Source organism: Nocardia sp. NPDC057455 (assembly GCF_042802775.1).
In the GTDB taxonomy this organism is placed as follows: Bacteria; Actinomycetota; Actinomycetes; order Mycobacteriales; family Mycobacteriaceae; genus Nocardia.
On sequence record NZ_JBHVDM010000026.1, the window covers coordinates 1 to 82,861 of the forward strand.

Here is an 82,861-nt window from a genome sequence, read left to right on the forward strand (position 1 = left end):
GCCGTCGCGTCCGCGACGAAGTCGCCAGCGGCGGCCACTCGGACGCGAGCCACAAAGGGGCCGCGAACACCCAGCGCCGCAGGCGCTGGAAGAACGGACACAGCGCTGGAAAAATCAACACGGTGAACCGGATGGCGGCGCTGCGCGGCAGGATCGCGGGTGAGGTCGACACCTCCGAGCGACGGCGGGCGGAGTACTCCTCGGACGCGTCGAACTACCGGGTCCTCCCGGCCGCGGTCGTCTTCCCCCGGACCGACGAGGACGTCGCGATCGCCCTGGAATTCGCCCGCGGTCAGGGCCTGCCGGTCACCGCACGCGGCGCGGGTACGTCGGTGGCGGGGAATGCGATCGGTCCCGGACTGGTCCTCGACTTCAGCAGGCATATGAACCGGATCGTGGCGATCGATCCGGCCGCGCGCGTGGCCACCGTACAGCCGGGCGTCGTGCTGTCGGAGTTGCAGCGTGCGGCTCGTCCACACGGCCTGCGCTTCGGGCCGGACCCTTCGACACAGAATCGCTGCACGCTCGGGGGCATGATCGGCAACAACGCCTGCGGACCGCGCGCCGTGGCGTGGGGCCGCACCTCCGACACCGTGCGCGAACTGCGCATCCTGGACGGCACCGGCACCGAACGCACGCTGGCCGCCGATCTGTCGGCGGTGCCGGGTCTCGCGGAATTCGGCCGGGCGAATCTCGCGGTGCTGCGCACCGATCTGGGCCGCTTCGCCCGGCAGGCGTCCGGATACGGCTTGGAGCATCTCCTCCCCGAACGAGGCGCGTCGGCGGCGAAGGCGTTCGTCGGCAGCGAGGGCACCTGCGGCCTGCTGTTGGACGCGACGGTCGACCTGGTCGCGCTGCCTGCGGCTACCGTCCTCACGGTGCTCGGCTACCCGGACATGGCCACCGCCGCCGACGATGTCGCGGCTGTGCTGGCCTGCGCGCCGATCGCGGTCGAGGGCATCGACGCGCGGCTGGTCGACGTCGTCCGTGCGCACCGGGGGCTGGTGCCGGACCTGCCACGCGGCGGCGGTTGGCTCTTCGTGGAGACCGCGGGCGAGACGCAGGCCGACGCGCTGGCCGTCGCACAGCGGCTATGCCGAACCGCGGGCACGATGGATACCCGGATCGTCACCGATCCCGGAACCGCCGCCGCGCTCTGGCGGATCCGGGCCGACGGCGCGGGACTGGCGGGGCGCACGCCCGATGGGCGACCGGCGTGGCCGGGGTGGGAGGACGCGGCCGTCCCACCCGCGCGGCTGGGCTCCTACCTGCGCGATTTCGCCGCCCTGACCCGCGACCACGGCGTCGACGGGTTGTTGTACGGGCACATCGGCGACGGCTGTATCCACGTCCGCATCGATCTTCCGATCGTCGACGCGCCGCGCCGTTTCCGTGCCTTCCTCTTCGACGCGGCGGCGCTGGTGGTGCGGTACGGCGGTTCGCTCTCCGGCGAGCACGGCGACGGCCGCGCCCGCTCCGAACTGCTCTCGGTGATGTACTCCCCCGCGGTGCTCGACGTCTTCGCCGGGTACAAGGCGCTGTTCGACCCGGACGACGTCCTCAATCCGGGTGTCCTCGTCGCGCCGCGTCCGATCGACGCCGACCTGCGGCTGGCGGGGCTTGCGGGGGTCGGGCAGTCGAGCGGCTACGCGTTCCCCGAAGACGACGGCGATATGGGCGTCGCGGTCCATCGGTGCGTCGGTGTCGGCAAATGCCGGGCCGACGGCGGTTTCATGTGCCCGTCCTACCAGGCCACCCGGGACGAGAAGGACAGCACGCGCGGGCGGGCGAGGGTGCTACAGGAGGTGGTGCGCGGCGCGTTGCCCTGGTCGTCGGAGGCCGTCGCCGAGTCGCTGGACCTCTGCCTGTCCTGCCGGGCGTGCCGGTCGGACTGTCCGGCGGGCGTGGACATGGCCACCTACAAGTCGGAGACGCTGTATCGGCGCTACCGCCATCGGCCGCGTCCGATCGACCACTACTCGCTGGGTCAGTTGCCCCGGTGGTTGGCCGTGGCGAGCCGGATGCCGCGCGTAGTGAACGCGCTCGCCGAGCGAGGCACGCTGCGCCGCGCCGGTTTACGAGCGGCCGGCCTCGATCCGCGCCGGGACGTGCCGCGCCTGGCCCCGCGCGGCTTCCGCCGGATCTGGCGTGATCTGGACGAGGGAGCCGCGCTGGCCGAATCGTCCTACGCGCCCGGGGAGCGGGACAGGAGCGACGGTTCCGGCGAGGTGATGTTGTGGATCGACACTTTCACCGACGCGTTCGCCCCGGAGATCGCCCTGGCCGCGGCACGGTTGTTGTCCACCCTGGGCTACCGGGTCCGGATACCCGAGCGACGCGTCTGCTGCGGACTCACCTGGATCAGCACCGGTCAGCTCGATGGCGCCCGCGCGCGGTTGCGGGCCACCTTGGCCGCGTTGGAGCAGCACATCGGCGCGGGCGGCTTGGTCGTGGGACTGGAACCGTCCTGCACCGCGGTGCTGCGCGTCGACCTGACGGAACTGCTGCCGGACGACCCGAGATCGGCCCCGACCGCAGCCGCCGTGCGCACCTTCGCCGAGTTCCTCGCCGAACAGCCGACTTGGCGCCCACCCAAGCGAACCGGACATTCAGTAATAGTTCAGCCCCATTGTCATCAGCACGCGACTATCGGATTCGATGCCGAGCGCCGACTATTAGCCAGCGTGGGAGTCAAGGTGACAGAAATCACGGGATGCTGCGGACTGGCGGGAAACTTCGGAATGCAGAGAGGCCATTACGACATTTCGGTAGCGGTGGCCGAGAACGGCATGGTCCCGGCGCTGCGCGCCGCGGGCGAGGACGCGATCTTCCTCGCCGACGGCTTCTCCTGTCGCACTCAGGCCGCAGCCCTCACCGGGCGACAGGCGCGGCATCTCGCGCAGTTTCTCTTGGACGAATGAACTTTCGCGCGCAGCCCGCGGCAAGCCGGACGGGCGCGCCGCGTGCGTCAGCTGCCGAACGGCAGGGTTCCGGGCGGGATCTGGTAGCCCGAGCTGCCCGCGGATACCCCACCCCAGGCGTTGAGCAACCAGTTGAGCAGATTGGTGATCATGAGAACCTCCGTCATTGCTACAGCCAGCTATTTGCCGAACGAAATCAATATCGCCGTGAATCTCGTTCCGTTACATCGCATTGCGAAACCGTAATCATGCGCGATCTATATGAGAAGACTTATGGTGTGATCCAGATGATAATGCGTGGCGCCCGGTGGAGGGTGACGCGGCGCCGCGCGCCGCACCGGGCAGAATGAGGCCGTGCGCAGCGTGACGGTCGAGCCGGGAGCGAGCCGGACCGTGACCACGGACCGGCCGATCGACTTGGCGTGCACTCTCGCTCCGCTCGGCCGCGGCACCGGCGATCCATGCCACCGGGTGACCGGCGACGGCGCACATTGGCATGCTTCCCGGATGCCGAGTGGGCCGGTCACCTACCGATTGGCCCAGGCAGGACCGTGTGTGGTGCAGGCAGGCGCATGGGGGCCGGGGGCGGCCGAATTCCTCGCGGGCCTCGAGCACATGCTCTGCTTGGACGAGGACGTGTCGGCGTTCCTGCCGGATCACCCGAAGATCGTCGATGCTCACCGCCGCTTCCCCGGACTGCGTATGTTGCGCACGAGCCTGGTCTTCGAAGCCTTGGTGCCTGCCGTGCTGGAGCAGAAGGTGCACACCGTCTCCGCGCGGGCGTCGTGGCGCAAGTTGGTCCGGCAGTACGGCGAACCGGCGCCGGGCCCCGCGCCGGACGGAATGCGGCTGCCGCCGGACGCCGACACCTGGCGGCGGATTCCCTCCTGGGTCTACCACCGGGCGAATGTCGGACCGCAGCGCGCGCAGACCATCGTGCGCGCGGCTCGAATCGCCGAGTCGCTGGAGCGCGCCGCGCGGGTCGCCCCTGCCGAGGCGGCACGCATGCTGCGCAGTGTCCCTGGGATCGGGGTGTGGACCGTCGCGGAGATCGCGCAGCGGGCTTTCGGCGACGCGGACGCGCTGTCGGTCGGCGATTATCACCTCGCCGCCGCGGTCGGCTGGACCCTGCTCGGCCGTCCGATCGATGACGAGGCGATGGTTGATTATCTGGAACCGTTGCGCCCGCATCGCTATCGAGCGATTCGCCTGCTCGAAATCAGCGGTCAGTTCCACAAACCGAAGTTCGGCCCCCGCACCGCCCTGACGGACCATACCTGGCACTGAGTCACATCTTTCACATGCGCCCCGTAGAAATTCATTTTTCTTCGATTTTGCACATTCTTTATCAGTCGGGCCGGGCCGCGGCGAAGCAAAACTGAACGCGTCGCGCCACAGCTCGGCCATCGCCCCGGGGACCTCGCTCCGCGAGCGGGAGCCGTGGTCGGATCGCAGGGGCTTCGGTATGGCGCGCACGGAATCGTCGAACCACACAACTGCAGGGGGTTGTCAGTGGAGCAGAGGCCACTTGGAGATACACCAGGATCCAGATGCCAGTTCTACCGGCGGGAATGTGATCTGCCCGCCGTGATCGACCCACCCGGACTCGGCCGGATCGTGATGCGTGCCGGATCGGTGTGGGCATTGACCATGCCGAGCAGTCTGGGCCAGGCGGTCAAGGCGCACATGCAGAGCAAGCGCGTGCGGCTCGGCCCTATCCTGGCGCACCCGCGCTCGAATCGATGGACTTTTCTGATCGCGCCGGACCTGCCCGAGAACGATACGCGCCTGTTCGCGGAATTGTTCCGGCTGAACGTGTCGGTATCCCGCACCGGATCGACCATCGCGTTGCCATCGCCGACCGCTTCGGTAGGCGCCATCCGATCCTGGATCGTTCCGCCGCGGAACAGTTTTCGGCCGTCGGGCCGGGAGGTGGTCGCGGCCATCCGCGCGTGGGCGGATCCGGTGCCGCGTCGTCGTTGAGGGCCGGCGGGCCGCGCGGAAACGACCGGCCGGAAGATCGTGGCCGGGTCGGATCGCCGGCCCGATTTCCGGCCGGCTGTTCGCCCTACAGCGCCGGTCGGCGGCGGTACTATCGGCGCGCGTGAGTGTGTCCAGCGTGGGTGCTGGGTTCTCGGTCCGTACACGTCTGCCGCGGCAGACAACGAAGGAGTCCAATTCGTGAGCATTCAAGGCAACGCGAACATAGACCTGACCGGCGCCACGTGGCGGAAGGCCGGAGAAGGGCCGGGCAACGACAGCGTCGAGGTGGCGCTGCTCGCCGACGGACACGTGGGAATGCGCAACGGGAACGACCCGGACGGGCCGGTGCTGATCTTCACGCCCGGGGAGTGGGCCGCCTTCACCGCCGGTGTGCACGACGGTGAGTTCGACCGGCCGCGATAAGGCACGCCGTTCGAAGATCACGGAACGACACATATTCGGCAACGAAAAGACGTTTACCGAGTTCCGCTACGGGTATTTCCCTAGCTGTGGACCGTGGGCTCAAGAGTTCCCATCCCCGACACAAGAAATTGCGGCCGGATGATTGGGTGGAATGGCTGATCGTCGCGCTGTTGTTCGCAGTGTCGGCGGTCGGAGTCTTCGTCCTCACCCACTCGCTGCTGCCTGCGTTGCTCGTCGGGCTGCTGGTGTGGATCGTGGCCCTCGGTGTCGTGGCCATGTTGTAAGGGTGCGCCGACCGGCCGGGGATCGCCCCGGCCGGTCCTCCCCGCCGCTAACGGCGAAACAGCTTGTTACCCAACCAGACCAGCGGATCGTATTTGCGGTCGGCCACCCGTTCCTTCATCGGGATCAACGCATTGTCGGTGATCTTGATGTGTTCCGGGCAGACCTCTGTGCAGCATTTGGTGATGTTGCACAGACCGAGCCCGTGCTCGTCCTGGGCGAGCTCGGTCCGGTCGCCGACATCCAGCGGATGCATCTCCAGTTCGGCGATCCGCATCAAATAGCGTGGCCCCGAGAACGCTTTCTTGTTCTCGTCGTGATCGCGTACCACGTGGCAGGTGTTCTGGCACAGGAAGCATTCGATGCACTTGCGGAATTCCTGCGAACGCTCCACGTCGACCTGCTTCATCCGGTAATCGCCCGGTTTGAGATCGGCGGGTGGGGTGAATGACGGAACTTCGCGTGCCTTTTCGTAATTGAAGGACACATCCGTCACGAGGTCCTTGATCACGGGGAACGTGCGCATCGGCGTCACCGTGATCACTTCGTCCTCGGTGAAGGTGGACATCCGCGTCATGCACAGCAGGCGCGGCCGCCCGTTCACCTCGGCCGAACAAGAACCGCACTTGCCCGCTTTACAGTTCCAGCGCACGGCCAAGTCGGGCGCCTGGGTGGCCTGCAGCCGGTGGATGATGTCGAGCACCACCTCGCCCTCGTTCACCAGCACGGTGAAGTCGTGCAGTGCTCCGCCGTCGAGATCGCCGCGCCATACGCGGAATTTGGCGTCGTAACCCATCGTTACGCCTCTCGCTCCGTCGAATTCCCGGCCGCGGCCGGGTGCCCGGCGAGTTCGTCCGGGGTGTAGTACTTCTCGAGCTCGCCGAGATCGAAAAGGGCGAGCAGGTCCGATCGCATCGGTTGCTGGTCCTTGCGCGTCACGGTGACGCCCGGGATCGGATCGCCGGCCGTGCTCGCATCCACCGCGCAGACCAGCAGTTTGTTCCGCCAATCCGGATCCATCGACGGGTGGTCGTCGCGGGTGTGCCCGCCGCGGCTCTCGGTTCGCAGCAGCGCCGCGTGCGCCACGCATTCACTGACCAGCAGCATGTTCTGCATGTCGAGGGCGAGATGCCAGCCGGGGTTGAACTGGCGGTGGCCCTCCACGGTCACTTGGCGGAACCGGGCGCGCAACTCGGCGAGCTTGTCGATCGCCTCACGCACCTCGTGTTCCTTGCGGATGATGCCGACCAGGTCGTTCATCGTCTGCTGCAAATCGGTGTGCAGCGTGTACGGGTTCTCGCCCTTGCCCTCGGTAGGAGGATCGAACGGCGCCACGGCGGCCTTCGCGGCTTTCGTGACATCGTCCTGCGAGACCGTCGGCCGCGCGTCGAGCTGCTCCACATAGGCGGCGGCCCCGAGCCCGGCCCGACGGCCGAAGACCAGCAGGTCGGACAGCGAATTCCCGCCCAGGCGATTCGAACCGTGCATGCCGCCGGAGCACTCGCCCGCGGCGAACAGTCCGGGCACCGTGGCCGCACCCGTGTCCGGCTCGACCTCGACACCTCCCATCACGTAATGACAGGTCGGCCCCACCTCCATGGGCTCCTTGGTGATGTCCACGTCCGCGAGTTCTTTGAACTGGTGGTGCATGGAGGGAAGCCGCCGCACGATCTCCTCGGCGGGCATTCGGGAGGCGATGTCGAGGAAGACGCCACCGTGCTCGGTGCCGCGCCCGGCCTTGACCTCTTCGTTGATGGCGCGGGCGACCTCGTCACGCGGCAGCAGATCCGGCGTGCGGCGTGCGGAATCGTTGTCCCGCAGCCACTGATCGGCTTCTTCCTCGGTCTCGGCGTACTGCCCTTTGAAGACCGGCGGAATGTAGTCGAACATGAACCGCTTGCCCTCGGTGTTCTTCAGTACCCCGCCGTCGCCGCGCACGCCTTCGGTGACCAGGATGCCCTTCACGCTGGGCGGCCAGACCATGCCGGTCGGATGGAACTGCAGGAACTCCATGTTGATCAGCGTCGCGCCCGCGCGCAGCGCCAGCGCGTGCCCGTCACCGGTGTACTCCCACGAGTTCGAGGTCACCTTGTACGACTTGCCGATGCCACCGGTCGCCAGCACCACCGCGGGGGTCTCGAACAGAATGAAGCGGCCGGATTCACGCCAGTAGCCGAACGCGCCGGAGATGCGGTCGCCGTCCTTGAGCAATTCGGTGATGGTGCATTCGGCGAAGACCTTGATGCGCTTCTCGTAGTCACCGGTCTCGGCGAAATCCTCCTGCTGCAGCGAGACGATCTTCTGCTGCATGGTGCGGATGATCTCCAGGCCGGTCCGGTCGCCGACGTGGGCCAGCCGCGGGTAGGTGTGGCCACCGAAGTTGCGCTGGCTGATGCGGCCGTCGGGCGTCCGATCGAACAGCGCTCCGTAGGTCTCCAGTTCCCACACACGATCGGGCGCTTCTTGGGCATGCAGTTCCGCCATGCGCCAGTTGTTCAGGAACTTGCCGCCGCGCATCGTGTCCCGGAAATGGACCTGCCAATTGTCCTTCTCGTTGGCGTTGCCCATCGAGGCCGCGCAACCGCCTTCGGCCATCACGGTGTGGGCCTTGCCGAACAAAGATTTGCACACCACCGCTACCGACAGCCCGTGCTCTCTGGCTTCGATGACCGCCCGCAATCCGGCGCCACCCGCTCCGATCACGACGACGTCGTAGTTGTGCCGTTCCACTTCTGCCATGCAGAAAAACTCCTCGATGAGGCGGTCAGTCGATGAACCGCAGATCCGAAATCGTTTGGCTGGCAACCAACATGACGTAGAAGTCGGTCAGCACGAGCGTGCCGAGAGTGGTCCAGGCCAGCGCCATGTGCCGGGTGTTCAGCTTGGAGACCTGTGTCCAGAACCAGTAGCGCACCGGATGCCCGGAGAAGTGCTTGAGCCGCCCACCCGCGATATGCCTGCACGAGTGGCACGACAGCGTGTAGGCCCACAGCAGGATCACGTTGACCAGCAGCACGATATTGCCGAGGCCGAATCCGAAGCCTCCGGATTTGCCGTGGAACGCGACGATGGCGTCGTAGGTGTTGATCAGCGAAACCACCAGAGCCACATAGAAGAAGTAGCGGTGCGCGTTCTGGATGATCAACGGCAGCCTGGTCTCGCCGGTGTACTTGGCGTGCGGCTCGGCCACGGCGCAAGCGGGCGGCGAGAACCACACCGACCGGTAGTAGGCCTTGCGGTAGTAATAGCAGGTCAGGCGGAAGCCGAGCAGGAAGGGCAGCACCACGAAGCCCAGCGGCAAGAACACGGGCAGTTCGCCGAAGGGGGTGCCGAAGTGACTGGAACCCTCGACGCAGGAAGTGCTCAGGCACGGTGAGTAGAACGGGGTCAGGTAGTGGTAGTCCGGGACCCAATACGCCGTGCGCACATACGATCTGATCGTCGCGTAGAGGACGAACGCGGCGAGTCCGAGCACCGTGACGAGTGGGGGGATCCACCATCGGTCGGTGCGCAATGTGCGTTCCGAGATCCGGGCCCTTGTTCTGCTGAATACGCCGGTGCCCGCTTCCGGGGCGGCGGTCGGTGCGGCACTCACAGGTGGATGCCTCGCTGATCTTGTGTGCGGGTGGTCATCGTTACCTCCGCAATCGAATGTGATGCTGAGCACCATACGACACGTCCGCTATTGATAGAGCGGGGTCTCGACAAACATGGGCCGCCGTCAACCGTATGATTTGCGCCACATCCCGCGTGCCGCCCGATTGCTTACGCCGCGTAGCGGGCTAACCGGACTTTTCGAACTCCGTTCGCGCGGAACGAGTTTCGGGCGAGGTTTTCGGTGCCGCCGGGCGGGGCGGTCGCGCCGGGTGATCCGAGCTCGCGGCAACGATGCGTGCGGCTGTGGTAAATGGCTCGGATCGAGATTCGTTTTCGCCGGATTGTCGTCCGGTCAGCGGCACGGGCGATCCGGCTGCGCCCTGCCGTTTCGATCGCCCGGTCGAACCGGCCGCACGTTCGGCGATACGACGTGACGCAAGTCGTCGCAGGCTTCGCGGTGGAAGTGCCGACTCTGGCACGAGTGCGCCAACGATTCGGTGCGCAGGCAGCGGCGATGGTGCGTGGAGCGGCCGTTCGGGGGTCCGGGCTGTCGAGCGATGTCCCTGCCGACAATCGATCGCGCTGGATGCGGCCGCTTTGCGCATAGCCACGACGCCGCTGCCCGAGCTATGCGCACGGAGATGCGCGCATCGAAGGCCATGGCGCTCGGCCGCCATCACCCTGTTCGCGCCCGGATGACGGGCCCGGCCGACACGCAGGCACGTCGGCCGGCTTCGAGCGCACCGCGATGGGCGGCTTGCGCCGCCCATCCCGGATTACTTCGTCCGCGGACGGGAGTGGAAGCCGAGCCCCTCGTCCTGCGCGCCCATCCAGGCGGCCTCGTCGGACTTGCTGTCCGGCACGTAGATGACGTCCTGGGCGCCGCGCCGCACCTCGGGCGGCGGTGACTTCTCGAACTCGTCGGCGTCGATGACGAGCCGCTCGAGGTCGTTCTCCAGCCGGCGTACCGTGCTGGCGTCGCCGTACTGGTTGCGCAGTACGCCGATGGATTGCCGGAGCTGGCCGACCGCGTAGCGTAGGTCCGCAAGTTCGCTGCGTGTCATCGATACCTCCTGGATTCCCTGGCGGACATGCGAACTCGATGCCGTGATGCACGGTTGCCCGTCTGCCTTGGACCGCGCTACACCGAGTTGTGTGACCCACCACACAACGTGATCTATAACACAGTACAGAAAGAATCCGTTCCTGGCTCGTGCCGGGCTGAAATCCGATGCTTGCCGCTTAGTTGCCGGAGATCAGCCAGCTGCGGCGAACCCGGTGCCGGAGCACGCCGCGGCGAAGGCTCGTTCCGCGAGTCCGGCGAGGGACAGCGCGACCTCTTCGGCTCGCTCGAGCATCACGCTGTGCCCGGCGCCTTCCAGGCGGACCAGTTCGGCGCCTGCCAGCTGGGAGGCCAGTGCCACCGAGTGTGCGAACGGGAAGATGATGTCCGCCGACCCCGCCAGCACCAGCGCGGGAATGGCGCCGAGGCGGTGCAGGGTCGCCGTCTCGTCGAAGGTGATCAGCGAGTGCAGGAAGCCGGCCATGGTCAGCAGCGGCGTTTCGTTCAGCATCGCGGTGGCCAGCGCCGTCATTCGCGGGCTCGCCTTCCTGGTGCCGAATTCGGCCTCGCGCAGGATCGGCGTGAACAGGCGACGGGTCAGGCGCCTGGACGCCTGCATTGCGCGCGGGGCGCGGGTGACGGCCGCTTGTAGCGAGCTCACCGCCCACCGCTTCAGTAGACGTGCCGCGCCGACCTCGGTGATTCCTGCGCCCGCGGCCGCGAGCAGCCCGACGCCGGCGATGCGCGTGCCGATGGCCTCGGGATGGAGCCGGGCGTATGCCAGCACCACCATCGCGCCCATCGAATGGCCGACCAGGATCACCGGCCCGGTCGGCGCGACCGTCCGCAGCACGGTGTCCAGGTCGTGGCCGAGTTGCTCGATGGTGTAGGTCGACGGGTGCGCCACCCCTGATTCGCCGTGGCCGCGGTGGTCGTAGAACACCATCCTGGTGTCGCTTCCCCACTGCCGTAGCAGCAGATCGCGCAGGTAGAACCAGGATTCGGTGCGCAAGCAGTGACCGTGGACGAACACGACGGTGGCGCGGGCGTCGTCGGCGCCGAAGACGCGGACCGCGAGGGGAATGCCGTCATCGGCCGATACCGTGACGCGATGGCCGTCGTGATCGGCGGCGCGGCGGGCGATGCTCGTGGACATGGCACTCTCCTGTGAGCGAGGCGCATGTTCGGCGCCCTTGCCCAGTTGTCGAACTGGAATTCCGCGCCGTTAGCGGCCCACACCTGCTGTTACGCACACGTTGCGCAATCGAGGCTGCCGGTCGATCGGGCAGCTGTCAGCGCCTTCGCAGGAAGATCTACGGATGAATAGCTTAAAAACTAGATTCCTTTAGATTGCCCTGCGGACGGAGGCTTCGTCGCATGTTGTGAGGAGAATCTGCCTCTATCTAGGAGATATCCGAGACTCGCGAATAGTGCGCGAGGGACCGGCCGCCCGGCGGCGGCCGGCCACGCTGCGCCGGACGGCGGCGATCACGACTCCGCGCGGGGGCGCGTAGACGGCAGGAACGGACGAAGCAGGTTCTCCTCGGTCGACGGACCCATCTGCCACTCCGCGATCCACGGCCCGGTTCCCTCGCTCGGGTCGAGCACCCCTTCCTCGAGCCACTCGTAGCGGCCGTCGAGCACGCCGCGGGTGAGGGTGCGGTCGTCATCGTCGGTGTTCTCCCACAGCGAGTCGAACAGCCTGCGCACGCGCACCCGGGACTGCCTGCAGAAAGCGTCGGCCAGTTCTTCGGCCGCCTTGCTCTCCGGCGCGTCGGCGGCGCGCAATGCCTCCGCCCGCACGCAGGCCGCCGACATGGCGAACAGCTCGGCGCCGATGTCGACGATCCGGCCGAGGAAGTTCTGCCGGTATTCCAGGCCCGCCTGCCAGCGGCCCATCGCGTACATCAGCGACCTGGCCTGCTTGCGCGCACCGCGCTCGACGAACCGCAGGTGCCGGGCCAGTACGCCGAACTCGGTGTACGCCGCGGGCACCGTCCCCGCTCCGACCGCCAGCTGCGGGAACCACTTGGCGTAGAAACCCGTCGCGCCGACCGCTGCCTTCGCCTTGTCCTTGAACTCGGCCTTGCGGTCGACCAGCGCGCCCGCGGCCGCCATGTGAGCGTCGGCCATCTCCCTGGCGATCAGCAGCCGCATGATCTCGCTGGAGCCCTCGAAGATGCGGTTGATCCGCAGATCGCGCACCAACTGCTCGGCCGGAACGGCCCGCTCGCCCCGCGCGGCGAGCGAAGCCGCCGTCTCGTAGCCGCGGCCGCCGCGGATCTGCACCAGTTCGTCGGCGATCTGACAGCTCATCTCGCTGGCCCACAGCTTGGCCAGCGCCGCCTCGATCCGGATGTCGTTGCGTCCCTCGTCGGACATGGTCGCCGACAGATCGAGCGCCGCTTCCAGCGCGAACGTGGTGGCCGCGATGAAGGCGATCTTCTGACCCACGGCAGCGTGCTCCCCGACGGGCCTGCCCCACTGCACGCGCTGCGTGCTCCATTCCCGTGCGATCTTCAACGACCACTTGGCGGCGGCGGTGCACAGCGCGGGGATGGCGAGCCTGCCCGCGTTCAGCGTGGTGAGCGCGATCTTCAGGCCGTCGCCCTCCCGGCCGATCAGGTTGCGCTTGGGCACCCGGACGTTGTGCATCCGGGTCAAGCCGTTCTCGATGCCGCGCAAGCCCATGAAGGAGTTGCGCCGCTCCACGGTGATGCCCGGTGAATCGGCCTCGACCACGAAGGCCGAGATGCCGCCGCGATGCCCCTCGCTCTTGGGCACCCGCGCCATCACCACCAGCAGTTCGGCGACCACACCGTTGGTGGTCCACAGCTTCACGCCGTCGAGCGTGTAGGCCTCGCCGTCTTCGGTCGGCGTCGCGGTGCTGGCCATCCTGGCCGGGTCGGAGCCCACATCGGGCTCGGTGAGCAGGAACGCGCTGACCGCCCCGGCCGCGCAGCGGGGCAGGAACTCGGCCTTCTGCTCGTCGGTGCCCGCCAGCTTGAGCGGTTCGGGCACACCGATGGACTGGTGCGCCGAGAGCAGGACGCCGAGGCTCGGGTGCGTCGAGCCGACCAGCATCAGCGCGCGGTTGTAGCCGAGCTGGGAAAGGCCCTGGCCACCATACGATTGCGGGATCTTCAGACCGAAGCAGCCGAGCTCGGCCAGGCCCTTGACGTACTCGTCCGGGATTCGGCTCTCCGCCTCGATCACCGATCCGTCCATGGACTCGCACAGCGTCCGCAGCCGGGACAGGAACGCCTCGGTGCGCTCGGCGTCCTCGGGGCCGGGTTGCGGATATGGGTGGATCAGGTCGAGCCGGAACCGTCCCAGGAACATCTCCTTGGCGAACGATGGCTTGGCCCAGCTCGTTTCGCGGGACTCCTCGACCAGTGCGCGGGCCTGTTCTTCGGTGGCGTCGACTTTCGCGGCTGTCGCCATGATGTCCTCCCTCGGACGTGATCAGGATCACATTCGAGTGTAGGAGGGTTTGTTACCCATCGGTAGGCCTGCTGGTCGAGATAAATCTACGAATATCTATTGATCTTGGAAGAATGGTCCATAGTCGGCAATCCACCGCTGTCGCCCAGCCGGAGACGCTCAGACCGAGCGCAGATACCGGCCGAAGTGCGGCACCGTGAAGCCGATCGTGCCGCGTTCGGCGGAGTAGATGAGACCTTTCTTGATCAAACCGTCACGGGCGGGAGAAAGGGAAGCCGGTTTGCGGCCGAGTTCGTTGGCCACCGCCGCGGTCGCCACCGGCCCGTCGTCGCCGGAGAGGTCGGCCATGGCGCGCATGTATTCACGTTCGGCGGGCGTAGCCCGCTCATAGCGGGACCCGAAGAACCCGACCGCGAGCTCCTCCTCGGCGGCGGGAGAGGCCACCTCCACGTCCTCGGCCGTGATCGGGCTCTCGGGCGCCTGATCCCAGGCGGCTTTGCCGTAGGCCTGTACGAAATACGGGTAGCCATCGGCCTTGCGATACAGCGCGTCCAGCGCCTCGTCGGTGAACTTCACGTCTTCGCGCTGGGCCGGCGCGATCAGCGCTTGGTCGGCGGATTCCCGGTCCAAGCGGTCGATGCGGTGATAACTGAACAGTCGCTCCGAGTAGCTCTTCGAGGCGGACAGCACCGCGGGCAGGTGCGGGAGACCCGCGCCGACCACGATCAGCGGCGCGGCGTCCTGGCTCAGTTCGTGGCACGCGCCGCAGATCGCGGAGATGTCCGCGGGTCCGAGATCCTGCATCTCGTCGATGAAGATCGCGATGCCGACGCCGATGTCACCGGCCAGGGCGGCCGCCTCGATCAGCAGTTCCACCAGATCTATCTCGATGTCACCGGAATCGGCGCGGCCGTTGACCACCGGTACGTCGATGCCGGGTTGCCACCGTTCCCGCATGCCCTTGTCCGCGGTGGCCCGCAACGCGAAAGCCTTGAGTATGCCGAGGAAGTCGTCCACCCGCTCGGGGTTGCGGTGGGACGTGGCGATCGCCCGCGCCGCCATGTGCAGCGCCGAGGACAGCGGGCGGCGCAGCTCTTGGTCCGGTCGTGCTTCGATCTTGCCGGTGCCCCAGCCGCGGGAGATCGCTGCGGAGCGAAGCTGGTTGAGCAGCACGGTCTTTCCGACCCCGCGCAGTCCGGTGAGCATGACGCTGCGTTCCGGGCGGCCACGCGCGATGCGCTCGAGCACGATGTCGAAAGCTGTGAGTTGTTTGTCGCGCCCGGCTAATTCGGGTGGGCGCTGGCCCGCTCCGGGGGCATACGGATTCCGCACGGGGTCCATGCCCTGACACCGTAGCGCGTTTCGTCCGGATAATCTGGGCGCGTCTACGGCGTGTCCTAGAGAGCCTTAGCGGCCGGTATTGCACTATTGCTTTCGCCGCCGGTTCTCCAGGCTGGTGGCGGTTCGCCAGAATGGTCGCGCGGTGCCACGCGCGGGAACGGAGTGGGGCATGTCCGACGAACCGAACCCCGCAGGCCTCGCCGAAGTGGTCGGGTCCTGGAACGTTCCGGCGGGCGCCACGGTGGCCCAGCGCATCCGGTCCAACATCCTCGTCGCGATCGAACGCGGCTATGACGATCCCCAACTGGTCGCCGATCTCGCGGTCGGCCCGCTGGTCATGGCGCTCGGCAGGCTCGAGGTCGAACTGGCCGAGGCGCGCCGCAGGATCGACGAGCTCGAGCGCGCTGTGCACGGCTCGCAGTCCTGAGTGCGGGCGGTGGTGTTGTCCTTCGGTGACCTGGCGGCGCCGAGCGAGATCCGCTCGTGACCCCACCGCGGACGGCCGTTTTCCGCCGGTGGTGCGGGGGTTCCGGCAGTGCCGAAAAGATTGCAGCTCTGTGCGCTGGACAACATCGCGTCGGCACCGTAATCTCTTCGTGACTTAGTGGAACAAGTCGCTTCGTAAGTGAAACGGCGCCACTAGTTACCGCCTTAACGGCTGTCGGGGCCCAACCGGTCTCGGCTGTCGTGCCGGGGACCCACAGGTTCGTCTGGGGTGAATCCTCACGGCCGTTTTCGGTCGCGAGGTAGGGCCGCTCTCCCGGCCCGAACCCGTCAGCTAACCCGGTCGGCGGAAGAGCAGCAAGATCGGAGACGTAGCTCGGTGGGTAAACACAGCTTGCAACGGGATTCTCGGGTTCCGAATTCCGTCAAGGGTGCGATTGTCATGGGTGCGGTGGCCGCGACCGGCGCCATGCCCGCGATTCCGGCCATGGCCGCGACCATCAATGTTCCCGGTGTCGGCAATTTCGACGTTCCGCAGGAATGGGAACAGCCGGTCCAGCAGCTCAATCAGCAGATCCAGCAGGCGCTCGCGGCCGCTCCCGCAGCTCCCCAGGCGCCGCAGCAGGTCGCTCCGCAGGCTCCCAATTTCGCGCCGATGCTGCCGGGCCTGTTCGGCCAGCAGCAGAACACCGCGGGCGATGTCGCCCTCGACGCAGCCAGGACCAAAGTCGGCGCCCAGTACTCCTGGGGCGCGGCGGGCCCGAGGTCCTTCGACTGCTCCGGCCTCGTCCAGTGGGCGTTCCGCCAGGCGGGCGTCGAACTGCCCCGCACCAGCTTCGAGCAGTCGCACGTCGGCGCTCCGGTCGCCTACCACGACCTGCAGCCCGGCGACATCGTCATCACCAACGGCGGCGGTCACGTCGGCATCTACGCGGGTGACAACAAGCTCCTGAACGCGGTGCAGTCGGGTACGCCGGTGTCCTACACACCGCTGCGCCCCGACATGGTGGTCACCGCACGCCGTATCGTCTGACGAGTGGCCCGCGCCGAATCCGGCATCCAGAGCACTGCGACCCAGGCCCGCGTCGATTCGTGGACCTGGGCGGTGCGCCTGTTCAAAACCAGATCCGCTGCCGCGGAGGCATGTCGCGGTGGGCACGTCCGGGTGAACGGCGCGACGGCCAAGCCCGCCCACCCCGTGCGCCCCGGTGACGAGGTGCGCATCCGCGCGGGCGGTATCGAACGCATCGTCGTCGTCGAGCGGATCGTCAGCAAGCGTGTCGGCGCTCCGATCGCCGCGCAATGCTTGATCGATCGCAGTCCGCCGCCTCCTCCGCACGAAATCGTGGCGAGCATGCCCCGTCGCGACCGCGGCGCGGGACGCCCCACCAAGCGTGAGCGGCGCGAGACCGATCGTCTCCTGGGCCGAGACGATTCCTGAACGCGCGCCTTGCGCAGAGCGGTTCGCTTCGCAGTGACGCGGCGGGTTTCAGATCATGGCGACCGGGTGCAACCGGCCCGCGAGGTAGCGAGCCCTGCACTCGCCACGGCGGAGCTTTCCGCTGCTGGTCTTGGGAATCCGTCCCGGCTCCACGAGCAGCACCGCACCGGGCATCACTTCGTGGGTGGACGCGACCGCGGCGCGGATGCGCCGGGCAAGGGCGAACAGCTCGATGGGCTCGCAGCCACCGATCGTGACGAGCTCGGCGACCACGACCAGGTCTTCGCGAAGCCCGTCGTCGTGCCCGAACGCCGTCACGTGGCCCGGCCGGACCTCTTGGGCGCATGCCTGCACCGTCGCCTCGATATCGGCGGGATAGTGGTTGCGTCCGTCGACCACGATGACGTCTTTGCGGCGGCCGGCGATGTAGAGCTGCCCCTCGTACCGGAATCCGAGATCGCCGGTGCGCAGCCAGCGGGCAGCGCTGCCGGGCACCGTGGCGCCGAAGGTCTCCTCGGTGGCATCCGGCCTGCCGAAATACCCGTCGCACACGTTGTCTCCGGCTACCCAGATCTCACCGACGCGTCCAGTGGGCAGCACGGTCCCGGCCACCGGATCGACGATCCGCAGCTCCTGCCCGACGGGAGCGCCGCATCCGACCAGCGGCACACCGTCCCGGTGTCCCGGCGCGGCCTCGGGTAGCGCGACCACGCGCCCTTCGGCCAATGCGGCACGGTCGAAGTGTCGCCACACCGGGTCCTCGTGCTGGTCGCAGACGGTGACCGTGAGGGTGGCTTCGGCCAAGCCGAAGCCAGGGGTGTGCGCGTGATGGCGGAAACCGTAGGGGCCGAAGGTTTCGGTGAATTCGGTCAGCGCTTCGGCGCGGACCGGCTCCGAGCCGTTGAGCAAGAGGTCGAGTCCGGAGAGGTCCAGCCCGGCCCGCTCGGCGGGCGTAGTGCCCGACACCGCGAGCTTCAGGCCGAAATCGGGGCACCCCGTGGTTCCGGCGCGATAGTCGGAGATCGCGCGCAGCCAGCGTACGGGGCGCTTGACGAATTCCGCCGGCGCCAGCGTAATGCCGTGCACGCCCAGGAACAGCGGTAGCGAAAGGCCGAGGATCAACCCCATGTCGTGGAAGAACGGCAGCCAGGTCACGACGGGCCGATCGTGTGCGATTGACACGGCGTGCCCGAGTTGCGTCAACGCCGTGGCGAGGTTCGAGTGGGTGACCCGGACGCCTGCGGGAGACTTCGTCGATCCGGAGGTGTACTGCAAATAGGCGAGCTCGTCGCCTACCGGGTCGATGACAGGCGCGGCCGCGAAGTCCACCGCGGCCGAACCCGTGATCGAAGCGGCTGGACGCATGCCCGGCGTACCAGCAGGTGTCTGCGATGTTTCCGCCTGCCGCGCGACCGCATCGGCCGCACCCGCCGTCGCGAGCACAGGATGAGTGCTCGACAGAAACTGTTCGGCCGAACCCCACTCCGGTACCGAGACAGTCGCGGGCAAGGTGAGTATCCGTCCCAGCGCTGGTCCGATGTTCGGCGCGGTGTTCTCGTCGTGCGCCGAGACCAGGCTGAGCGTGGGCCGGGCGTCGGCCAGGACGGCGTGCAGACGATCGCGGTTTCGTGCACCCGCGGCAGGGAACAGCGGCACCGCGACTCGATTGCTGTACAGGCAGGCGAGGAACGCCACCGCGTACTCGATCCCGTGGGCGCAGAGCAGGGCCACTCGGTCGCCGGGCGCGCTCTCCTGCCGCAGCCGCGCGGCCAGCGCGCCGGCCGCGGCGTGCAGGCGGGCGTAGGTCAGGGTGACGGCCACGCGTTCCTGGACGCGGAAGCGCAGTTCGGTGAAGGCGGGCTCGTCCGGCCGGGTGGCGGCCCACGCGGCCACCGACGTCGCGAGGCCATTGCCTGCGGGGTGCGTGCCGCTGGTCACGAGGTGTCTCCGGTATTCGCGGCGACGCGCTCCAGCAGGGCCGCGCCGAGGGCGGTGATGGTGGGGTGTTTGAACAACTCCGCGGTAGCGATCCGGACGCGCAGCCGCGATTCCAGGTTCCGTCGCATCTCGATCGCGAGCAGCGAGCTGAGTCCGAGCTGGTTGAAGTCGGCGGCGGGGTCGATGTGCTCGGCGGGCAGATCGAGCGTGCTCGCCAGGACTCGGCGAATGATCGTGGTCAGCGGTTCCACGGCCTCCGGCGACGCGGGCTCGGTCGCGGTGTGCCGGGTGGGAGCGGCACTCGAATCCGGCATCGGCGCCAGAAGATTCGCCAACCGCACCGCGACCGGGGACGGGTCGGTCGTCGGGGTGTGCTCCAGCGCGAGCAGGTACGGGCCGTCATAGCACAGGGCCTGGGACAGTATGGCGCTTCCGCGCCGCAGGTCGAACGCTCCGATGCCCGCGCGCCGCAGATGGCTCGCCCCACCGGCGGCCGCGGCGAGGCCGGAATCCCACAGCCCCCAGCCGATGCTCATGATCCGCCTGCCCGCATCACGCTGTGCCAAGGCGTCCATCGCCGCGTTGGCGGCGGCGTAGGCGGCCTGTCCCGGCGCTCCGAGCGCGCCGGTGGCCGAGGAGAACAACAGGACGAAGTCGGTGGCGTCGGTCGCGGTGAGTTCGATCAGATGGCCCGCCGCGGTGGATTTGGGCAGGAACGTCCTAACCACCTGGCCCGTGCTGACCGCGTCGAACCCGGCGTCCTCAAGCACGCCCGCCGCGTGCACGACGCCACGGATCGCCGAGTCGGAGGCTCGGATGTCGCTGAGCGCGTTGGCCAGATCGTCGCGGTCGGAGGCGTCGCAGCGCACCACGACGATGCGGTCCTCCAAGCCGTCGAGCAGCGCGGGCACCGGGCGGGGCGCCCGGGTCAGCACCACCACGTCGCGCGCGCCCGCGTCGAGCAACCAGCGCACGGCGACCGAGCCGAGCGTGCCCAGCCCGCCGGTGACGACGTAGGTTCCGTGTGCGTCGATGCCGACGACCGGCAGGGCGCGTGCTCGCGCGGGCGTGAAGCGCCGCACCGCGATCTCGCCCGCGGAGAGGCGCAGCTCATCGGGAATCGCGCCGTCGGTAGCCGTCACCAGGCGAGTGAGCGGTGGCAAGTTCCTGAGGTCGGTATCGGTCCAGATCAGGCGTACCGTCCGGCCCGTCTCGAGCTGGAGCGAGCGCACCAGCCCGGCGATCGCCGCCGGGACGAGCGAGGTCGGCGCGCCCGGCTCGTCGGGCCGCGTGAGTGAGCGGGCCGTCTCCTCCAACGGCAGTACGACCGTCACGGACGCGGTGGCGTCCTGGGCGGAGATCAGTTGCAGCAGTTCGAGGACGCGGCTCGTCGCCGCGGCGGGGTTCTCGTCGTCGCGCACGCCGGAGTCCGCGGGCCAGACGGCCACTACGGCGTGGCCGCCGCCGCGCCCGGTCAGTACCGCGGTGACGAGCGAACTCGCGTCGTCCGGTTCGCGCGCGATCCGTTCGGTCGGCAGCTCGGCATCCAGCGCACGAGCTAGTCGGACCGCGAGGTCCGAAGCCCCCACCACCACCGCGCGTCGCACGAGGCTTTCGGCCGCGTCGCCGATTCCGAGCGAACCGGGATCGCGCGCTTGCCAGGCTTCGTGACGGAAGGGCGCGGTCCGCGTCTCGTGCGCGGCAGGTCTCGCGCGAAGTGCGCCGGGCCCCTCGACAGTGCCCGGATCGGCGTAACGGATGCGCACGCCGGAGAAGGCGAGGCAGGGCACGCCGTGCTGGTCGGTCGCGATGACGTCCCCGACCAATCCGGTGTCGCTCCGTTCCCGGACCAGCGCGTGCACCTCGAGCACGTGGCGATTCGGCTCGTGCGACAGCCAGGCCGAGTCGATGCCGATCGGCAGCGGAATCGACGCGGGGGGCATTTCGTCGAACACCGCCGCGGCGAGCACGTGCAGGCAGCCGTCCAGCGTTGCGGTGCGATGCAATTCGGCGGCGTCGAACAGGCCCAGCGCTCGTCCGGTACCCGCGGCGATACCGCGCAGCGTGCGGAACCGGGGACCGTACTCCAGCCGCCTGCGGCGCAATTCCTGGTAGAAAGCGCCGGGGGTGATGACGCGCATGTGGTGCCGCGCGGCCCGATTTGCATCGACCACCCGCATCCATGCGACGATATCCGCGGGTGTGGGGTCACCGGCGGGCCGGGCCGAAGCCAGCGTCCCGGTGCCCGTGACCTCCGCCCGCACGCTTTCCTCCGTGCCCGGCCCGCGGTAGACGACCTCGGGCAGAACGCCCGGATCGGTGCGCTCGTGCACGGCGAAGTCCGCCAAGGCGGCTGTCGCGGCGGTATCCCTGGCGAATTGAAGCAGCCTGCGCAACCAGAAGACGGCGGGCACCGTGCTCTCGCCCTGCACCACATGATGGCCGAGATCCTCGGCGGCGAACGCGGATTCGGGGACGTGCGCGCTCGCGGGCCCGGCCACCAGCAACGGGAATTTCCGTTTGCGCCACTGCCGCGATGCGAGCGGGCCGAAAGGGCCGAGCGCGGACCAGTCGACCGGCCGCCCCTCCAGGTACAGCCGCGCCAAGCCGGTGAGAAAGCCGCTCACCTCGTCATCGCGCAGCGCCATGGCATGGGTGCCGTCGCGGAAGTCCGGATACTCACCTACCGCAGCGAGCAATACCGGATGTGGGCCGATTTCGACCACGGTCGAGATCCCGTCGTCGGCCGCGCGTTCCAGGGCGGCCGCCAATTGCACCGTGCCCGTCGCGTTCTCGGACCAGTAGTCGCGGTCCATCGCCGCCGTGGTGAGTTTCATGCCGCGACGCGCCGTCGAATACACCGGCACGCGCGGCGTCCGGGCGGTGATCTCGGTCAACGCCGCGACGAAAGGCGCGAGCACGGTGACGACCTGGGGGCTGTGCGCGGCGAAGTCGACCGCGAGCCTGCGCGCGAACATGTTGCGGCGCGTGGCCCGCCGCACCAGCGTGTCGACATAGCGTGGCGTGCCGGACACGACCACCGATCTCGGGCCGTTGACCGCCGCGATGGCCACCTCCGCCCGCATCGGCTCCACGAGTTTGGCCGCCTCGTCCTGGCCGGCCTCCAGCACCGCCATCGCGCCTTGTCCGTCCAGATGCGCCAGGGTCGCGCTGCGCAGCACCACTACGCGTGCCGCGTCCGCGACCGACAGCGCGCCGCTCACCGCAGCCGCCGCGATCTCGCCCAGGCTGTGCCCGGCCACCGCGTCGGGGCGAATCCCCCACGCCGCCAGCAGTTTCGTCAGCGCCACCTGGAACACGAACAACGCGGGCTGCACCAGATCCGTGGCTTGCGTCTCTGCCGCGGAGGCGAAGCCGTGGCGCGGCGTCCACACCCGCGGCCCGCCCGCCGCCACGATCGCGTCGGTCGTCTCGGCGAGCGCGGCGGCGAAGACCGGATATCGCGCCGCCAGCGCGCGGCCCATTCTCGGATGCTGGCCACCTTGTCCGGAGAACAGGAACAACAGCCCGCCGCGGCGGCGGTGCGCCACGGGGCCGAGCGCCGCGCCTGCGTCCTCACGTCCGAGAGCGCGCAGCCGGTGCACCGCGTCGGCGTGATCGTGCGCGAGGACGGCGGCCCGGACCGGCTCGGTCAGCAATCGCGCCGTCGCCGCGGCGAACTCGGGCAGCGGCGGCCGCGCCTCGTCGAGTTCGTCGGCCAGCCGCTGTGCGCGTTCGCGCAGTTCTTCGCCGTCGCGTGCGGTGAGCGTCAGCAGCAGCGGGAAGTGCTCACCACGGTCGAATCGGGCCGGGGTGACGCCGCGGAGCACGATGTGCGCGATCGTGCCGCCGAACCCGAACGAACTGACGCCCGCCGCGCGTTCCGGCGCGGCCACCCGGCTCCAGTCCACCGGTTCGGTCGGCACCCGCATGCCGCGCTCGGCCAAGTGCAGCAGCGGGTGTTCGGTGTGGACGTTGATCGTCGGGGCGATCACCCCGTGGTGGATGGACAGCGCGGTCTTCACCATCCCGGTGACTCCGGCGGCCGCCTCCAGATGCCCGATGTTCGACTTCACCGAGCCGATCCAGACCGGATCACCGGCGGCGTCGCCGAGCGCGGCGGCGAGCGCGCCGACTTCCACCGCGTCACCCAGCGGAGTTCCGGTGCCGTGACATTCGATGTAGCCCGCGCGGCTCGGCCTGCGCCCGGCCCGTGACCACGCGGTGCGCAACGTCTCCTGCTGCGCACGGCCGTTCGGCGCGTACAGACCGTTCGAGCGCCCGTCCGACCCGACGGCGGTTCCGACGATCTCCGCGTAGCTCCGGTTGCCCTCGCGTACCGCGTCCGAACTGCGTTGCAGCACCACCACGGCGCAGCCGTCGCCGCGGGTGTAGCCGTCGGCGGCGACATCGAACGGCGCCGACCGTCCGCCGGGTGACAGGAACCCGCCCTCGGCCAGATAGTTCGAGGTGTGCTCCAGCAAGACGACATTGACGCCGCCCACGATGGCGAACGGGACCGTGCCGTCGGCGAGCAGCCGGACCGCGAGGTCCACCGCGGCGAGCGAGGACGAGCAGGCACTGTCGAGCACCAGGCTCGGTCCGTGCAGATCGAGCACGTACGACAACCGGTTGGCGATAATGCTGAGCGCGGACCCGGTCACGGCGTAGGGCGCGTCATGGCCGGCGCGGCCGAGTACCGCGATGCCGTGGTCGTACCCCGACGCGCCGAAGACGACGGCGGCGCCGGAACCCCGTGCGCGGTAGCCGATCCCGGCGTCATCGAGCGCCTCGACCGCGACCTCCAGCGCGAGGCGCTGCTGCGGATCCATGACCGCGGCCTCACGGTCGGAGATGGCGAACCAGTCGTTGTCGAAGGACTCGACGTCGTCGAGGTACCCGCCGCGCCGGGAGCCCAGCCGCCCCGCGGGCGGGGTGGACGTGGCGTCCCGGCCCTCGATCAGCAGCTGCCAGAATTCGGCGACGCTCGCCGCTCCGGGCAGTCGGCAGCCGATGCCGATGATGGAGACGGGTGGATGCGAGCCGACGGGGTCAGTGGGCGCGCCGTTCATCGCATCGCGAGATACTCGACAAGCTGTTCTATGTCCGGATGGTCGTAGATCGCGGTCAGCGGAACCTCGACTCCCATGGCGTCTTCGAGATGGGCGGTCAGCCTCGCGAGTTGAGTGGAACCGAGGCCGAGATCGGTGAAGGGCGAGCTGGTCGACACCGCGGCGGCGTCGACGCCTAGCAGATCCGCGACAGCCAGGACGGCGGCGCAGGTGAGTGCGGTGCGCCGGCTATAGCCGAGCGAACCCTCGTTCTCCTGTGCGCCACTGTGCCCGTCCGGAAGACTGGGCCGCATCGCGTCCTCCCTCCCCGTCTCCCCGGCTGCCGTTACCCACTCGAGATCGGTACCCACGCGATTATGCCGGAGAAATCGTCCGGAGCAAGGTCGCATATCCGCTGCCAGCCCGGCTCTTTCGCGAACCGGCGGTGATCGCATACGGTGGCACCGTGACCGAACCGGACAGCGGTGCCGCCACCCGTGCCGAGCGCACACCGACTCTGCCCGTCCTGCTGCGCTGTTGCGCCGCGCTGGCGGCCACGCCGGGCCGGTTGTTGCGGCCGCGCCGCCCCGACACCACCCTGCTGGCGAACCTCGAAGTGGTGCCGCCGCCCGCCGCGAGCGCCACGGTCCGGCTGACCGTGCTGACCCAGGCCACCATGTCCGCGCCGACCACCATCGTGGCCGAGGGCGTGCGCAGCCTACGGGAGATGCGGCTGTCGATGGCGGCGTTCCTGGTCGAGCATCCGAAGGCGCGTTTCCTGGTCGATCCCGCCCTGTGCGCGGGTGTGCACGATCGCGTGCTGCCCGAACTGCCCTTCCCGGTTCCGCTGCTCGTCGCGCCGGACAAGCCGGTGCTCGGTCTGGCCGACGCGCTCGCCGCGCACGACGTCGCGGGCGAGGACATCGATTTCGTGGTGCCCACCCACCTGCACTGGGATCATGTGTCGGGCCTGCTGGAGTTGCCCGCCTCGGTCGAGGTCCGATTGCCCGGAGCCGAGTACGACTGGGCGATGGGCGGCCCGCACGCGCCAGCCGGTGTGGCGCGCGGCCCGCTGCGTGGACGCAGCTTCGACCGCTTCGAACTGGACGGCCCGCCGGTGCTCACCTTCCCGCGCAGCAAGGACCTGTTCGGCGACGGTTCGGTGCTGCTGGTCGATCTCGCGGGCCACACGCCGGGCAGCATCGGCGTGCTGCTGGCGGTGGACGACGGCAGTCGCGTACTGTTCGCCGGCGACGCCGTCTGGAGCAAGCTGCAGGTCGATCTGCTGCGGGAGAAGGCGCCGATGCCCGGCAAGCTGTTCGACGCCGACCGGGACGCCGCCTTCACCACGATCCACCGCCTGCACGCGCTGCCCGACGGCATCGAACTCGTCGCGAGCCACGACTACGCGGCCGTCACCGCCCGCGCGGCGAAATAACTCCGGTCAGCCGACCACCACGGTTTCGGCGAGGCGGGCCGTGATCAGCTCCTCGGCCTCGGTGACCATCCGCCCGATCAGTTCGGCGCAGGTCGGGATGTCGTGGATCAAGCCCTGGCACAGGCCGACCGACCAGATGCCCGCGTCCAGATCGCCCTCTTCGAACACGCGGCGGCCGCGCGCTCCCGCGACCAGATCCCGCACGTCGTCGAAGGTGCCGCCGGACTTCTCGATCTCGACGACCTTGCGGCTGATCTCGTTGTCCGCGACCCGCGCCGTGTTGCGCATGGTGCGGAAGATGAGCTGGGTGTCGCGCTCGGAGTTCGCGACGATCTTCTCCTTGACCTTCTGATCGATCGAGGACTCCTGCGTGCACAGGAACCGGGTGCCCATGTTGACGCCGTCCGCGCCGAGGGCGAGCGCGGCGACCAGGCCGCGGGCATCGGCGATCCCGCCGGAGGCGATCATCGGGATGCTCAGTTCCCTGGCGGCGGCGGGGATGAGCACGAGGCCGGGAACGTCGTCCTCGCCGGGATGGCCCGCGCACTCGAAGCCGTCGATGCTCACCCCGTCCACACCGATCCGCTCGGCCTTCAGCGCGTGCCGGACGCTGGTGCATTTGTGCAGCACCTTGATGCCCGCGTCCTTGTAGTAGGGCAGGAACGGCTCCGGGTTGCTGCCCGCCGTCTCGACGATCTTGATGCCGCTGTCGATGATCGCCTGCACGTATTCCGCGTACGGCGGCGGGTTTATCGACGGCAGGATGGTGACGTTCACGCCGAACGGCTTGTCGGTCAGCTCTCTGGTGCGCGCGATCTCGCGGCGCAGGTCGTCCGGGGTCGGCTGGGTCAGGGCCGTGATGAAGCCGAGCCCGCCCGCGTCGGCGACCGCCGCGACGAGTTCGGCCCGCCCCACCCACATCATGCCGCCTTGCACGATCGGGTGTTCCACCCCGAACTTCTCGGTGAACCTGGTCCGCAGCATTGCGCTTCTCCTATACCTCGCGCGGGCGTGCCGGTTCGCCCGTTGGGGTCGATGGTGACACGAGAATCGCCTCACGTTCAACTCATAAGTGAGCGGAGGTTCGCATATTTGATGATCTTACCCGGTGGTGTTCGCGCAGCGCTTCGGGTTGCGATGAGATCGAATAGCCTGCTAGAAGGCGCGTCCCCGGAGTGGGTCACCGAGCCGGGCTGATTAACCCGGATTCATCTCGCAATCCCTTGCCGGGCGTTTAAGTTAGTTGCTATTCTGCACGCGATTCAGCCCGTCGCCGCCGTCGGAAAACCCGGCGGGCCGATGACGGTCCGAGAGGAGTTCGTGGCAATGACCACCGGGGCAGCAGCGCTCGACGAACCGATCAGGTCGCGGCGCAACCACTGGAACAACCAGCTCGCCGTGCACGCGCAGATGCGCCCGGACGCGGTCGCGCTGCGATTCCGTGGCGTGGACACCACCTGGCGGCAGTTGCACGAGCGGTCGCTGAAGTTCGCCGACGGACTGGCGCGCCGGGGCGTCGGGTTCGGCGATCGGGTGCTGATCCTGGCGCTGAACTACCCGGAGTACCTCGAGGCCGTGTTCGGCATCAACGCGCTGGGCGCGATCGCGGTCCCGGTCAACTTCCGCCTCACGCCGCCGGAGGTCGCCTACATCGTCAGCGACAGCGGAGCCAAGGCGGTCGTCACCGACACCGTGTTGCAGCCGCTGGCCACCGCTGTGCAGGCGCAGGCGCCCGCCCTGGAGACCTGCGTGGTGATCGGCGGCGCGTCCGGCGACGGGGTGATCGGCTTCGACGATCTGCTCGCCGAATCGGGTGAGCCGCACACCCCGCTGGACATCCCCGAGGACACCCCCAGCCTCATCATGTACACATCCGGCACCACGGGCAGCCCGAAAGGCGCGGTGCTGACCTACGCGAACATGAATGCACAGGCGCTGACCTGCATTCGGGCGCTGGCGCTGCAGCCGGAGTCGATCGGGTTGTGCACCTCGCCGCTGTTCCACATCGCGGGTCTGGGCAGTCTCGCACCGGCTTTCCTGCTCGGTGCGAAGACGGTGCTGCATCCGCTCGGCGCCTTCGACGCCGGTGAGTTCCTGGACGCGCTGGAGCAGGAGCAGGCCACCTCCGCCTTCTGCGTGCCCGCGCAGTGGCAGCTGGTCTGCGACCACCCGACGGTGAAGGATCGCAAGCTGGCGCTGGAGGCGCTCAGCTGGGGCGCGGCGCCCGCGTCGGACACCGTGCTGCGCGCGATGGCCGAGTGCTTCCCGAACGCGTTCAACGTCGCGGTGTTCGGGCAGACGGAGATGTCGCCGATCACCTGCGTGCTGGAGGGCAAGGACGCGATCCGCAAGCTCGGCTCGGTCGGCAAGCCCATCCCGACCATTCAGGCGCGCATCGTCGACGACGAGATGAACGATGTCGCGCCCGGTGAGGTTGGCGAGATCGTCTACCGCGGCCCGACGCTCATGCAGGGCTACTGGAACAAGCCGGAGGCCACCGCCGAGGCGTTCGCGGGCGGCTGGTTCCACTCCGGCGACCTGGTCCGCCAGGACGAAGAGGGCTTCGTCTACGTGGTCGACCGCAAGAAGGACATGATCATCTCCGGCGGTGAGAACATCTACTGCGCCGAGGTGGAGAACGTTCTGTTCGCGCACCCCAAGATTCGCGAGGCGGCGGTGGTGGGCCGCACGCACGAGAAGTGGGGCGAGGTGCCCGTCGCGGTGGTCGCGCTGCACAACCCGGACGATGAGCTGACCCTGGCCGAGCTGGAGCCGTTCCTCAACGAGAACCTGGCGCGCTACAAGCACCCGAAGGAATTGGTGCTGCTGGCCGAGCTGCCGCGCAATGCGAGCGGCAAGGTGGTGAAAGTCCAGCTGCGCAAGGATTATTCGTCCTGAGCGCGCGGTGCGTTCGTTTCACGTGAATCGGACGATTTTCGCGGGCGCGGATGCGTAAGGTCGTCGTATGGCGACCCGACGCATCCGCGCCGCCGTGCTGGCGCTGCACTGGCAGGTGAATGTCATTCGGCCGGAGGGCTTTTTCGGCCCGATGCTGGCCGCACCCGTGGCTGCGGCGGGCGTGGTGGCGCGGGCGACGGACTTCCACGCCGCGGCGCTGGCGGTGCGAGTGCCGGTGATCTTCACCCGGTTCACCATCCCGGTCGGGGAGGGTGAGCTGGTACGCAACACCGGATTCATGCGCTCGGTCGGCGCGGCGCAGACCGAGTTCCGGCCTGATTCGCCCGGCGCCGCGATCATTCCGGAGATGGCGGCGCAGCCGACGGAAGTCTTCGACAATCAGAAGCTGTCCGGCCTCGCGGGCAGCAAACTGCCCGAGTGGCTGGCGGATCAGGGTATCGAGACGCTATTCGTCACAGGCGTCGCCACAAATCTCACCGTCGAGCAGACCGCGCGCCACGGTACCGATCTCGGGTTCACCGTGCACCCGGTGTCCGACTGCGTGGCCGCCGCCTCCCTGGAAGCGCACGAAGCCGCGCTGGCCAACCTCGAACTCGTCACCGCGGGCAGCGTGCGCGCCGCGGAGGCGCTCGAACGGGTCGGCCGCTGAGGCAACCGGCGTCGCACGGGACATTCGCTCGTCGGCCGCCCCTGAGCCGCGATTCGACGAACTCGGTCCGCGATAGCCGCGGTCGCGATGGCGCTGCCGGCTGTGATCGGCAAAGGGTTCACGGACGCAAGGATCGCCCGTACCGAAAGTGACCCGAACTCGGCGATCGGATCGTGTGACCCCCGCTCACTCGCGGGCCCGCTCGGTCAATCCGTGCCCGACCAGACTGATCACCCGTCGGTACGCGTCCTCGGCCGAGAGCGGTGGGTGCCCCTCCGCGATGGCGCCGAGGAGGCCGACGACGCCCCAGGACAGGAATGTCACGGTGGTCGCGAACTCGTCCTCCGGCATCGCCAGCCGGTCGCGCAGCCGCTCGGCCAGGATCTGCGCGACCATCACCCGGGTGGTGCGCAGCAGCACGGTGCCGCTCTTGCGGCCGAGCAGCGCCCGGTAGATCTCGGGATTACCGGCTGCCAGTTCGAACAGCGTACGAACCGGCGCCAGCGGTTCGGACGCTTCGGCGTTCGTCTCGGCCGCCGCCATGGCCGCGCGCAGATAATCGGTGCTGCTGCGCAACAGCAGATCGTCCTTGTCCCGGTAATGCGTGTAGAACGTCGACCGCCCCACGTCCGCGCGAGCCAGAATGTCGCGGACGGTGATCCCCTCGTAAGCGCGCTCGACCATGAGTTCGATCAGCGCCCGGTGCAGCAAGGCCCTGGTGCGCCGGACCCGGCGATCGGCGCTGTCGGCGATGTCCTGCTCCTCCGGCACGGTGCCTCCCGGACAAATGTCTCGTATGCGTCCGGTTCCGGACGGATTCCGGCGTATTGCCCCTGGTCGGCGAGGCGATCCGGGCCGATCCTGAACTCATGTCCGGAAACGAACCCCAGTCTGCCACTACTTCGCACGCCGAGGTCGGCGTCCTGCTCACTCAACCGCGCCGCTACCGCGCGTTCAAGGCCGCCTTCCTGCTCGACCGAGGAGATCGCCTGAACGGGCGTCTGGCCGAACTGGCCCGCCCGGCGCCCGGTGCCGACGTCGTCGATATCGGTTGCGGCCCGGGCGACCTCGCTCGCGTGCTGGCCCGCCGCGTCGGCCAGGTCACCGGCGTCGACCCGTCGCCGCAGATGATCGACTACGCCACCGCGCGCTGCCGCGACCTGGCGAACTGCCGATTCGAACTCGGTACGGCGCAATCGCTTCCCCTGCCCGACGCGTCCGCCGACCTGGTGACCTGCACCTTCGCGATGCACCACATCCCCGAACCGCACCGAACCGACGCCATCGCGCAGATGTTCCGGGTGCTGCGACCCGGGGGCAAGCTGCTGCTCGCCGACACGCATCCGACCGGCGTGTTGCGCTCCGCCCTGGTTCGCGTCATGGCGCGGTTGGCCGCCCGCCACACTCACGACACCGGCCACGACCACGGTGATCCCTTGGCGGGCGTCGATATCCGCCGGTATCGGGACGTGCTGCGCGCGAACGGTTTCGAGGATGTCGAATTCGTCCCGGTGCGCCCCGCGACCGGGGTCCTGTCGGCCACCAAGCCCTGAGGAAGTCCGTCCACCGGACCCGCCCGAACCTAGATCAAATTCCTCTTCGCCATCCAGCGCATGGTGGCCCAGCCGCAGAACACCGGAAGCCAGCAGGTGAGCACGCGGTAGAGCAGTACCGAGGGCACCGCGATATCCGCGGGCAGGCCGAAGGCGGCCAGACCACCGATCAGCGCGGCCTCGACCGCGCCGACACCGCCCGGAGTCGGCGCGGCCGAGGCCAGGGTGCCGCCGATCATGGTGACGATGGTGACGGTGATGAACGTGGTGCCGCCGCCGAACGCCTCGACGCTGGCCCAGAGCGCGCCGGCGAGACCGAGTGTGATCGCCGCGCAGCCGAGCACGATCACCGCCGACCGCCTGGGGTCGCGGGCGAGTTCGGCCAGCTCGCTGAGCACTTCCTGCAGTTGCGGGCGCACCGCGTTGTTCAGCCAGCGGCGCAGTTTCGGCACGAACATGAACGTGCCGACGATGCCGACGCCGACACCGGCGAGCAGATACAACACCGTCGCGTCCGGGACGAAGTGCGAGAGATCCGTCGAGGTGCCCGCCAAGATGCTGAACGCGAGCAGCAGGCTGACGTGGGTGATCACCTGCACCGCCTGTTGCAGCGCCACCGCGGCGGTGGCGCGTACCGCGCCTACACCGCCCTTCTGCAGGAAGCGCACGCTCAGCGCGAGCCCGCCGACCCGCGCGGGCGTGGTCGTCGCGGCGAAAGTGTTGGCGATCTGCATGATCACCAGATTGCGGAAGCTCACCGCGCCGGACGCGCAAGCCCACAGCGCCGCCGCCGCGCCGACATAGGTCAGCGCCGAGACCGCGAGCCCGAGCAGCGCCCACCACCAGTTCGCCGTGCGCAGCTGTGTGAAGAAGGTCGGCACGGCGCTGATGAACGGGTAGGCCACGTACACCAGCGCGATCAGCAGCACCAGCTGGATGATCTGGTTACGGGAGAACCGGGTGATCTGCTCGGCTTCGATCCGATCCTGCCCGGTCTGTTTGCGCACCTCGTCGCGAGCGGCGGACAGCGCGGCCTTCCAGCCCGGGACGGCCTTGCGGATCCCGGTCGGTACGGCGGACTTGGTCAACCGGCTCGCCGCGGCGAGCACGCGCGCTTCGCCGAGAGCGTCGATCGCCGCGCACACCGCGGGTTCTTTGCCGAAAGTCGCGGTGGTGGTCACCAGCAATTGAGCGATGTCGGATTGCAGTTGCGCGTCCGACGCGCCGTACTCGGCGTTGCCGAATCCGCCGAACAACGTGACGCCGTCGTCGACTCGGATGTCGATCGGCCGCAGGTCGCCGTGCGAGATCCGCTTCTGATGCAAGGAGTCGAGGGCTCGCCACACCCCGGGCAGCGCGTCGGCGGACTGATCGGTGATCGGCGCGCCCCGAGGCCGGGTATGCGCGTACAACATCCAGCCGCGGGAGAGCGCGGTGACCGCGACAGGCGTGCCGCTGCCCAATCCGAGGTCGCCCACGGCGATCGCCATGAGGGCGCGATGCTCGACCACGCGGTGCATGGAACCGTGGATGGCCGCGGTTTCACTGGAGCGGAATGTCAGCCAGCGCCACAGCTGCCGCAGCGCACCGAAGCTGCGCTGGTTCTTGCCGAACATCTCGATGGTCAGTTCCCGTTCCGGCCCTTCGACGGCGGCGGCGAGCATCAACGGCCCGCGGCCCGCCGGATGCACCACGGTGAATGCGGTGACCGTGTGACCGCGTCCGGCGAGCACCCGGACGGCCGCGTCGAGGGGGACCTCCAGCGCAGGCGTGCCGACCACGAGCACGATCACCGCGCCGACCAGCCAGCCGACGGCCAGCCCGAACATCGCCCGCGCGGGCACCACGGTGCTGACCACGAGATGGATCGGCGCGAACGCCAACAGCAGGAACCACAGCCAGCGCCGCGGCCGGACGGGCAGCCAGGGGCTGGCGACGGTGAGCATCGCGGCGATCATCGCGATCCAGCGCGGATCGTCCAGGAATTGGGACAAGAAGGTGTCCAACCGGTCCGGCACCTGTAGATGCCATTTCGGCGCGGAGAGTCCGGTGCCGGTGATGGACAGCAGCAGTCCGGCGACCGCACCGGCCGCGGCGTAGCCGGCGAGCAGCTTCCACTGCCTGCCGATGATCAGCTCGATCAGGATGGCGAACGGAAGCGCGAGAATCGCCATGCCGTAGACCAGATACACCAGGTTCGACTGGTCCGGATTGAGGAAGCCGACGATATTGGAGACCGAGCGTTCCAGCGCCAGCCATTCCGGGCGGGTGATCAGCGAGGCAGCGATCACGACCGCCACCCACAGGGCCGCGAGAACGACGCGAATGATGTCGCTCGTCCGCCGGATCAGCGGCTGTAGCAGGTTGCCCGTGACCGGGATCTCCCGCCCGTCCACTCGCATGCTCCCCCGCCTCTCCGGGTTTCAGGCCGTACTGATCGGGTGGCGCGAGACCCGCGTTGGACGCCACTCCTCTTCTGGGCGCGGTGAGTTACCCATATGCGTACGAAATCAGTTGGTAGGTTCGCTGCACGATACCGGCCGATGACCACGACGAGGTGCCGGTGGTCTCGGGCACCGTTCGCCCGATGTGCTCTGAATCACTATCTATGAGGTTGATCCTCACATTGGTGTCAAGTTCGAGCATAAGGGCATGGACAACGAACTCTTCGCCTACAGCCCGATCGTCGACCGTCCGCCGTTGCGCTGGCCCGGAAGCGCCCGGGTCGCGTTCTATGTCGGACTCAATGTCGAGCATTACCAGGTGGACCGGCCGTCCACGAGCATCTTCCCCGGCACCGCCGGGCTCGCGCCCGATCCGCTGAACTACGGGTGGCGCGACTACGGGCCGCGCGTCGGCATCTGGCGGGTGATCGACGTGCTCGACCGGCACGGCATCCGGGCCAGTGCGTTGCTCAACTCGGATGTGGCCGAACACCATCCCCAGATCGTGGCGGCCGGAGTGCGGCGGAACTGGGCGTGGCTCGCGCACGGGAAGAACAACTCGATCTTCCAGGCCGACCTTCCGGCCGACGAGGAGCGCGCGTACCTCACCGACGTGGTCGCGACCATCGAACGAGCGACCGGCAGCAGGCCGCGTGGCTGGATGGGACCGGCGCTCACCGAGTCCTTCCTGACCCCGTCGCTGCTGGCCGAACTCGGCCTCGGCTACGTACTCGACTGGACCAACGACGACCAGCCCTATCCCCTGTCGGTACCCGGTCTGCTCAGCGTCCCCTACTCGGTGGAACTCAACGACAACACGCTGTTCCTGGGCAAGGCCACCAGCGGACCGGACTTCGTGCGGATCGTGCGCGACCAACTCGACCAGCTCTACGCGGAGTCCGCGGGCAGCGGGCGCGTAATGGCGCTGGCCCTGCACCCGTTCGTGATCGGGCAGGCGTTCCGGATCAAGTATCTGGATCAAGCACTCGACTACGTGGCGAACCACCCCGGGGTGTGGCTGACCACCAGCGACGAGATCGCCGAGCACTACGCGGGCGCGTCGATGCTTGCCGAATCCGCGCGAGCCGAAGACGATCGGGTCACCTAAACGATGCTCGGGAGGCAGCGATGGCAGCGCAAGACCAGGTACAGGACAAGGACCTCACCGGAAAGACGGTGGTGGTGACCGGCGCGAGCTCCGGCATCGGCGCCGCCGCGGCGCAGCGGCTCGCCGCGCGCGGCGCGGACGTCGCGGTCGTCGGCCGATCACCGGAGCGGACCGCCGAGGTAGCGGCGAAGGCAGGCGCGGAGCCGTTCGTCGCCGACTTCGCCCGGCTCGACGACGTGCGCAAGCTGGCCGACCAGCTGCTCGACAGGTATCCCAGGATCGACGTGCTGGCCAACAACGCGGGCGGCGCGTGGCCCGAACGAACGGTCACCGACGACGGCAACGAACTCACCTTCCAGGTCAATCACCTGGCGCCGTTCCTGCTCACCAACCTGCTGCTGGAGCGCTTGACCCATTCGCGGGCTCGGGTGGTGAACACCGCGAGTATGACCTACCGGATGGCGAAGCTGGACCTGGAGACGGCCAACGCGGCGACGGGCTCGTTCAACCAGCTCGGCGCGTACGGCGCGTCGAAACTGGCGAACATCCTGTTCACCCGGGAGCTGGCCCGCCGCACCGAGGGCACCGGGATCACCACGGCGGCCTTCCATCCCGGCGCGGTCGCCACCCACGTCTACGACAACGCCCCATTCGGTCTCGGCTGGTTCATCCGATCCCCGCTGGCGCGCCCGTTCTTCATCCAACCGGACAAGGGCGCGGAGCCGCTGGTGCACCTGGCCACCACCGCCGATGGCGCGGCGATCGACGGCCGGTACTTCCACCGGTTCGAGCTGGAGCCGCCGCGCAACAAGCAGGCGGTCGACGCCGATCTCGCCCGGCGATTGTGGACGCTGTCCGAGCGGGCCACCGGGTTGGCGTCGAGCGAATAGCCCGGCCGTTACCGCTCGGCGTCAGCGAGCCGCAGAGAGGGGCCGCTCGCCGGGTCCGTCTCGACGCCGACCCCGTACACCCCACCGGTCCGGTCGCTCGCGTCCAGTTCGACGATGGCCCGCGCGACTCGCTCGGTGGGGACCAGTACGGGAAAAGTGGTGGGTGCGATGGCATTCACCCGCACGCCGAACTCGGCGAACTCGGCGGCGAGGTTGCGGGTCAGCTGGTTGAGCGCGGCTTTCGACGCGGAGTACAAAGTCTGTCCCGGGTAGACCTCCGAGCCGGAGATACTCGATACGTTGACGATGTTGCGGTTGCGCGCGCGGTTCTCGGGGCCGGCGTGCAACCAGCACCGCTGGGCCAGTCGTGCCGAAAGGCGCAGTGGCACAGCCACGTTCAACGCGAAGTGGGGATCGAAGTCGTCCAGCGCCGCGTCGCCGTCGACGATGCCGCGCGGGTGCAGCCGGACGTGCGCCGCGTTGTTCACCAGCAGATCGACCCGGCCGAACCGGGCCAGCGCCAGGTCGACCACTCGTTCCGCTTCGCCCCGCTGGGTCAGGTCGGATCGGACCACGAACACACGGGAATCGTTCTCCGGCAACGTGGCGTCCGGCGCCAGCGGATCGACGTACCACTCCAGCTGTGACGGCACCGCGGGCGTGCGTGTGCGGCACACGGCGACGATGTCGTAGTCGCGATGGTAGGCCTGGCAGAAGGCGTCGCCCAGCGTGCCGCTCGCGCCGGTGAGCAGGCAGACACGGCGTTCACCAGTGGACAATCTTGTCTCCTCCCCAGCGCCGTTCGGCGTCCGCCTTGGTGCGATGCACCCACATCACCACACTGTTGCGGTCTCGGACGTTGTTGCCCGCGAACGTGTGCCAGCTGCGCGGGGTGACCTCGAACAGCACGAGCGAATTGTCCAGCGGCGGCACGAGGACCACCGACGGTAGCTCGGCGCCGTCGGCGACATGCTCGTACAGTGCGGTCTCGCCGCCGTCGCCCGGCTCCCATCCAGGATTGCCCAGGTAGAACAGCACCGCGACGGCGCGCACGGTCTCGCGAGCGACAACGCCTGGATCGCGTGCCCCGGTCTTGGTGTGGACGGCACCGTCGGGCAAGCGCACTTCGTCCGGGCCGGGCGGTGGCCCGGGGAACCAGGCCGGGTTGAGGTCGTTGTGCGGCCAGCCGAACGGGCTGCCCGGCCGGTGATGATGTATCGACCCTTCCACGTCACCGGTCGCCTCGACGCCGCCGAGCCGGGCGACCAAGTCGTGCCACTCGCGCGAGGCGAACACCGAGAGCGGGCCGCCGCGCAGGTCGGAGAACCGGATTCCGTCGGCGCTGTAGCCATCGGCGACGGTCGCGAACAGGTCGAGGCGCTCCAGGCGAAGCCGCTCGAGCTCGCCGGCCAAGCGCTGGTAGAACTCGGGGACGAAGACGTCGCGGGCGTAGACGTGCGGAAACGGCAGGCTGCGCCGGACCCAGCGCCGGTGGGCGAACAGCTTCGCGAACCACGCCGGAACCGGCGATGCCGCAAGCCCCAGCTCGGTTGTCACCACTACTCCCCTCCCGATCGAACATCCGTGATCATATTGCCCGCACCCGGGAGGCGCGGGCCGGTCTCCGCGCTGCCAGGATCAGGGGGTGAGCCGTGATCTGCGCGTGTGTTTCGTCGGGGATTCGTTCGTCGCCGGTGTCGGCGACCCGGCTTGCCTGGGCTGGGCGGGCAGGCTCGCGTCCGCGGCGCACGCGGAGGGCGTCGCGCTGACCGCCTACAACCTCGGGGTGCGCAGACAGACCTCGGCCGCTATCGTGCGGCGTTTCCGCGCCGAATGCGCGCCCCGCCTGCCCGAGGGCGTGGACGCCAGGGTCGTGGTGTCGTTCGGCGTCAACGACGCCATGCACGAGAACGGCAGTCGGCGGGTGACTCTCGACGAGTCGGTTGCCAACCTGAGCGAACTGCTCGCGCAGGCGGCCGAGCAGGGCTGGCCGGTGCTGATGGTCGCCCCGCCGCCGATCGCCGACGACGAGCACAATGCCCGCACCGCCGTGCTGGACGAGCGGTTCGCGCAGGTCTGCGCCGGGGCGGAGGTGCCGTACGTGCGCGTGCATCAGCCCCTGCGCGCCGATGCGGTGTGGTCCGCCGAGGTCCGTGCGGGCGACGGGGCGCATCCCGGGGCCGCGGGTTACGACAAGCTCGCGGCACTGATCGCCCCGCAGTGGCACGCGTGGTTGGTCGGGGGTAGCGGTCGTTGCCGACCTACTGTCTGAGACAAACGCGGCGATCGTGTCTGATTCAGCCGTATGCGCTGGTAGATCGGCGAATTGTGCAGCGACTGAGCGCAACCGAGATCACGCTATCGGCAGGCCGCGCTTGCCGAACTCGGCCCGCCGCTTCCGCGCGGCGACCAAGTCCACCGGCCGCGCAGCGACCTCCGAATTCGCGTCCGGGGTGAACGCCTCGCTCAATTCCGGTATCCAGCGCACGATCTCGTCCCGATATGGTCCTTCGGTCTCCAGCTGGCCGAGCACGCCCACCAGCGTGAGAAACGAGCGGGCGAACGGCGTGAAGTAGGCGGGCATGGTCATCTGCCGTACCACGTTGGTCAGCCGAGGGTTGGTGGTGCGCAGCACTTGCCGACGCAGCCAGCGTGCGGTCAGGCGGTAGGTCTGGTGGCGGAACGGTTCACCACACGGCGTTATCGCCGCGTAGAGCGCCTCGCTGTCGATGGCTTGTTCGTTCTCCACGAAACCGTGCCTGCGCGTGGCCGCCGCCAGATCTCCCGGTCCGCCCCGGAAGATCGCTTTGCAGCAATCGAGCGTCAGTTCGCCGAAACCCGTGGGGGGCCAAGCACAGCACGCGCCGAAATCCATTACGCCGAGCCGTCCGTCGGGCAGTACCCGGAAGTTGCCCGGGTGCGGGTCGGCGTACAGCAATCCGTGACGGCCCCAGCCGGAGGTCACGAACCGGACCATGAGCATGCCCACCCGGTCGCGCTCGGCCTGCGTGCCGGAGGCGACGATGCGCGGTACCGGCGTGCCATCGATCCATTCGCTGATCAGAACGTCACCGTGCTGCGCGATGACATTCGGTATGTAGAAGTCCGGATCGCCGGCATAGGCCGCGGCGAAAGCCCTCTGGTGGGCAGCCTCCGCCGCGTAGTCGAGTTCCCCGGCGACCGACGCGCAGATCGCTTCGGTCACCGCTTTCACGTCCGCACCGGGCAGGAACACCGTTGCGAGAAAGGAGATCCGGCGCAGGTGGTCCAGATCGCGTGCCACCGCCTGCCTGCCGCCCGGGTACATCACCTTGACCGCGACGGGCCTGCCGTCGTGCCAGACCGCGCGGTGCACCTGCCCGAGCGAGGCGGCCGCGGCGCGCCGGTCGTCGAATTCGCGGAAGCGCGAAAGCCAGTCCGCGCCCATGCTTTCGGCCATGGCGGCGTGCACCGTGTGCGGCAGCATCGCGGGCGCGGCGTCTTGCAGCCTGCTGAGCGCGATCCGGTACGGCTCGGCCACTTCCCGCGGTAGCGCCAGCTCGTAGATGGCCAGCAGCTGCCCCAGCTTCGCGGCACAGCCCTTCAGCTCGCCGAGCACCTCGAAGATGTGCTGCGCGGTGCGTAGCTGAATGTCGCGATTGACTTCTTCGGCCGATCTGCCGAGTGCTCGCTTGCCGAGGCCCGCGGCCTGCCGTCCGGCGAACGCCACTGGCAGCGCGGCCAGCTTCGCGCCACGTACGGCGCCGTGAACAGGCGGTTTACCATGGGAGCGCGACGCGAAAAGGCGGGATCGTCTGCCCGTGGGCCCCTCCTCGGGGCGCTCTCCGATGGGTCGGATGGTCATGACTCACCTCACAGTCGCGCGCACAAGTGTGACACAGGTGCAGTACCGGACAGTAGGGCTTAGACTGTCTGGGACGTGTTCGAAAGTAGTCGAAAGGTGACTTCGATGGGATCCCAGACGGTGGTCGCCGACGTTGCCGACGAGCTGGCGCGCCGGGTTGCCGCGGGGGAGTATCAGCCGGGGGATCTCATGCCGTCGGTGCGTCAGGTCGCCGAGGAATTCGATATGAATCGCGCGACCGCGCAGCTGACCCTGGGCCGGCTGGAGTCGTACGGTTTCGTCGAAGCCCGGCGCGGCAAAGGATTCACGATCCGCGACGTTCGGGAGGCCGGCGGTGTGGACGTGTACCGGCAGTTGTTCCGGTTCTCGATTCCCATGCCCGACATCGCGATAGAGATGTTCCGCGACGTCGTGGACGTCGAGCGCAATCTCGTGCTCGAGGCGTTGCTCACCTACACGGGTGGTGAACAGCGGATCGCTTCGGCCGAACTGAAAGACGCGATCGACGAACTCGAATCGATAGCGCGTCGGACGGATCCGGACTTGCGACAGCTCCTCGCGCTCGAGGTCGCGCTGGTGCGCAGGCTGTTGACCGCGCTCGGACTTCCCATGCAGCGCGCGATTCTGAATTCGATCGGCGAAATGGTGCTCGAGGTGCCGGAGGCGGTCGAGGCGTACTTCGCGGGTGCGGCGGACCTGCACGTCCTGGTCTGGCGGGCGCTGGCCGCGGTCTGGGATTCCGGCTCCGGGCCGAGCGAGGCTCAGCTGGCGCTGTTCGAGGATCTGTTCGGCATGTACCACGAGAAGGTCATCGTGCGCTTCGAGGAATTGGTGGCCGGGGTCGCGGACGGCGCCGACGAGTCCCAGGCGGCCACCGCCTGATTTTCGTACGCTGCACAGTCCGTCTGGGACGCACTCGGGAGGCCGGTGCGGATTCTTCCGCTCGGCACGCCCAGATCCGCCTGTCCACTGAGTGCGGCGAATAGTTTTGTCTCAGACAAAGTGCGGCAAAGGGCGTGGTGCCGGGCACTGAGCCGCTCGCGCGCGCTCGGGCCCGCGGGGGCTGTGCGAGTCGCGACGAATCGATTTGAGCGACAGGGCATCAGCGCTCCGGCTCGGTGTCGTCGTGAACCGCGTGGACGCGGCCGAGCGGATGCCACGTAGTAGTTCCGACTGCTCGGTGTCCGCCTCGAATTTCGCTGGTCGGCCGCCGCGGGAAACTTCGCGCGGCAGCATCGACCCACACTCGAATCTCGCCGGGGATGCCGCACGGGAATTCCGCGCGGCATCGCGACCCGTCTGCGGCGCCCGAACTCAGGCTCCGCCGTTGAGCTTGTTGAGGCGCTCGCACGCCTCGACGTACTCCTGGATCAGCCGGTTGACCACGTCGGCGGAGCGCTCCACGCGGTTCATCATGCCGACGATCTGACCGACCGGGTTGAAGTTGACGTCCTTGGCGGCCTCCGGATAGCGGTGGCCCCGCTTCACGCCGTCCAGCGCGACCATCATCTGCAGCGGCATCGGCAGCGGGTCAGGGGTATCGGCCTGCTCCCACGCCACGGTCCAATCGTTGCGCAGCATGCGGGCGGGCTTGCCGGTCCACGCGCGCGAACGGACGGTGTCGTGGCTGGTCGCGTCGATGTAGGTCTGCATCTGGGCCGGCGGCACGTTGGCTTCCTCGACCGTCAGCCACACCGAACCGGTCCACGCGCCCGCGGCGCCCATCGCCATCGCGGCGGCGACCTGGCGGCCGTTGCCGATGCCGCCCGCGGCCAGCACCGGCAGGTCGCCGACGGCGTCGATGACCTGCGGCCACAGCACCATCGAGGACACCTCGCCGCAGTGACCGCCGCCCTCGGTGCCCTGGCAGACCACGAAGTCGAGGCCCGCCCGCTTGTGGTTGAGCGCGTGCTTGACCGAACCGCACAGCGCGCCGATCAGCCTGCCGGAGTCCTGCACCTGCTTGATCACGTCATCCGGCGGGGTGCCGAGGGCATTGGCCACCAGCTTCGCCTTCGGATGCCGCAGAATCACCTCCACCTGCGGTCCCGCGGTGGTGGCGGTCCAGCCCAGCAACTGGTTGTGGTGCTCGTCCTCCGGCAGCTTGGGCACGCCGTGGTCGGCGAGGATCTTCTCGGCGAAGTCGCGGTGCCCCTGTGGGACGAGTTCGGCCAGCTTGGCTTCCAGCTCCTCGGGGCTCAGGTCGTCGATGCCCTTGCCTTCGTACTTGGATGGAATCACCAGGTCGACGCCGTATACGCCCTGCACGTGCTCGTCCAGCCAGGCCAGCTCGACCTCGAGCTGCTCGGCGGTGAAGCCCACGGCGCCGAGCACGCCGAGTCCGCCCGCGTTGCTGACCGCGGCCGCCACGTCGCGGCAGTGGGTGAAAGCGAAAATGGGGAATTCGATCCCGAGCCGTTCGCAGATTTCGGTACGCATGGCGTGCTGGTCTCCCTAACTGCTCCGCCGCGAACGGCGCGGCGCAGGTGTACTAGAACGAGTTGCATAACTGGCGCGCAGTGCGGCCTGGCCGCCGCGCGTCGAGTCCACCGCGAGCCGCGAATATCGCCATGAAGCGGCTGCGGTTTCCTCGACTGGCCGTCGCACCATGCAACGACAGTAACACGTTCTAGTTTTCCGGGGAATGCGCTGCCGTGTCAGGCGGTGGCCCGCTCCAGTTCGGCGAGCGACTCCTCCAAGTGATCGAGCAGGCGCGGCAGCTGTGGCACGCTGCGGCGGCAGCCGACCAGGCCGAAATCGAGGTTGCCCGCGTTGGAGGTGAGCGTGATGTTCACCGCCTGGCCGTCGAACGGGATCGACAACGGATAGCTCGCGTCCAGACGCGCACCGTTCCAGTACATGGGCTCGCGGGGCCCCGGCACGTTCGAGATGACGATGTTGAAGGTCGGATTGGTCAACGAGATCAACGCGGGCACGAGATTGAGGGCGAGCGGGCTGAGCATCAGCGCCGACAGCGCCATCGTCTGGTTGCACGACAGCGTGCGGTAGACGTCCTTGCCGTCGCGCATCGACCCGGCGACCACCTGCAGGCGGTCCAGCGGATCGGCGATATCGGTGCCGAGATTGCACAGCACCGCCCCCACCTTCACGCCGTTGGTCTCGTCGTCGTCCTCGGCGCGCAGTGACATCGGCACCATCGCGATCAGCGGCTTGTCCGGCAAGGCGTCTCGGTCGATCAGATACCGCCGCAGCGCGCCCGCCGACATGGTGAGCACCACATCGTTGAGCGTGGCGCCGGTAGCCTTCTTCACCTGCTGCAGCCGCTCCAGCGGCCAGGACCGGACCACCGCACGGCGCGCGCCGCCGATCGGCACGTTGAACATGGTGCGCGGGGCCGCGAACGGCAAGGTCAGCTGCTGTCGAGACAGGGCGGTGCGCGCGGCGCGCAGCACCGACGCGCCGGAGGCGGCCGCGGAGATCAGGTTCCGCGCCGGACCGCCGGCACCGGACTCCCTTCTGTGCCTGCCCCGGGGCAGGTGCCACGGGACCCGCGTGGCGCTGGAGGACGGATCGCTGGTCAGCGTGCGCCGCAGCAAGCGTTGAGCGGAAACGCCGTCGATCAACGCGTGATGCATCTTCGAATACATCGCGAACCTGCCGTCGGCGAGACCCTCGATCAGATGGAACTCCCACAGCGGGCGATGCCGGTCCAGCAGGCTGCTGTGCAGGCCGGAGGCCAGTTCCACGAGCTGGTCCATGCGGCCCGGAGCGGGCACGGCCAGCCGCCGCACGTGATAGTCCAGTTCCACATGCTCGGCATGCGTCCACGCCATCTGCGGGGATCCGAAAATGGTTGCGGGATGCTTGCGAAAGGTCGGATCGACCTCGGTGCTTCGTAGTAGTTCGGCGTGGACTCGAGCGGCGAAGTCTTCTCCGGCGTCCTCCGGCGGCTCGAACAGTTGCAGCGAACCGACGTGCATCGGCTGTTCCCGGGATTCGGCGAGCAAGAAGACGGCATCGACCGGCGCGATGAATTCCATGATGAGTCGCCCCCTGACGACATGGTGAAAAGGTTCGGAGTTCAGATCGACCACGTTGTCGGCGGGCCCGCGCAGCCATGAAACCGCCGCGACACGACAAACCTACCCGGACGGGATGGACCGCGTTCGGTGAATCACCGAACCTTCGATGCCAGCAGGTATGCCTGCCCGAACCGCTCGTCGGGACCCGGTTCGCGCACCATGCGAGCGATCATCGCGAACCCGGCGGCGCCGAGCAGACGCGCGAGGCGTTTCGGCGCCCATCGGTAGGCGCGAATCACCCTGTGATCGAAGCCTTCCACCGCATCGGGCCGGTCTGCCGTCTGGAAAGTCAGCAGCACGTGCCCATTTTCTTTGAGTACCCGATTGCACTCGCTCAACACGTGCGGCACGCGATCCGGTGGCGTGTGGATCAACGAATACCAAGCCACTATGCCGCCGAGCGTGTCGTTGCCGATCGGTAGCTGTTCTATCGAACCCTGCGCGAAGGACAGGTGCGGGTACTCCGCACGGGCCAGCGCGACCATGCGGGACGAGAGATCCATGCCGAACACCTGCGCACCCAGCGACGCCAGATGTGCCGTCACGCGCCCCGGCCCGCAGCCGAGATCGGCGACCGGTCCGCAACCGTTGCCCGCCACCGCCTCCGCGAACACGGCCAGCATCGCCCGGTCGAGCGGCCGGCGCTCCAGCCGGTGGCGCACCTGGTCGGCGTAGCGGTCGGCGACCTCGTCGTAGGCCGTGCGGGTGGCGAGGGGATCGGGAGGTTCGTCGGCGAAGTCTTCGGTCGAATCCAGCACCCGCAGCAGCGTATTACGTGCTCACTCCTCCGGTTGTTCGAATGCCTGGGCGACGGCGAGACTGTCCTCGTAGACGTGGTGGCGGGTGATCAGACCGCCTCGCACCGTGACGTGCAGCGCGAAACGCGCGCGATAGGCGCGGCCGGTGGCGCGCGCGGTCTGCCGGATCTCGCCGAGCACTACGGCGTCGTCACCGTCGACGAGCACCCGGTCGACGCGCGTGGCCACCTCCTCCGGCACATGGTGCTCGGCGATCGATCGGAAATGCGCTGCGGCGTCGGCGCGGGTCGATCGGTGCCGGATCCAGGGCGTCGCTGCCCGCCCGTGTTCCGCCTCCGGCCAATCGAGTTGCCAATCCGTATGTTCGGCGTACAACTCGGCGATGGCTTCCGGATCGCCGGAACCGAGCCGGCGCAACAACTCTTCGACCACCGTTCGAGTGGTCGGCGCGGAGACTGACACTTCGGGTCCTTTCGCTGCGATGCCGCTCGAGCGTGCGGCGCTTGCCATTCTCGGCAGGCGCGCGCTCGATGGCGATTACCTCTCTGGTAATCGGACGGCTGCCTCCGGCGCGGCGAGCACGGGCAGATCCGCCGGGGCCGCCTCGTCGCGACCGCGTGCGGTGCCGAGCACCGAACCGAGGATGACCAGCGGGAAACCGATCGCCATGCCCGCGGTCAGCGGCTCGTCGAGCGCCGTGACGCCGAGCAGGATCGCCACCGCGGGATTGATGTAGGTGATCACCGTCGCACGGGCGGGGCCGACCTCGGCGATCAGCGCGAAGAAGAACAGGAACGCCGCGGCCGTGCAGATCACCGCGAGGCCGAGCACCGACCAGGCCGCGTCGGCGGTGATGCGCGACGGCCACAGCCAGCCCGCGAACGGCGCGTAGATCGCCGCCGCCAGCAGCAACGACCCGGTCACCACGCCCAGCGGGGGCAGATCGGACAACGCGCGACTGATGACGATCGGGCCCACCGCGTATCCGATCGTGGTCAGGCCGATCGCGGCGATCGCCGTCGGATTCCCGAGGTCGACGTCCAATCCGACGAGCGCGGTGACGCCGGCGAAGCCGACGAGCAGCCCGATCACCCGGCGCGCGTCGAATCGGTCGTGGCCGAGCACGGTCACGATCACCACGGCGATCAGCGGCACCGCCGCGATCAGCAAGCCGACGGTCGAGCTGTTCAGTGTGGTCTCGGCGTACCCGATCAGGAACCACGGCCCGGTGATCTCCACCAAGGTGTAGAGCAGCAACGGCCGCCACCGCCGGAACACCGGCGCGAGCGCGCGGGCGTACAGCGCCACCGGCAGCAACAGCAGGCCACCGATCAGCGTGCGGCCGAACGCGACCACGATCGGGTCGAGATCCCGCACCGCCACGCGGATCATCGCGTACGGCACGCCCCAGATCAGGCCCATCGCCAGGAACAGCGTCCATCCGCGGCGCGTCATCGCGCGCCCGCCGTCCGGCACGCACGGACGTAGACCGGCTCGGTGACGGACGGTATCTGCTCGACCAGGGACATACTCCGCTCGCTTTCGACCGTTCGGAGCCTAATCAAATGATCCGATCATCCGAGGGGTCCCGTTCCCGCTTGTGACAAGCCGTCGGTGCCCGCACGTCCTTTTCGTCCGATTCATGCGAATAATCCGCGCGTGCAAGGTGTTCGGGCTAGTCTCGCCGGGAGCGAAGGGAATACATCATTGTGGTCGATGTGATCCGCCGGCTTGCCCCGAGCGAGGAAATGTTCGCCGCGGGCGAAGTCTTCATCGGTTATGCGGCACGGGTGTCCGGGCAGTTGGACCTGCCTGCGCTGACGGCCGCGTTCGAGGCCGTCGCCAGGGCGCATCCGATCCTGCGCGCCCGCATCGAGTCGACCGAAGAGGGCGGCCATGTCTTCGCCCTGGCCGATGCCACGCCGGAGATCTTCGTCGCCGACGCGAACCCCGAATCCCCGCTCATCGGCGCCAAATTCGATCAGCGAACGGGCGTTTGCGCCCTGTGCGTGGTGCGTGACGGCGCTGCCGCGAGCGTCACGCTCATGATCCATCACAGCGTCGCGGACGCCTTCCACGCGTTCGTCATCGTCACCGAGTTCTGGACCGGATATCGGGACGCGGTCGGTGGGGGTACGTCCGAGCTGTCGGTACACGCGTTCCCCGAACCCGTGGAGCACCTGCTCGCGGCGCGAGGCATCGAGAAGATGGCGCTGCCCGGTTCCGGGCCCGCCGGTGCGACCTCTCCCACTGCGACGGAGGTTCCGCGACCGCGCGACGACGAGTACCCGGCGCTGCGCACCACCCGGTGCCTGCTCACCGAGGCGGAGACCGCGGCGCTGGTCGCGGTCGGGCATCGCGCGAACGTCACGGTGCACGGCCTGGTGTCGGCGGCGCTGTTGCGGACCGAGGCCGAGATTCGCGAACTGCCGCTCACCGGGCTGCTCTACCTGTACTCCGTCGATCTGCGGACCAGAGTGAGCCCCGAGATCGACGCCACCGAAGGGACGAACGTCCTCGGTTTCGCCAGTTATCTCTCCCCCGCATCCGATGTGACGCTGGTCGAATCGGCCCGAGGGATCAGCGAGGCGCTGCATGCGGGCTTGGCGGCGGGCATCGTGCAACGCACGCCCCTGAGCATCCCAGATATGGCGGCCGCGCCGCGGCCCGCCCTGCCCGGCGTGGTCATCGCGACCAACTGGGGCACCATCCCGCCGCTACCCGAGCAGGACGCACTGCGCATCGACGACTTCCACTCCACCATGCTCGCCAAGCCGGACCTGACCGGCCGCCGTCCTCAGCAGCCGGGTGGCGGCACCTGCGTCATCAGCACTTTCGCCGGGCGGCTGAGCGTGGAAATACACCATCCGGAGGAATTCACCGAACTCCAGCGCCACCGCATCGAAGTGCTGGCCCGCAACCTCCGCGCCGCCATCTCCTGACAGCGCACGGCCCTCCGGCCGGAGAGCGGCGCGCCCCTGCTCGGCGTGACCACTCGCCGGGAGCGGACCGGCGAATTCCGGTAGCTGCGCTGTTATGGTTGGCCCCTTCTGGTGAACCGACGCCGCCGGGCAATGTGTGTCGCCTACCCGCCCGGTGACGGGCGTCGTCGAACAGCTCCGAAATCATGTCGACGAACGGAAGGAACAGCACCCGGTGGCAACGACAAACGGCGAATTCGCGCGGGTCGCGGTGGTAACGGGCGGTTCTCGCGGCATCGGCCGCGCGTGTGCCGAACGTCTCGCAGCTGACGGATTCGCGATTGTCCTGAACTGGGCCTCGAATGCCGCCGAAGCCGACAGCGCCGCTTCAGCCATCCGCGGCGCCGGGGGCGTCGCGGTGACCGCCCAGGGTGATGTCGCAGACGAGTCCGCGATGGCGGCGGTATTCGATCGAGCGGAAAGCGAATTCGGCGGTGTCGACGTGGTGGTGCACGCCGCGGGCCGGATGCAGCTCGCGCCGCTGGTCGAGCTGGATCTGACGGTGCTCGACAGCATTTACCGGACCAATATGCGCGGTACCTTCGTCGTCGACCAGCAGGCGGCGCGGCGGCTGCGACCGGGTGGGGCGATCATCAATTTCTCCACATCGGTCGTCGGTACCGCGTTTGCCACCTACGGTGCGTATGCCGCCAGCAAGGGAGCCGTGGAGGTGCTGACCAGGATCCTCGCCGGCGAATTGCGCGGCCGGGACGTGACCGTCAACGCGGTAGCGCCCGGGCCGACCGCCACCGACCTCTTCCTGCACGGCAAAGACGACGCCACCATCCAGCGACTCGCCGATGCCGTGCCGCTGGAGCGGCTCGGCACACCCACCGACATCGCCGCTGTGGTGGCATTTCTGGCCGGCCCGGACGGCCGCTGGGTCAACGGTCAGGTGGTTCGCGCCAACGGCGGCCTCGTCTGAGCGACGCACCGTCGGCTCGCGATCGCGCCGAGTGGCGATCACGAGCCGACGGGTTGGTCAATTCGATGCTTTCGCGGTCGTACTGGTGGTCGGTGCCGCGGATTGCGTTGTCGTCGTGGTCGTTTCGGTGGTGGTCGGCGCCACCGTCTCGACCGGCCCCGCGACCGGGGACGGAGCAGGCGGCGTGGTGGTGACCACCGGTGTCGTGGTGGTGCTCGAGGTCGGCGCGACCGTGGTTGTCGGGCTGCCCGCGGTGCTGGTCGTCGTAGCGGCGGCGCTGGTCGGTGACGTGGTCGAAGCCTTGGCGGGTTCGGTCGTCGGCGTCGCCGAGGTGGACTCCACCGCCTTGTACACGGCGGCGAGGTCCGCCTCTTGCGGCTTGGCCGTCGTGTCGACCTGCTTGCCCGCCTGCGCCTGCTTCGCCAGATGGGTGAGCCAGGCAGCGGCGTACTCGGCGGAGGTCAACGGCTTGCCCGCGCCCGGGTCGGCGTCGTCCCAGTAGTCGAAGTGGTGACCGGTGTGGTTCGGGCCGAGCGTGAGGTTGTACGGGTCGCTCATGATCACCGGGATCGTGTTCTGGTTCGTCACGATGAGACCGATGATCTCGTTGAACACCTTCTGCGGCAGGTAGGCCAGCGGAGACATCTCACCGGTCGCGATCGCGTCCGCCTTCGCCGGAGCCTTCGGCTGCTCACCCGGCTTGTACGCCGGATCCGACACCCGCAGCAGCACTTGCAGGAAGGTCTCGTCGCTCTGCATCCAATTCGGCTGCGACTGGATATCCGCGAACGCCGCCAGCGCGATCCGGCCGAGTACCACCGCGACGTCCTGCCCGGTCGCGGGCGTGAGCCCATCGCGTTCGAGTGCGTCGACATTCAGCTGCCTGCCGACATTGACCACCAACTGCAGCAGTGAGATGTTCTGCGGGGCCGAGCAGGTGAGATCGCCATCCGAGCAGAACGACGCGATCTTGCCGTTCAGCGCACCGAAGTCACCGCTGGTGCCCTGCACCGCACCTTGACCGGGAACCGGGTTCTTGCCGTTCTGATACTGCTGGTCGAAGCCGTCCGGGTTGCCGAACGGGTCCTTCGATCCCGGGAACGGCCCGTCGCCCGCCGAGCGACCCGAGTCGGCGAGGATGACGACACCGACGACGTCATCCGGGTCCACGATCCCGTAGGCGCCGTCCTGGCCGGGCTCCTGATGGCCGATCTTCATCGCGACGCGGCGCACGACATCGGCGCCCTCGCTGTATCCGACGATCGAGAATTTGGTGTCCGGGCACGCCGCGGAGATCTCCCGCATCACCTGTTCGGTGTTCGCGACACCGGCGTCGACGGCGTCTTCGTAGGTGGCCATGTTCGCCGGATACGCGATGTAGACCGCGGCGTACGCGCCGGGATCGACGTCATCGGCCGGCGCGTTGACCACCGGATCGACCCACTCACTGCTGTGATCACCGGACAGGGCGGCGGGCAACGGGTTGCCGTCGGCGTCCACCAGCATCTTGGTGGTGCCTTCCCGCGGAGTGTCATTGCGACCGGCCACCGAGATGGTGACCATGTCGTGGCATTCCGTGACGGACGACGTGAGCTGCGTATCCCTGGTTTCCGGCGTCGAGGTCAGCGCCAACGAGGCGGCGACGACCGCCGCCACCCCCAATGCCGCCGGCGCGGCAGCAGCCGAAGCGATGCGATGCCGCGCGAAGAACTCGCGAAGAGCCATGTCCTGATTCCATTCCATACACCGACAAAAGTGGACGGACAAGCCCCCCGACGGGCCATACGTCACCGAGGACGTCGTGGTTGGGGACCCGAGCGTTACTCGGGCGGAACGGACGGCCGCCGATCCTCCTCGCCTACCTCGCGCGGCCGGGGCGCCTCAGCAGTGCCGTTGACCACCGCCACGACGGCATCGGGACACACGTCTCCGAGCGGAAACCATCCGCTGGCTTGCGACCCGGCACCACCCGTCGACTCCCTGAAGGTCGGAGTCGGCTTCACCAGATATCGGCCCAAACGGGCCGTTCGGGAATATCGAACAATGCGTAGTTTCTACGGACCACAACGGGTACCGAGGAACCGACGCTCAGCCGCTCGGCCAGCGCTCGCGCTTTGGCCTCGCGGAATTGAAGGTAGGAGTACTGCTTCCGTACGCGGGCATCCGCACCCGAGCCCGGGTGTGAGAACTGGGCTTCGACCCGCACCCGCCACAAATCGAAGTTGAGCGGACCCCTCCCCTGCTTGCATCGCAGATCCGACTCGACTACCACCGCGGACGTCGCCGCCCCGGCCCGTCGCAGGTAGTTACGGCGCAGTCGCCATGCGGCGGCCAGCACGAGCATCCACGCACCTGCGCCCAGCGATACGCTCACAGGGAGAAACAGCGCCATGGCGAGTTGCGATCCGGTCCACCGGACTATCGCGGCACCCAGGTTCAGCGTGCCCGCCATGAAGGCCACCGCCCCCACCGCGACACCCAGCGTCCACACCAGCGACATCGGGCCGATCATTCTCCCGGACCGCCCCATACCAACTCCCCCGGATAGTCCACCGGCTGTCACGAAATTCCGGACACGACGTCACGGCACAATGTATCTCAGCGCCAGCGCCGATCATCGGGGTGATCCTCGAAATCGTCCGGCCAGTCACTGGGGCCGACCACGGCTTCACCTGGTCGCGGCCGACGGGTGGGGGTCTGGGTGGGCGGCCATGTAGGGGCCGGTGAAGGGGTGGGCGCTTGCGGGGGTTCCGGAGTCCACTTCCAGATGAACTGCGGCGAGTTCTTCATCTCGGCGACCTCCGGTGGTACCGGGTGGGCGAGAATTTCGATGTCGCACCAACGGCATTCACCGCTACCGACGCGTTCTGCGTATGCCTTCAGCCCCGGAGACGCAGTATCCATCTCGGCGACCATCGAGATGAATTCCTCGGTCACCTCGGTGGGACTGTCGAAGAGTTCATCGATGTCTATGTTGGACAGTCGGACGGTGGCGGTGCGTAGATCGGCCACCGCCTCCATGACTTTCCGAGTGACCGCCTCCACCTCAGGGTCGATATCGGGCTCCCGCATGCTGCCCCATTGGGGTCTCGTCATGACGCGTTCTCCCACGGTGCGGTGCCGGACCCGGCGTCATACGACTGTGTGGGGCGGTCGACGGTGTCGCCGTAATGGGATATTTGTTCGATATCTTTGGCGAGAGCCGCCTTGCGGGTCGCGTCGTCAACTTTCTTGGTGACCGGTGCGATGGCCTCGTCCAACTTCTGTTTTCCTTTCTCCTTCAACTGGCCTACCGGATCCTTGATGATTTCGAGGAGCTTCTTGAAGGCGTCAGCGAGCTCTTTGATCTTGCCGACCACGTCGATGGCGGCTTTGATGAGAAGACCGATGTCAACGACCAGCTTGGCGATGCGGGCAGCTCCGAGGCCAGGGACGGCGGCGGACAATATGTTGGCGACCGACTTGAGAGCGCCCTTGATGTCGTCGAAATCGACATACTTGTTGAGCATGCCCCACAGCCCTTCGAGGATGGCTTTTATGCCATTTCTGATCTCATCGGAAACTGTGCCCGCACAATCGCTGACGATTCGGCCGACCGGGCCTTCCCATTTCATTGCCGCGACTTGCTCGGTCGCCCATCGGCTGAAGGATACGGAGGCTGCGCCGTCCCAATTCGGCTTGCCGCCAGTGCTACCGTCGATCCGCTTCAGTCCGGATTCCAGGTTCTTACCGCATGCCTCGAGCCCATTTCCGGCCGCCTTGTAAACCTCACCGAGTCTGCGGATCTCGGACCAGTTTCCCGGAATCGGCTCCAAGCATGTCACCAGCGGATCGTATTCGGTTCCTGCCGCGCGAGTGATGCTCTTGATGGACTCGTTCACATTGCCGAGTACCGGAAAGACTTCGGCGATAAGGCCGGCGAGTTCTTCTTTGTTCGCCGCCGGCGCTTCAAGTTTGAAGGACTCCGGCTTCGGATAGGCGGCAGCACCTTCGTATTGCGCAGTTACACCTATCTTTTCGACGCTGTCGCCTACCAGCAGATTCGACTCGGTATGTGCGTTCAGCGCGGCGTAGGACTTCTGATCCTGGCTGTGATACATCCAGGCGGCCTTATTGAGCTCGGCACTGGTGCCCAGGGTGGTATTCGCGAGCACTGCGTGGCGCTGCGCCATCCAGTCGGCCGCATCATTGATCGGGGTCACCAGTGTGTCTATGATCGGGCCGTGGAGCCAATCCGCCGCCTTCCCCTCCTTCGCCACGAAGCTGGACACCAACAGGGCGTCTCCAGCAATTGAGCTGACAAGATTACTCAGACCAGCGATTTCGCTGGGGTTCGCCGCGAATGTCTCGATCATCCGTATATTATCCTAACTTCATACTTCACCGCAGCAGAGCCGAACATTGTTGCTGAACTGCCGGACCCATTCAGGGGGGTCAATGCCGTCAACGGAGGCGCTAGTCGGTGCCGAGTGATTCGCTGAAGGTTTCGGCGATCTGTCGAATCTGGTCACATGGCGGCGGCACTGCGACCGGACCGGGGGGCGTAATAAGGCCAACGGTGAAAGTCCCGTCGGATGATTTGATCGACGCCCAGCAAGCGCTGTCGATCTGCGGAGTCCGGTACAGCACGGCCTCGCGCCCGCCGATGGGGTCGGAGTCGAATAAACTGTGGCCCGGGTTCTTCCGGATATCGTCGAGAGTCAAGTTGCTTGACGTCACCGACAACCCGCCGGTGAGATATTTCTCGCCATCCACGAGTGTCTCACGCCAGAATTGGCAGCCGATCTTGGTGAAAAGTGTGGAAACGCTCTCGGCTGTGTCTCTTTCGCGAGTCGCCGGGTCGAATCCGGCCCGGGTCACCAGGTCGTCGCCCACACTTAGACACGGGTCGAGCCGAATCTGTTCGGCACCGCTCTGCACCGGCGCCGGTGGAACGCTCACCTTCACGGACGGGGTCGCCCTGACAGCCGTCGCGGGCGCGGTCGTCGCTGAAATCGCCTTGGTTTCATCCTGATCGGTGGAACTATCGGTACAGGCGACCAGCGTCGCCGAGCTCACCACCAGGCAACCAGCGGCGAAGATTCTTCTTATCATCGAAACCCTGATCGTTGCGGTCGCCGATCTATCCCAGCGGGACCAGACGGTCACTAGTCATCCGTGATCATGGCAGATCGCAAGCGAGCGGAACCGATCGGGCCGATGCAAGCGCCGCGGCGTTGTCGACCAGGTTGCATGGACTGGGTTTTGCGGGTCCAGGAGGCTGATCCGCATGCTCGGAGTGAAGACGCCAGAGGCGTCGGCAAAGTGCGCGGCGACATCCTCGATAGTCGACCAGCCGGTGACCAGGGCCAGGGCCAATACGCTGTCCACCAACCCAGGACCTGCGCATCCACGGTCGTGACCTGATAGGAGCCTGCCGCCGACAACCGGCAGGTCCGCATCGTTGCTGCGTGCGATGCACGTGGTCGGTGAACTCGCAACGTCCCAACATCTGCCGCGAGCGGCACGGCCTCAGCCGCGGGCCATGTCCACGAAGCGCGACAAGTGCAATTGGTGGGCGACGGTGATCGTCGCGGTGGGGCCATTACGGTGCTTGCCGAGAATGAGATCCGCCTCACCGCCGCGCGGGTCGTCCCGCTCGAATGCGTCGGGACGATGCAGCAGGATGACCATATCCGCATCCTGTTCGAGGCTTCCCGACTCGCGGAGATCGGACACCATGGGGCGCTTATCGGTTCGCTGTTCGGGACCGCGGTTCAGCTGGCTGATCGCCACCACCGGCACTTCGAGTTCCTTGGCCAGTAGCTTCAGATTCCGGGAGAAATCCGAGACTTCCTGCTGGCGGGATTCGACTTTCTTACCGGAGGTCATCAGCTGAAGGTAGTCCACCACAACGAGTTTCAGATCGTGACGTTGCTTGAGCCGCCGCGCTTTGGCGCGGATCTCCATCATGGTCAGGTTCGGCGAGTCGTCCACGAACAGCGGTGCTTCGCTGATCTCACTCATCCGCCGCGCCAATTTGGTCCAGTCGTCATCGCTCATCCGCCCGGACCGCATATCCCCGAGCTTGATCTTCGCCTCCGCCGACAACAACCGCATGACGATTTCGGTCCGGCTCATCTCCAAGGAGAAGATCACGCTCGCCAAGCCATGCTTGATCGAGCAACTGCGCATGAAATCCATTCCCAGCGTGGAATTGTGCGTCGGGATCATCGAGTGTCCGGCCAGATACAAGTGATCGGCATTGTCCACCTCGACGCAGCGCACCGGCACGCTGTCGATCCGGCGCACGTCGACGATGAATCGCGAATTCGATCGCACGGTGCTGCGGCTCGCACGCCGTTCCTTCTGCAGCACGGCTTTCCGATACAGCCCGAAGACCTCGTCGTCGGTGGCGAAGGTGAGGGTGTACGCGGTCGACGATTCCTCGGAACGACCCGCGACCCGCTTCGTGGAGACATGGCAGCGGTAGCCGAGGCTGACGATCAGTTCGCGCACGTCGCGGATGAGCCGGGCATTTGTGACGCTGAACTGCACGGAGCCGCCGTGTGTCACGGTGCCGTCGGTGTCCAGCAGGCCAGCCAAGAGGGAACGACGCTGCTGTTCGGACGCTCGCAGGTAGTCGGTGGGGATGTGCTTGTTGCCTAGGACACCGAGTGCCCGGAGGCGTGCTTGCACGCTACCGACGGTGTTCCGGCATTTCTGGCACAGCCGCAGACCGATCGACCGGCCGCCGCAATTCGGGCAGCGCGGCGGCGGTACCGGAGCAGGATGGAACCGTGCTTTCCCGCCGCAGGACCGCCCGCAGGTGCGGACCTCGCTGGTGAAAGGAACGAATTCTTTTCCGCAGATCACGCACTCGCGAGCAGCGATCGGCTCGTCGGCAGGCAATCTGAGCTGGTATCGCAGCTGAGCCGATCGCGAGGGCACGGCGACGATCCCCTCGCCTTCGATTCGCGCGACGATCTCCGTGTCCGCGCAAGTGAGCTGGGCAGCGGCGGACGTTCCGCCGCCGAGCCAGGCACCCAGGGTGTATGGGGGCACGGGCAACGCGCGCAATGCCAATTGCAGTGGCCTGGTACTGGTGACCGAGTGGTTGAGCCTGCGATCGGCAGTATCGCACCGCAGCGTCTTCGCGATTTCCGCGGTCGTGCGCACTTCGGCGTGGGCCCCCTTCAATCGGCGGGATGCCCTGCTCTCGGTGAGCCATTGATGCTGTTCGTCCGCGACGATCACGGTGCCATCGGAGAATTCGACTTCGTAGCACGGGCGTCCGGTCAGGACGTCGGTGGCCGCGACGACGCGAGTGGGCAAGCCGTCGGCATCCAGCAATTCATCGCCGACCTGCACTCGGCCCATCGTGGTCCACCCGGTGGGCGTGGGCAGTGGAGTGTCCACTGCGAGCGCCTTACCCACGCCGGGCCTCGCCGCGACGATGATCATCTGGCCCGGGTGCAAGCCGTTGGTGACCTCGTCGAGTTCGGTGAAACCGGTGGGGACGCCGAGGGAGATGCCGCCGCGGCTGGCGATGGAGTCGATCTCGTCCATCGTCGGCTGGAGCAATTCCTCGAGGGGGAGGAAGTCTTCGCTGGTGCGGCGTTCGGTGACCTCGTAGACCTCGGCCTGTGCGCGGTCGACTACCTCGGCGATGTCCTGGCCGTCGGCGCCGGCGTAGCCGTACTGGACGATGCGGGTGCCCGCTTCGACGAGGCGGCGCAAAATGGCCTTCTCCGCGACGATTTCGGCGTAGTAGCTGGCGTTCGCCGCGGTCGGCACGGTCTGGGTGAGCGTGACCAGATAGGGCGCACCGCCGATGCGCTTGAGCTCGCCACGGCGGTCCAGGCCCGCGGCGACGGTCACCGGGTCGGCGGGTTCCCCGCGCCCGTAGAGATCGAGAATCGTGTCGTAGACGGCCTGATGGGCGGGACGGTAGAAATCGCCGGGCCGAATCACCTCGACGACGTCGGCGATGGCGTCTTTGCTCAACAGCATGCCGCCGAGCACCGATTGCTCGGCCGCCATGTCGTGCGGAGGCTGCCGGCCGAAGTCTTCGCCGGGAGGTTCGGGCGGGAAATCCCGGTGCCCGCGGTCATCGGTGGTCGTCACCAGACTCGACCGTCCTCTCTACCCCACGACCGGGTTCCACCCTGTCGACTCGTTTTACTCCCGGGCACCGACACGTTCGCTCGAGCCGTTGACCAGGGCTCCAGCTACCGCCACGGCACCCGTCCGTGCCCGCGATCGGGAGCGGTCCGCGTGCGGCGATGCGACGAACCTAGGCGACCCGGGGGGTGTGGACCAAACCCCGCTGTGCACACAGCTGTGGATAACTTGGGGAAAGTTCACCCAGCCGTGTGCAGCCCCTGTGTACAACTTGGGGAAAACCCAGGTCGGCGGGGTCAAACACGCAGATAGATATAGACTTCCGCGTTTTCCCAGGTGTGGATCAAAAAAGTACCGGCGTGTCGGCCGAGTTGAACAGCCGGGCGTGTTGGGTTAACAGCACGCGAGCCGCATATGACCTGAATCACATTGCGAGCGGTCGGTTTGACCGGTAATCCACAGGCGGGTGAGCGGGGCGCTCAGGAGGGTGACGTGTCGCCCCGATTGTCCCGAATGACGCCATCGATCATTCGGCAAATAATCAGCTAATAATCGAGCCCGGATGAGAGGGCACAGCCGAGGACCACTCCCTAGAAAGGGAGCGGTCCTCGACGTAGTGCTCGAATCAGGCGCCGGTGACCGTGAGGTCGAACTTCGCCACCACATCCGGGTGCAGGTGCACGGCGATGACGTGCTTGCCGGTCGACTTGATGTGCGCCTTCGGCAGCTCGATGCTGCGCTTGTCGACGACGGGGCCACCCGCCGCCTTGACGGCCGCCGCGACGTCCGACTGGGTCACCGAGCCGAACAGCTTGCCGGTGCCCGCGGTCTTCACCGCCAGCGAGACCGATTCCAAGCCCTCGATGGCCTGCTTCAGCTCGTTGGCATGGTCCAGGTCGCGGACCCGGCGGGCTTCCTGCGCCCGGCGGATGCCCTCGACCTGCTTCTGCGCGCCGCGGCTGGCCGCGATCGCCAGGCCGCGCGGCAGCAGGTAGTTGCGGCCGTAGCCGTCCTTGACCTCCACGGTATCGCCGGGGGCACCGAGGTTGTCCACATCAGCAGTCAGAATCAACTTCATTTGCGTGCCTCCCTTTCTCAGCGAGCCGTCGACACGTAAGGCAGCAGCGCCACCTCACGCGAATTCTTGACCGCAACCGCGATATCGCGCTGGTGCTGCACGCAGTTGCCGGTGACGCGGCGGGCGCGGATCTTGCCGCGGTCGCTGACGTACTTGCGCAGCAACGCCGTGTCCTTGTAATCGATGTTGACGGTTCCGGTCTTGCTCTCCTTGCAGAACGAGCAGGCCTTCTTCTTGAGCACCTTTTCGCGCGCGGGCGCTTTAGGCATGGTCTTGTACTCCGTAATCAGTGATGGCCCGGATTGGTGCGGGCCGTTGTGGCCGTTCTAGAACGGCGGTTCGTCATCCATGCGGCCGCCGCCCCCGAAGGAGCCGGCCGCGGGCGCACTGCCCCAAGGGTCGTCCTCGGCACCGCCGGAACGCCCACCGCTACTACCGGAGGAGGCGTAATTGCCACCGCCACCGCTGCCGGAGCCGGCCCCGAAGCCGCCGCCACCGCTGCCGCGGCTGGTCTTGTTGACCTTCGCGGTGGCGTAGCGCAGCGAGGGACCGACTTCATCGACCTCGAGTTCGACGACCGTGCGCTTCTCACCCTCGCGGGTTTCGTAGGAGCGCTGCTTGAGCCGTCCGCTCACGATGACACGGGAACCTCTGGTCAGGCTTTCGGCGACATTCTCCGCCGCCTCGCGCCAGATATTGCAGCGCAGGAACAGCGCTTCGCCGTCTTTCCATTCGTTCGAATTACGGTCGAACACACGGGGTGTCGACGCGACGGTGAAATTCGCCACCGCCGCTCCCGCCGGTGTGAATCGAAGCTCCGGGTCTGCCGTCAGATTGCCGATGACGGTGATGACCGTGTCGCCTGCCATGTGGTTCCTCCTGCTCGGTGTGCAGTCCGCGTCTCGCTGTTGCGCTAGAGCCTAGGCACAGGCTCTGACGCAAACGAGGGTTGCCGGACTACTTGTCGTGGCGCAGAACCTTGGTGCGCAGCACCGTCTCGTTGAGACCGAGCTGGCGGTCGAGCTCGCTCACGGTGGCAGGCTCGGCGGTCAGATCGACCACGGCGTAGATGCCCTCGGCTTGCTTGGCGATCTCGTAGGCGAGCCGGCGACGGCCCCAGATGTCGACTTTGTCGATCTTGCCGCCTTCGGTGCGAACGACACTGAGCAGGCTGTCCAGCGACGGACCAACAGTGCGCTCGTCCAGGCTTGGATCGAGGATGACCATCACTTCGTAATGACGCACGGACCAATCACCTCCTGTGGACTAGGAAACGGCCACGGACGGTCCGTGGCAGGAGGGTCGTTGCGTCAGCAACCCGAACAGGCTACATGAGCGGGGCGTGAGCAGTGAAATTGCCCCGGCGAGCCGCCCGGGCGAGCACGAACTCGGTCCGCATGTTCGCCTTCGTAGGGAGGGGATCGGCGGCACGGCCGGGACCGTCCGCTTAGGGTGGATCCATGCCGACCGCACTCGCCGCCAGCGACCTGCCCGCGGGTGGTGTGCGACGCCGCGCGGCGTTGGCCGTGGTGGTTGTGTTGCTCTGCGGTCTCGTCCTGGGGCTGGCGTACGCGAACAAGGCGCGCTGTGCGGGGGCGCCGTTCGACCGGGACGGGCGGAGCACGGTTTTCGACGTCATCAAGGATTCGGATGTCTGCTATTCGGACATCCAGTTCCTCTGGTTGGGCCGAGACATCAACGAGCACGTCTTTCCCTATGTGAGCGGCGGCATCACCGATGGCGGGGCCTTGGTCGGCGGCGCGGTGGAATATCCGGTGCTCAGCGGCGTGCTGATGTGGCTCGGCGCGGTCGGCGCGCACAACGACGCCGATTTCCTGCGGTACTCCGCGCTGCTGCTCGCGCCGTTCGCGCTGCTGACCGCGTGGATGCTGGCTCGCCTGGCCGGAAGCGCCGCCCTGCTCTGGGCGGCCGGACCGCCGCTGGTGCTCTATGCCTTCCACAACTGGGAACTCCCGGTGGTGTGCACGGCGGTGGGGGCCGTCTACGTGATGTCCGCTCCGACCCGGTACTCCGTGCGTACCAGGGGGATTCTGGCCGCGGTGCTGCTCGGCCTCGGGTTCTGCCTCAAGCTGTACCCGGGCATCTTCGTTCTTCCGCTGCTGGCGTACGTGCTGACCGGCGGTGTCGACCCGAAAGGTCGCGAGCGGGGACCGGACATCCGCGGCGCACTGCTCACCGCGGCCGCGGCGGTCGGCACCGTCGTTGCGGTGAACCTGCCGTTCGCGCTGGTGGGGTACGAGGGCTGGCGCGCATCGATCACCTTCCAGCAGCTGCGTCAGGCCGATATCACCACGAACTCGATCTGGTACTGGGGCCTCCGGCCGATGTTCGGTCCGGACGCGCGCAGCGAGACGGCGTTCCAGCACGCGGTCACCGTCGCCTCGCCTCTGCTGGTGCTCGCGGCGTTCGCGCTGGCGATGTGGCTCGGCTGGAAGCGTTATCTGACGATCGGCGTCTTCCCGTGGGTCGGGGTGAGCGGGGCGATGCTGTGTGGATTCCTGTTGTTCCACAAGGTTCATTCGCCGCAGTACACCTTGTGGCTGGTGCCGTTCCTGGTGCTGCTCGAGGTGCCTTGGTGGCTTATCGGCAGCTATCTGGTCGCCGACGCGGCGATCGGGATCGGGGTATTCCGCTACTTCTACTCGATGGGTGCGGGCACCTCGGTCGAGCAGATGGAGAACATCGTCCAATTCGGTGTGTGGGGGCGTGCGAGCCTGCTGGTCGTGCTGTTCTTCGTGTTCCTGTGGGCGTTGCCCCGTGGGTACCGTTCGGCGTCGCCCCCGGTGGCCCGATCCGACCCCCGCGATCTGGTCCCGGTGGTCTAAGGCCCACCGTGCCGGGCGCGAAAGGCGGCGCTTTTGGCGCGGTTGCCGCACAGCGTCATGTCGCACCAGCGACGCGAGCCGCCACGGGATGTGTCCACATACAGCCGGGTGCATGCGGGCCGGCCGCACTCTTTGATGAGCGCTCCGCTGCCCAATAGCTCGATCGCGGAACGGGCGATGGCGGCCGAAGCGGCATCCGCGTCACCGGAACGGACCACCGCGCCGTCGGCGCGCAGGGTGATCGAGGGCGGTGCTCCGGCGGCGAATTCGTTGATCGTGCGGAGGTCGGCGTCGTCGAACGCGCGTCCCTCGGCGGCGGCCAGGGCCGACCGGTAGGCCGCCTCGCGCAGGCGCACCGCTCGTGCGAGGGTGTCGGCGTCGCAGGGTGGGGGATCGTCGAGCAGACTCGCGGCGACGATCCAGTCGGCGAGCGCGGCGGGCGTGGTGAGGACGTCCTCGAATGTGCTCGAGCGGGCCTTGACGGTCCCGGCGAAGTCCAAGGCGAGATTGCCGCTCACGAAGGTGAACATGCCGTCAGGGTAACTGCCTTGACAGGTTAGTAGGACGGATGCCACGGTGATAACCGCCCAAGGTGGTTATTTCCCGGGAGGTCTCGTGCAGAGTCGATTCGCGACGGTGGCCGCGCAGCCGTTGTTCGTCTTGTTGTGGAGCAGTGCGTTCATCGCCGGTGTGATCGGGGTCGGCGCCGCTCCGCCGCTGCTGGTGCTGTTCGTGCGCTTCGCCGTCGCCGGAGCCCTGCTCATGGCGTACGCGCTCCTCGTGCGAGTCGCGTGGCCGCGCGGAAGTCAACTGCGGCACGTGCTGGTCGCCGGGTTGCTGATGCAGATGGTCCAGTTCGGCGCCTTCTACACGGCGATGGCCGAACACGTCTCGGCGGCGGTGATCGCGCTGGTGCAGGGCTTGAATCCAGTGTTCATCGCATTGTGCGCGGGACTGATCGGCGAAGTCGTCACACTGCGGCAGTGGTTCGGCTTCGGTATCGGCGGCATCGGGGTCACGCTGGCCGTGTTCGACCAATCCCACTTCTCCCTGACCGGATTGCTGTTGTGCGTGGTGGGGCTGCTCGGGCTGAGCCTCGGCACCGTGTACCAGAAGCGGTTCGTGCCCGCCGTCGATTCCAGGGCCGCCACGGCGCTGCACGTGGTGGTCAGTGCGCCGATCGCTGGAGTGCTGGCGTGGCTGTCGGGCCAGGTGCACGTGTCGGACGCGGGCCGATTCGCCGGGTCGCTCATCTGGATGGTGCTGGTGAACTCCATCGCCGCGTTCCTGCTGTTCAACGCCATGCTGCGACGGTGGGACGCGACCAGGGTGGGCAAGCTGTTCTTCGCGACGCCCGCCGTGACCGCGGTCCTGGCCTGGCTGCTGATCGATCAGCCGTTGCGGTTGCTGACGGTCGCCGGGCTCGGCATCGGCCTGGTCGGATTGGTGTTCGCCGCGCGAATGCCGACCGGGTCGGCGATCGTGGCGCGGCAGCCCGTGCCCGCCGCGCGGTGACCTACTTGCGCCCGGCCTGCCACTGCATGCCCCACCGATAGGCCTGGTCGAGCTCGCGCTGGGCGCCGTTGACGTAGTGCACTTCCCGGTGCACGGTGATCCCGGCCCCCTGGTTTTGCAGCAAGGCGATGGCGCACGAGCGCGCGCCGTCCACCGGAGAGTCGAGGCGGACCTCGATCTGCGGGCCGGATGTGGGGTAGAGCGTGACCACGCCGTCGGCGGCCGCCCAATTGGGTACGCCCTCGTAGATGAAGGCGAAGATCAGGATGCGCCGGAACAACTCGGGCCGGGCGAGGTCGATGTGCATGGTCTCGCCCGAGGTGGCCGAACCGCTGCGATCGTCGCCGTCGAGCCGGATGTAGGGCTCGGCCTCCAGCGTGCCGAAATTGTTCCCGATCGCCTGGACGACGCCTTTGGCGCCGGTGGACAGTTCGTAGAGGCAGCCGAGGTCCAAGTCGACGGGCTTGGACCGGCGGAAGAACCCCTTGGATCCGCTCGACCAGTTCAGGTTGACCCGCATGGTGCCCTGCTGTTCACCCGGCTTGGTCAGGTTGATGCTCGGTGTCGCCTTCGACAGGGTCACCTTGGACAGGTTGACGCCGCCGGGGTTGTCGTCGATCGCCATGGGCGCAATCCCCCCTCTGTGCAAACGAGAGCGGCAGCGGCCATCCGCCAGGGATGGGGCCGCTGCCGCAACGTGTCTTCGGCTGCTTGCCGGAGATCAGCCTACCGGCGTCGCTTCCCGTTCGCTGTCCGGTTCCTTCTCGTCCGCTCGGCCGTTGCGGACGAGACTGGTGATGAAGGCCGCGCCGATGAACGCGACGCCGATCATGCCGGTGATGAGTTCGTTGACGTGCACGCCGATCGAGACCAGCAGGATGGCCGCGAGCGCGCCGATCGCCCAGTGCGCGCCGTGCTCCAGGTAGACGTACTCGGCGAGGGTGCCCTTGCGGACGAGGTACACCGTGATCGACCGGACGAACATGGCGCCGATCAGGCCGAGGCCGAGCGCGATGATGATCGGGTCGGAGGTGATGGCGAACGCGCCGATGACGCCGTCGAAGGAGAACGACGCGTCGAGCACCTCCAGGTAGAGGAACAGGAAGAAGCCCGCCTTACCGGTGGCCTTGACCAGCTCGGAGGGGCCGCCTTCGGTGTGCTCCTCGGTGTGGAACATGGAGCCGAGGCCGTCCACCGCGATGTAGGTGATCATGCCGAGCAGGCCTGCCACCAGGACGGTCGAGCGGTGCGCCTCGTCGGCGAGGTACTCCGCGGTGAGGATCAAGCCCGTGCCGGCCACCACTACGGAGAGCATGTCCAACTTGCCCGCCTTGGCCAGCGGCCGCTCCAGCCAGCTCAGCCAGGTGATGTCGCGCTCCTCGAAAATGAAGTTGAGGAACAGCAGCGCCAGGAACATACCGCCGAAGGCCGCGATCTGCGGGTGCGCGTCGGTGAGCAGTTTCTCGTAGCTCGGGCTGCCGTCCGGGAAGGTCAGGGCGTCGCCCGGGGGCGGGTTGAGGGCCAGGTCGAAGGCTTCGACCGGATTCAATCCCGCCGTGATCCACACGATGGCCAGCGGGAAGACCAGCCGCATGCCGAAGACGGCGATCAGCACACCGATGGTCAGAAAGATCCGCTGCCAGAACGCGCTCATCCGCTCCAGCACCGTGGCGTTGATCACGGCGTTGTCGAAGGACAGCGACACCTCGAGGATGCCGAGGATCGCGGCGAGCGCGAGGGCGGTCGGCCCGCCGTACAACACCGCCACGACCAGGGAGATCACCGTGACGACGAGGGACATGCCGAATATGCGCAGGACCACGCTGGGACCTTTCGTAAGTGAAGACTTGGCGGCGAGGGTTGCTACCAGCGTGGCTGCTGGATCGCCGGTTGTCCAACGCTGCTCCCAGGGCGCCGGCATGCCTGGGTCGCACGACGAGGGGGCCCGTCGCCGGGCCCCCTGCGAACAGCGAAGTGTTCCTTAGACGTTCACGCCGTAGTCACGGGCGATGCCTGCCAGACCGGAGGCGTAACCCTGGCCGATCGCGCGGAACTTCCACTCCGCGCCGTTGCGGTACAGCTCGCCGAAGACCATGGCGGTCTCGGTCGACGCGTCCTCGGTGAGGTCGTAGCGAGCGAGCTCCTCGCCGTTGCTGCGATCCACGACGCGAATGTAGGCGTTGCGGACCTGGCCGAACGACTGCGACCGGGAGTCGGCGTCGTAGATCGAGACCGGGAAGAAGATGCTCTCGATCGTGGGCGGGGTGTTTGCCAGGTCGACGTTGATGACCTCGTCGTCGCCCTCGCCCTCACCGGTCCGGTTGTCGCCCGCGTGCTCGACCGCGCCTTCGGGGGAGCGCAGGTTGTTGAAGAAGACGAAGTGCTGGTCGGACAGGACCTTCTTGTCCGCGCCGGTCGCGATGGCGCTCGCGTCGAGGTCGAAGTCGGTACCGGTGGTGGTCCGCACATCCCACCCGAGGCCGACCGCAACAGCAGTGAGGTTAGGCGCCGCCTTGGTCAGCGAGACATTGCCGCCCTTGGACAAACTGACACCCATGCGGGATTCCCTTTCAATAGTCCGTCATTGGTTCCCAGCATGTCCGAATCGCCGGGTACGTCATACGACAGTAGTAGGTTTCCGCGAACTTGCGTAGGAACCGGCGTAACCCCCGGCGAACTGGAACATCTCCTACCATCGGGGCGTGGCAGGCCGAAGGCGCGGATGGTTCCGTTCGTCGGGAAACGACGAGTGGATCGAACCTGCCCGCGCCACGCTGGCGACGGCGTTCCTCGACATGGACCGGCGGCAGAGCGCGGCCGACGCGGCGGTGCACGCCGCTGATCAGATCTTCCCCGAGCGGCGGACGGGCGCGCGCTGGGAACCGGTGCGCCACAGGTGTTATGGCGCCGCGGAGGTCTACCTGACGCTGAGCGCGGAACTGGAGGCCGCGCAGCAGGGCGGCCCGCCGGTACCGGAGGGACGGCAACGCGTCGAGGCCGCGGTACGGCAACTGACCGACGCGGCGCGCGCCGTCGACGAGTTCTATCGCGGCGACCAGGGCAAGCTCGAAGAGGCGGTAGCCGTGCTCGGCGCGGTGCCGCGGTTGGTGCGGCAGGTGACGGCCGTCGCGGCGGAGGTGCGCGGCCGGGCCGCCGAATCGGAGTTCGCGAACTATCCGTCGGTGCGCAAAGGCGCCACCGCGGTCGATGAGGCACTGGTCACACTGGAGGCCTCGGGTTCCGGCGCGCCCGCGGGCACGCTGCGGGAGGCCGCGAACCGGCTGGAGACGGCCGCCGAGGAGCTGGCGGATGCGTTGGCGCGAGCACCGACTCGGGCCGCGACCGCGAACACCGCTATCGCCTCGGTGACAACCCGCCTTGCCGCCGCCCGGACCAGGGCCGAAGGCGTTCCGCAGGCGTTCTCGGCGCTGCTGCGCGAGTTCAATGCTGCGAGTTCGGCAGATCTGGCTAACAATGAGCGGGAAAGTCAGCGAGCCATCGAGGCCGCGGACGCGGCCCTGGGCAGGGCGCGTACGGCGGCGGCGGAGAACAACCCGGAGTTTGCACTTGATCTGACCACATCCGCGCGCGGGTTCCTCGCCGAGGCCGAGCAGCGAGTCGATGCCGTCACCAAGCGGCTCACCCTGCTGCGTGCGATCCGGTCCGACCCGCAAGAACAGGCCAAGGCCGTACGATTCCGGCTGCGGGACGCGCAGATGCTCGCGGTGAGCCGCGGGCTGGTCGCCGATTGGGGGTCGGTGCTCGACGCGCAAGCGGCACGGATCGACCGAATCAGCGAAACACTGTCGGGGCGTCACCCTGACTACTGGGCCTATGTGACAGAACTGAATGTTGTTACGGAATTCATAGCCGGGGTAGTGGAACGAATGAGAAGACAAGCAGGACCACGACGAGAATGAGGATGGGGCAACGATGACCGCAGGCATCGCCGTCCAGCAGGAGGTCTCCCTGCGGAAGCGGATGCCGCTGCGCCACTTCCGGCAGTTGCACGGCCCAGAGGCGAGGCGACTCTTCCACCGGCAGCCCGAGCCGTTCGGGGACGACCACACCGATCGCGAACTGCTCGCGCTCGGGCTCGGCGCGACGCTGTACGCGCCCGCGACCAGGCCAGATCTCGCGCTGACGATCGGCAGACGCGCCGCGCACGGAGTGTGTTCGATGGTGATCGACCTCGAGGACGCGGTCGCCGATCACGAGGTGGAGTACGCCAAGCAGCAGACCGTCGCCGCGCTCGATCTGCTCGCGGGCAGTCACGACGCCAACCCCTTGTTGTTCGTACGGGTGCGCGACGCGGACACGATCACCGAGCTCGTCGATCAACTCGGACCGGGCGCCAAGGTGCTGACCGGGTTCGTGTTCCCGAAGTTCGACAGCGTCACCGGACCGAAGTACCTCAACGCGCTGAACGCGGCGGCCCAGAAGGTGGGCCGGCCGCTGTACGGGATGCCGGTGCTGGAGTCGGCGGGGCTGGTGCACCGGGAGACCCGCGATTACGAACTCACGCAGATCGCGGCGCTGCTGGCCGCGCATCGGGACCGGGTGCTCGCGGTGCGGGTCGGCGCGACCGACATGTGCTCGACGTTCGGCATCCGGCGCGACCGCGACCTGACCATCTACGACGTGCGCGTGGTCGCCGACGTCATCGCCGACATCGTGAACTACCTGGGGCGCGCGGACGGTACCGGTTTCGTCATCACGGGGCCGGTGTGGGAGTACTTCGCCGATCACGAGCGGATGTTCCGGCCGCTGCTGCGGACCGCGCCGTTCGAGGAGTCCGACGCGGTGCCGTTCCGGCAGTACCTGGTCAGCCGGGATCTGGACGGCTTGCTGCGGGAGATCACGCTGGACCGGGCCAACGGCATCCAGGGCAAGACGGTGATCCACCCCTCGCACGTGGCCGCCGTGCACGCGCTGTCGGTGGTGTCGCACGAGGAGTACTCGGACGCGCTGGACATCCTGCGGGAGGACGTCGGTGGCGTGGCGGCCTCCGGTTACCGGAACAAGATGAACGAAATGCGGCCGCATCGCAGCTGGGCGCGACAGACCTTGTTGCGCGCACGGGTGTTCGGCGTGGCGAACAAGGGAGTGTCGTTCGTGGATCTGCTGACGGCGTTGGTCACCGTATGAGCGGGCCGGCCATCGAACTCGATAGCAACAAATTGCCCTGGGCGACAAGGACTCTCGGTATAGCGCTGCATCATGATCCGATGCGCGAACGCGATTCGGATGGGTTGCGTTCGGCACGGCTGCCGATCACGGCCTTGGTCCAGCCGGGTGTTCGCCACAACAACCGGCGGCGGGCGCACCTGTTGGTGTCCACCGTGCTCGGCAAGCACCTGCCGACCGATCCGCGGGTGGTGCTCGGCGCGGGCGATCACCTGGGTGACCTGGTGCGCGCGGTGCTCGGTGAGCGCGAAGCCGTCGTGCTCGGGTTCGCCGAGACCGCGACGGGACTCGGCCACTGTGTGGCCGCGCGGATCGGTGCGAGCTGCTATCTGCATTCCACCCGGCGCGAGGTGCCGCACGCGCACACGCTCGCCGGGTTCGAGGAAGGGCATTCGCACGCCACCTCGCACCTGCTGCAACCGGCGCCCGCCGACATCTTCGTCAACGATCTGCCGCTGGTGCTGGTCGACGACGAGATCTCCACCGGCGCCACGGCGATCGATGCGGTGCGCGCGCTGCACGCCTTCTCGCCGCGCGCCCATTACGTGCTCGCGTCGCTGGTCGACCTGCGCACCGAGGCGGATCGTGCCGAATTCGACACTGCCGCGGCGGAACTCGGGGCGCGGATCGACACGGTCTGTCTCGCCACCGGCCGCGCGTCGCTGCCCGCGGAACTGGTCGAGGCCGTCGGGGCCCTCCCCGAGCCGCGGTTGAATCCGACCGCCGGACATCTCGGCTCCTTCCGCCGGGTGGAATTGCCCTGGCCCGCCTCCGTTCCGGAGGGCGGCAGGCACGGCATACTCGCCTCCGACACCGGCGCGTTCGAGGCCGCGCTGCTGGATGCGGGGCAGGTGCTGGCCGCCCGGCTCGCCGCCGATTTCCCCGGCCGGGCCGTCATCGTGCTCGGGCACGAGGAGTTGATGTACCTGCCGCTGCGGTTGGCGGCGCTGCTCGCCGACACAGGGACGCGAACGCGCTTCCAGACCACCACGCGATCGCCCGCGTATGTGCTGGACGAGCCGGGTTATCCGTTGCGGCGGGGCTTCCGGTTCATCGCGCCCGAGCCGGGCGATACCGCGCCGCGCTTCCTGTACAACGCGCACTGGCCGGTGGCTTCGCTCGACCTGTTCGAGGCCGACCCGGCGGGGCTGGTCGCTGCGTCGCGCCACGACGATGCCGCCGTCACGATGACCGACGCCGGTACCGAGGGCGACGGTCCGGCTACCGATCCGGTGCTCGTCGTCGTGGTCGACTCGCCCGCCGACACGGCGGAGTTGATGGCCGAGCACGGGCTGGTGGACGTGCTGACGGCCTCCGGTGCGGACGTGCTGCTCGCGGTGCTGCCGGAGGCGGACCCGCGGCGGCTGCACGCCGAACGCGCGCAGACCGCGGACGGGAGCCGGGCGTGACGAGCACCAAGGTGGGTGCCCTACCTACTCCGCTGCACGGACCGGAGTTCGGCTCCTATGCCGCCGATGAGGTCTCCTGGTTGCTCAAGGACTTGTCGGGCGTCGATCTGGAGGCCGACGTCGCCGAGCGGGAACGGCGGATCCAGGCGGGGACGGCGCACTACGCGGAGTCGCTGCCGATCGAGTACCAGCCGGACGCGTCGTATCGGTCGCTGTTCGACGAAGTGCTGACGGCCAGCGCCGAGCGGCTCGCGCTGGCCGTGGCGACCGTCTCCGAGCTGGTTGTCGCCGAACGCGGCGAGGACATCGTCCTGGCGTCGCTGGCGCGAGCGGGCACGCCGGTCGGCATCCTGATGCGCCGCTGGCTGAGTTCGCGGCATCCGAGTCTCGAGATACCGCACTACGCGGTGTCGATCGTGCGGGATCGGGGCATCGACGCGGTGGCGCTGGACTACCTGGCCCAGCAGCACGATCCGTCCTCCGTCGTGTTCGTGGACGGATGGACCGGCAAAGGGGCGATCACCCGCGAGCTGACCGAGGCGCTGGACGCCTATCACGCGGCCGGTGGCGCGCGGTTCGACGACGAGTTGGCGGTGCTGGCCGATCCGGGGCACTGCGTGCGCACCTACGGCACCCGCGACGACTTCCTGATCGCCTCCGCCTGCCTGAACTCGACCGTGTCCGGTTTGGTCTCGCGCACGGTGCTCAACGACACGCTGATCGGCCCCGGTGATTTCCACGGCGCCAAGTTCTACCGCGAACTGGCCGCTGACGATGTGTCCGGGCGTCTGCTGGATGTCGTGAGCGGCGCCTTCGACGCGATCCGCGACCGGGTCCCCGCGGAGGTGGCCGCGGTCCGCGCGAGTGACCGGACGCCTACCTGGACCGGCTGGGCGTCGGTGGAGCAGGTGCGCGAGCAGTACGGCATCAGCAGCGTGAACTTCGTGAAGCCCGGCGTCGGCGAGACCACGCGGGTGCTGCTGCGGCGGGTGCCGTGGCGGGTGCTGGTGCGCGAGGCGGACGCGCCGGAGCACGCGCACATCCGGATGCTCGCCGCCGCCCGGGGTGTCCCGGTCGACGTCATCGCCGACCTGGCATATTCGTGCATGGGATTGATCAAGGACGTGCAGCAGTGAACCTATCTCCGAGAGCACATCGAAGACGTGCGCTGATCGCGACCGACCTGGACCGGACGATGATCTACTCGCGTAACGCCTTCAGCACCACCGCCGACGTGCCGACGGTCTGCGTGGAGCATCTGGAAGGGGCGCCGCTGTCGTTCATGACCACCACCGCGGCGCTGCGGATGCAGACCCTGACCGAACCCGCCGCCGTCGTTCCCACCACCACCCGCACCATCAAACAGTTCGATCGCATCCGGCTGCCCGGAGCGCCGTGGCGCTACGCGATCACCAGCAACGGCGGGAACATCCTGGTCGACGGCGTGCCCGATCTGAGCTGGCGCATCGACATCGACGCCAAGGTCCGTACCGGAGGCGCCACGCTGTCCGAGGTGAGCAAGGAATTGCACGCCCGCATCGATGACTCCTGGGTCACCAAGTTCCGCGTGGCCGACCACCTCTTCTGCTATCTGGTGGTGAAGCCCAAGGAGGTTCCCGAGGGGTTCCTGGCCGAGTGGGACGACTGGTGTCGTCCACGTGGCTGGTCGGCGTCCCAGCAGGGCCGCAAGATCTACACCATGCCGCAGGCGGTCTGCAAGAGCCGCGCGGTCGACGAGGTGCGCAAGCGCCTGTGGGAAAGCGGCGAACTCGCCGACGATGCCCGCACGCTCGCCGCGGGCGACGGCGCCCTCGACGCCGACATGCTGCGCGCGGCCGACTCCGCCATCCGCCCCCGCCACGGCGAACTCGAACAGCTCAACTGGACCCACCCCAACCTCACCATCACCCGGGCCACCGGCATCCTGGCGGGGGAGGAAATCATCAACTGGTTCATCGAGGCAGCTCCGGCGGCCGCCGAGTAGCCGGCACGGCATCCGCGTACTGCCCGGCGCTGAGCGGCACCACCGGATCGATCAACGGGCCCGGTCACCCCTCGTCAGTGGCGCTGAGAGAAGCCGACCGGAGAGCCGGATCGGAGCGACCTAGCCGATGTGGCTGATGCCCGACCATAGGTCGCAGTGGTGTTGTTCGGCGACGGAGTGCGCGACAGTGATGTGTTCGGTCGGCCGCTGGCCGCCGTCCGCGGGCCGCTTCGGCACACCGCCGCGCTGTCGCCGCTCGACACCGCAGCGGCACTCAGGTGAGTGGGTGGCCGCGGCGAGTTCTATCCGCACTCATCCGGTTGATCGCGACGATCGAGGTGGCGGCGGAATGAGTCTTGCCCAGAATTCGTGGCGCACCGCGTCCCACAACCTCGCCAATTCTGGAAAGAGTTCTCGTGCTTGCACGAGATCTGGGTAAGTGTCGGGGCCGAAGGAGACGATCGGCGATGCGTCGCAAGTGCTGTGCACCGCGAGAATCGAAATCAAATGGTCCCCGAGCAAGCGCCATGTGACGCCCAGGCCCTCTGCTTCGGTTCGGCGGACGTCATTCATCTCCGCCCCCATCGCGATGCACATCGCGGGTACGACTCGCGATTTTTTGCTTTCCGACTGCCGACGGTACTTCGCGGCGATGTCAAATGTTGTCAAAGCCGACCTCCTGCTCGTCACGATCTGACGAGCATCACAGATCCGCCGCTGCGCGGCATGCGTGATAACACCCACGCCCTACCCATTTGTGCAGTTCACGGGCCCCCAAGCGTAATGTGCCGCCAGAACGACGACCGGTCCGGCGCCGATCTCGTCGGCGAGAAGCCAGGGCCTGAAGAGTCCCCTCGGGCGCGCCCGAACAGCAGGTTCAACGTGGACGCGCCGTCCAGGCGGCGACCTGCGCTCGAGAAGAGAAGCCGAGTTTGCAGAGAATGTTCTCGACGTGCCGGTCGACCGTTCGAGGCGACACCACGAGTCGCTCGGCGATCTGCCGGTTGCTCAGCCCCTGTGCGAGCAGCTCGGCGACCTGTCGCTCGCGTGCTGTCAGCACCCCCGCTTGCGCCGTCGCTGGTTGCGGGGCGCCCACACTCCGGTCGAGCGCGTAGGCGATCGCCTGGTCGTGATCGAGTCCTTCGCCACGCGCTCGTTCGGCACGCACCATCGCCTCGGGAAGCGCATCGGTCACGATGCCCTCACACGCTGCGTGCTGCTCGGGCATCAGGGGCCCGAACGCTGCGAGCGAGGTGCCGATTCGCCGCCACATCGTGTGGATCGCTCCTAGGAGTCGGGCCGCATGGCGGTGCTCGCCGCGGGCGGCCGCAGTCCAGGCCAGTAGCTCGATCATCAGCGCTGTACCCACATGGTCGTTGAATTCGCGCTGGATCTCGAGGGCGGCGTGAGCCGAGGCCATCGCCTGGTCGTAGTCGCCCCGAACCAGCTGGTCGTAGCCGAGTGCCCAGACCGCGTACGACTTCGTCCACTGCTCGCCGCGCCGGTCGGCCAACTCGATCGCTCGCCGAGCCGTCGTACATGCTCTCGGATTCCGCCCGTGCGTATATGCGACCGCGAGCTGGAAGAGTGTCATCCGGACCAGCTCGTCGTCCTCGGAGAAGCTCTCGACCACTCGTTCGAATCCTGTCACGGCAGCGGCGAGATCTCCGCGGAAGCCCGCGGCAGTGGCGCGCAGGCTACTGGCCCAGCCGAGCGCACGGTGGTTTCCGGCTGCTGCGGCGAGCGCCGCGCATTCATCGAGCGCCGCCTCAGCGGCGTCGAGGTCGCCCTGCAGGACCATCACCCAGCCCGCTACCCACAGTGCGGAGATCCGCGCGGCATCCGAGTCGTCGGCAATCCGTAGGGTGCGGTCGATCCAGCGTCGCCCAGAGCCGAGGAAACCATCGGCGCACCAGTGATAGCGCAGTGCCGTGACCAAGAACAGCGCCTCGCGGGAACTCGCCGGACTACTGGTCGCCCACTCCAACGCCCCTCCGAGGTTGCCCCGCTCGGCGCGCAACAGGGCAAGGCCGATCTCCTGGCCGGGCCCGTTCCACTGTCCGGCGATCCGTTCAGCGAACGCGAGATAGTAGTCGCGGTGCCGGTCGCGCAGCGCGGAGCCCGCACCGCGCTCGGTCACCCGCTGCCATCCATACTCGCGGATCGTTTCCAGCAACCGATAACGCGTCTGGTCCTCGGCCGGGACGAGCACGACGACCGATTGCGCGACGAGGTGATCGATCAGGTCCAGCACCTGCGCACGCGGCAGATCAGGGCCTGTGCAAACGTCCTCCGCGGCGTGCAGGGTGAACCCTCCGACGAACACCGACAGTCGCTCCCACAAGAGCTGTTCGGCCGGCGAGCACAACTCATAGCTCCAGTCGATCAGCGCACGCAGTGTCCGCTGTCGTGGCAGCGCAGCTCGCGCACCGCCGGTCAACAACGCAAACCGATCCTCGAGCCGGTCCAGGATCGCTTGCAACGGTAGCGATCGCAGCCGGGACGCGGCCAGCTCGATCGCGAGCGGAATCCCGTCCAGTCGCTCGCACACCCGCACCACCGTGCCCGCATTACGCTCGGTGACCGTGAAGTCCGGACGCACCGCCCGAGCACGCTCCATCAGCAGCATCGGAGCGTCGAAATCCGCCACTGCCACAGGTGTGACGGACTCGGAAGCAGGCATCGACAGCGGGCTGACCGGATAGACGTGCTCGCCCGCTTCGCCCAGTATTTCGCGGCTGGTGGTCAAAATCCGCAGCCCCGCACAGGCACGCAGCAGGTGGTGGCACAGCAAACGGCAGGCGTCCAGCAGGTGCTCGCAGTTGTCCAGCACGACCAGCACCTGTCGGTCGGCGAGGCGCTCCACGATCTGCTGCTCCGCTGTCCGGTGCGACAGATCCGGCATTCCGAAACTCGTCACCACCGCACGCGCCACCCGTTGCGGTTCATCCACGGCAGCCAGGTCGACCAAGCAGGCCCCATCCGGGAACGAGCGGCCGGACGCAGCGGCTACCTCCGTGGCCAAGCGGGTCTTCCCCACGCCACCCACTCCGGTCAGAGTGACCAGTCGAGCAGTCGCCAGCAGCGCTCGGATTTCGCGAATCTCCCGCTGTCGGCCCACAAAACTCGTGACCGCCGACGGCAGATTACCGGCTCCGCATACGGGACTGCGCTGCCCCATGACATGTGAATCCTAACCGGTGCGGCGAGTTCGGCGCATCCCGCGTTCGGCCTTGTCGAACGAGTTCGACCACTTCATACCGCGTCGGCGGTGGGCTCGAAGGTGGACTTGAAGTCGGGGCATTCGACCAGCGGGTCGTGGGTGCAGGTGGAGGCGTGGCGGAGGCTGTCGCGCATGCGGATGAGCCGGGCTATGTCTTCGTCCAGTTGGCGAGCCTTTTCCGCCATGCGGGTGCGTAGTTCGGCGTCGGTGGGGGAGGCGCGCAGGAAGCGGGCGATCTCGGCGAGGCTGAAACCGGCGCCGCGGGCGCAGGCGATGAGGGCTAGGCGGCCGAGGATGTCGGGGTGGTAGGTCCGACGCAGGCCATTGCGGCCGGTCGCTGTGATGAGCCCGCGTTTCTCATAGAAGCGCAGTGCGGAGGGGGCGAGGCCGGTTCGCTCGCCGACCTCGGCGATATCGAGCAGGACGTCGGTCATCTCGTCTCCTTGACTTGAACCGCGCTTCAAGTCACAGACTAGCTCGCATGACAGTTCATCACCTCAACTGCGGATCGGTACGGCAGATCGAAGCCACCTACGACGGACCCGCGCCCGCCCATGCCGTCAACCACTGCCTGCTGGTCGATACGGCATCCGACGGCTTGGTCCTGGTCGAGACGGGCATCGGGCTGGACGACGTGCGCGACCCGGCGGGCACCCTCGGGGCGGACTGGGTCGCGATGGCCCAGCCCGTTCTCGCCGCGGAAGAGACGGCGCTCCGGCAGGTCGAGCGGCTCGGCTACGACCCCGCCGACGTCCGGCACATCATCCTCACCCATCTCGATGTGGACCACTGCGGCGGATTGCCCGATTTTCCGCACGCGCGCGTCCACGTGCTCGCCGCCGAACTGGCAGCGGCGCAGGCCGAAGCCCCGAGCTTCCGCTACCGCCCCGCGCACTGGGCGCACGACCCGCACTGGGTGAGCTACCCGTCGGACCCGACCGGTGAGTGGTTCGGTTTCGACGCGATCCAGCCGAAGGACCTGCCCGGCGACTTCCAGCTGATTCCGCTGGGTGGGCACACCGCGGGGCACACCGGCGTAGCGGTCCGCGATGGTGAACGTTGGCTGCTGCACTGCGGCGACGCGTACTACTACCATCGCGAACTCGACCCCGATCCGCAGCCGCACCCGGTGCTCGACATCGTGCAGACCACCTCCGAAGTCCACCACGAGCTGCGGCTGGGCACACAAGCGCGGTTGCGCGAGCTACACCGCGATCACGGTGACGAGGTCACCCTGATCAGCGCGCACGACCCATGGGAATTTCAGCGCGAAAGCTGACTCACCGTCGTTGCCAGCACTGCGCCCGGTCGCCGAGGTTCCACCACGAGACGTAGGCCGGGTCCTGGTCGAGCAGCGCCCACTCGGCCTCGAGCGTGTCGAAGAACGCGCTGTCGGCGGTACGCCCGCCGCGAGGTTCACCGATGTAGACCAGTACCGAGCCACCCGCCTCCTGATAGGCGGCGAGCGTCGTCGAGGCCATCGGGTTCTCCCAGCCGGGTGGCCAGCACAGCAGCAGCGCGTCCTCGGCATGGGCGGCAGCCAGATCCGCGGTCGACGTGGGCGGCGTCGCGGTGGGATGGAACGTGGTGGGTTGTCCCGCCACGGCCGGGAAGGCCGTGTTGCTGGTGCGATCCGGCGGGTGCGAGTCGAAAGCGCTGGTGGGCACACCGATTCGGGTCAATTGGTGCGCCCAGTAGCCGCGGCCGGAGCCGACTTCCAGCACCTGTCTGCCCTGTGCGGCGTCCGCGACCCAGCGCAGTGTCGCGGGCGAGGGAATCGCGTAGGCATAGGCGGCTTGCAGCAGCATCTGCGCATAGGCCAGTCGCGCACTGCCTTTCGGGTTTCCACCGTTCACTTCGGAGCGGTTGGCGCGCTCCCGCGGCCCGGGCGAGACCGCGACGGTGACGATGTCCCAATATGGGTTCGTGCTCGCGCCGCCCGTCAAGTAGTGCAGGAGGTGTAGGTCGAACGTGGCGTCGGCGACATCGTCACCGGTGCCGGGCAACCGGCCCGCGGCGGACCAGTAGTCGGCCACCCGTGGATACGCTGTCGCGAAGGTGGATTCGCTTTGGACCAGGTTCGTCAGCGCCGTGCGACGCTGTGGCGAGAGCGCCAAGTCAGCCATGACCCGATTCTGCGCCGACCGTGCACCGGCGCCGGTGAACATCGAGCCGAGTTCACCGTTCTGTCGCGAATCCTTCGCTGTCCGTATGTGATCCGCCCGTCGGCGCGGGTTACCCTGACGCGGTTTGTCGGTTTTCCAGACGCACCCGCCGTCGCGATATCGATACCGGTCCGCCGAGCGTGCCGAGGTGAGCCGCCCCGTCGGGCTGATCACCGTGGGACGCGCCGCCCGCGGACGCGAGTGATACACGGCTGAACGGCGCGCGGGCACTGCGAACTCCTACGCACGTGCTCACGCGGGTCAGTACTGCTGCTGCCCGGCCAATTGCTGCGCGATGAGCCCTTGCAGCCGTTGCAAGCCGCCGACGGTGATGCCGCTCTGGATCTGCCCCTCGATGGTGCGCACCAGCATCGAGTCGCTGAGTACCTTCTCGCTGGACTGGATCAGGACGGTCCCCGCGCCGGTGAACTCGAACTGACGCTCTTCGCCGGAGTTCACGCCGAAGCGTGCCGCACCGGCGGCCAGGAAATTCGAGATCCATCGTTCGTCGTAGTGGTGGCTCGGGGAGGGGCAATCCGCCCAGCCGACCAGCGATTCCGGGTCCACGCGCAGCGGCGGCTCGGCGAACATGACCGGGCCGTTGGAAGAGGCGAGGAACTTGCCGGTGCCGATGAGGGTCAGGAAACCGGGCACGATGGATTGGTTGAGCGACAGACCCGGCTCGAAGGCGAGCAGGTTCGCCGCCCGGATGGTCAGGTTGCCGTTGTCCTCGAGGTCGTAGGAATTGATGTCGTAGCCGCGGTCGCCGATGATCAGCTTGCCGTGCCCCTCCGCGACAACGTAATCGCCGGTGAACAGCGGCGCGGAGAACTGCTGCGCCACCATGTGCAGCAGCCCGCCCTGCAACCCGTGGGTGAGCATCTGGAACCGCATGTCGCCGTAGTAGGCGATCATCGCGCCCTTGCGCATGAACCACGGCTTGTTCAGGTCGATGCAGTACGCGTAGTTGTTTCCCGGGATGTTGTCGCTCTCACCGAGATTCATGGGGCTGAGGATCTGGGACATACCCTGCTCACAACTTCTCTTCGGAGGCCTGCACGTAGACGACGCCCTGCCCGACGCAATGCAACTGCATCGCCTCGCCGGAACCACGGCCGACGGCGTCGCGCCAGCTCAGCGCCGACTTGAGCTCGGTCTGCACGTTGCCGTAGGCGGCGACGAACGCCTGCGGATCGACCACGATCGGATTCGGCCCGCCCACTTGGAGTTCCAGGAATCCGCCGTGCGCGAGCAGTACCGCGGCGCCCTGCCCGGACAGCTGGGTGGTGAACATGCCCTGCCCGGTCAACGCACCCGAGGCGGCCCCGCGCAGCGCGCCCATCAGACCGCCACCGCCACCGCCTCCGCCGCCCGAACTCATCACGGAGACCACCGAACTCTGCAACCCGGCGGTGTTGGCCAGCAGCCGCGAAGCCTCGACGCGCAGCGCCGCGCCCGGCTGCATGTGCACCACGTGGACCTCCAGGCCGGCGAATCCGTAATGGACCTCGCCGTTGCCCTGCGCGAGCATGGTGCGCTCGTGCTCACCCGCCATCGCGCGGCCCGCCAGACCCATCAGCCCGCCCATGCCACCCATTCCCTGCGCCCCCGGAACCTGGTGCGGGGCAAAGGAAACGTCGCCGGTATAGAACAGCATCGCGCCGTTGCGAGCGACCACTCCGCCCGCCATTGCGACGTTGACCTTGACGACTTTGCCGTTGACCTTCTCGAACACCGCTCGCCCCTACCGTTCCGCCGGCTGGATCAACACCACGCCCTGGCCGTCCCAGCGCAGCGAGAACGCCTCGCCCGCATCCTGGCCGACGAAGCTGCGCCAGGACACATCGGTGACGAAGGACTGGTTGAGGTTCCCGCGCGCCGCGACGAACGCGTCCGGATCCACGATCAGCGGGTACTGCGGGGAAACCTCCAAGTGGATGAGCGGACCGCCGGCCGAGAGCAGGGCGACCTGACCCTGCCCGGAGACGGTGGTGGTGAACAGGCCCTGCCCGCTGGAGGCACCGCGCAACCCGGCGAAACGTACGTCGGTGCGCAGGTTCCCGGCGAACGCGAGCAGTTGCTGCGACTCCACCTGCAAAGTCTCGTTGTTCAAGTCGACCACGGTGACGTGCTGGCCGTTGACCGCGAAGAACACCCGGCCGTGCCCGGCGCACTCCATCAGCGACAGCTTCTCCCCGGTGGCTCGGCGCTTCAACCCGGCGATCACACCGTCGCCCCCGCCGAAACCGGCTGCTTTGAACTGCACATTTCCTTCGTAGGCAATCATCGAGCCGGAGATCGCGCGGAGGCTGGTTCCGGCCAGATGAGCCTCGATCACCTTCTTCGATTGCTCGAACAGTTGCGCCATGCGGTGTTTGCCTGCTGTCTTGATCGGGAGCACGGTGTGATCGCCGTATTCCATCTGCGTGCCGTCACCCTAACCGATGCTTTTGCGCGTCTCGGCGTAGCGCGGCCGTTCAGTACAAGCGCCGCACAGCGCGTTTCTCGTAGAGTGTCAGGCGAACGCACCGACAAGCGAAGGGTCGAACTTGTCCGCAACTCTCGCCAAGGGCCAGAACGGTCCCCTGGCCACCAACGACGTGGTGATTTCCGTCCAGCTCACGGCGCCGGCGGATCTGTCTGCACTACTGGTCACCGAGCGGGGCAAGGTCCGTTCCGACGCCGACTTCGTCTTCTTCAACCAGCCCAGCGGTCCCGGCGTCAACCTGCAGCCCGCGCCCGCGGGCCGGTCCGCGTCGCTGGCGGTGTCGTTGAACGCGGTGCCCGCCGACATCGACCAGATTCGCGCGGTGATCACGCTGGACGACGCGAACAGCAGTTTCGGCATGTTTCCCGCCCCGTCCGCGATCGTGTCGGACGCGGCCGGTAATCAGTTGTACGAGTACCGGATCGAAGGGCTGAACACCGAGTCGATCGTGATCGCGCTCGAGCTCTACCGCCGGCAGGGCGCGTGGAAGGTGCGTGCGGTCGGACAGGGCTACGCGGGCGGTTTCGCCGCGCTGGTCACTGATCACGGCGTGACGGTCGACGATGCGCCCGCCCAGCCCGCGCAGGCGCCGCAGGCCCCACCGCCTCCTCCGCAGCAGCCGGTCCAGCAGCCGCCGACCACCCCGGCGTACCCGGCGCAGCAGCAGTCCCCGCAGCATGCCCCGCCCGGCCCCGGCTACCCGCCGCCCGGCCCGGGTTACCCGCCGCCGGGCCCCGGTCAACCTCCGCAGGGCGGGCCGGGTTACCCGCCGCCGCCCGGTCAGGGTTACCCGCCGCCGCCCGCCCCCGGCCCGGGTTACCCGCCGCCCGGCCAGCCCGTGCCGCAGCAGCCGCAGCAGCCGGCCGAGGTCAGCTTGAGCAAGGATCGTACGGTCAGCCTGGTCAAGGGCCAGCGGGTCACCCTGCGGAAGGAAGGCGCCGCGCTGACCTTCGTCAAGATGGGTCTCGGCTGGGATCCGGTGCGCAGCCGTGGCATGTTCGGCAACCGCACGGTCGATATCGACCTGGACGCGTCGGTCATCATGTTCGCCGACATGAACCCGGTGGACGTCGCGTACTACGGTCAGCTGACCTCCAAGGACGGCTCGATCCGCCACCAGGGCGACAACCTCACCGGCGAGGGCGCGGGCGACGACGAGGTGATCCTGGTCGACCTGACCCGCATCCCCGCGCACATCACCACGCTGGTGTTCGTCGTGACCTCTTACAAGGGCCACACCTTCGAGCAGGTGCAGAACGCGTTCTGCCGTTTGGTCGACGGGACGAACAACGGCGAGCTGGCCAGATACACCCTCGCCGGTGGCATGCCGTTCACCGCGATGGCGATGTCCAAGCTGTACCGGGTGGGCAGCGACTGGAAACTGCAGGCGCTCGGCGAGGGCTTCCAGGCCAAGCATCCGGGCGAGGCGGTGCCGCAGCTCGGCCGGTTCCTCGTCAACGGTTGACCGGCGGCGGGACAGCAGGACAGACAAGGTGATTCAACTGCAGGCCGGTCAGAACATCCCGTTGACCGGTGAGGTCGTTCGTTTCAGTGCGCGCGCCGAGGCTGCCCTCGACGTTTCCGCGCTGGTGGTCGCCGAGAACCTGAAGGTGTTCTCCAGCGACGATTTCGTCTTCTACAACCAGCCCACCACGGCCGGGGTCGCCCTGGCAGCCGACGGGGTCACGATCACGCTCGCGCAGGTGCGCGCCGACGCGAAGGCCGTACTGCTGGTGGTCAGCGCCGATCCGGCCGCCCCCGTGCGAGCCGAGGGGCTCGGGCCGGTCACTGCCACGATGTCGCAGAACGGCAGCGCGATCGCGGAATTCGCGATCGCCCCGTCGTCCGGTGAGACGGCGCTGATCTGTCTGGAGGTGTACCGGCGCGGCCCGGCTTGGAAGCTGCGTGCGGTGGGCCAAGGCTATGCGGGCGGGCTCGCGGTGTTGCTCACGGCGCACGGTGTCGAGGTCGACGGTGCGCCTGCGGAGCCCGAGCAATCAGCCCGACCCGGTACACACACCATGGCCGGCCCGCTGGCGGGTGACGCGCAGATCGCCGCCGGTGCGCCGCTGGAAGTCGGTCACGGCTTGGAACGGTTGTGGATGGTGTTCGAGGACGCCGCGCGATCGGCTGCCGCGCTGGTCTCGGCGCGGGAGTACGCGGCCAAGCGGTTGGATCACGAACTGTCGCTCGCCGTCTCCGACCCCGCGACCAGGAATACTCCGGCAGCCGAGCAGGCGCGCCGGGTCGCGCAGCAACGGCACGACGAACTGGTCGCCACCGCCGAGCACAATCATCAGCGCGACGCCGAACAGCTGATGGGCGAACTCGCCGAGGCCGACCGGGCGCTGCCGCCCGCCCTGGCGTCCTGGGATTCGCCTGCGTGGGACAAGCCGCCCGCGCCGAGCGACGGTATCCGGCTCGGCGAGTTGTACGCGCTCGACCGGGGATCGGTGCGCATTCCGTATTGCGTTCCGGTGCCGCTGAATCGGCCGTTGTGGATCGATGCCGAATCGACTCGTGCGGTCACGCCCGTCGTGGGCGCGCTGCTGGCGCGGTTGCTGGCCACCGCGCCGCAGCGGCGGACGCTGGTCGACATCATCGATCTGACCGATGCGTTCAGCGGCTTCACCGGCTTGCTCGCTCCGGTGCTGAACGGCCCCCCGATCACCGATCACGCCGATATCACGGCGCGGTTGCAAGCACTGGTGGATGCGGCCGAACTGGCCGAATTGGCTTATGCGAGTGGCGCCTTCACGCCGCCCAGCGAGCATCGAGTCCTGTTGGCCGCGGATTTCCCGCACGGCTACCAGAGTTCGGACGCGCAGCGGATCGGCGCGTTGATCACCCGTGGTGAGCTGATCGGACTGTCCATCGTGATCGTCGGCGCCAACGAATCCGATTCTGCCGACACCACCGTGGCGATGCTGTCGCAGTCGTGCCGCCACCTGCCGACCATCGGCGGAACGCCGCTGTTCGATCCGTGGACCGGCAGCGCGTGGGAACTCGATCTGGACATGTTGCCGCAGGAGCCGGAACGACAGGCGCGCTTCCTGCGCACCACGTGAACGCCTGAGTTGACCTGCTCAGCCGCGCGCGACCGCCGGTCGCGGTCGCAGCGGCTCCGGCAGCCACGCCAGCAGCGGGTCCGGCATGCGGTCGACGATCCCGCCCACGGGGTCGTCCACGAAGTCGCGGCGCACCAGGTCTTCCTCGGGACGGTAGATCTGGCGCACGATCAGGGCGCACAGGCCGAGTACCGCCAGATCACGCAGTGCGACGGTGCCGGTGAACCACTGCTCGGGCAGGCCCTTGCGGTCCAAGCCGAGGTAGTAGAACATGCGCGGCACCCAGACCAGCGCATCGATGGTCATCCAGGCCAGCAGGATGCGGCGGTGCGGCAGCGCCAGGACGGCCAGCGGCACCAGCCACAGCGAATACTGCGGACTCCACACTTTGTTCGTCAGCAGGAACGCCGCGACCACGAGGAAGCACAGCTGCGCCAGCCGCGGTCGCTGCGGTGCGGTGAGACCGATGTAGGCGATCACCGCGCAGGCCACGACGAACGCCAGCAGCGAGACGGCGTTCAGGATGGCGGGTTGCTCCCCGTGCGCCAGCACGCCGTCGAAGCCTGGCCAGCCGGTGAACGAGGAGATCACGTTGTAGATCGAGTCCGGGTCGGCATGCCGGGTGGTGTTGAGCCGGAAGAATTCTCGCCAGCCGTTCGGGAACAATGCGGCGATCGGCAGGTTCACCGCCAGCCAGGTGGCCAGCGCGGCACACACGGTGACCGACGCGGCGCCGAGCGGACGGGCGCTGAGGAACTGGATCCGGTAGGGCGTCTCGCGCACCCACGCCAGGAAAGCGGGCAGGCCGTCGATATCGCGAATCCGCAGGCCGAGGTGCGTGCGCGGCGTGCGTTGCATCGTCTCGGTACGCAGGCACAGCACGACGATGGGACCGAGTAGCAGCAGGGGATACAGCTTGGCGGCGCCGCCGAGACCGAGCAGAAACCCCGCGAGCACGGGTTTGCGCCGGGCCCAAGCGAGCAGGCCGGTCGCGGCGAAGGCCGTCGCGAGCGCGTCGAAATTGGTGAAGGCGTGCACGATTACCAACGGGGAACAGGCGATCAGCGCCGCGTCCCAGATCCGGCGGCCGGACAGCAGCGCCGACGCCCAGACGGTGATCAACCAGGCCATCGCCAGACCGAACGCGACGACGTTGAAGTAGATCACCACCTGCAGCGCGCCGGGCAGCGGTGCGGCGTCCCAGCTCTTGGCGATCCGCATCGCGAAGTACTGGTACAGGCCCGAGAGCACCGGATACTCCATGTATCGCGTCTCCCGCCCACCGTCGGGCGTCTGCTCGGTCCACTGCTTCTTGTACGGGAAGGCGCCTTCGTTCAGTCGTTCCGCACCGTAGAGCGGAACGGTGTCCGAGTAGCACATCGCCACGTACTGGCGGCCGTTGTTCCAGTCGAGGGTCGGGCCGTCCGCACCGCTGGTCTGCTGGATGCAACCCGCCTTGCCGAACCAGCCGAGCGCCAGGAACACCACGGTGAACGCCAGCAGTACCCGCATGGGCGTCCAGAACCGCACTCGACCGATCAGCGCATGATCACCGACCGGCCCACCGATCACCGTGGACAGCTGCGCGGCGAGGGAATCATTGCGGCTCGGCCGGTCGCGCGCGTCCGCCGATCGCAGATCGGAGGCGAGCGGAGCAGGGGCGGCGTAGTACGCCCCACCGGGCACCATCTGGTCCGACAGCGGCGCCCTCCCGTTCCTCCGTGGCTCCACCAGCTGCTGATCGGTCACGGAACCCGAGGTTACCTTGGGAGCGGCTTCCGGTTGAGGTCGACTCGGTCCGCACTCGGCTGGGATCGTCCGCGTCGATATGAAGGCCGCGGACGCGAATTTCCTTTTGGGTTTTCCCGATGACTGTTAGAGTCGAGAACAATCGGCGTGCGTGGAGGACGCGTCGATTTCGAAGATAGGGGTGGAAATGTTCAGAAAATTACTGGTCTCGGCGATTGTCGCCGGCGCGGCGCTGGTCGGTTTCGCGGGTAATGCCACTGCGGGACACCCGTCCTACGCGGCGTGCCTCGGCGGCAAAGGGGTTGCTGACAAGTGTGTTCAGATCTCGGATGGCACCTGGGTAGTGCTGCGGGGTTACTGGAAGTTTACCGACTGCCTGAGCGATAAAGGGGTCTTCGAGGACTGCTACCAGGACCCGAACGGTTTCTGGTATAAGACGCCGAATCGGTGATCTCGCGCATTCCTGGAGCGTTTGCGAGCAGTTCATAGAAATGCATGTTCGAGCGATACTCGTGTAGTCATGGAGTTCGCTTCGAATCGACTGCAACCAATAGTTCGGCTTGAAC

72 protein-coding genes and 1 riboswitch are annotated in these 82,861 nt (G+C 67.8%); of the genes, 29 read left to right on the forward strand and 43 right to left on the reverse strand.

Features of this window, described 5'->3' with window-relative positions:
* Positions 1–131 precede the first annotated feature (131 nt).
* The 5 genes from ACFU5M_RS13320 (at position 132) to ACFU5M_RS13340 (ending at position 5,611) form a co-directional block, all read left to right on the forward strand.
* Positions 132–2,921: an FAD-binding and (Fe-S)-binding domain-containing protein gene (locus ACFU5M_RS13320; protein ID WP_379048685.1), complete on the forward strand. Its 2,790-nt coding sequence runs from the start codon at positions 132–134 to the stop codon at positions 2,919–2,921.
* A gap of 354 nt (positions 2,922–3,275) precedes the next feature.
* Complete coding sequence (locus ACFU5M_RS13325; protein ID WP_379048546.1) at positions 3,276–4,208, forward strand: DNA-3-methyladenine glycosylase family protein; 933 nt, start codon at positions 3,276–3,278, stop codon at positions 4,206–4,208.
* Between the two features lie 300 nt (positions 4,209–4,508).
* Positions 4,509–4,904, forward strand: a complete 396-nt coding sequence (locus ACFU5M_RS13330; RefSeq protein WP_379048548.1) for a DNA-directed RNA polymerase subunit beta — start codon at positions 4,509–4,511, stop codon at positions 4,902–4,904.
* Positions 4,905–5,102: 198 nt separating this feature from the next.
* On the forward strand, positions 5,103–5,327 hold the full coding sequence (locus tag ACFU5M_RS13335; RefSeq protein WP_379048550.1) for a DUF397 domain-containing protein: 225 nt from the start codon (positions 5,103–5,105) through the stop codon (positions 5,325–5,327).
* A 146-nt stretch (positions 5,328–5,473) separates the two neighbouring features.
* Positions 5,474–5,611 (forward strand): hypothetical protein, encoded by a 138-nt coding sequence (locus tag ACFU5M_RS13340; protein WP_379048552.1) that lies wholly within the window; start codon positions 5,474–5,476, stop codon positions 5,609–5,611.
* Between the two features lie 47 nt (positions 5,612–5,658).
* On the opposite strand, the gene ACFU5M_RS13345 is transcribed toward ACFU5M_RS13340, so the two are convergent.
* From ACFU5M_RS13345 to ACFU5M_RS13375, 7 genes are all read right to left on the reverse strand, one after another.
* On the reverse strand, positions 5,659–6,405 hold the full coding sequence (locus ACFU5M_RS13345) for a succinate dehydrogenase/fumarate reductase iron-sulfur subunit (protein ID WP_379048554.1): 747 nt from the start codon (positions 6,403–6,405) through the stop codon (positions 5,659–5,661).
* Between the two features lie 2 nt (positions 6,406–6,407).
* The gene (locus ACFU5M_RS13350) at positions 6,408–8,348 is read right to left on the reverse strand and encodes a fumarate reductase/succinate dehydrogenase flavoprotein subunit (protein WP_379048556.1); all 1,941 of its coding nucleotides are present in this window, start codon (positions 8,346–8,348) and stop codon (positions 6,408–6,410) included.
* Between the two features lie 25 nt (positions 8,349–8,373).
* A complete protein-coding gene (locus ACFU5M_RS13355) occupies positions 8,374–9,204 on the reverse strand; it encodes a hypothetical protein (RefSeq protein WP_379048558.1) in 831 nt (276 codons plus the stop codon).
* A gap of 778 nt (positions 9,205–9,982) precedes the next feature.
* Entirely contained in the window at positions 9,983–10,270 is a 288-nt protein-coding gene (locus ACFU5M_RS13360; RefSeq protein WP_379048560.1) for a hypothetical protein, read from the reverse strand.
* A gap of 192 nt (positions 10,271–10,462) precedes the next feature.
* On the reverse strand, positions 10,463–11,425 hold the full coding sequence (locus tag ACFU5M_RS13365) for an alpha/beta fold hydrolase (protein WP_379048562.1): 963 nt from the start codon (positions 11,423–11,425) through the stop codon (positions 10,463–10,465).
* Positions 11,426–11,757: 332 nt separating this feature from the next.
* On the reverse strand, positions 11,758–13,713 hold the full coding sequence (locus ACFU5M_RS13370) for an acyl-CoA dehydrogenase family protein (RefSeq protein WP_379048565.1): 1,956 nt from the start codon (positions 13,711–13,713) through the stop codon (positions 11,758–11,760).
* Positions 13,714–13,872: 159 nt separating this feature from the next.
* A complete protein-coding gene (locus ACFU5M_RS13375) occupies positions 13,873–15,054 on the reverse strand; it encodes an AAA family ATPase (protein WP_379048567.1) in 1,182 nt (393 codons plus the stop codon).
* A gap of 169 nt (positions 15,055–15,223) precedes the next feature.
* On the opposite strand from ACFU5M_RS13375, the gene ACFU5M_RS13380 reads away from it, so the two are divergent.
* The 3 genes from ACFU5M_RS13380 to ACFU5M_RS13390 all read left to right on the forward strand — a co-directional run bounded on the left by ACFU5M_RS13380 (position 15,224) and on the right by ACFU5M_RS13390 (position 16,939).
* Positions 15,224–15,481: a hypothetical protein gene (locus ACFU5M_RS13380; protein ID WP_379048569.1), complete on the forward strand. Its 258-nt coding sequence runs from the start codon at positions 15,224–15,226 to the stop codon at positions 15,479–15,481.
* Positions 15,482–15,709: 228 nt separating this feature from the next.
* Positions 15,710–15,862, forward strand: a riboswitch (cyclic di-AMP (ydaO/yuaA leader).
* Positions 15,863–15,940: 78 nt separating this feature from the next.
* The gene (locus tag ACFU5M_RS13385; protein WP_379048571.1) at positions 15,941–16,531 is read left to right on the forward strand and encodes a C40 family peptidase; all 591 of its coding nucleotides are present in this window, start codon (positions 15,941–15,943) and stop codon (positions 16,529–16,531) included.
* A 3-nt stretch (positions 16,532–16,534) separates the two neighbouring features.
* Entirely contained in the window at positions 16,535–16,939 is a 405-nt protein-coding gene (locus ACFU5M_RS13390) for an RNA-binding S4 domain-containing protein (RefSeq protein WP_379048573.1), read from the forward strand.
* Positions 16,940–16,987: 48 nt separating this feature from the next.
* Here the strand turns inward: ACFU5M_RS13390 and ACFU5M_RS13395 are convergent, their stop codons facing one another.
* From ACFU5M_RS13395 to ACFU5M_RS13405, 3 genes are read right to left on the reverse strand one after another with little or no spacing between them, the layout of a single operon-like run.
* Positions 16,988–18,877 carry a fatty acyl-AMP ligase gene (locus ACFU5M_RS13395; protein WP_379048575.1) on the reverse strand — a complete coding sequence of 630 codons (1,890 nt, stop codon included), beginning with the start codon at positions 18,875–18,877 and terminating at the stop codon, positions 16,988–16,990.
* A complete protein-coding gene (locus ACFU5M_RS13400; RefSeq protein WP_379048577.1) occupies positions 18,874–23,949 on the reverse strand; it encodes an SDR family NAD(P)-dependent oxidoreductase in 5,076 nt (1,691 codons plus the stop codon). Before ACFU5M_RS13400 ends, ACFU5M_RS13395 begins: the two co-directional genes overlap by 4 nt.
* Positions 23,946–24,242 carry an acyl carrier protein gene (locus ACFU5M_RS13405; RefSeq protein ID WP_379048579.1) on the reverse strand — a complete coding sequence of 99 codons (297 nt, stop codon included), beginning with the start codon at positions 24,240–24,242 and terminating at the stop codon, positions 23,946–23,948. The genes ACFU5M_RS13400 and ACFU5M_RS13405 overlap by 4 nt, the downstream gene beginning before the upstream one ends.
* 152 nt (positions 24,243–24,394) lie before the next feature.
* Here ACFU5M_RS13405 and ACFU5M_RS13410 point away from each other — a divergent pair, with 152 nt between their 5' ends.
* A complete protein-coding gene (locus tag ACFU5M_RS13410; RefSeq protein WP_379048581.1) occupies positions 24,395–25,366 on the forward strand; it encodes an MBL fold metallo-hydrolase in 972 nt (323 codons plus the stop codon).
* A 6-nt stretch (positions 25,367–25,372) separates the two neighbouring features.
* Here the strand turns inward: ACFU5M_RS13410 and ACFU5M_RS13415 are convergent, their stop codons facing one another.
* Positions 25,373–26,350, reverse strand: a complete 978-nt coding sequence (locus ACFU5M_RS13415; RefSeq protein ID WP_379048583.1) for an NAD(P)H-dependent flavin oxidoreductase — start codon at positions 26,348–26,350, stop codon at positions 25,373–25,375.
* Positions 26,351–26,692: 342 nt separating this feature from the next.
* Here ACFU5M_RS13415 and fadD5 point away from each other — a divergent pair, with 342 nt between their 5' ends.
* Positions 26,693–28,264 (forward strand): fatty-acid--CoA ligase FadD5, encoded by a 1,572-nt coding sequence (gene fadD5 / locus ACFU5M_RS13420; RefSeq protein WP_379048585.1) that lies wholly within the window; start codon positions 26,693–26,695, stop codon positions 28,262–28,264.
* Positions 28,265–28,331: 67 nt separating this feature from the next.
* Positions 28,332–28,934 carry a cysteine hydrolase gene (locus ACFU5M_RS13425; RefSeq protein WP_379048587.1) on the forward strand — a complete coding sequence of 201 codons (603 nt, stop codon included), beginning with the start codon at positions 28,332–28,334 and terminating at the stop codon, positions 28,932–28,934.
* 186 nt (positions 28,935–29,120) lie between these two features.
* On the opposite strand, the gene ACFU5M_RS13430 is transcribed toward ACFU5M_RS13425, so the two are convergent.
* Positions 29,121–29,705, reverse strand: a complete 585-nt coding sequence (locus ACFU5M_RS13430; RefSeq protein ID WP_379048589.1) for a TetR/AcrR family transcriptional regulator — start codon at positions 29,703–29,705, stop codon at positions 29,121–29,123.
* Between the two features lie 98 nt (positions 29,706–29,803).
* Between ACFU5M_RS13430 and ACFU5M_RS13435 the strand changes: the two genes are divergently transcribed.
* Positions 29,804–30,487: a class I SAM-dependent methyltransferase gene (locus tag ACFU5M_RS13435; protein WP_379048591.1), complete on the forward strand. Its 684-nt coding sequence runs from the start codon at positions 29,804–29,806 to the stop codon at positions 30,485–30,487.
* Between the two features lie 29 nt (positions 30,488–30,516).
* On the opposite strand, the gene ACFU5M_RS13440 is transcribed toward ACFU5M_RS13435, so the two are convergent.
* Positions 30,517–32,889 carry a YbhN family protein gene (locus ACFU5M_RS13440; RefSeq protein ID WP_379048593.1) on the reverse strand — a complete coding sequence of 791 codons (2,373 nt, stop codon included), beginning with the start codon at positions 32,887–32,889 and terminating at the stop codon, positions 30,517–30,519.
* Positions 32,890–33,139: 250 nt separating this feature from the next.
* Here ACFU5M_RS13440 and ACFU5M_RS13445 point away from each other — a divergent pair, with 250 nt between their 5' ends.
* Positions 33,140–34,039, forward strand: coding sequence for a polysaccharide deacetylase family protein (locus tag ACFU5M_RS13445; protein WP_379048595.1), 900 nt, complete (start codon positions 33,140–33,142; stop codon positions 34,037–34,039).
* 20 nt (positions 34,040–34,059) lie between these two features.
* Positions 34,060–34,929, forward strand: coding sequence for an SDR family NAD(P)-dependent oxidoreductase (locus ACFU5M_RS13450; protein ID WP_379048597.1), 870 nt, complete (start codon positions 34,060–34,062; stop codon positions 34,927–34,929).
* 8 nt (positions 34,930–34,937) lie between these two features.
* Here ACFU5M_RS13450 and ACFU5M_RS13455 read toward each other — a convergent pair whose 3' ends face one another.
* Entirely contained in the window at positions 34,938–35,708 is a 771-nt protein-coding gene (locus ACFU5M_RS13455) for an SDR family NAD(P)-dependent oxidoreductase (RefSeq protein ID WP_379048599.1), read from the reverse strand.
* Entirely contained in the window at positions 35,695–36,486 is a 792-nt protein-coding gene (locus ACFU5M_RS13460) for a 2OG-Fe(II) oxygenase (protein ID WP_379048601.1), read from the reverse strand. The genes ACFU5M_RS13455 and ACFU5M_RS13460 overlap by 14 nt, the downstream gene beginning before the upstream one ends.
* A gap of 88 nt (positions 36,487–36,574) precedes the next feature.
* On the opposite strand from ACFU5M_RS13460, the gene ACFU5M_RS13465 reads away from it, so the two are divergent.
* Positions 36,575–37,201: a GDSL-type esterase/lipase family protein gene (locus ACFU5M_RS13465; RefSeq protein WP_379048603.1), complete on the forward strand. Its 627-nt coding sequence runs from the start codon at positions 36,575–36,577 to the stop codon at positions 37,199–37,201.
* Positions 37,202–37,282: 81 nt separating this feature from the next.
* Here ACFU5M_RS13465 and ACFU5M_RS13470 read toward each other — a convergent pair whose 3' ends face one another.
* Entirely contained in the window at positions 37,283–38,773 is a 1,491-nt protein-coding gene (locus tag ACFU5M_RS13470; RefSeq protein WP_379048605.1) for an ABC1 kinase family protein, read from the reverse strand.
* 105 nt (positions 38,774–38,878) lie between these two features.
* Here ACFU5M_RS13470 and ACFU5M_RS13475 point away from each other — a divergent pair, with 105 nt between their 5' ends.
* The gene (locus ACFU5M_RS13475; protein ID WP_379048607.1) at positions 38,879–39,655 is read left to right on the forward strand and encodes a GntR family transcriptional regulator; all 777 of its coding nucleotides are present in this window, start codon (positions 38,879–38,881) and stop codon (positions 39,653–39,655) included.
* A gap of 432 nt (positions 39,656–40,087) precedes the next feature.
* Here ACFU5M_RS13475 and ACFU5M_RS13480 read toward each other — a convergent pair whose 3' ends face one another.
* The 5 genes from ACFU5M_RS13480 to ACFU5M_RS13500 form a co-directional block, all read right to left on the reverse strand.
* Positions 40,088–41,212, reverse strand: a complete 1,125-nt coding sequence (locus ACFU5M_RS13480; protein ID WP_379048609.1) for an NAD(P)H-dependent flavin oxidoreductase — start codon at positions 41,210–41,212, stop codon at positions 40,088–40,090.
* A 218-nt stretch (positions 41,213–41,430) separates the two neighbouring features.
* Positions 41,431–42,774, reverse strand: coding sequence for a wax ester/triacylglycerol synthase family O-acyltransferase (locus ACFU5M_RS13485; protein ID WP_379048611.1), 1,344 nt, complete (start codon positions 42,772–42,774; stop codon positions 41,431–41,433).
* A gap of 134 nt (positions 42,775–42,908) precedes the next feature.
* Entirely contained in the window at positions 42,909–43,574 is a 666-nt protein-coding gene (locus ACFU5M_RS13490; RefSeq protein WP_379048613.1) for a class I SAM-dependent DNA methyltransferase, read from the reverse strand.
* 21 nt (positions 43,575–43,595) lie between these two features.
* On the reverse strand, positions 43,596–44,036 hold the full coding sequence (locus ACFU5M_RS13495; protein ID WP_379048615.1) for a nuclear transport factor 2 family protein: 441 nt from the start codon (positions 44,034–44,036) through the stop codon (positions 43,596–43,598).
* Between the two features lie 75 nt (positions 44,037–44,111).
* Positions 44,112–45,029 (reverse strand): DMT family transporter, encoded by a 918-nt coding sequence (locus tag ACFU5M_RS13500; protein ID WP_379048617.1) that lies wholly within the window; start codon positions 45,027–45,029, stop codon positions 44,112–44,114.
* Positions 45,030–45,283: 254 nt separating this feature from the next.
* On the opposite strand from ACFU5M_RS13500, the gene ACFU5M_RS13505 reads away from it, so the two are divergent.
* Both ACFU5M_RS13505 and ACFU5M_RS13510 read left to right on the forward strand, forming a co-directional pair.
* Complete coding sequence (locus ACFU5M_RS13505; protein ID WP_379048619.1) at positions 45,284–46,516, forward strand: hypothetical protein; 1,233 nt, start codon at positions 45,284–45,286, stop codon at positions 46,514–46,516.
* A gap of 214 nt (positions 46,517–46,730) precedes the next feature.
* Positions 46,731–47,480 carry an SDR family oxidoreductase gene (locus ACFU5M_RS13510; protein ID WP_379048621.1) on the forward strand — a complete coding sequence of 250 codons (750 nt, stop codon included), beginning with the start codon at positions 46,731–46,733 and terminating at the stop codon, positions 47,478–47,480.
* Positions 47,481–47,537: 57 nt separating this feature from the next.
* Here the strand turns inward: ACFU5M_RS13510 and ACFU5M_RS13515 are convergent, their stop codons facing one another.
* The 10 genes from ACFU5M_RS13515 to rpsF form a co-directional block, all read right to left on the reverse strand.
* Positions 47,538–49,205, reverse strand: coding sequence for a cutinase family protein (locus ACFU5M_RS13515; RefSeq protein WP_379048623.1), 1,668 nt, complete (start codon positions 49,203–49,205; stop codon positions 47,538–47,540).
* A gap of 274 nt (positions 49,206–49,479) precedes the next feature.
* Entirely contained in the window at positions 49,480–49,980 is a 501-nt protein-coding gene (locus ACFU5M_RS13520; RefSeq protein WP_379048626.1) for a hypothetical protein, read from the reverse strand.
* 98 nt (positions 49,981–50,078) lie between these two features.
* Positions 50,079–50,576, reverse strand: a complete 498-nt coding sequence (locus ACFU5M_RS13525; RefSeq protein WP_379048628.1) for a hypothetical protein — start codon at positions 50,574–50,576, stop codon at positions 50,079–50,081.
* Positions 50,573–51,835, reverse strand: a complete 1,263-nt coding sequence (locus ACFU5M_RS13530; protein ID WP_379048630.1) for a hypothetical protein — start codon at positions 51,833–51,835, stop codon at positions 50,573–50,575. The genes ACFU5M_RS13525 and ACFU5M_RS13530 overlap by 4 nt, the downstream gene beginning before the upstream one ends.
* 100 nt (positions 51,836–51,935) lie before the next feature.
* The gene (locus ACFU5M_RS13535) at positions 51,936–52,628 is read right to left on the reverse strand and encodes a DUF3558 domain-containing protein (RefSeq protein WP_379048632.1); all 693 of its coding nucleotides are present in this window, start codon (positions 52,626–52,628) and stop codon (positions 51,936–51,938) included.
* Positions 52,629–52,991: 363 nt separating this feature from the next.
* Positions 52,992–55,586 carry a replicative DNA helicase gene (gene dnaB / locus ACFU5M_RS13540; protein WP_379048634.1) on the reverse strand — a complete coding sequence of 865 codons (2,595 nt, stop codon included), beginning with the start codon at positions 55,584–55,586 and terminating at the stop codon, positions 52,992–52,994.
* A 622-nt stretch (positions 55,587–56,208) separates the two neighbouring features.
* Positions 56,209–56,661, reverse strand: coding sequence for a 50S ribosomal protein L9 (gene rplI / locus ACFU5M_RS13545; protein ID WP_379048636.1), 453 nt, complete (start codon positions 56,659–56,661; stop codon positions 56,209–56,211).
* A gap of 17 nt (positions 56,662–56,678) precedes the next feature.
* Positions 56,679–56,930: a 30S ribosomal protein S18 gene (rpsR, locus tag ACFU5M_RS13550; protein ID WP_043734341.1), complete on the reverse strand. Its 252-nt coding sequence runs from the start codon at positions 56,928–56,930 to the stop codon at positions 56,679–56,681.
* 57 nt (positions 56,931–56,987) lie between these two features.
* Positions 56,988–57,530, reverse strand: coding sequence for a single-stranded DNA-binding protein (locus ACFU5M_RS13555; RefSeq protein WP_379048639.1), 543 nt, complete (start codon positions 57,528–57,530; stop codon positions 56,988–56,990).
* An 88-nt stretch (positions 57,531–57,618) separates the two neighbouring features.
* On the reverse strand, positions 57,619–57,906 hold the full coding sequence (gene rpsF / locus ACFU5M_RS13560; RefSeq protein ID WP_379048641.1) for a 30S ribosomal protein S6: 288 nt from the start codon (positions 57,904–57,906) through the stop codon (positions 57,619–57,621).
* A gap of 215 nt (positions 57,907–58,121) precedes the next feature.
* Here rpsF and ACFU5M_RS13565 point away from each other — a divergent pair, with 215 nt between their 5' ends.
* Positions 58,122–59,507 (forward strand): hypothetical protein, encoded by a 1,386-nt coding sequence (locus ACFU5M_RS13565; protein WP_379048643.1) that lies wholly within the window; start codon positions 58,122–58,124, stop codon positions 59,505–59,507.
* On the opposite strand, the gene ACFU5M_RS13570 is transcribed toward ACFU5M_RS13565, so the two are convergent.
* The gene (locus ACFU5M_RS13570) at positions 59,504–60,037 is read right to left on the reverse strand and encodes a CGNR zinc finger domain-containing protein (protein WP_379048645.1); all 534 of its coding nucleotides are present in this window, start codon (positions 60,035–60,037) and stop codon (positions 59,504–59,506) included. The genes ACFU5M_RS13565 and ACFU5M_RS13570 overlap by 4 nt on opposite strands.
* Before the next feature lie 85 nt (positions 60,038–60,122).
* Between ACFU5M_RS13570 and ACFU5M_RS13575 the strand changes: the two genes are divergently transcribed.
* Positions 60,123–61,022, forward strand: coding sequence for a DMT family transporter (locus tag ACFU5M_RS13575; protein WP_379048647.1), 900 nt, complete (start codon positions 60,123–60,125; stop codon positions 61,020–61,022).
* Position 61,023: 1 nt separating this feature from the next.
* Here the strand turns inward: ACFU5M_RS13575 and ACFU5M_RS13580 are convergent, their stop codons facing one another.
* The 3 genes from ACFU5M_RS13580 to ACFU5M_RS13590 form a co-directional block, all read right to left on the reverse strand.
* Entirely contained in the window at positions 61,024–61,647 is a 624-nt protein-coding gene (locus tag ACFU5M_RS13580) for a Tellurium resistance (protein WP_379048649.1), read from the reverse strand.
* Positions 61,648–61,743: 96 nt separating this feature from the next.
* On the reverse strand, positions 61,744–62,844 hold the full coding sequence (locus tag ACFU5M_RS13585) for a DUF475 domain-containing protein (RefSeq protein ID WP_379048651.1): 1,101 nt from the start codon (positions 62,842–62,844) through the stop codon (positions 61,744–61,746).
* Between the two features lie 159 nt (positions 62,845–63,003).
* Positions 63,004–63,579: a TerD family protein gene (locus ACFU5M_RS13590; RefSeq protein ID WP_379048653.1), complete on the reverse strand. Its 576-nt coding sequence runs from the start codon at positions 63,577–63,579 to the stop codon at positions 63,004–63,006.
* A 145-nt stretch (positions 63,580–63,724) separates the two neighbouring features.
* Here ACFU5M_RS13590 and ACFU5M_RS13595 point away from each other — a divergent pair, with 145 nt between their 5' ends.
* The 5 genes from ACFU5M_RS13595 (at position 63,725) to ACFU5M_RS13615 (ending at position 69,602) form a co-directional block, all read left to right on the forward strand.
* Positions 63,725–64,942 carry a hypothetical protein gene (locus ACFU5M_RS13595; RefSeq protein ID WP_379048655.1) on the forward strand — a complete coding sequence of 406 codons (1,218 nt, stop codon included), beginning with the start codon at positions 63,725–63,727 and terminating at the stop codon, positions 64,940–64,942.
* Between the two features lie 13 nt (positions 64,943–64,955).
* A complete protein-coding gene (locus tag ACFU5M_RS13600) occupies positions 64,956–66,170 on the forward strand; it encodes an HpcH/HpaI aldolase/citrate lyase family protein (protein WP_379048657.1) in 1,215 nt (404 codons plus the stop codon).
* An 80-nt stretch (positions 66,171–66,250) separates the two neighbouring features.
* Positions 66,251–67,618 carry a phosphoribosyltransferase domain-containing protein gene (locus tag ACFU5M_RS13605; RefSeq protein ID WP_379048659.1) on the forward strand — a complete coding sequence of 456 codons (1,368 nt, stop codon included), beginning with the start codon at positions 66,251–66,253 and terminating at the stop codon, positions 67,616–67,618.
* Positions 67,615–68,754 carry a cysteine protease StiP family protein gene (locus ACFU5M_RS13610; RefSeq protein WP_379048661.1) on the forward strand — a complete coding sequence of 380 codons (1,140 nt, stop codon included), beginning with the start codon at positions 67,615–67,617 and terminating at the stop codon, positions 68,752–68,754. Before ACFU5M_RS13605 ends, ACFU5M_RS13610 begins: the two co-directional genes overlap by 4 nt.
* Before the next feature lie 59 nt (positions 68,755–68,813).
* Entirely contained in the window at positions 68,814–69,602 is a 789-nt protein-coding gene (locus ACFU5M_RS13615) for an HAD family hydrolase (protein ID WP_379048663.1), read from the forward strand.
* 312 nt (positions 69,603–69,914) lie between these two features.
* Here ACFU5M_RS13615 and ACFU5M_RS13620 read toward each other — a convergent pair whose 3' ends face one another.
* The 3 genes from ACFU5M_RS13620 to ACFU5M_RS13630 form a co-directional block, all read right to left on the reverse strand.
* On the reverse strand, positions 69,915–70,271 hold the full coding sequence (locus tag ACFU5M_RS13620) for a hypothetical protein (protein WP_379048665.1): 357 nt from the start codon (positions 70,269–70,271) through the stop codon (positions 69,915–69,917).
* A gap of 208 nt (positions 70,272–70,479) precedes the next feature.
* A complete protein-coding gene (locus tag ACFU5M_RS13625) occupies positions 70,480–72,783 on the reverse strand; it encodes an ATP-binding protein (RefSeq protein WP_379048667.1) in 2,304 nt (767 codons plus the stop codon).
* A 74-nt stretch (positions 72,784–72,857) separates the two neighbouring features.
* Positions 72,858–73,259, reverse strand: a complete 402-nt coding sequence (locus ACFU5M_RS13630) for a MerR family transcriptional regulator (protein ID WP_379048669.1) — start codon at positions 73,257–73,259, stop codon at positions 72,858–72,860.
* 47 nt (positions 73,260–73,306) lie between these two features.
* On the opposite strand from ACFU5M_RS13630, the gene ACFU5M_RS13635 reads away from it, so the two are divergent.
* Entirely contained in the window at positions 73,307–74,104 is a 798-nt protein-coding gene (locus ACFU5M_RS13635) for an MBL fold metallo-hydrolase (protein WP_379048671.1), read from the forward strand.
* A 1-nt stretch (position 74,105) separates the two neighbouring features.
* On the opposite strand, the gene ACFU5M_RS13640 is transcribed toward ACFU5M_RS13635, so the two are convergent.
* The 4 genes from ACFU5M_RS13640 to ACFU5M_RS13655 form a co-directional block, all read right to left on the reverse strand.
* On the reverse strand, positions 74,106–74,951 hold the full coding sequence (locus ACFU5M_RS13640; RefSeq protein ID WP_379048673.1) for a hypothetical protein: 846 nt from the start codon (positions 74,949–74,951) through the stop codon (positions 74,106–74,108).
* A 300-nt stretch (positions 74,952–75,251) separates the two neighbouring features.
* Entirely contained in the window at positions 75,252–76,016 is a 765-nt protein-coding gene (locus tag ACFU5M_RS13645; RefSeq protein ID WP_379048675.1) for an AIM24 family protein, read from the reverse strand.
* 7 nt (positions 76,017–76,023) lie between these two features.
* Complete coding sequence (locus tag ACFU5M_RS13650; protein ID WP_379048677.1) at positions 76,024–76,725, reverse strand: AIM24 family protein; 702 nt, start codon at positions 76,723–76,725, stop codon at positions 76,024–76,026.
* A gap of 9 nt (positions 76,726–76,734) precedes the next feature.
* Positions 76,735–77,358 carry an AIM24 family protein gene (locus ACFU5M_RS13655; RefSeq protein ID WP_040871306.1) on the reverse strand — a complete coding sequence of 208 codons (624 nt, stop codon included), beginning with the start codon at positions 77,356–77,358 and terminating at the stop codon, positions 76,735–76,737.
* A 181-nt stretch (positions 77,359–77,539) separates the two neighbouring features.
* Here ACFU5M_RS13655 and ACFU5M_RS13660 point away from each other — a divergent pair, with 181 nt between their 5' ends.
* Together ACFU5M_RS13660 and ACFU5M_RS13665 are read left to right on the forward strand one after the other, a co-directional pair.
* On the forward strand, positions 77,540–78,943 hold the full coding sequence (locus ACFU5M_RS13660; protein WP_379048679.1) for a TerD family protein: 1,404 nt from the start codon (positions 77,540–77,542) through the stop codon (positions 78,941–78,943).
* Between the two features lie 28 nt (positions 78,944–78,971).
* On the forward strand, positions 78,972–80,546 hold the full coding sequence (locus ACFU5M_RS13665; protein ID WP_379048681.1) for a TerD family protein: 1,575 nt from the start codon (positions 78,972–78,974) through the stop codon (positions 80,544–80,546).
* 18 nt (positions 80,547–80,564) lie between these two features.
* Here the strand turns inward: ACFU5M_RS13665 and ACFU5M_RS13670 are convergent, their stop codons facing one another.
* A complete protein-coding gene (locus ACFU5M_RS13670) occupies positions 80,565–82,235 on the reverse strand; it encodes a glycosyltransferase family 87 protein (RefSeq protein WP_379048688.1) in 1,671 nt (556 codons plus the stop codon).
* A 211-nt stretch (positions 82,236–82,446) separates the two neighbouring features.
* On the opposite strand from ACFU5M_RS13670, the gene ACFU5M_RS13675 reads away from it, so the two are divergent.
* A complete protein-coding gene (locus tag ACFU5M_RS13675) occupies positions 82,447–82,746 on the forward strand; it encodes a hypothetical protein (RefSeq protein WP_379048683.1) in 300 nt (99 codons plus the stop codon).
* Positions 82,747–82,861: the final 115 nt, after the last annotated feature.

Bases quoted from the DNA above. Each gene is read 5' to 3' on its own strand.
- ACFU5M_RS13565 (WP_379048643.1), top strand. From the start codon at position 58,122: ATGCCGACCGCACTCGCCGCCAGCGACCTGCCCGCGGGTGGTGTGCGA.
- ACFU5M_RS13645 (WP_379048675.1), bottom strand. From the start codon at position 76,016: ATGTCCCAGATCCTCAGCCCCATGAATCTCGGTGAGAGCGACAACATC.
- ACFU5M_RS13425 (WP_379048587.1), top strand. From the start codon at position 28,332: ATGGCGACCCGACGCATCCGCGCCGCCGTGCTGGCGCTGCACTGGCAG.
- ACFU5M_RS13475 (WP_379048607.1), top strand. From the start codon at position 38,879: ATGGGATCCCAGACGGTGGTCGCCGACGTTGCCGACGAGCTGGCGCGC.
- ACFU5M_RS13590 (WP_379048653.1), bottom strand. From the start codon at position 63,579: ATGGGTGTCAGTTTGTCCAAGGGCGGCAATGTCTCGCTGACCAAGGCG.
- ACFU5M_RS13385 (WP_379048571.1), top strand. From the start codon at position 15,941: ATGGGTGCGGTGGCCGCGACCGGCGCCATGCCCGCGATTCCGGCCATG.
- ACFU5M_RS13320 (WP_379048685.1), top strand. From the start codon at position 132: ATGGCGGCGCTGCGCGGCAGGATCGCGGGTGAGGTCGACACCTCCGAG.
- ACFU5M_RS13375 (WP_379048567.1), bottom strand. From the start codon at position 15,054: ATGGACCCCGTGCGGAATCCGTATGCCCCCGGAGCGGGCCAGCGCCCA.
- ACFU5M_RS13615 (WP_379048663.1), top strand. From the start codon at position 68,814: ATGATCTACTCGCGTAACGCCTTCAGCACCACCGCCGACGTGCCGACG.
- ACFU5M_RS13370 (WP_379048565.1), bottom strand. From the start codon at position 13,713: ATGGCGACAGCCGCGAAAGTCGACGCCACCGAAGAACAGGCCCGCGCA.
- ACFU5M_RS13435 (WP_379048591.1), top strand. From the start codon at position 29,804: ATGTCCGGAAACGAACCCCAGTCTGCCACTACTTCGCACGCCGAGGTC.
- ACFU5M_RS13350 (WP_379048556.1), bottom strand. From the start codon at position 8,348: ATGGCAGAAGTGGAACGGCACAACTACGACGTCGTCGTGATCGGAGCG.
- rpsR (WP_043734341.1), bottom strand. From the start codon at position 56,930: ATGCCTAAAGCGCCCGCGCGCGAAAAGGTGCTCAAGAAGAAGGCCTGC.
- ACFU5M_RS13500 (WP_379048617.1), bottom strand. From the start codon at position 45,029: ATGACGCGCCGCGGATGGACGCTGTTCCTGGCGATGGGCCTGATCTGG.
- ACFU5M_RS13570 (WP_379048645.1), bottom strand. From the start codon at position 60,037: ATGTTCACCTTCGTGAGCGGCAATCTCGCCTTGGACTTCGCCGGGACC.
- ACFU5M_RS13470 (WP_379048605.1), bottom strand. From the start codon at position 38,773: ATGACCATCCGACCCATCGGAGAGCGCCCCGAGGAGGGGCCCACGGGC.
- ACFU5M_RS13515 (WP_379048623.1), bottom strand. From the start codon at position 49,205: ATGGCTCTTCGCGAGTTCTTCGCGCGGCATCGCATCGCTTCGGCTGCT.
- ACFU5M_RS13400 (WP_379048577.1), bottom strand. From the start codon at position 23,949: ATGAACGGCGCGCCCACTGACCCCGTCGGCTCGCATCCACCCGTCTCC.
- ACFU5M_RS13415 (WP_379048583.1), bottom strand. From the start codon at position 26,350: ATGCTGCGGACCAGGTTCACCGAGAAGTTCGGGGTGGAACACCCGATC.
- ACFU5M_RS13480 (WP_379048609.1), bottom strand. From the start codon at position 41,212: ATGCGTACCGAAATCTGCGAACGGCTCGGGATCGAATTCCCCATTTTC.
- ACFU5M_RS13625 (WP_379048667.1), bottom strand. From the start codon at position 72,783: ATGGGGCAGCGCAGTCCCGTATGCGGAGCCGGTAATCTGCCGTCGGCG.
- ACFU5M_RS13605 (WP_379048659.1), top strand. From the start codon at position 66,251: ATGCGCGAACGCGATTCGGATGGGTTGCGTTCGGCACGGCTGCCGATC.
- ACFU5M_RS13655 (WP_040871306.1), bottom strand. From the start codon at position 77,358: ATGGCGCAACTGTTCGAGCAATCGAAGAAGGTGATCGAGGCTCATCTG.
- ACFU5M_RS13440 (WP_379048593.1), bottom strand. From the start codon at position 32,889: ATGCGAGTGGACGGGCGGGAGATCCCGGTCACGGGCAACCTGCTACAG.
- ACFU5M_RS13525 (WP_379048628.1), bottom strand. From the start codon at position 50,576: ATGACGAGACCCCAATGGGGCAGCATGCGGGAGCCCGATATCGACCCT.
- ACFU5M_RS13630 (WP_379048669.1), bottom strand. From the start codon at position 73,259: ATGACCGACGTCCTGCTCGATATCGCCGAGGTCGGCGAGCGAACCGGC.
- ACFU5M_RS13555 (WP_379048639.1), bottom strand. From the start codon at position 57,530: ATGGCAGGCGACACGGTCATCACCGTCATCGGCAATCTGACGGCAGAC.
- ACFU5M_RS13520 (WP_379048626.1), bottom strand. From the start codon at position 49,980: ATGTCGCTGGTGTGGACGCTGGGTGTCGCGGTGGGGGCGGTGGCCTTC.
- ACFU5M_RS13580 (WP_379048649.1), bottom strand. From the start codon at position 61,647: ATGGCGATCGACGACAACCCCGGCGGCGTCAACCTGTCCAAGGTGACC.
- ACFU5M_RS13380 (WP_379048569.1), top strand. From the start codon at position 15,224: ATGTCCGACGAACCGAACCCCGCAGGCCTCGCCGAAGTGGTCGGGTCC.
- ACFU5M_RS13635 (WP_379048671.1), top strand. From the start codon at position 73,307: ATGACAGTTCATCACCTCAACTGCGGATCGGTACGGCAGATCGAAGCC.
- ACFU5M_RS13530 (WP_379048630.1), bottom strand. From the start codon at position 51,835: ATGATCGAGACATTCGCGGCGAACCCCAGCGAAATCGCTGGTCTGAGT.
- ACFU5M_RS13450 (WP_379048597.1), top strand. From the start codon at position 34,060: ATGGCAGCGCAAGACCAGGTACAGGACAAGGACCTCACCGGAAAGACG.
- ACFU5M_RS13485 (WP_379048611.1), bottom strand. From the start codon at position 42,774: ATGGAATTCATCGCGCCGGTCGATGCCGTCTTCTTGCTCGCCGAATCC.
- ACFU5M_RS13345 (WP_379048554.1), bottom strand. From the start codon at position 6,405: ATGGGTTACGACGCCAAATTCCGCGTATGGCGCGGCGATCTCGACGGC.
- ACFU5M_RS13360 (WP_379048560.1), bottom strand. From the start codon at position 10,270: ATGACACGCAGCGAACTTGCGGACCTACGCTACGCGGTCGGCCAGCTC.
- fadD5 (WP_379048585.1), top strand. From the start codon at position 26,693: ATGACCACCGGGGCAGCAGCGCTCGACGAACCGATCAGGTCGCGGCGC.
- rplI (WP_379048636.1), bottom strand. From the start codon at position 56,661: ATGAAGTTGATTCTGACTGCTGATGTGGACAACCTCGGTGCCCCCGGC.
- ACFU5M_RS13445 (WP_379048595.1), top strand. From the start codon at position 33,140: ATGGACAACGAACTCTTCGCCTACAGCCCGATCGTCGACCGTCCGCCG.
- ACFU5M_RS13640 (WP_379048673.1), bottom strand. From the start codon at position 74,951: ATGGCTGACTTGGCGCTCTCGCCACAGCGTCGCACGGCGCTGACGAAC.
- ACFU5M_RS13670 (WP_379048688.1), bottom strand. From the start codon at position 82,235: ATGGTGCCCGGTGGGGCGTACTACGCCGCCCCTGCTCCGCTCGCCTCC.
- ACFU5M_RS13600 (WP_379048657.1), top strand. From the start codon at position 64,956: ATGACCGCAGGCATCGCCGTCCAGCAGGAGGTCTCCCTGCGGAAGCGG.
- ACFU5M_RS13365 (WP_379048562.1), bottom strand. From the start codon at position 11,425: ATGTCCACGAGCATCGCCCGCCGCGCCGCCGATCACGACGGCCATCGC.
- ACFU5M_RS13405 (WP_379048579.1), bottom strand. From the start codon at position 24,242: ATGCGGCCCAGTCTTCCGGACGGGCACAGTGGCGCACAGGAGAACGAG.